Source organism: Nakamurella leprariae (genome assembly GCF_016918035.1).
Lineage (GTDB): Bacteria > Actinomycetota > Actinomycetes > Mycobacteriales > Nakamurellaceae > Nakamurella > Nakamurella leprariae.
Genome location: NZ_JAERWK010000008.1, coordinates 344,966 through 460,308, shown reverse-complemented (window position 1 = coordinate 460,308; position 115,343 = coordinate 344,966). Strand labels below are relative to the sequence as shown.

At 73.3% G+C, this 115,343-nt stretch carries 103 protein-coding genes, 4 tRNA genes and 1 pseudogene (2 of these 108 running past the window's edge); 65 read left to right on the top strand and 43 right to left on the bottom strand.

What is annotated here, in order from left to right; translation table 11 throughout:
* Positions 1–723, top strand: partial view of a M56 family metallopeptidase gene (locus JL106_RS07420; protein WP_205260024.1) — the 3' portion only. It extends 360 nt beyond the left edge of the window; only the last 723 of its 1,083 coding nucleotides appear in the window; the start codon falls outside the window, past its left edge; it ends in the stop codon at positions 721–723.
* A gap of 10 nt (positions 724–733) precedes the next feature.
* Here the strand turns inward: JL106_RS07420 and JL106_RS07415 are convergent, their stop codons facing one another.
* Both JL106_RS07415 and JL106_RS07410 read right to left on the bottom strand, forming a co-directional pair.
* Positions 734–1,306 carry a hypothetical protein gene (locus tag JL106_RS07415; RefSeq protein WP_205260023.1) on the bottom strand — a complete coding sequence of 191 codons (573 nt, stop codon included), beginning with the start codon at positions 1,304–1,306 and terminating at the stop codon, positions 734–736.
* A gap of 117 nt (positions 1,307–1,423) precedes the next feature.
* On the bottom strand, positions 1,424–2,851 hold the full coding sequence (locus JL106_RS07410) for an RNA polymerase sigma factor (protein WP_205260093.1): 1,428 nt from the start codon (positions 2,849–2,851) through the stop codon (positions 1,424–1,426).
* A gap of 649 nt (positions 2,852–3,500) precedes the next feature.
* Here JL106_RS07410 and JL106_RS07405 point away from each other — a divergent pair.
* Positions 3,501–4,715: an LLM class flavin-dependent oxidoreductase gene (locus JL106_RS07405; RefSeq protein ID WP_205260022.1), complete on the top strand. Its 1,215-nt coding sequence runs from the start codon at positions 3,501–3,503 to the stop codon at positions 4,713–4,715.
* Between the two features lie 76 nt (positions 4,716–4,791).
* On the opposite strand, the gene ppgK is transcribed toward JL106_RS07405, so the two are convergent.
* Positions 4,792–5,559, bottom strand: a complete 768-nt coding sequence (ppgK, locus tag JL106_RS07400) for a polyphosphate--glucose phosphotransferase (RefSeq protein ID WP_205260092.1) — start codon at positions 5,557–5,559, stop codon at positions 4,792–4,794.
* 225 nt (positions 5,560–5,784) lie between these two features.
* The gene (cei, locus tag JL106_RS07395) at positions 5,785–6,525 is read right to left on the bottom strand and encodes an envelope integrity protein Cei (protein WP_205260021.1); all 741 of its coding nucleotides are present in this window, start codon (positions 6,523–6,525) and stop codon (positions 5,785–5,787) included.
* 518 nt (positions 6,526–7,043) lie between these two features.
* Between cei and JL106_RS07390 the strand changes: the two genes are divergently transcribed.
* From JL106_RS07390 to JL106_RS07375, 4 genes are all read left to right on the top strand, one after another.
* Positions 7,044–7,343: a DUF4193 domain-containing protein gene (locus JL106_RS07390; protein ID WP_205260020.1), complete on the top strand. Its 300-nt coding sequence runs from the start codon at positions 7,044–7,046 to the stop codon at positions 7,341–7,343.
* A gap of 25 nt (positions 7,344–7,368) precedes the next feature.
* Positions 7,369–7,809, top strand: a complete 441-nt coding sequence (locus JL106_RS07385; protein ID WP_205260019.1) for a pyrophosphohydrolase domain-containing protein — start codon at positions 7,369–7,371, stop codon at positions 7,807–7,809.
* Positions 7,810–8,016: 207 nt separating this feature from the next.
* On the top strand, positions 8,017–8,382 hold the full coding sequence (locus JL106_RS07380; protein ID WP_205260018.1) for an OB-fold nucleic acid binding domain-containing protein: 366 nt from the start codon (positions 8,017–8,019) through the stop codon (positions 8,380–8,382).
* Positions 8,379–9,170, top strand: coding sequence for a DUF3159 domain-containing protein (locus tag JL106_RS07375; protein ID WP_328841673.1), 792 nt, complete (start codon positions 8,379–8,381; stop codon positions 9,168–9,170). Before JL106_RS07380 ends, JL106_RS07375 begins: the two co-directional genes overlap by 4 nt.
* A 33-nt stretch (positions 9,171–9,203) precedes the next feature.
* Here JL106_RS07375 and JL106_RS07370 read toward each other — a convergent pair whose 3' ends face one another.
* Positions 9,204–9,857 carry a potassium channel family protein gene (locus JL106_RS07370; protein WP_205260017.1) on the bottom strand — a complete coding sequence of 218 codons (654 nt, stop codon included), beginning with the start codon at positions 9,855–9,857 and terminating at the stop codon, positions 9,204–9,206.
* Complete coding sequence (locus JL106_RS07365; protein ID WP_205260090.1) at positions 9,857–10,522, bottom strand: potassium channel family protein; 666 nt, start codon at positions 10,520–10,522, stop codon at positions 9,857–9,859. Before JL106_RS07365 ends, JL106_RS07370 begins: the two co-directional genes overlap by 1 nt.
* A 151-nt stretch (positions 10,523–10,673) precedes the next feature.
* Here JL106_RS07365 and JL106_RS07360 point away from each other — a divergent pair, with 151 nt between their 5' ends.
* The 7 genes from JL106_RS07360 (at position 10,674) to JL106_RS07330 (ending at position 18,521) form a co-directional block, all read left to right on the top strand.
* Positions 10,674–12,839 (top strand): APC family permease, encoded by a 2,166-nt coding sequence (locus JL106_RS07360; RefSeq protein WP_205260016.1) that lies wholly within the window; start codon positions 10,674–10,676, stop codon positions 12,837–12,839.
* Positions 12,836–14,326 (top strand): class I SAM-dependent RNA methyltransferase, encoded by a 1,491-nt coding sequence (locus JL106_RS07355; protein WP_205260015.1) that lies wholly within the window; start codon positions 12,836–12,838, stop codon positions 14,324–14,326. The genes JL106_RS07360 and JL106_RS07355 overlap by 4 nt, the downstream gene beginning before the upstream one ends.
* A gap of 106 nt (positions 14,327–14,432) precedes the next feature.
* Entirely contained in the window at positions 14,433–15,200 is a 768-nt protein-coding gene (locus tag JL106_RS07350; RefSeq protein WP_328841668.1) for a GAF and ANTAR domain-containing protein, read from the top strand.
* A gap of 188 nt (positions 15,201–15,388) precedes the next feature.
* Positions 15,389–16,024, top strand: coding sequence for an ANTAR domain-containing protein (locus JL106_RS07345; protein WP_205260013.1), 636 nt, complete (start codon positions 15,389–15,391; stop codon positions 16,022–16,024).
* A 219-nt stretch (positions 16,025–16,243) separates the two neighbouring features.
* The gene (locus JL106_RS07340) at positions 16,244–16,849 is read left to right on the top strand and encodes a hypothetical protein (protein ID WP_205260012.1); all 606 of its coding nucleotides are present in this window, start codon (positions 16,244–16,246) and stop codon (positions 16,847–16,849) included.
* 283 nt (positions 16,850–17,132) lie between these two features.
* A complete protein-coding gene (locus JL106_RS07335) occupies positions 17,133–18,209 on the top strand; it encodes a fatty acid desaturase family protein (protein WP_205260011.1) in 1,077 nt (358 codons plus the stop codon).
* Positions 18,210–18,356: 147 nt separating this feature from the next.
* On the top strand, positions 18,357–18,521 hold the full coding sequence (locus JL106_RS07330; RefSeq protein ID WP_205260010.1) for a hypothetical protein: 165 nt from the start codon (positions 18,357–18,359) through the stop codon (positions 18,519–18,521).
* Between the two features lie 140 nt (positions 18,522–18,661).
* Here the strand turns inward: JL106_RS07330 and JL106_RS07325 are convergent, their stop codons facing one another.
* Together JL106_RS07325 and JL106_RS07320 are read right to left on the bottom strand one after the other, a co-directional pair.
* The gene (locus tag JL106_RS07325) at positions 18,662–19,309 is read right to left on the bottom strand and encodes a hypothetical protein (protein ID WP_205260009.1); all 648 of its coding nucleotides are present in this window, start codon (positions 19,307–19,309) and stop codon (positions 18,662–18,664) included.
* A gap of 72 nt (positions 19,310–19,381) precedes the next feature.
* Positions 19,382–20,170, bottom strand: a complete 789-nt coding sequence (locus tag JL106_RS07320; protein WP_205260008.1) for a PRC and DUF2382 domain-containing protein — start codon at positions 20,168–20,170, stop codon at positions 19,382–19,384.
* Between the two features lie 417 nt (positions 20,171–20,587).
* Here JL106_RS07320 and JL106_RS07315 point away from each other — a divergent pair, with 417 nt between their 5' ends.
* A complete protein-coding gene (locus JL106_RS07315) occupies positions 20,588–21,628 on the top strand; it encodes an NAD(P)-dependent alcohol dehydrogenase (protein ID WP_205260007.1) in 1,041 nt (346 codons plus the stop codon).
* 54 nt (positions 21,629–21,682) lie between these two features.
* On the opposite strand, the gene JL106_RS07310 is transcribed toward JL106_RS07315, so the two are convergent.
* Positions 21,683–22,450: a glycerophosphodiester phosphodiesterase gene (locus JL106_RS07310; RefSeq protein ID WP_205260006.1), complete on the bottom strand. Its 768-nt coding sequence runs from the start codon at positions 22,448–22,450 to the stop codon at positions 21,683–21,685.
* 272 nt (positions 22,451–22,722) lie between these two features.
* Here JL106_RS07310 and dxs point away from each other — a divergent pair, with 272 nt between their 5' ends.
* The 3 genes from dxs to JL106_RS07295 all read left to right on the top strand — a co-directional run bounded on the left by dxs (position 22,723) and on the right by JL106_RS07295 (position 27,039).
* Positions 22,723–24,768, top strand: coding sequence for a 1-deoxy-D-xylulose-5-phosphate synthase (gene dxs, locus JL106_RS07305; RefSeq protein WP_407940116.1), 2,046 nt, complete (start codon positions 22,723–22,725; stop codon positions 24,766–24,768).
* A gap of 194 nt (positions 24,769–24,962) precedes the next feature.
* Complete coding sequence (locus JL106_RS07300; protein WP_205260004.1) at positions 24,963–25,700, top strand: response regulator transcription factor; 738 nt, start codon at positions 24,963–24,965, stop codon at positions 25,698–25,700.
* The gene (locus tag JL106_RS07295; protein WP_328841661.1) at positions 25,684–27,039 is read left to right on the top strand and encodes a sensor histidine kinase; all 1,356 of its coding nucleotides are present in this window, start codon (positions 25,684–25,686) and stop codon (positions 27,037–27,039) included. The genes JL106_RS07300 and JL106_RS07295 overlap by 17 nt, the downstream gene beginning before the upstream one ends.
* A 25-nt stretch (positions 27,040–27,064) precedes the next feature.
* Here the strand turns inward: JL106_RS07295 and JL106_RS07290 are convergent, their stop codons facing one another.
* Both JL106_RS07290 and JL106_RS07285 read right to left on the bottom strand, forming a co-directional pair.
* A complete protein-coding gene (locus JL106_RS07290) occupies positions 27,065–27,706 on the bottom strand; it encodes a TetR/AcrR family transcriptional regulator (protein WP_205260003.1) in 642 nt (213 codons plus the stop codon).
* An 83-nt stretch (positions 27,707–27,789) separates the two neighbouring features.
* Complete coding sequence (locus JL106_RS07285; protein WP_205260002.1) at positions 27,790–29,031, bottom strand: serine hydrolase domain-containing protein; 1,242 nt, start codon at positions 29,029–29,031, stop codon at positions 27,790–27,792.
* A gap of 194 nt (positions 29,032–29,225) precedes the next feature.
* Between JL106_RS07285 and JL106_RS07280 the strand changes: the two genes are divergently transcribed.
* Both JL106_RS07280 and JL106_RS07275 read left to right on the top strand, forming a co-directional pair.
* Positions 29,226–30,389, top strand: coding sequence for an LLM class flavin-dependent oxidoreductase (locus JL106_RS07280; RefSeq protein WP_205260001.1), 1,164 nt, complete (start codon positions 29,226–29,228; stop codon positions 30,387–30,389).
* A 146-nt stretch (positions 30,390–30,535) separates the two neighbouring features.
* Entirely contained in the window at positions 30,536–32,245 is a 1,710-nt protein-coding gene (locus JL106_RS07275; RefSeq protein ID WP_205260000.1) for an AMP-binding protein, read from the top strand.
* A 47-nt stretch (positions 32,246–32,292) separates the two neighbouring features.
* Here JL106_RS07275 and JL106_RS07270 read toward each other — a convergent pair whose 3' ends face one another.
* From JL106_RS07270 to JL106_RS07225, 10 genes are all read right to left on the bottom strand, one after another.
* On the bottom strand, positions 32,293–34,446 hold the full coding sequence (locus tag JL106_RS07270; RefSeq protein WP_205259999.1) for a 3-hydroxyacyl-CoA dehydrogenase NAD-binding domain-containing protein: 2,154 nt from the start codon (positions 34,444–34,446) through the stop codon (positions 32,293–32,295).
* A 101-nt stretch (positions 34,447–34,547) separates the two neighbouring features.
* Entirely contained in the window at positions 34,548–35,387 is an 840-nt protein-coding gene (locus JL106_RS07265; RefSeq protein ID WP_205259998.1) for an SDR family oxidoreductase, read from the bottom strand.
* 16 nt (positions 35,388–35,403) lie between these two features.
* Positions 35,404–35,601: a hypothetical protein gene (locus JL106_RS07260; protein WP_205259997.1), complete on the bottom strand. Its 198-nt coding sequence runs from the start codon at positions 35,599–35,601 to the stop codon at positions 35,404–35,406.
* Between the two features lie 79 nt (positions 35,602–35,680).
* Entirely contained in the window at positions 35,681–36,937 is a 1,257-nt protein-coding gene (locus JL106_RS07255; RefSeq protein ID WP_205259996.1) for a thiolase family protein, read from the bottom strand.
* Between the two features lie 180 nt (positions 36,938–37,117).
* Complete coding sequence (locus JL106_RS07250) at positions 37,118–38,353, bottom strand: HRDC domain-containing protein (protein ID WP_205260088.1); 1,236 nt, start codon at positions 38,351–38,353, stop codon at positions 37,118–37,120.
* 29 nt (positions 38,354–38,382) lie between these two features.
* Complete coding sequence (locus tag JL106_RS07245) at positions 38,383–39,096, bottom strand: response regulator transcription factor (RefSeq protein ID WP_205259995.1); 714 nt, start codon at positions 39,094–39,096, stop codon at positions 38,383–38,385.
* A 211-nt stretch (positions 39,097–39,307) separates the two neighbouring features.
* Complete coding sequence (locus JL106_RS07240) at positions 39,308–39,898, bottom strand: DUF3000 domain-containing protein (protein WP_205259994.1); 591 nt, start codon at positions 39,896–39,898, stop codon at positions 39,308–39,310.
* A gap of 120 nt (positions 39,899–40,018) precedes the next feature.
* A complete protein-coding gene (gene msrB, locus JL106_RS07235) occupies positions 40,019–40,432 on the bottom strand; it encodes a peptide-methionine (R)-S-oxide reductase MsrB (RefSeq protein WP_205259993.1) in 414 nt (137 codons plus the stop codon).
* A gap of 47 nt (positions 40,433–40,479) precedes the next feature.
* Positions 40,480–42,102 (bottom strand): alpha/beta fold hydrolase, encoded by a 1,623-nt coding sequence (locus JL106_RS07230; RefSeq protein WP_205259992.1) that lies wholly within the window; start codon positions 42,100–42,102, stop codon positions 40,480–40,482.
* On the bottom strand, positions 42,099–42,959 hold the full coding sequence (locus JL106_RS07225) for a pyrimidine reductase family protein (protein ID WP_205259991.1): 861 nt from the start codon (positions 42,957–42,959) through the stop codon (positions 42,099–42,101). The genes JL106_RS07230 and JL106_RS07225 overlap by 4 nt, the downstream gene beginning before the upstream one ends.
* 152 nt (positions 42,960–43,111) lie before the next feature.
* Between JL106_RS07225 and zapE the strand changes: the two genes are divergently transcribed.
* The 3 genes from zapE to JL106_RS07210 all read left to right on the top strand — a co-directional run bounded on the left by zapE (position 43,112) and on the right by JL106_RS07210 (position 46,586).
* Complete coding sequence (gene zapE / locus JL106_RS07220; protein ID WP_236007065.1) at positions 43,112–44,134, top strand: cell division protein ZapE; 1,023 nt, start codon at positions 43,112–43,114, stop codon at positions 44,132–44,134.
* A 107-nt stretch (positions 44,135–44,241) separates the two neighbouring features.
* The gene (locus JL106_RS07215; protein WP_205259990.1) at positions 44,242–45,213 is read left to right on the top strand and encodes a hypothetical protein; all 972 of its coding nucleotides are present in this window, start codon (positions 44,242–44,244) and stop codon (positions 45,211–45,213) included.
* The gene (locus JL106_RS07210; protein WP_205259989.1) at positions 45,210–46,586 is read left to right on the top strand and encodes an adenylosuccinate synthetase; all 1,377 of its coding nucleotides are present in this window, start codon (positions 45,210–45,212) and stop codon (positions 46,584–46,586) included. Before JL106_RS07215 ends, JL106_RS07210 begins: the two co-directional genes overlap by 4 nt.
* Here the strand turns inward: JL106_RS07210 and JL106_RS07205 are convergent.
* Positions 46,583–47,242 (bottom strand): NUDIX hydrolase, encoded by a 660-nt coding sequence (locus JL106_RS07205; protein ID WP_205259988.1) that lies wholly within the window; start codon positions 47,240–47,242, stop codon positions 46,583–46,585. The two genes, JL106_RS07210 and JL106_RS07205, sit on opposite strands and share 4 nt — an antisense overlap.
* 105 nt (positions 47,243–47,347) lie before the next feature.
* Between JL106_RS07205 and cofC the strand changes: the two genes are divergently transcribed.
* The 4 genes from cofC to JL106_RS07185 all read left to right on the top strand — a co-directional run bounded on the left by cofC (position 47,348) and on the right by JL106_RS07185 (position 50,889).
* Positions 47,348–48,043: a 2-phospho-L-lactate guanylyltransferase gene (gene cofC, locus JL106_RS07200; protein ID WP_205259987.1), complete on the top strand. Its 696-nt coding sequence runs from the start codon at positions 47,348–47,350 to the stop codon at positions 48,041–48,043.
* Between the two features lie 75 nt (positions 48,044–48,118).
* Positions 48,119–48,730 carry a hypothetical protein gene (locus JL106_RS07195; protein WP_205259986.1) on the top strand — a complete coding sequence of 204 codons (612 nt, stop codon included), beginning with the start codon at positions 48,119–48,121 and terminating at the stop codon, positions 48,728–48,730.
* Positions 48,684–49,103, top strand: a complete 420-nt coding sequence (locus JL106_RS20805; RefSeq protein WP_205259985.1) for a DUF3817 domain-containing protein — start codon at positions 48,684–48,686, stop codon at positions 49,101–49,103. The genes JL106_RS07195 and JL106_RS20805 overlap by 47 nt, the downstream gene beginning before the upstream one ends.
* A gap of 40 nt (positions 49,104–49,143) precedes the next feature.
* Positions 49,144–50,889 carry a hypothetical protein gene (locus JL106_RS07185; RefSeq protein WP_205259984.1) on the top strand — a complete coding sequence of 582 codons (1,746 nt, stop codon included), beginning with the start codon at positions 49,144–49,146 and terminating at the stop codon, positions 50,887–50,889.
* Between the two features lie 73 nt (positions 50,890–50,962).
* Here the strand turns inward: JL106_RS07185 and JL106_RS07180 are convergent.
* From JL106_RS07180 to JL106_RS07165, 4 genes are all read right to left on the bottom strand, one after another.
* Positions 50,963–51,034, bottom strand: a tRNA-Val gene (locus tag JL106_RS07180).
* A 14-nt stretch (positions 51,035–51,048) separates the two neighbouring features.
* Positions 51,049–51,122, bottom strand: a tRNA-Cys gene (locus tag JL106_RS07175).
* Positions 51,123–51,168: 46 nt separating this feature from the next.
* Positions 51,169–51,240 (bottom strand) — tRNA-Gly (locus JL106_RS07170).
* Between the two features lie 148 nt (positions 51,241–51,388).
* Complete coding sequence (locus JL106_RS07165) at positions 51,389–51,841, bottom strand: SsgA family sporulation/cell division regulator (RefSeq protein ID WP_205259983.1); 453 nt, start codon at positions 51,839–51,841, stop codon at positions 51,389–51,391.
* Between the two features lie 513 nt (positions 51,842–52,354).
* Between JL106_RS07165 and JL106_RS07160 the strand changes: the two genes are divergently transcribed.
* A tRNA-Val gene (locus JL106_RS07160) sits at positions 52,355–52,426 on the top strand.
* Between the two features lie 73 nt (positions 52,427–52,499).
* On the opposite strand, the gene JL106_RS07155 is transcribed toward JL106_RS07160, so the two are convergent.
* On the bottom strand, positions 52,500–53,396 hold the full coding sequence (locus tag JL106_RS07155; RefSeq protein WP_205259982.1) for a LysR family transcriptional regulator: 897 nt from the start codon (positions 53,394–53,396) through the stop codon (positions 52,500–52,502).
* 196 nt (positions 53,397–53,592) lie between these two features.
* Between JL106_RS07155 and JL106_RS07150 the strand changes: the two genes are divergently transcribed.
* The 12 genes from JL106_RS07150 to pdxS all read left to right on the top strand — a co-directional run bounded on the left by JL106_RS07150 (position 53,593) and on the right by pdxS (position 67,685).
* On the top strand, positions 53,593–55,242 hold the full coding sequence (locus tag JL106_RS07150; protein ID WP_205259981.1) for a class I adenylate-forming enzyme family protein: 1,650 nt from the start codon (positions 53,593–53,595) through the stop codon (positions 55,240–55,242).
* A 55-nt stretch (positions 55,243–55,297) separates the two neighbouring features.
* A complete protein-coding gene (locus JL106_RS07145) occupies positions 55,298–56,044 on the top strand; it encodes an SDR family NAD(P)-dependent oxidoreductase (RefSeq protein ID WP_205259980.1) in 747 nt (248 codons plus the stop codon).
* 91 nt (positions 56,045–56,135) lie between these two features.
* Entirely contained in the window at positions 56,136–57,326 is a 1,191-nt protein-coding gene (locus tag JL106_RS07140; RefSeq protein ID WP_205259979.1) for an acetyl-CoA C-acetyltransferase, read from the top strand.
* Between the two features lie 151 nt (positions 57,327–57,477).
* The gene (gene thrS / locus JL106_RS07135; protein ID WP_328841643.1) at positions 57,478–59,565 is read left to right on the top strand and encodes a threonine--tRNA ligase; all 2,088 of its coding nucleotides are present in this window, start codon (positions 57,478–57,480) and stop codon (positions 59,563–59,565) included.
* Positions 59,566–59,647: 82 nt separating this feature from the next.
* Complete coding sequence (locus tag JL106_RS07130; RefSeq protein ID WP_205259978.1) at positions 59,648–60,199, top strand: HIT family protein; 552 nt, start codon at positions 59,648–59,650, stop codon at positions 60,197–60,199.
* A 170-nt stretch (positions 60,200–60,369) separates the two neighbouring features.
* Entirely contained in the window at positions 60,370–61,119 is a 750-nt protein-coding gene (gene pgsA / locus JL106_RS07125) for a phosphatidylinositol phosphate synthase (RefSeq protein ID WP_205259977.1), read from the top strand.
* Positions 61,116–62,108 carry a phosphatidylinositol mannoside acyltransferase gene (locus JL106_RS07120; RefSeq protein WP_205259976.1) on the top strand — a complete coding sequence of 331 codons (993 nt, stop codon included), beginning with the start codon at positions 61,116–61,118 and terminating at the stop codon, positions 62,106–62,108. The genes pgsA and JL106_RS07120 overlap by 4 nt, the downstream gene beginning before the upstream one ends.
* A gap of 10 nt (positions 62,109–62,118) precedes the next feature.
* Positions 62,119–63,264: a glycosyltransferase family 4 protein gene (locus tag JL106_RS07115; RefSeq protein WP_205259975.1), complete on the top strand. Its 1,146-nt coding sequence runs from the start codon at positions 62,119–62,121 to the stop codon at positions 63,262–63,264.
* A 121-nt stretch (positions 63,265–63,385) separates the two neighbouring features.
* The gene (locus JL106_RS07110; RefSeq protein WP_205259974.1) at positions 63,386–64,420 is read left to right on the top strand and encodes an NUDIX hydrolase; all 1,035 of its coding nucleotides are present in this window, start codon (positions 63,386–63,388) and stop codon (positions 64,418–64,420) included.
* Positions 64,421–64,587: 167 nt separating this feature from the next.
* Positions 64,588–65,253 carry a glycoside hydrolase family 16 protein gene (locus JL106_RS07105; RefSeq protein ID WP_205259973.1) on the top strand — a complete coding sequence of 222 codons (666 nt, stop codon included), beginning with the start codon at positions 64,588–64,590 and terminating at the stop codon, positions 65,251–65,253.
* Positions 65,254–65,421: 168 nt separating this feature from the next.
* Positions 65,422–66,576, top strand: a complete 1,155-nt coding sequence (locus tag JL106_RS07100) for a DUF3048 domain-containing protein (protein WP_205259972.1) — start codon at positions 65,422–65,424, stop codon at positions 66,574–66,576.
* A 158-nt stretch (positions 66,577–66,734) separates the two neighbouring features.
* On the top strand, positions 66,735–67,685 hold the full coding sequence (pdxS, locus tag JL106_RS07095) for a pyridoxal 5'-phosphate synthase lyase subunit PdxS (protein ID WP_205259971.1): 951 nt from the start codon (positions 66,735–66,737) through the stop codon (positions 67,683–67,685).
* A gap of 34 nt (positions 67,686–67,719) precedes the next feature.
* Here the strand turns inward: pdxS and JL106_RS07090 are convergent, their stop codons facing one another.
* From JL106_RS07090 to JL106_RS07060, 7 genes are all read right to left on the bottom strand, one after another.
* Complete coding sequence (locus JL106_RS07090; protein WP_236006925.1) at positions 67,720–70,338, bottom strand: polynucleotide kinase-phosphatase; 2,619 nt, start codon at positions 70,336–70,338, stop codon at positions 67,720–67,722.
* Positions 70,335–71,741: a 3' terminal RNA ribose 2'-O-methyltransferase Hen1 gene (locus JL106_RS07085; RefSeq protein WP_205259970.1), complete on the bottom strand. Its 1,407-nt coding sequence runs from the start codon at positions 71,739–71,741 to the stop codon at positions 70,335–70,337. The genes JL106_RS07090 and JL106_RS07085 overlap by 4 nt, the downstream gene beginning before the upstream one ends.
* Positions 71,742–71,799: 58 nt before the next feature.
* Positions 71,800–72,567, bottom strand: coding sequence for a hypothetical protein (locus JL106_RS07080; protein WP_205259969.1), 768 nt, complete (start codon positions 72,565–72,567; stop codon positions 71,800–71,802).
* Positions 72,567–73,826: a glycosyl hydrolase family 18 protein gene (locus tag JL106_RS20800; protein WP_205259968.1), complete on the bottom strand. Its 1,260-nt coding sequence runs from the start codon at positions 73,824–73,826 to the stop codon at positions 72,567–72,569. The genes JL106_RS07080 and JL106_RS20800 overlap by 1 nt, the downstream gene beginning before the upstream one ends.
* The gene (locus tag JL106_RS07070) at positions 73,823–74,842 is read right to left on the bottom strand and encodes an NAD-dependent epimerase/dehydratase family protein (RefSeq protein WP_205259967.1); all 1,020 of its coding nucleotides are present in this window, start codon (positions 74,840–74,842) and stop codon (positions 73,823–73,825) included. The genes JL106_RS20800 and JL106_RS07070 overlap by 4 nt, the downstream gene beginning before the upstream one ends.
* 107 nt (positions 74,843–74,949) lie before the next feature.
* Positions 74,950–76,641 (bottom strand): polysaccharide deacetylase family protein, encoded by a 1,692-nt coding sequence (locus JL106_RS07065; RefSeq protein WP_205259966.1) that lies wholly within the window; start codon positions 76,639–76,641, stop codon positions 74,950–74,952.
* On the bottom strand, positions 76,638–78,065 hold the full coding sequence (locus JL106_RS07060) for a nucleotide sugar dehydrogenase (protein ID WP_236006924.1): 1,428 nt from the start codon (positions 78,063–78,065) through the stop codon (positions 76,638–76,640). Before JL106_RS07060 ends, JL106_RS07065 begins: the two co-directional genes overlap by 4 nt.
* A gap of 602 nt (positions 78,066–78,667) precedes the next feature.
* Between JL106_RS07060 and JL106_RS07055 the strand changes: the two genes are divergently transcribed.
* On the top strand, positions 78,668–80,515 hold the full coding sequence (locus JL106_RS07055; protein WP_205259965.1) for a glycosyltransferase family 2 protein: 1,848 nt from the start codon (positions 78,668–78,670) through the stop codon (positions 80,513–80,515).
* Between the two features lie 12 nt (positions 80,516–80,527).
* On the opposite strand, the gene JL106_RS07050 is transcribed toward JL106_RS07055, so the two are convergent.
* Positions 80,528–81,307: a DUF2127 domain-containing protein gene (locus JL106_RS07050; RefSeq protein ID WP_205259964.1), complete on the bottom strand. Its 780-nt coding sequence runs from the start codon at positions 81,305–81,307 to the stop codon at positions 80,528–80,530.
* 103 nt (positions 81,308–81,410) lie between these two features.
* On the opposite strand from JL106_RS07050, the gene JL106_RS07045 reads away from it, so the two are divergent.
* The 3 genes from JL106_RS07045 to JL106_RS07035 are packed head-to-tail and all read left to right on the top strand — an operon-like array spanning position 81,411 to position 83,012.
* The gene (locus JL106_RS07045) at positions 81,411–81,938 is read left to right on the top strand and encodes a DUF2269 family protein (protein ID WP_205259963.1); all 528 of its coding nucleotides are present in this window, start codon (positions 81,411–81,413) and stop codon (positions 81,936–81,938) included.
* Positions 81,935–82,546, top strand: a complete 612-nt coding sequence (gene pdxT / locus JL106_RS07040) for a pyridoxal 5'-phosphate synthase glutaminase subunit PdxT (protein ID WP_205259962.1) — start codon at positions 81,935–81,937, stop codon at positions 82,544–82,546. The genes JL106_RS07045 and pdxT overlap by 4 nt, the downstream gene beginning before the upstream one ends.
* Positions 82,547–82,577: 31 nt before the next feature.
* Positions 82,578–83,012, top strand: coding sequence for an SRPBCC family protein (locus JL106_RS07035; protein WP_205259961.1), 435 nt, complete (start codon positions 82,578–82,580; stop codon positions 83,010–83,012).
* A 21-nt stretch (positions 83,013–83,033) separates the two neighbouring features.
* On the opposite strand, the gene JL106_RS07030 is transcribed toward JL106_RS07035, so the two are convergent.
* Positions 83,034–83,501, bottom strand: a complete 468-nt coding sequence (locus JL106_RS07030) for an arginase family protein (protein WP_205259960.1) — start codon at positions 83,499–83,501, stop codon at positions 83,034–83,036.
* Between the two features lie 148 nt (positions 83,502–83,649).
* Between JL106_RS07030 and JL106_RS07025 the strand changes: the two genes are divergently transcribed.
* The 10 genes from JL106_RS07025 (at position 83,650) to JL106_RS06980 (ending at position 95,170) form a co-directional block, all read left to right on the top strand.
* Entirely contained in the window at positions 83,650–84,417 is a 768-nt protein-coding gene (locus JL106_RS07025) for a YebC/PmpR family DNA-binding transcriptional regulator (protein ID WP_205259959.1), read from the top strand.
* 259 nt (positions 84,418–84,676) lie between these two features.
* Positions 84,677–85,282, top strand: coding sequence for a crossover junction endodeoxyribonuclease RuvC (gene ruvC / locus JL106_RS07020; protein WP_205260083.1), 606 nt, complete (start codon positions 84,677–84,679; stop codon positions 85,280–85,282).
* Positions 85,279–85,902: a Holliday junction branch migration protein RuvA gene (ruvA, locus tag JL106_RS07015; RefSeq protein WP_205259958.1), complete on the top strand. Its 624-nt coding sequence runs from the start codon at positions 85,279–85,281 to the stop codon at positions 85,900–85,902. The genes ruvC and ruvA overlap by 4 nt, the downstream gene beginning before the upstream one ends.
* 53 nt (positions 85,903–85,955) lie before the next feature.
* A complete protein-coding gene (gene ruvB / locus JL106_RS07010) occupies positions 85,956–86,981 on the top strand; it encodes a Holliday junction branch migration DNA helicase RuvB (RefSeq protein ID WP_236007049.1) in 1,026 nt (341 codons plus the stop codon).
* 168 nt (positions 86,982–87,149) lie between these two features.
* On the top strand, positions 87,150–87,548 hold the full coding sequence (gene yajC / locus JL106_RS07005) for a preprotein translocase subunit YajC (protein ID WP_205259957.1): 399 nt from the start codon (positions 87,150–87,152) through the stop codon (positions 87,546–87,548).
* Positions 87,549–87,740: 192 nt separating this feature from the next.
* Complete coding sequence (gene secD, locus JL106_RS07000) at positions 87,741–89,645, top strand: protein translocase subunit SecD (protein ID WP_205259956.1); 1,905 nt, start codon at positions 87,741–87,743, stop codon at positions 89,643–89,645.
* Between the two features lies 1 nt (position 89,646).
* Entirely contained in the window at positions 89,647–91,059 is a 1,413-nt protein-coding gene (gene secF, locus JL106_RS06995; RefSeq protein WP_236006920.1) for a protein translocase subunit SecF, read from the top strand.
* Between the two features lie 7 nt (positions 91,060–91,066).
* Entirely contained in the window at positions 91,067–91,636 is a 570-nt protein-coding gene (locus JL106_RS06990; protein WP_205259955.1) for an adenine phosphoribosyltransferase, read from the top strand.
* Between the two features lie 71 nt (positions 91,637–91,707).
* Positions 91,708–92,583 (top strand): tyrosine-protein phosphatase, encoded by an 876-nt coding sequence (locus tag JL106_RS06985; protein ID WP_205259954.1) that lies wholly within the window; start codon positions 91,708–91,710, stop codon positions 92,581–92,583.
* A gap of 142 nt (positions 92,584–92,725) precedes the next feature.
* Complete coding sequence (locus tag JL106_RS06980; protein WP_328841624.1) at positions 92,726–95,170, top strand: RelA/SpoT family protein; 2,445 nt, start codon at positions 92,726–92,728, stop codon at positions 95,168–95,170.
* Here the strand turns inward: JL106_RS06980 and JL106_RS20795 are convergent.
* A complete protein-coding gene (locus JL106_RS20795) occupies positions 95,149–95,310 on the bottom strand; it encodes a hypothetical protein (RefSeq protein ID WP_236006919.1) in 162 nt (53 codons plus the stop codon). The two genes, JL106_RS06980 and JL106_RS20795, sit on opposite strands and share 22 nt — an antisense overlap.
* A 341-nt stretch (positions 95,311–95,651) precedes the next feature.
* Positions 95,652–95,843, bottom strand: a pseudogene (locus tag JL106_RS22450) (MerR family transcriptional regulator); the annotation flags it as partial.
* Between the two features lie 18 nt (positions 95,844–95,861).
* On the opposite strand from JL106_RS22450, the gene JL106_RS06970 reads away from it, so the two are divergent.
* Positions 95,862–96,029, top strand: a complete 168-nt coding sequence (locus tag JL106_RS06970) for a hypothetical protein (protein WP_205259952.1) — start codon at positions 95,862–95,864, stop codon at positions 96,027–96,029.
* A 12-nt stretch (positions 96,030–96,041) separates the two neighbouring features.
* Here the strand turns inward: JL106_RS06970 and JL106_RS06965 are convergent, their stop codons facing one another.
* Positions 96,042–97,010 carry a peptidylprolyl isomerase gene (locus tag JL106_RS06965; protein ID WP_328841621.1) on the bottom strand — a complete coding sequence of 323 codons (969 nt, stop codon included), beginning with the start codon at positions 97,008–97,010 and terminating at the stop codon, positions 96,042–96,044.
* A gap of 217 nt (positions 97,011–97,227) precedes the next feature.
* On the opposite strand from JL106_RS06965, the gene JL106_RS06960 reads away from it, so the two are divergent.
* Positions 97,228–97,968 (top strand): MBL fold metallo-hydrolase, encoded by a 741-nt coding sequence (locus JL106_RS06960; protein ID WP_205259951.1) that lies wholly within the window; start codon positions 97,228–97,230, stop codon positions 97,966–97,968.
* Entirely contained in the window at positions 97,965–99,236 is a 1,272-nt protein-coding gene (gene hisS / locus JL106_RS06955) for a histidine--tRNA ligase (protein ID WP_205259950.1), read from the top strand. The genes JL106_RS06960 and hisS overlap by 4 nt, the downstream gene beginning before the upstream one ends.
* On the opposite strand, the gene JL106_RS06950 is transcribed toward hisS, so the two are convergent.
* Positions 99,233–99,976, bottom strand: a complete 744-nt coding sequence (locus tag JL106_RS06950) for an MIP/aquaporin family protein (RefSeq protein WP_236006918.1) — start codon at positions 99,974–99,976, stop codon at positions 99,233–99,235. The two genes, hisS and JL106_RS06950, sit on opposite strands and share 4 nt — an antisense overlap.
* 133 nt (positions 99,977–100,109) lie before the next feature.
* Between JL106_RS06950 and JL106_RS06945 the strand changes: the two genes are divergently transcribed.
* Positions 100,110–101,186: an Rv2578c family radical SAM protein gene (locus JL106_RS06945; protein ID WP_205259949.1), complete on the top strand. Its 1,077-nt coding sequence runs from the start codon at positions 100,110–100,112 to the stop codon at positions 101,184–101,186.
* Between the two features lie 73 nt (positions 101,187–101,259).
* On the opposite strand, the gene JL106_RS06940 is transcribed toward JL106_RS06945, so the two are convergent.
* A complete protein-coding gene (locus tag JL106_RS06940) occupies positions 101,260–103,182 on the bottom strand; it encodes a DEAD/DEAH box helicase (RefSeq protein ID WP_205259948.1) in 1,923 nt (640 codons plus the stop codon).
* Positions 103,183–103,358: 176 nt separating this feature from the next.
* Positions 103,359–103,775, bottom strand: coding sequence for a pilus assembly protein TadG-related protein (locus JL106_RS06935; RefSeq protein ID WP_205259947.1), 417 nt, complete (start codon positions 103,773–103,775; stop codon positions 103,359–103,361).
* A 204-nt stretch (positions 103,776–103,979) separates the two neighbouring features.
* Here JL106_RS06935 and JL106_RS06930 point away from each other — a divergent pair, with 204 nt between their 5' ends.
* The 7 genes from JL106_RS06930 (at position 103,980) to JL106_RS06900 (ending at position 112,685) form a co-directional block, all read left to right on the top strand.
* Positions 103,980–104,744: a PIG-L deacetylase family protein gene (locus JL106_RS06930; RefSeq protein WP_205259946.1), complete on the top strand. Its 765-nt coding sequence runs from the start codon at positions 103,980–103,982 to the stop codon at positions 104,742–104,744.
* 112 nt (positions 104,745–104,856) lie between these two features.
* Positions 104,857–105,084, top strand: a complete 228-nt coding sequence (locus tag JL106_RS06925) for a YdeI/OmpD-associated family protein (RefSeq protein WP_205259945.1) — start codon at positions 104,857–104,859, stop codon at positions 105,082–105,084.
* Positions 105,085–105,221: 137 nt separating this feature from the next.
* Positions 105,222–107,030: an aspartate--tRNA ligase gene (aspS, locus tag JL106_RS06920; protein ID WP_205259944.1), complete on the top strand. Its 1,809-nt coding sequence runs from the start codon at positions 105,222–105,224 to the stop codon at positions 107,028–107,030.
* A 207-nt stretch (positions 107,031–107,237) separates the two neighbouring features.
* A complete protein-coding gene (locus JL106_RS06915) occupies positions 107,238–107,531 on the top strand; it encodes a DUF389 domain-containing protein (RefSeq protein WP_205259943.1) in 294 nt (97 codons plus the stop codon).
* Between the two features lie 130 nt (positions 107,532–107,661).
* Positions 107,662–110,541: a circularly permuted type 2 ATP-grasp protein gene (locus JL106_RS06910; RefSeq protein ID WP_205259942.1), complete on the top strand. Its 2,880-nt coding sequence runs from the start codon at positions 107,662–107,664 to the stop codon at positions 110,539–110,541.
* Positions 110,538–111,500 carry a transglutaminase family protein gene (locus JL106_RS06905; protein ID WP_328841617.1) on the top strand — a complete coding sequence of 321 codons (963 nt, stop codon included), beginning with the start codon at positions 110,538–110,540 and terminating at the stop codon, positions 111,498–111,500. The genes JL106_RS06910 and JL106_RS06905 overlap by 4 nt, the downstream gene beginning before the upstream one ends.
* 114 nt (positions 111,501–111,614) lie before the next feature.
* Entirely contained in the window at positions 111,615–112,685 is a 1,071-nt protein-coding gene (locus JL106_RS06900) for a zinc-binding metallopeptidase family protein (RefSeq protein WP_205259940.1), read from the top strand.
* 47 nt (positions 112,686–112,732) lie between these two features.
* On the opposite strand, the gene JL106_RS06895 is transcribed toward JL106_RS06900, so the two are convergent.
* Positions 112,733–113,644, bottom strand: coding sequence for a LysR family transcriptional regulator (locus JL106_RS06895; RefSeq protein ID WP_205259939.1), 912 nt, complete (start codon positions 113,642–113,644; stop codon positions 112,733–112,735).
* Between the two features lie 396 nt (positions 113,645–114,040).
* Here JL106_RS06895 and JL106_RS06890 point away from each other — a divergent pair, with 396 nt between their 5' ends.
* Positions 114,041–115,343, top strand: the 5' portion of a protein-coding gene (locus tag JL106_RS06890; RefSeq protein WP_407940115.1) for an MFS transporter. It continues 20 nt past the right edge of the window; 1,303 of the gene's 1,323 nt are visible here — the first part of the coding sequence; its start codon is at positions 114,041–114,043; its stop codon lies beyond the right edge, outside the window.

Here is a 115,343-nt window from a genome sequence, read left to right as displayed (position 1 = left end):
CTGGTGCGCAGCGCGGTGCTGACGGTGCGCCGGCGGCGCGCGCACCGGCAGGTCCTGGACCTGCTCACCCGGCCGTCGGTGCGAGCCGCGCCGGCCGGCACCGGTCCGGCGGCCACCACGCACGAGCGCGACGCGGTGCTGGCTGGGGCCGTCGACGTCAGCATCCTCGACGACGACCGTGCACTGGCCTACACGGTGCCGGGGTGGCACTCCCGGATCGTCCTCACCGCCGGACTGGTGACGTTGCTGCGTGCCGACGAGCTGACCGGGGTGATCGAGCACGAGCGGGCGCACCTGCGGTCGCGGCACGACCTGGTCGCCCTGCCGTTCCAGGCCTGGGCGGTGACGCTGGGCCGGATCCCCGGCGTGCGGGCCGCCCGCGCGGCCGCCGCGGGGCTGATCGAGATGCTGGCCGACGACGCCGCGGTCACCCGGATGGCCTCGGCTCCGGGCGGCCCCGATCGGCGTCGGATACTGGCCGGGGCGCTGGCCCGGGTGGCCCTTGCCGGCGGCGCCGAGGTCGAGCCGGACGCCGAGCCTGCCGGGTCGCCGGTCGCCGCGGACCACGGCCCCGGGCCGGCCGGCCCGAGCGGGGTGGCCGGTCGGGTGCAGCGGCTGCTGCAGGAGCGGCCGCCGGCCCGGTCGACCGCCGTCCTGACCTACGCCGTGGCGCTGGTGCTGGTGGCCACGCCGACGGTGCTGCTGGTCATCGGCTGGCGGTGACCGGTCCCGGTCAGTCGCGCGGCTGCTCCGCGGCGGTCTCCGCCGACGGCGCGGCCGGCAGGTCCGGGCCCGGCTGGTCCTCGGGTCCGTCCGGCAGCAGGTCCCCGCGCAGCTGCGCGGCGACCCCCTTGGCGTCCTCGAGCTCGTCCTGGCTGCGGGCCAGCCGGTCGTCGGCCTCCCGGATGCCCGGCGTGGTCAGGTCCGCCTCGACCCGGTAGTCCGGGCCGCGATCGGTGGTGGTGTCGCCCGACGCGCCCTCCGCCGGGGTGTCCTCGGCGATGCCGGTGCGGATCGAGCCCGACGTCGCGTGCGGCCGGTCGACGTCCTCCCGGTCCGGGTCGACATCGCCCGGCGTACCCGCCGCGGGCACGTCCTGCTGGTCGTCGGTGTCGGCGGCCGTGTGCGGCTGGTCCGTGTCCGCCCCGGTCGACGGCTCGGTCAGCGCGGGGGTGCTCACCTCCGACGAGCCAGCTCCGGACGACGGGTCGGTGGCCGCGCCGGTGCTCACGTCCGCGGCGCTGGTGGTGTCGCCGGCGACCGCGGCGTCGGGGGACTGGGAGAGGTTCGAGGTCGGATCACTCATGGTCCGATGGTGCCCCGCCCGACGGCCGTCCACTCAGCGAGATCGCAGCCACCAACGCCACAGGGGGCCGCCCCGGCCGGGGCGCCCCCCTGTGGGCACCGCGTGGACGCGTGGTTCCTACTCGAGGTAGTCGCGCAGCACCTGCGACCGCGACGGGTGGCGCAGCTTGGACATCGTCTTCGACTCGATCTGTCGGATCCGCTCCCGGGTCACCCCGTAGACCTGGCCGATCTCGTCCAGCGTGCGGGGCTGACCGTCGGTCAGACCGAACCGCAGCCGGACCACGCCGGCCTCGCGCTCGGACAGCGTCTGCAGGACGGCCTGCAGTTGGTCCTGCAACAACGTGAAGGACACGGCGTCGACGGCCACCACGGCCTCGGAGTCCTCGATGAAGTCACCGAGCTGCGAGTCACCCTCGTCACCGATGGTCTGGTCCAGCGAGATCGGCTCCCGGGCGTACTGCTGGATCTCCAGCACCTTGTCCGGGGTGATGTCCATCTCCTTGGCCAGCTCCTCCGGCGTGGGCTCACGGCCCAGATCCTGGAGCAGCTCGCGCTGGATGCGGCCGAGCTTGTTGATCACCTCGACCATGTGGACCGGGATGCGGATGGTCCGCGCCTGGTCGGCCATGGCCCGGGTGATCGCCTGGCGGATCCACCAGGTGGCGTAGGTGGAGAACTTGTATCCCTTGGTGTAGTCGAACTTCTCGACCGCACGGATGAGGCCCAGGTTGCCCTCCTGGATCAGGTCCAGGAACGCCATGCCGCGGCCGGTGTAGCGCTTGGCCAGCGACACCACCAGACGGAGGTTGGCCTCGAGCAGGTGGTTCTTGGCCCGCTCGCCGTCCCGGCGCACCCAGTTGAGGTCCCGCCGCAGCTGGGTGGTGATCTTCTCGCCGGCCTCGGCGTACTGCCGCAGCCGCTCGGCGGCGTAGAGCCCGGCCTCGATGCGCTTGGCCAGGTCCACCTCCTCCTCGGCGTTGAGCAGCGCGACCTTGCCGATCTGCTTGAGGTAGGCGCGGACGGAGTCGGCCGAGGCGGTGAGCTCGGCGTCCTTGCGAGCCTGCTTGAGGGCCTCGGACTCCTCCTCGTCGTCCCAGGAGAACTCCTCGCTCTCGGCCTTGGCCGTCGCCGGGGTGGCGGTGCCGGAGGGGGTGGTCTCCTCCTCCGACTCGGTGTCGGCCGCGCCGGCGTTGGCCACCTTCGCCGTGGCGGCGGTGGCCTCCCCGGTGCTGTCGTCGTCGGTGGCCGTCAGGTCGCCGTCCTCGGCCAGTTCGCTCTCGTCGAGCTCGGCGACGTCGAGTTCCTCGCCCTCGACGTCGGTGGCGTCGTCCGCGGCCTTGGTGCCCCGGGGTGCCCGGGCGGCAGCCTTGGTGGCGATCGCGGTCTGGGCGCCGGACCGGCCGGTGGTGGCCCGGCCCTGCGTGGTGGCCCCGGCCGCGTCGCCGTCAGCGCCGACGTGCGTCGCCGTTGTTCGGCGACCGGTCCGGGACGAGGTTGCTGCGCCAGCCACAGAAGCCCTTTCGCGTCGATGATCGCTTGCCAGATGCAGGATCACGGTCCGCGCGGCGGCGGGCCGTGGTCGGGGGAGACGGGTGTCGATGACATCGGTGCCGGTGGTGCCACCGAAGTGGTACGCCGGCCCCGGGATCAGCCGGGTGTCGTCGTGCCGTCCGTCGTTGCCGTCCAGCGGTGATATCGACGTCCGCTTCCCACGTGTTTCCGAAGTTCTTCCTGCCGTTTCGCGACCGTTCCAGTGTACCGGCGAGCCGGTCGGGCCACGACTGCACTGCGTGGCCGCGCTCCAGTGTGCCTTCGCTGGGGAGGAAGCGTCGGGTCCGACCGGGTGGTCCCGATGGCCGCACCGGGTGACGTCGCCGCGGAGCGCGGGGTGACGGACACCGCACGCGCGCCCGGGCATCACGGTGACCGGCGCGGGTCGGCGGTCGTGGTGGCGTCCACATGGCGACCGGAAGGCGGTTCGCATCCGCCGATCGGCGCGACCGCCCAACTGGTCGGCCGCCGTGCCTCACATCCGCGGAAGGTCTCAGCGGGCGAGTGGCCGGTCGTCCCCGGGCGGACCATGGACCAGCGACAACGGAGACCGGGCGAGGAGACGGCAGCTCCCGACCGATCGGTCGGTCAGAGGTTGTTCCGATCGCCCGCCCGTCCGCCTCCCGTGTCACACTGCCGTCATGGCCAATGACGACTCTGCGGCGCCCTTCCGTCCCGAGACCATCAAGTTCGGGATCTTCCAGGCGCCGTACCACCCCATGACGGGGAACCCCACCCTCCAGATCCGTCGCGACATCGACCTCGCGAAGCACGCTGACCACCTCGGCTTCGACGAGTACTGGATGGGGGAGCACCACTCCGGGGGGATCGAGAACGTCCCCGCCCCCGACCTGTTCATCGCCGCGGCGGTCGAGCACACCCACCGGATCAAGTTCGGCACCGGTGTCTTCTCGCTGCCCTACCACCACCCGCTGCTGGTGGCCGACCGGATCGCCCAGCTGGACCACCAGTCCAACGGCCGGGTCATCCTCGGCGTCGGCCCGGGCAAGCTGCCGCTCGACGCGATCATGATGGGCATCGACCCGCCGGACCAACGCCGCATGCAGGGCGAGTCGCTCGAGGCGATCGTCGAGCTGCTCAAGGGCAACGTGGTCAACGCCAAGACCGACTGGTTCGAGCTGCACGACGCCCGGGCCCAGCTGCTCCCGGTGTCGCCGGACGGCATCGAGATCGCCGTCGCCTCCACCGTCACCCCGTCCGGGTCGGTGCTGGCCGGCAAGCACGGCGGCACGCTGCTGTCGCTGGCCGCCGGCGACAAGGCCGGCTTCGACGCGCTCGACCGCAACTGGGACGTCTACGTCACCGAGTCCGAGAAGCACGGGCACACCCCGAACCGGGCCGGCTGGCGCGTGGTGACCCCGATGTTCCTGGCCGAGTCGCGCGAGGAGGCCGACAAGGCCGTCCGCCGGCGCATCCTGCACCACGTGGACTACCTGGAGAAGGCCGGCGGCGGCATCCAGTTCCCGTGGGGCCGGGATCCGCAGTCGGCCATCGACCAGCTGCGCGGCGAGGGCTGGCCGTCGTTCGGCTCCGCCGTCATCGGCACCCCGGACGAGGCCATCGCCGCCATCGAGGCGATGATCTCCAAGACCGGTGGCTTCGGCACCTTCCTGATCATCCACTACGACATGGCGGACTGGGAGGCGACCAAGCGCTCCTACGAGCTGTTCGCCGACGAGGTCATCCCGTACTTCCGCCGGTCGAACCGCAACCGGGTGGCCAGCCTCGACTACCACTCGGCCCACGCCCAGCAGCTCGGGGCCGGGGTCGTCCAGGCCATCACCCAGGCCACCCAGCAGTACTACGGCAAGGACGCCCAGATCCACATCCGCTGAGCGGAGCGGTCCCCGTCGCACGACCGACGGCCGGCCCGGGAGCGATCCGGGGCCGGCCGTCCGGTGTCTGCGCCGTTCAGCGCGGCGAGCCGGCTCCCGGGACCACCGCGCCCACCTGGGCCGCCTCGAAGGCGGCCAGGGCCGAGCCGACGATGCCGGCGTTGTTGATGAGCTCGGCCACCTTGAGCGGGGTCCGGCACTTCAGGTGCGGCACCCACTTCTCGGGACGCTTGGAGATCCCGCCTCCGAGGATGAACAGCTCCGGCCAGATCAGCTGCTCGAGCGTCCTGAGGTACTTGGACGCCCGCTTGGCCCACTTCTCCCAGGAGAGTTCCTCCCGCTCCCGGGCCGAGGCGGCCGCCTTGGTCTCGGCGTCGTGGCCGTCGATCTCGATGTGGCCGAGCTCGGCGTTGGGCACCAGCTTGCCGTCGTGGATCAGGGCGATGCCGACGCCGGTGCCGAAGGTGACCATGACGACCAGCCCGCGGTGGCCGGCGCCGACGCCGTACCGCACCTCGGCCAGCCCGGCCGCGTCCGCGTCGTTCAGGAAGAACGACGGCCCGGGCAGCTTCGGCCCGACGGTCTCGAGCAGGGACGTGCCGATCCACGCCTTGTCCACGTTGGCCGCCGTCTGCACGACCCCGTCCATCACGACACCGGGGAAGTCCACGCCGACCGGCCCGGTGTAGTCGAAGTTGGCGGCCACCTTGGCCACCGTCTCGGCCACCGCATCCGGCGTGGCCGGTTGCGGCGTGTCCAACCGGAACCGGTCGGTGACCAGCTCCCCGGTGCCGAGGTCGACGATGCCGCCCTTGATCCCCGTGCCCCCGATGTCGATGCCCATCGCCCGCTGGCCGGGCAGTGTGGTGCTGCCGGGCACGCCGATGTTCCCTGTGGTCACCGTGACGTCCTCTCCCCTGGAACGCTGGACCCGGGATCCGGGCCGGCTCTCGGCGGAAGCGTAGCCAGCGGTGTGGATCGTGTCCTGCAGGAACCCGGGAGATCGACTGCGCGCCCGGCGGCGGTGTCGACTGCGCCCGGGGGCGGTGTCGACTCTGCCCGGGGGCGGTCAGGTCGCGCAGGACGCCTGGGGGAGCCCCGGGATGGGCGGCAGCGGCGTCGCAGACGCGGTCTGGCCCTCGATGACGGCCGGCGGGGTCGCGGCACTGGCGAACTCCCTCAGGCGCGCCTGCACCTCGTCCGAGATCGGGGCGTAGACGAAGCGGGCGCCGATGGCGAAGTCCACCGAGTCGTCGACCCGGCCGTCCTGGACCAACTGCGCGCAGGGGGCCAGCTCGAGCACCGTCCGGGCGGCGGCGACGCCGGCGGCACCGAAGCGGATCTCGCCCAGACAGCGCAGATCCCCGGCGGGGTACAGCGGGTCGTTCACGCCCGCGCCGATGGACTCGAAGCCGGCCGCGCGGAACTCGTCGGTGACGGCCTTGGCCTGACCGCGGACCTGGCTGGCATTGAAGACCCGCAGCGCGACGGTGGCCGGGGGGGCCGGGCGGACCCCGGCCAGCGTGTCGGTCCCGACGAAGCTGCCCAGCGAGGTCACGACCGGTGTCGTGCTGGTGGGCGACGTGGTGGGTGACGCGGTCGCCCCGTCGGCCAGCGCCGTGCTCCGTGCGGTGTCGGACGTCGGGGTGGGGGCGGGCCCGGGTGCGTTGCACTCGCGGCTCTGCGACGGGTCGGGCTTGAGCGCCTGGAACCAGATGACCCCGGCGGCGACCAGCAGCACCACCACCACCGACAGGGCCGGCAAGATCCGCCGACGCCGGTACTTCTCCGGCGCGGTTGCGAGGCTCACCGGCGCAGTCCTCCTGGTGGCTCGGGGCGGGTCGAGGTCCCGGCCAGGGTAGACGGTGCGCGCCGGTGCACCGGTCTGCCGCGGCCGGGCGACGGCGACGAGTCGGTGTCGCGCCGTATCCGGAGCGGAGCCGCTCGCGCGGTCGGTGCGGCGACGGCCTCCCCGTCGGCTAGCCTGCTGCGGCGCACCGGTGGTCCGGGCGATCCGCCGGCGGGCGGGAGGGGGCCCGGCTGCCCCGGCGACCAGGTCGCCCGGTCCGGGGTCCGGGTCGCCGGCGGGTCGGGTTTGGGCCGGTCAGCCGACGGGCACAAAACGGCCCGTGCGTGCGTTGTCCGGTGCGCTGCGCAGCAGGATCGGGTCGTCGGGAGTGATCCCGCGGACCGTGATCAGCACAGCGCCCGGGGTGGGGACGCGGCCGGTGGCCCCGACCGGTACCGGAGGGATCTCCGGCCGGGCAGGTGGTGCGGTGCCGTCCCATCCGACGGACGCCGCACAGAGCGAGAGCGAGGAACAAGAGGATGGCCACCGATTACGACGCGCCACGTCGGAACGAGACCGACGAGCCCTCGGAGGACTCGCTGGAGGAGTTGAAGGCCAGGCGCAACGAGGCCCAGTCGTCCGTCGTCGACATCGACGAGGGCGACACCGCCGAGAGCTTCGAGTTGCCGGGAGCCGACCTGTCGGGTGAGGAACTCACCGTCAAGGTCGTCCCCAAGCAGGCCGACGAGTTCACCTGCTCGTCCTGCTTCCTGGTGCAGCACCGCAGCCGTCTGGCCACCGAGTCCGGGGGCCGGCTGATCTGCGTCGACTGCGCCTGATCGCGGCGGCCGGACCGTGACTGCGGTGCCCGAGCGGGCGGACGACGAGCGGCCCGGCCCGTCCGACGCCGGGCCGGTCAGCCGGATCGCCGATCAGGTGGCCGCGTTCCACCGGGCGTACGGCCTGCCGGTGCGCGACCGCCCGGTCGACGCGCTGGAGGTGGGGGAGATGGCGCTGCGCCAGGCGCTGATGGACGAGGAGGTCGGCGAACTCCGCGAGGCGGCGCTGGCCGGGGACCTCATCGAGGTCGCGGACGCCCTGGCCGACATCGTCTACATCGCGTACGGGACCGCGCACGTCTACGGCATCGACCTGGACGCGGTGCTGGACGAGGTGCACGACTCGAACATGACCAAGCTGGGTCCGGACGGTCGGGTGCTGCGCCGGGCCGACGGCAAGGTGCTCAAGGGGCCGGACTACCGGCCGCCGGACGTGGCCCGGGCGCTCGGCCTGGACGAGGTCTGAGGCAGCCGGACCGGTCGCCGGGACCCGCTCGGCGGTGGTCGGGACCGCAGTGGCACAGACCACCGGGCGACCCCCCCCCGTCCGGCGATGCCGGGACCGTGGTCACGGCGCTATCGTGGGCCGCGGTCGGCCCGGTGGGCAGGCCGAACGGCCCGGCCGACGGCCTGGTCGTCCCCGACACCGCGGTCGACGATGGAGTGACGTTCGATGGGCAACATCGGTCGCTGGTTCAAGAAGCTGACCAGCGATGACGCCGAGCTGGAGGCCGACGCACTGACCGAGGAGGCCGACGCCTGCGGCGCGGAACACGCCGACGGCTGCCGCAAGGGCCAGCGCGTGACCCTGCAGGGACGGCTGCGGTACGTCGACCTGCACCCGAACGAGGCGCAGGCGGCGCTGACCGCCGAGCTGTACGACGGCACCGACAGCGTCAAGCTGATCTGGCTGGGCCGTCGGTCGATCAGCGGGATCGAACCCGGGCGGACCATGCGGGTCCGCGGACGGGTGGCGGTCCAGGACGGACAGAAGATCATCTACAACCCCGACTACGACTTGATGTCGGTCCACGCGTGACCTCGGCCCCCGGGCCGCAGGACGCCGCCGGGTCCGGCCCGGGCGACCCGGCCGGGCCGGACGCGCGGCCCGCCGCCGAGTCGCCCGCTGCGTCGACCACTGAGAAGCCCACTGTGCCGCCGACCATGTTGCAGCAGATGGGCGGCGTGGCCGGGGTGCTGGACTCGGCGTTGCCGGTGGTCGTGTTCGTGGCGGTGAACTCCTTCGCCGGGCTGACCTGGGCACTGTGGACCGCGATCGGTGCCGGGGTGCTGATCGCCGTGGTCCGGCTGCTGCGCCGCAAGCCGGTCACCCAGGCCCTCGGCGGGCTGGTGGCCGTCGGGGTGGCGGCGTTCATCGCCGGCCGGACCGGATCGGCCAAGGACTTCTTCCTGCTCGGCATCTGGACCCAGCTGCTGTACGGCGGCGCCTTCCTGCTGTCCATCCTGGTGCGCTGGCCGCTCATCGGGGTGGTCTGGGAGGCGCTGAACGGCCGGGGCAGCGGCTGGCGGTCCGACCGGCTGATGCGCCGTCGGTACACCTGGGCCACCGCGGTCTGGGTGGTGCTGTTCCTGGCCCGCTTCCTGGTGCAGCGCTACCTGTACGACGAGAACTCGGTGGGCTGGCTGGCCGCCGTCCGGATCGCCATGGGCTACCCGGTGTTCATCCTCGGGCTGCTGGTGTCGGCCCTCATCGTGCTCGGGCCCGAGGTGTGGCACCGGCCCGGCGGCACCTGGAAGGAACGGGTGGCCGGGGTGCGGCAGGGGCTCAAGGGCACCCCGCGACCCGATCGGTCGCCGGACGCCTGACCGGCGCCCCGGACCGGGATCAGCGCTGTCGGGTCAGCGCAGCGCCTCGCGGACCGCGTCCTCCACCTCGGGTGAGGCCACGAACAGCAGTTCGTCACCGGGCTCGATCGGTTCGTCGGGCTGCGGCAGGATCACCCGCCCGCCGCGCAGGATGACCACCAGGGCGGCATCCCGGGGCAGCTGCAGGTCCCGCACCGGCCGTCCGGCCATCGAGGTGGTCGACGGCAGGGTGACCTCGACCAGGTTGGCCTGACCCTGGCGCAGCGTGAACAGCCGGACCAGATCGCCGACCGAGACGGCCTCCTCGACCAGGGCGGCCAGGATCCGTGGTGTGGACACGGCCACGTCGACGCCCCAGGCGTCGGTGAACAGCCACTCGTTGCGCGGGTCGTTGACCCGGCCCACCACCCGGGACACCGCGAACTCGGTCTTGGCCAGCAGCGACACCACCAGGTTGACCTTGTCGTCGCCGGTGCAGGCGATCACCACGTCGCAGGACTGCAATCCGGCCTCCTCCAGCGAGCTGAACTCGCAGGCGTCGGCCAACACCCATTCGGCCGCCTCGATCCGCTCCGGGCGGATGGCGGAGGCGTCCCGGTCGATCAGCATGACCTGGTGGCCGTTCTCGACGAGCTCCCCGGCGATGGACCGGCCGACCGAGCCGGCCCCGGCGATGGCGATGCGCATCAGTCGACGTCCACCGGTGAGACGGCCGCGCGTTCGGCGACCGCGGCGACGGTCGGCGCCAGCACGGACGCGTAGACCAGGTCGCCGTCCTGGATGACGGTCTCCGGGGTGGGCAGCAGCCCGTTGCCGAACCGGACGACGAAGGCGACGTGCACGCCCACCACCCCTTCCAGTTCCGGCAGTGGCCGGCCGATCCAGTCCCGGTGGTACGGCAGGTTGACGATGGCCACCGTGCCCGACGGGTCGCGCCACTCGCTGATCAGGCCCTGCGGCAGCACCGCCCGCAGCAGCCGGTCGGTGGTCCACGGCACGGTCGCCACCGTCGGGATGCCCAGGCGCTCGTACACCTGCGCCCGCTTCGGGTCGTAGATGCGGGCCACCACGGTGTCCACCCCGAACTGCTCGCGCGCCACCCGCGCGGCGATGATGTTGGAGTTGTCCCCGGAGGACACCGCGGCGAAGCCGTGCGCCTCCTGGATGCGGGCGGCGATCAACGTGTCCCGGTCGAAGCCCATGCCGGTCACCTGCTGACCGCGGAAGTCGGCGCCCAGCCGGCGGAACGACGCCGGGTCGCGGTCGATGACCGCCACCGAGTGGCCCATGGCGTTGAGCTGGCGGGCCACGGCGGATCCGACCCGGCCGCAGCCCATGATCACGATGTGCACGGCTCCGGTGTCCTCCGGTTCGTCGTGGGCGGCGGGCGCGATCGGATCGCCGGTCCGGCCGGACCCTGGGCGAAATCTACAACGCCGGGCCGGACCGTCCGCCGGGTCGGGCCGGCGACGCGCCACCGGTGGTCACCGTAGGCTTCGGGCCGTGTCCAGAGTGACCGCCGCGGCCAAACGCCTGCTCGTCGGCCGACCGCAACGCAGCGATCGGTTGGCCCACACCCTGTTGCCCAAGCGCATCGCGCTGCCGGTGTTCGCCTCCGACGCCATGTCCAGCGTGGCGTACGCCCCGGCGGAGATCTTCACGGTGCTGTCGGTCGCCGGCCTGGCGGCGTACGTCTACGCCCCGTGGATCGCCGTGCTGGTCTGCGTGGTGATGGTCGTGGTGGTGCTGTCCTACCGGCAGAACGTGCACGCCTATCCCAGCGGCGGCGGCGACTACGAGGTCGCCACCAAGAACCTGGGACCGAACTTCGGCCTGCTGGTGGCCAGCGCCCTGCTGGTCGACTACATCCTGACCGTGGCGGTGTCGACGGCGGCCGGCGTGGCCAACATCGGGTCGGCCATCGGCTTCGTCGGCGACCACCCGGTGTGGTGGTCGATCGCGATCATCGTGCTGGTCACCGCGGCCAACCTGCGCGGGATCCGGGAGTCCGGGGCCGCGTTCGCCGTCCCGGTCTACCTGTTCATCGCCTCGATGCTGACCATGCTCGTCACCGGCGGCATCCGCTGGGCCACCGGCTCCGAGATGGCCGCGGAGAGCGCCGGTTTCGAGCTGGTGCCGGAGCACTCGCTGTCCGGCCTGGCCTTGCTCTTCCTGCTGGCCCGCGCCTTCTCGTCCGGATCGGCCGCGCTCACCGGGGTGGAGGCGATCTCCAACGGGGTGCCGGCGTTCCGCAAGCCGAAGTCGAAGAACGCGGCGACGACGCTGGCCATGATGGGCGCGCTCTCGGTGACGATGATGCTCGGCCTGGTCGGCCTGGCCCTGGCCACCGGCGCGCAGATCGCCGACGACCCGGCCCGGCAGCTGGTCGGCGCGCCCGAGGGCTACTACCAGAAGACGCTCATCGCGCAGATCGCCGAGGCGGTGTTCTCGGGCTTCCCGCCGGCGTTCTACCTGGTCTCGTTCGCCACCGGCCTGATCCTGATCCTGGCCTGCAACACCGCCTTCAACGGCTTCCCGGTGCTCGGCTCGATCCTGGCCCAGGACCGCTTCCTGCCCCGGCAGCTGCACACCCGCGGCGACCGGCTGGCCTTCTCCAACGGCATCCTGTTCCTGGCCGCGGTGGCGCTCATCCTGATCGTGGCCTTCCAGGCCGACGTGACCGCGCTGATCCAGCTGTACATCGTCGGGGTGTTCGTCTCGTTCACCTGCTCGCAGGCCGGCATGACCCTGCACTGGCGTCGGCTGCTGCGGACCGAGCGCGACCCGGCGGTCCGGCGCCGGATGCGGCGCAGCCAGACGATCAACGCGATCGGCTTCTGCCTGACCGCGGTGGTGCTGGTGATCGTGCTGATCACCAAGTTCCTGGCCGGGGCGTGGATCGCCATCGCCGCGATGGCGATCATCTTCGTGACCATGCGGGCCATCCGGAAGCACTACGACCGGGTCGCCCGCGAGCTGGCCGCCGACGAGGACGACCTGGTGCTGCCCAGCCGGGTACACGCCATCGTGCTGGTCTCCAAGCTGCACCTGCCGACCATGCGAGCGCTGGCCTACGCGCGGGCCACCCGCCCGGACACGCTGGAGGCGGTCACCGTCAGCGTCGACCCCAAGGACACGGCCGAGCTGGCCCGCGAGTGGGAGGACCGGGACCTGCCGGTCGCCCTCAAGGTCATCGACTCGCCGTTCCGCGAGGTGACGCGGCCGATCCTGGACTACGTCCGGCGGATCCGGAAGGCCGCCCCCCGTGACCTGGTCGCCGTGTACATCCCCGAGTACGTCGTCGGCAAGTGGTGGGAGCAGATCCTGCACAACCAGTCCGCGCTCCGGCTCAAGGGCCGGTTGCTGTTCACACCGGGCGTCATGGTCACCTCGGTGCCCTGGCAGCTGTCGTCCACCCAGGGCGTGGACGACCGGATGCGGCTGCGGTCGGACCGCGAGGTGCAGATGCGTGGCCGCATCCCCAGCTCGACCATCCAGCCCGGCGCGGCCTCGGAGCAGGCCGGCCGGATCCGGGCCGGCCGGTACACGGCGGACCGGGCGGCGACGGGCAGCAGCGCCGGGCACGGCGGTGCCGGCAGTGGTTCGGGGAACGGGTCCGGCACCGGCCGGGCGCGGGCGGCGGGGCGGCCCGGGGCGGAGCGGCAGTGACGGAACGGATCGAGCACGCGAGCGATCCCGGTGACCTGACCGCTGACCAGTTGGCGGTGGGTTCCGTCGTCGAGGTGGAGGTGGGGCCCGTCGCGCACGGCGGCCACTGCGTGGCCCGGTACCAGGGTCGTGTGGTGTTCGTCCGGCTGGCCCTGCCCGGCGAACGGGTCCGGGTCCGGATCACCGACGCCCGGCGCGGGTCGTTCTGTCGGGGCGAGGCGATCGAGGTGCTGCGGGCGGACCCCGACCGGGTGGCCGCCCCGTGCCGGCACTACCGGCCCGGTGGCTGCGGCGGGTGCGACTTCCAGCACGCCACCCCGGCCCGACAGCGCTCGCTCAAGGCGGCGGTGGTGGCCGAGCAGCTGCACCGGCTGGCCGGGGTCGACCGCGAGGTGATCGTGCAGGAGCTCCGGGCCGCGGTGGCGCCGGAACCGGCAGCGCGACCGGACCCGGACTGGCACTGGCGGACCCGGGTGCGCTGGGCCGCCGACCGCGACGACCACATCGGACCGCGGGCGTTCCGGTCGGCCGTGGTGCAGGACGTGGGACCGGACGCACCGTGCCTGATCGCGGCGCCGGGGCTCAGCGAGGCGGCCGCCGAGCTCAGCGCGCCGCGGGACCTGCGCCGGCCGGCGGTGGCCGCCGGGGTCGGGGTCGGAGGGGTTCAACGGCCCGGGCGGCCGAACCGGAGCCAGCGAGGCGGACCCCGCGGCCGGCGGGCTGCCGATCCGGTGCGGCCGCCAGACCCCGAGGTGGTCCTGGTCCGCCGGCCGGGGGAGGGGCCGCTGGCGGTGTGGACCGGGCCGGACCATCCGTCGGACTCGCTGCCGTCGACCCGCGCGCACGCCGGGATGCCCGCCGGGGGACCGACCACGGTGGCCGCGGACCGGACGGTGGCGCACCCGGACGCCGTGCAGGAGACCGCGCTGGGTCGGACGTGGCAGGTGGCCGCGGACGGGTTCTGGCAGGCCCACCCGGCCGCGGTCGACACCCTCGGTGCGGCGGTGGACCGGATGCTCGAGGGGCGGCTGCCGGCCGGCGGCACGGCGTGGGACCTGTACGGCGGGGTCGGGGTCTTCGCCGAGGTGCTGGCCCGGCGGGTCGGTGCGGACGGCGTTGTGGTGACCGTCGAGGGGGACACCGAGGCGTCCCGGCTGGCCGCGGCCAACCTGGCCGACCGACCGCAGGTCACCGCACTGTGCGGGGCGGTGGAACAACGGCTGGGCGAGCTGCCCGGCCGGGTGGACGCGATCGTGCTCGACCCGCCGCGGTCCGGGGCCGGGGCCGGGGTGTGCCGGCAGCTGGCCGACCGGCGGCCCGCGGTGCTGGTCTACGTGGCCTGCGACCCGGCCGCACTGGCCCGGGACACCGCCGCGCTGCAGGACGCCGGGTACCGGCTGGCCGAGCTGGAGGCGTTCGACTGCTTCCCGCAGACCCACCACGTGGAGTGCGTGGCGGCCTTCGTCCCGGAGCCGAACCGGGACTGAGCAGCCCGTCGCGTCCGAGGCGCCGCGGACCGCCACCGATACAGTGCTGCCGGCACCACTGTGGTCGGACGGTCGCCGTCGCCCACGGCGAGGGAAGCAGGTGGTGGTGGACGACCCGCAGCGCGTGAATCCGGGGAGCTCGGCCGACGCGCCCGGCGACGATGCCGCACTGGAGGAGGGTCTATCCGGTCTGTCCGGTCTGTCCTCGCTGTCGCAGCTGGATGACCTGCTGGTGCGGGTGGCGGAGCTCGCGGTCACGGCGATCCCACATGCCGAAGGAGCCGGGCTGACGCTGCTGGAGCCGGATCGACCGGACGTAGTCGTCAAGACCGCGGAGTTCGTCCGGCGGATCGACGACATGCAGTACTCCATCGGCGAGGGCCCGTGCATCACTGCGGCCGCCGACGGGGTCACGGTGCGCTCCGGGTCGCTCGGCGGTGACCGGCGCTGGCCGAGGTTCGGTCCGCGGGCCGGCCGGATGGGCGTGCACAGCGTCCTGTCCCTGCCGCTGGTCACCCCGAGCGGGGTCGTCGGGGCCATGAACGTCTACGCCCGGGCCAAGGACGTCTTCGATCAGCGCGCTGAGGAGCTCGGTGAGCTGTTCGCCGCACCGGCCGCCATCACGGTGCAGAACGCCCAGATCCTGGCTCAGGTCCAGCGGCTCGCCGATCGGCTGCAGGCGGCCCTGGCCAGTCGCGCCGTCATCGACCAGGCCATCGGCATTCTGCGCAGCCGCACCGGGTGCGGCCCGCAGGAGGCGTTCGAACGGCTCCGCCGGATCAGTCAGGCGGAGCACGTCAAGCTGGTCGACGTGGCCGGCCGGATCGTCGACGAGGCGGTGCGCCGGGCATCCCGCGCCCACGGCGACCGATGAGGTCGCCCGGCGGTGCCGCCCGTCCGAGCCGGAGGACTTGATCGCGCCGGCGGGCTGCCATACGGTCGGCACGCTGGAACCCAGCCCGCCCGGGGCCGGCGTCGCCGTCATCGCCGCGACGTCGTCGACTGATCCCGTCACCCGCCGCCCGGGCATTTCCTGAGGTGCTCGACATCTGGGCCGAGCCGATGACCACCGAATTTCTGCACCCTCCGGCCGGGCCGATCGTCCCGGTGGCGCTCGACGAGTCACTGGCCACGGTCCCGGCCGACCCGGGGAAGACCGATCCGGTCGATGTGTTCGCCCGTGTCCGGACCATCCTGGTCGCGTTGGTGTGCGAGTCGGTCGAGGTCGGGCTGCGGTCCGGCCCGGGGGCGCATCCCGCCGAACGGCTCACCTCGGTCGAGGTCTCCGTGACGGGCGAGCCCGGTCGGTACTCGTGCAGCGCGGAACTGGCGTTGGCTCCGTGCGGCGAACTCGTCGCGACGCTGGTCGCGTCGGTGCGGTGCGCCTGGTCCGACCCGATGCCCCCGACCGCCGATCAGCTCGCCGTCATCCGGATCGTGCTGCAACACGCGGGGCAGGTCGTCCGTGACGCGTTGTCCGTCCAGGTCATCGCGCGGCAGCGGGCCACGATCGACGACCTGGGTCTGGCGCTGCAGAGCAATCGCCGGATCGGCGCGGCGATCGGCATCCTGATGGCCCGGCGGGATCTCACGTCCGATCAGGCCTTCGGGCTGCTGCGCACGGCCAGTCAGCACGGCAATCGCAAGCTCCGTGACGTCGCCGACCAGGTGGTGGCCACCGGTCGACTGCCGGGCTGACGGCGACATCAAGCCGGCGCCAGCGGGACCGCGGCACCTCCGCGGTGTCGGACGGGTAGCGTCGGGAACGCCCGTCAGCGCCATCCCGCAGGTGGTCGCACGCTGCGCCGGGCATCGGGTGCCGCGACCGCCGGCGCCGGACGTCGGATCGATCGATCAGGGCACTCGGGAAGCTCCGCGAGGCACTTCATCGACCGTCCGAGTCGTACTTCCGCCCACTTGGCCGCGCTGACCGCCGCGCTCGACCGGCCGGGCACTGATCTATCGGCCATCCTCGCCGTCCTGCTCGACGACCTCCGGGTCGGCATCCCATCGTTCGTTGCCGTCCGGGTCACCGTCCTGACTGCCACGCAGCCGATCGTCCTGACCGCCGCGGTTTCGGACACCCCGGTCGTCGTCACGGTGCAGATCCAGCTCCAGCTGCCGCCGGGACCGCCAGGCTGCACCGGAGCTGTCCTGGAGCTGTCGGCCGGCGCGATCGGTGCGCTCGACGCGTGGGCGGCCGACGTCCGCCGGATCACCGGCGACGAGGACGGGGCCGTCGTCCGCCAGCTGCCTCCGGTGCGGGCGTGCATCGGCACCGACCTCGCCGGCCTGGACGCGGTGGGTGAGATCGACCAGGCGCTGGGAGTGCTGATCGATCGCGGACTCGACCCGGACGCGGCGCGCGCCGACCTGGACCGGCGGTCGGCCGAGGCCGGCGGGGACCGGCACCGAGCGGCTCGTAGGGTCCTCGACGGCGTTCGGATCCTCCCGAGCAGCGTCCGTGATCGCTCCGACCCCTCCGGATGCCGCCGCGGGCCTGCCGGTCCGCGGAGCACGTAGACTCGGAAGCGCTGGTGCCACAGCCGACCCGGGGCCGGCGCCGCTGCCTCGCGGCTGCGGTGCCGTGATCCAACCGCGAACCCGGGATCCCTCCTCGCGTCCTGTCGAACGCTGCCACTCACCGGTGCGATTCAGCGGCTCCGTCCGTCCTGCCCGCAGCTCCCGGCCCCCGGTCTGCTGCGGGGATCGTCACCGTCAACGACGGCAGGTCCCGCTCGACGCGGGGCCCGCTCCGTGGCCGGCTGCCGACTCTCGCGCACCTCCATCCTCGAAGGGCTTCCCTGTGTCGACGAGTGTCATCGCCGATCCGAGTCCCACCCGACCCCGGGACCGGACGACCAGCGACTATGCCCAGCTGCTCAGGACCGTGCAGGAGCACGGCCTCCTGGGACGTCGGCTGCGGTACTACTGGATCAAGGGATCGGTCCTGCTGCTGGGGCTCGCCGCCACCTGGGTCGGCTTCTTCCTGCTGGGCCATCACTGGGCGCAGCTGGGCGTGGCTGCCGGACTGGCCGTCGTGCTCACCCAGATCGTCTTCCTGTCCCACGACGCCGCGCACCAGCAGATCTTCCGGTCCAGGAATGCCAACGACCTCGCCGCCCTGGTGATGGGCACCGGCATCGGTGGCGTCAGCCTCTCGTGGTGGAACAACAAGCACTCCAAGCATCACGCTGCACCGAACCACATCGGGAAGGACAGCGACATCTCGCCCAGCGTGGTGCACTTCTACCCTGCCGAGACCCCGCCCCGGTCGCGTCTCGCAGTGTTCCTGCATGAGCACCAGGGCTGGTGGTTCTTCCCGCTGTTGGTCGTCGAGATGCTGAACCTGCACGCGCAGAGCGTCATCGCCCTGCTCACCCGTCGAGATCTGAGGCGCCGCAAGGCCGAGACCGCGCTGTTGTCCGCCCGGCTCGTCGGCTACCCGGCCGCCGTCTTCGTCGTCCTGCCCGTGGGCATGGCCGCGGCCTTCCTGGGCGTGCAGCTGGCGATCTCGGGCCTGTACCTGGGATCGGCGTTCGCGGCCAGCCACATCGGCATGCCGGTGGTGCCCGCGGATTCCCGCATCGACTTCCTCCGCCGCCAAGTTCTGTTGTCGCGCAACATCTCTGGCGGTGGCGTGGCCAGCCTGGCGATGGGCGGCCTCAACTACCAGATCGAGCATCACCTGTTCCCCAACATGCCCCGGCCCAACCTGCACCGCGTGCGGCCGATCGTGCAGCGCTTCTGCGCGGCCCGCGAGATCCCGTACCAGAAAATGACGATCACCCGGGCGTGGGCGACCGTGGCCGGGTACCTCAATCGCGTCGGTCTGGCCGGGCGGGATCCGTTCCAGTGCCCTGTCGTCGCGTCGCTGCGCTGACCCGGCATGATCCGAGTCCTTGACGTTTTCGAACCCGGCCCGACGCGCACCGGGCCGCTTCGGCGACGATCCGTCGTGGCGCCGCGTGGCGTCGGGGACGGCCGGCTCGTCCGGCCCGCTCACCGATCAGAGAAGGGTTCGGCACTGTTGGTGCTGTCCATCGTGCTGCTGGTCCTGTGGCTGATCGTGGCCATCGTGGGGTTCGCCATCATGAGCGTGCTCTGGATCGGCGTCATCGGTGTCGTGCTGTTCGTCGCGACCGCCGCCATCGTGCCGTGCGACGGCGGTCGTTGCGGCGGTGACACCCTTTGACCGCCTGACCGACAGGCTCCCGGCCGGGAACACGGGCAGGGACCGGTGGGTCGACGAACAGCGGCGCCGTCGAGGAGGTCCTCGACGGCGCCGCTGTCGTTGGTGCGTGTGCGCGTCGGGCGGTCAGGCCCGACGCCGGCTCAGGCGGAGAGCCCGGCCTTGTCGACCCGACGGTGGTAGGCCATGCCCACCTTGCCGCCGAGCAGTGCGGCGCCCAGGCTGACCAGGATGACCGCGGCGATGGCGATGAGGCCGGCCGTGGTCAGTCTGCCCTCGTCGATCGGGATCCGCGGCAGGTTCAGGTTGGACAGCACGTTGAACTTACTGCCGAACAGCAGCACCAGCACGGCGACGACGACGGCGAAGACGACGCTCCACAGCCAGACGGCCAGACCCTGCTTGGTGCCGTTGAACCGGGCCATCCGGCCGGTGACGTAGCCGACGCAGAACCAGGCCAGGGCGACGACGACCAGTAGCGCGATGGCGCCGATGAGCCCGATCGTCTTGGCCGTCCCCGTCGCCGCGGCGGCCTGGTCGTTGATGTCGGCCATCGTGGTGTCGTTGGCCAGTCCGAGGGGCACGCCGGTCTCGGTCAGCAACGAGGTCAGCAATGCGGCGATGCCGACGGCGGACATGAAGCCGAAGAAGGCCGACCCGATCTTCACGCCGCCGTACTTCTCGGTCTCGCGGGCCTGCACCGAGGCTCGGTCCACGCCGAGATCGGCGGCGGTGTGCGAGTACGGGCGCGACCCGTCGGTGGTGGTGCTGGTGTCATCGACACTGGACATCGAACACTCGTGGAGCGAGATGGGTTGCGCGCCGGGGTGATCGATGTCGGCGCGAGGGGACCGGGATCGCGGTCAGCGCTGCGTGCGTCCCTCGGAGGCGACCGGCGCGGCCGTGACGACCTCGCCGGTGTCGATCTGCTCCTTGCGGACCTGCTCGGTGACCCGCTGCTGCTCGGTGACGGTCTCGGTGTCCAGAAGGACCTTCTCGACCGCGACGACGTCCTTGTCGACCACGACGCGGCCCTCGTGCAGGGTGACCTCGACGCTGGCCTCACCGATGGTGGAACCGTCGACGGCATCGCCCGGCGCCAGCGTCTCGCGGATGACGCGGACCTCTTCGTGGCTCACCGGCACGGTGACGGTCTCCTGCTCGGTGACCACGAACTTGCGCAGCCGGGCACGGCCGGCCTCCTGGGTGGGGGTACCGACACACAGCCGCTCCTCGGACCGGGTCAGCACGTCGCCGGCATCGGCGGCCGTGGTCCCGGCGACCGCAGTGGTCGCGGCGTGGTCGGAGACGGCGTGCTCGGTATCGGACGCGAGATGGCCGGTGCCGACGCGGTAGTGGGTGTACAGGTCGTTCTCCTGCCCGGGGCTCAGCGTCTCGCCGGCGTCCGAGGAGTGGGGGGCGTCCTTGATGGTGGCCTTGTCGTAGGGCACGGTGACGCTGTCGCCGGAGACCGTGGCCTCGTCGGTCGGCACGAAGGACTCCTTGCTGCCGAACCAGCCGGTCTTCACCGTCACCCAGCTGACATCGCCGGTGCGGTCGTCCAAGTAGACCTGACCGATCGCGCCGACGGTCTCGCCGTCACTGCCGATCACGGTGCCGGCGTAGAGGAGCTGCTGAGGCTGGGCCTGCATGATCATGTGGATCCTTCTTCAGGACTGGTCCTGCGTCGGTCGACGGCAGGGATGCGGCCGCGGGCCACTCGTCTCGAGTGCCGGCGGGCGGAAGTCTGTGAGCGAGTTGAAGGTGGTGTCTGGCGCGGAGGATCGCGGATGAGGCGCGTTCCGGCGGGGCCGGAACGGGCGGCGGGGCCGGACGTCGGTCCCCGAGTGCGCGATTGCTGTGTCAGGAGCACACGTCGAGGGACGTTCTGCCTAGTTGTCGGCGAATGATCGATCACACCGGTGATCGATGAAGAATCTGTTCGGGAGCGGATCCAGCCGTGTCGGGCGGAATGCCCGACGCGGCCGTGCGTGGTGATCGCCCCTACGCTCGGGTCACCGGTCACCGCATGCCACAGTGACCGTCCGACCAGGATGTGGAGGACGCCCGTGAGAGCGCTGCAGTACACCACCATCGGCGAAGCCCCGCGGGTCATGGAGGTGCCCGATCCCGATCCCGGTCCCGGGCAGGTGTTGCTCCAGGTCACCGCGGCCGGGGTGTGCCACTCGGACGAGTACGTGATGGGCCTGTCGGCCGAGCACTACACCATGGGGCTGCCGCTCACCCTGGGCCACGAGGGCGTCGGCGTGGTGGCCGCGCTCGGTGACGGCGCCACCGGGTTCGAGATCGGCGATGCGGTGGCGGTGTACGGGCCGTGGGGCTGTGGCACCTGCCGGCTGTGCGCGCAGGGCAAGGAGAACTACTGCCAGAACGCCGCCGTCCAGGGAATCCGGCCGCCCGGCCTGGGCTCGCCCGGATCGATGGCCGAGTACATGATCGTCGACAGCCCCAGGCACCTGGTGCCGCTGGGCGACCTGGACCCGGTCAAGAACGTCTCGCTCACCGATGCCGGCCTGACGCCGTACCACGCGATCAAGATCTCGCTGCCGAAGCTGGGCGCGGGCAGCACCGCGGTGTGCATCGGCACCGGTGGCCTGGGCCACGTCGGCATCCAGATCCTCAAGGCGATCAGCGGGGCGCAGGTCATCGCGCTCGACGTCGCCGACGACAAGCTGGAGCTCGCCCGCCACGTCGGCGCCGACCACGCCCTGCTGTCGAACGGCGACGCGCCCGCCGCGGTGCACGAGATCACCGGCGGCCGGGGCGCCGACGCGGTCTTCGACTTCGTCGGCATCCAGCCGACCGTCGAGCTGGCCGGCCGGATGGTGGGCACCGAGGGCGACGTCTCCATCGTCGGCATCGGCGGTGGCAAGCTGCCGGTCGGCTTCGCCGCCATCGCCTACGACGCCGCCGTGCGGGTGCCCTACTGGGGCTCGCGGCTGGAGCTGATGGAGGTGCTCGAGCTGGCTCGGCGCGGTCAGATCGGCGTGGAGACCGAGACCTTCTCGCTGGAAGAGGGACCGGAGGCGTACGAGCGGCTGCACGCCGGCAAGATCCGCGGCCGGGCCGTCATCCTGCCCAACGGCTGATCCGGCCGACGCTGGCCGGCCGGGTCCGCGCGCCTCACCCGCCGGCCCGGTCGGTCAACCCCGGTCGGCCAGCCAGCCGAGCAGCTCCGCCGGCCGGTTGGTGATGATCGCGTCGACACCGGCGTCGGTGAGCGCGGCCCAGTCCGCCGGGTCGTCGGCCGTCCACACCGCCACCGCCACGTCGGCCCGGTGCAGCTCGTCGAGAAGGTCCGGTCGGCGGGTCAGCCCGTCCAGCAGCGCCCGGTGGTCGGGGTTGTACGCGCACGCCCCGACCCGGGCGCAGGCGGCGACGGGGTCGTCGTCCAGCTCCTCGACCAGTAGCCCGAGCGGGCGGTGGGGATCCAGGTCGCGGACGTGGCCGAGCGCGGCCACCTCGAAGGACTGCACCAGCACGCGGTGGTCCTGCCCGGAGTCCCGGCACGCGCGCAGGACGGTCCGCACCTGCTGGCGGGTGTGCTCGCCCTTGATCTCCAGCAGCAGTCGCCGGGTCGGGGACAGCTCGGCCAGCAGGGCGGACAGCGGCGGGACCCCGGTGCCGGTGAACGCACCGTCCGGGAACCAGCGTCCGGCGTCCAGGGCGGCCACCTCGCGGGCCGACCGCCCGCGGACCGGTCCGCGGCCGTCGGTGGTCCGGTCCAGGTCCGGGTCGTGCAGCAGCACCGGGACGCCGTCCAGCGTCGGCTGCACGTCGGTCTCCACCCAGCCCGCACCGGCCGCCCACGCGGCCGCGAACGCCGGCATGGTGTTCTCCGGGGCGGCCGCGGACGCGCCACGGTGGGCGATGACCAGCGGGGCGGGGCCGGACCGGCGCAGGGGATTCATCGGGCTGCACTCTAGGACCTGCGTCCGGCAACGGGCCGTGGCGGGTCGACGTCCTGTCCGCGACCGGCGGTGACGGTCGCGCCCCACCGGGTGCGTCGGCGCCGCTGCGCGGGTTCGGCCCGGCTCCACCGGGTACCGTCGGATCCGGGCTGCCGGCCCCGCGCGAAGTGCGCCCGTCCCTGCGGACGGGTGCGTCGCGGAGCGCCGCGGCCCGCACCGGACCCCGGGCGGCGCGGGGACCCCGGACGCCGAACACGCCGCCACAGGAGGCTCTGGTGCAGCGGTCCGAAGTCGTCCCGGCCGGGACGGTCCTGAGCCGCATCGCGACGCCGGCCGATCTGCGGGCCCTGGGCCCGGACGAGTTGGACGCGCTGGCCGGAGAGATCCGTGACTTCCTGGTGCAGCAGGTCTCTCGTCGGGGTGGTCACCTCGGGCCGAACCTGGGCGTCGTCGAGCTCACCCTGGCCCTGCACCGGGTGTTCGACTCACCGTCGGACCCGGTGCTGTTCGACACCGGTCACCAGGCCTACGTGCACAAGATCGTCACCGGGCGGGCCGGTGACTTCGACCGGCTGCGCACCCGCGGTGGCCTGTCCGGGTACCCGAACCGGGCGGAGTCCCCGCACGACTGGATCGAGAACTCGCACGCCTCCACCTCGCTGTCCTACGCCGACGGCATGGCCAAGGCCTTCGCGCTGCGCGGCGAGCACGACCGCACCGTGGTGGCGGTGATCGGCGACGGCGCGCTCACCGGCGGGATGGCCTGGGAGGCGCTGAACAACATCGCCGCGGCCAAGGACCGGCCGGTGGTGGTGGTGCTCAACGACAACGGCCGTTCCTACGCACCGACCATCGGCGGGATGGCGCAGAAGATGGCCGCGCTGCGGCTGCGGCCCGGGTACGAGCAGATGCTCGCCCAGGTCAAGGCCACGGTGGAGCGCACCCCGGTGGTGGGCCCGCCGCTGTACTCCGGGCTGCACGCGGCCAAGACGGCGGTCAAGGACTGGCTGCTGCCGCCGGCGATGTTCTCCGACCTGGGCCTGAAGTACGTCGGGCCGATCGACGGGCACGACATCGCCGGCCTGGAACTGGCGCTGAGCCAGGCCAGGGGTTTCCGGGGGCCGGTGCTGGTGCACGTGCTCACCGACAAGGGCCGCGGGTACGCCCCGGCCGAGCAGGACGACGCCGAGCTGATGCACTCGCCGCCGGCTTTCGACCCGGCGACCGGGCAGCCGGTGGCCGCGGCCAGCACCACCTGGACGCAGGTCTTCGGCCGGGAGCTGGTCCGGATCGGCACGGTGCGCCCGGACGTGGTGGCCATCACCGCGGCCATGGCCGGCCCGACCGGGCTGCAACCGTTCGGCCGCGCCTTCGGTGATCGGCTGTTCGACGTCGGCATCGCCGAGCAGCACGCCGTGGCCTCGGCCGCCGGCCTGGCGCTGGGCGGCATGCATCCGGTCGTGGCGGTGTACGCCACCTTCCTGAACCGGGCCTTCGACCAGTTGTTGCTGGACGCGGCCATGCACCGGCTGCCGGTGACCGTGGTGCTGGACCGGGCCGGGGTGACCGGCGAGGACGGCCCCAGCCACCACGGCATGTGGGACCTGTCGCTGGCCGCGATGGTGCCCGGCCTGCGCGTCGCCGCTCCCCGCGACGCGGTCAGCCTGGCCGCCGAGCTGGACGAGGCGGTCGCCGTGCAGGACGGTCCGACCCTGCTGCGGTTCCCCAAGGGGGCCGTGCCCGCTCCGGTGCTGGCGGTCCGCCGCATCCCGCCGACCGGGATCGACGCTGGGTTCGACGCCGAGACCGGCGCCGAGACCGCCCCCGCCGGCGCCGCCGCGGATGGGGAGCTCGGCCCGTTCGGCGCGATCGACGTGCTGGCCGAGCCCGGCCCCGACCGGGCGGCCGAGGTGCTGCTGGTCGCGGTGGGCGCGTTCGGCGCCACCGCGGTCGAGGTCGCGGAACGGCTGGCAGCCCAGGGCATCAGCGTCCGGGCGGTCGATCCGCGCTGGGTGCTGCCGGTGCCGGCCGCGCTGGTCGAGCTGGCCCGCGGGCACCGGCTGGTGGTCACCCTGGAGGACGGCGGTCGGTCCGGCGGCGTGGGCGCCGCGGTGGCCGACGCGCTGGCCGGGACCGGTGTCCCGGTGCGGATCCTCGGGTTGCCGCAACAGTTCCTGGAGCCGGCGCCGCGGGCAGAGCTGCTGCGGGACCTGGGGCTGTCGGCCCAGGCGATCGCGCGTGGCATCACCGAGCAGATCGCCGGGCTCACCGAGTCCACCGGCGGGACCGCCAAGCGGGTGGCGGCCGACGCCGGGTGATGTGCCGGCGGTGATCACGTGCTGATCGCCGGTTGATCACCGTGCCGTCGCCGCCCACCGTTCCGGTGGCCGACCCGCTCGTCCGGGTCGACGGCGCGCCGTGGACCCGAGATATCGTGACCACACGAACACGGGGCGTAGGGGAACGGTCGGGCGAACGCCCGGTCGGTGCGGTCCGGGCGGGAGGTCGAGCGGTGCGGGTACTGGTGGTGGAGGACGCGCAGCGGCTGGCGGACGCCATCGCCCGCGGGTTGCGGGCCGAGGGCATGGCCGTCGACGTCGCCTACGACGGCACGACCGGGCACGAGAAGACGACGCACACCCGGTACGACGTCGTGGTGCTGGACCGGGACCTGCCGGGCATGCACGGCGACGAGGTGCTGGCCGAGCTGGTCGCCGCGGGCGGGGTCACCCGGGTGCTCATGCTCACCGCCTCGGCCGGGGTCGAGGAACGGGTCGACGGCCTGGCCCTGGGTGCCGACGACTACCTGACCAAGCCGTTCGCGTTCCCCGAGCTGGTGGCCCGGGTCCGCGCGCTCGGGCGTCGGGCGACTCCGGCCGTGCCGCCCGTCCTGCGGGCCGGGGACCTGGAGGTCGACTCGGCCAAGCGGTCGGTGGCCCGGGCCGGACGGTCGGTCGAGCTGACCCGCAAGGAGTTCGGGGTGCTCGAGGTGCTGCTGGCCGCCGGCGGCTCGGTCGTCTCGAGCGAGGAACTGCTGGAACGGGTCTGGGACGAGAACGCCGATCCGTTCACCACCACCGTGCGGGTCACCGTGATGACGCTGCGGCGCAAGCTCGGCGACCCGGGCGTCATCGACACCGTCGTGGGCGCCGGGTACCGGATCAGACTCACCGCCCCCGATCCCGCCGGTGATGCGGCCGCTGGAGACGACGAGCCTGCCGCGGCGGGAACCGGTGACGACCGCGGCTGAGCGGGAGCCGGTGGCCGTCATCGGGTTCCGTCCGGCCCGGTGGTGGGACCGCCCGCTGCGGGCGGTGGTGCACGCGGTGGGGCCGTCCGGGCCCTCGCTGCGAGCCCGGCTCACCGGGCTGAGCACGGCGCTGCTGGCCCTGATCGGGGCGCTGCTGCTGGCGCTGGCCTACCTGCTGGTCGGCCAGGTGGTGGCGGCGCTGCCGCAGTTCCCGCCGGGCACCCTGGTCCAGGTCGAGGGCCAGGTCGTCGAGTCGACCCAGGCCGCCGCCATGCTGGTCGACGAGGGTCGCCGCAGCCTGCTGCTGGTCGGCTCGATCGCGTTCCCGGCCTTGGTCGTGGTGGGCGCGGTGATGGCCTGGGTGCTCATCGGCCGGGCGCTGCGGCCGCTGTCGGAGCTGACCCGCACGTCCCAGGAGCTGTCCGAGTCCTCGCTCGACCGGCGCATCCGCCTGGCCGGGCCGCGGGACGAGGTGGCCGTACTGGCCGACACCTTCGACGAGATGCTGGACCGGCTGCAGGCGGCGTTCGAGGCCGAGCGCCGCTTCGTGGCCAACGCCTCGCACGAGCTGCGCACCCCGCTGGCCGTGATCCGCACCGAGATCGACGTGACGCTGGCCGATCCCGGCGCCGATGCCACCGTGCTGCGCGAGATGGCCGAGGTGGTGCGGGAAGCCACCGACAGCGCCGACCGACTGCTGTCGTCGCTGCTGCTGCTCGCCCGGACCCAGGCCCGGGGGCTGCGCCGCGTCGCGGACGCCGACCTGGCCCTGCTGGTCCCGGCCGCGGTGCGTGCGGTGGACGGCGAGATCCGCGATCGGGACGTGCAGGTCGAACTGCAGCTGGACCCGGCGGCGGTGTCCGGTGATCCCGAGCTGCTGCAGCGACTGGTCGGCAACCTGGTCGAGAACGCCGTCCGGCACAACGTTCCCGGCGGCTGGCTGCGGGTCGTGACCGGTCGAGGTGCCGGGCCGGCCAGTGGGACGGCCAGTGCGACGGCCAGTGGGACGGCCAGTGGGACGAACGGGTCATCGGTCGGTGCGGAACTGGTGGTCGCGTCCTCCGGACCCGAGGTTCCGCCGGAGACGGTGACGCAGCTGTTCGAGCCGTTCCGGCAGGGTGGCCGGGCCCGGACCGGGCACGGTGGCAGCGGTCTGGGTCTGTCCATCGTGCAGGCGGTGGTGGGTGCGCACGGCGGCACGGTCGTGGCGGCGGCGACGCCCGGCGGGGGGCTGACGGTGACGGTGACCCTGCCGCCAGAGCCGCCGCGGCGGGCCGAGGGGGCGGCACCGGACCCGGGAGCGGCCGCCGGATCAACGGCCGGTGCGCTGCTGGGCTGAGTCGGTCGGGGTCGGTCGGGGTCGGTCAGGGCCGGTCGGGGTCACGGCCGAGCCGCAGCCCGGCCGTCCACAGGTCGAGCAGGATGCCGGTGATGGTGACCCGGTCGACCGGCCAGACGCCGTTCAGCCAGCCCATGGCGATGTCGGTCAGTTCGACGATGAGCACCGACAGCCGCAGTCGGGCCTCGTGCTGCCCGGCCTCGTCCCAGCCACCCAGGTACGCGACCATCACCTCGGCGAACTGCTCGTTCTGCACCGCCTGGAACCGGGCCAGGCTGGGTTCGCTGGCCAGCGCCTGCCGCCACACCTCCAGCACCTCGCGGTGACGCTCGTAGAAGGTCAGGGCGTCGTCCAGCCAGTCCCGCAGCCGCGGTTGGGTCGGCGGCCACATCGCATCGAGACGCCGGTAGAACTCGGTCGTCTCGGCCACGATCTGATCGCTGATGAGCGCGACGGCGGTGTCCGCCTTCTTCTCGAAGTGCAGGTAGAAGGTGGCCCGGCTGGCGCCGGCGTTGGTGGCGATCTGCTCGATCGTGGTGTGGCCGTACCCGTGCTCCAGGAACAGCTCCGCGGCGCTGTCCAGCAGCAACCGGGCGGTCGCCTCCTTCTGCGCCTCCCGGATCGAGGGGCGCACCGCGCTCCGGGCCGACCGGGTGGGCTGCGTCACCCCAGCAGCATAGGCACGGCCGGGTGGTCGGCCCGGCGCCCGCAGCGGCGCCGGGCCGACGGACTGACTCCCGTCCAGGACGCTCAGCCCAGGCTGTCCCGCACCGCGGCGACCAGGGCCGCGCTGCGCAGTTCGACCGGGTTGGCGCCGAGCAGGTTCTGCGCGTACCCGAAGCCCACCCTGGCGTCGACGTCGGCGAAGGCCAGCGCCCCACCGGCCCCGGTGTGCCCGAACGAGGCGTCGCTGAGCATCGCCATCCCGTCGTGGTGCAGCATGAAGCCGGTCCCGAACCGGGTGGGGCTCATCAGCACCTGATCCGCCCCGAACACCAGCTCGGTGCGCGCCCGGTCCACCACGTCCGGGTCGAGCAGCCGGATCCCGTCCACCTCGGCGACGCAGGCGCCGTACAACCGGGCCAGCGACCGGCCGTTGGTGATGCCGCTCGCAGCCGGCAGCGCCGTGGCCCGCACCCGAGGGTCGTTCCAGGCGGCGGCGTCCGGTGTGGGCAGCGCCCCGTTCGTCGACAGCACCCGGGCGAACAGCGACTCCGGGTCGGCGATGATCTCCCGGAACTTCAGCATCGCCTCCTGGGCCGCGGGATCCATGGCCGCGAACAGGGCTGGGTCCGGGACCCCGTCGACCAGGGTGGCGACGTCGGCGCCGGCGTCCGACGGCAGTCCCACCCACAGCGTCAGGCCCAGCGGCTCGGCCAGCAGCTCCTGGACCAGCTCGCCGAACTCCCGCCCGGTGGCCCGGCGCACCAGCTCGGCGACCAGCCAGCCGAACGTCAGCGCGTGGTAGCCGTGCGCCGTGCCGGGCTCCCAGAGCGGCGGCTGGGCGGCGAGCGCCTCGGCCACCGAGTGCCCGTCGAGCAACTGCTCGAGGCTGAGCCGGGTGTCCACCGCGGGCAGCCCGACCTGGTGGGAGACGAGCTGACGCACCGTCACCCGGCCCTTGCCCTGCTGCGCGAACTCCGGCCAGTACTCGGCGACGGGGGCGTCCAGGTCCAGGGTGCCGCGCTGGGCCAGCACGTGCAGCAGGACCGAGCTGATGCCCTTGGTCACCGAGTACACCAGCGTGGTCGTGTCCCGCTGCCAGGCCCGGCCGGTGGCCGGGTCGGCCACGCCGCCCCACAGGTCGACCACGGTGCGGCCGTCCACCACCACCCCGACGGAGGCGCCGACCTCCCCGCGCGAGGCGAAGTTCTCCTCGAAGGCGGCGCGCACCGCCTCGAACCCGGGCGCGGTGAAGCCCTCGATCGTGGGCTCGGCTCCCGTCGTCCCGGTCGGTGCGGCGGTCGCCTGACCGGTCGTGCCAGCGGACATGTTCGTCTCCAGTCGTCGTTGAAGGGAGAGCGGGCAGAACTGCGGCTGCAATTCCTGCGGAATCGGTCCAGTGGCGACGATCCGGCGCGGAAATGCGCCAGTCCATTGACTTGACCCGAGTCTCGCCGAGATCCTACTGTGACCATCACCACTCGGCAACGGGGCCGGGTCGGTCGGCCTGCCGGGAGGCTCGCATGCGCTGTGGCATCACGCTGTTCATCCAGGGCTATCAGGACTGGGACCGCTACGAAGCCGCCGAGAAGGGCGAGGACGCCCCGCCGATCGATCCGGAGCTGGACCGCAAGCGGTTCACCGAGGAGCTCGACTCCGCCCTCAAGCTCGAGGATCTCGGCTACGACTCGATCTGGACCGTCGAGCACCACGTCAGTCCGTACACGATGGTCACCAACCCGATCCAGCTGCTCACCTACCTGGCCGGAGCGACCAGCCGGGTCGACCTCGGGACGATGGTCACGGTCGTGCCCTGGCACCACCCGGTGCGGATCGCCGAGGACATCTCGATGCTGCAGTACGTGCTCCGCGGCCGGCAGCCGTTCATCGGATTCGGCCGGGGCGCGGCTCGCCGGGAATTCGGCCAGCTCGGGTTCGACATGAACGAGTCGAAGCAGCGTTTCGCCGAGGGCGTGGAGATCATCAAACTGGCGCTCACCCAGGAGCGGTTCTCCTACGACGGCGAGATCCACCATTTCCAGGACGTCACGCTGCGGCCGCGGCCGCTCGATCCGCAGACGCTGATCGACAACCTGTGCTTCTCCTGGGGCTCGCCGACCTCGGCGCCGGTCGGCGCCCGGCTCGGGCTGCGGCCGCTGGTCATCCCGCAGAAGCCGTGGGACCAGTACCACGACGACCTGGCCGAGTTCGCCCGGGCCCGGGCCGAGGTGGGCCTACCGGCGGTGAACCCGAAGATCCACATGTGCGTGTACGTGGGGGAGACCGAGGAACAGGCGCGGGAGAACGCATCTCGCTTCATCCCGGAGTACGCCGACAGCGCCACCCGCAACTACGAGACGTACAGCGACCACTTCGCCACCACCAAGGGCTACGAGCACTACGCGTCGGTGGCCCGGACGGTCGCCTCCAAGGAGGTCATGTCCAAGGCGATGGGGGAGAGCTACCTGGCCAACCACGTGTGGGGCACGCCCGACCAGTGCGTGGCCAAGCTGCGCACCATCGCGGAGCAGTTCCATCCGGACGAGTTCATGATGGTCATGCGGTACGGCAACATGCCGCAGGACGTGGCCGAGGCCAGCACCGAGCTGTTCGCCCGCGAGGTGCTCCCGGCCGTGCACGAGATGCCGGTCGGCGAGCCGATCGAGTACCTGGCCGCGACCGGCTGAGCGGCGCTCCCGGTGGTGGGTCCGGGGGGGGGGGGGGGGGGGGGGGCGGGGGGGGGGGGGGGGCGCCGCGGGGGGGCCCGGGCCCCCCCCCGCCCGTGGTCCCCGTCGTGCGGTGTGCCCGTCCCGAGCCGTCCAGGAGGAGACCAGTGTCCGACGAGAGCGCGACCGACCAGTACCGGCGGGCCCGAGATCTGTTGCTGCAGTTGCGGTCCGATCATGCTTCCGCCGTGGAGCAGTTCCGTTGGCCGCGGTTCACCGGCCGCTTCAACTGGGCGGTCGACTGGTTCGACGCGAATGCGCGCGGCAACGACGCCGCGGCGCTGTGGATCGTCGAGGAGGACGGACGGGCGGCGTCGTACTCGTTCGACGAGATGGCCCGCCGTTCCGACCAGGTCGCCGATCTGCTCGAGGCGCGCGGGATCGGCACGGGCGACCGGGTGCTGCTGATGCTCGGCAACCAGGTCGAGCTGTGGGAGAGCATGCTGGCCATCGCCAAGCTCGGTGCGGTCATCATGCCCACCGCGACCACCCTCGGCCCGGCCGATCTGGCCGACCGGTTGGAACGGGCGCGGTTCGCCGGGGTGGTGGTGAACGAGGCCGACGCCTGGCGGTTCGACGACATCCCCGGCGACTACCTGCGGGTCACCGTGGGTGGGGCGCCGCGCCCCGGGTGGGTGTCCTACGCCGAGGTGGACACCCAGCCGGGCACGATCCGGTCCGCCGTCACCGACGTCGATGATCCGCTGCTGGTCTACTTCACCTCGGGCACCACCAACAAGCCGAAGCTGGTGGAGCACAACCAGACCAGCTACCCGGTCGGTCACCTGTCGACCATGTACTGGCTGGGACTGCAGCCGGGTGACGTGCACCTGAACATCTCCTCACCGGGCTGGGCCAAGCACGCCTGGAGCTGCTTCTTCGCCCCGTGGATCGCGCAGGCGACGATCTACGTGTACAACTACGCCCGGTTCGACGCGCCGGCCCTGCTGGACCGGATCCGGGCCGACGGCGTCACGACGTTCTGTGCGCCGCCGACGGTCTGGCGGATGCTGATCCAGGCGGACCTGTCCGGCGGAGCCGGCTCGATCCGCGAGGTGTGCGCGGCGGGCGAGCCGCTCAACCCCGAGGTCATCGCCCAGGTGCAGCAGCACTGGGGGCTCACCATCCGGGACGGGTTCGGGCAGACCGAGACGTCGGTGCAGATTGCGAACACCCCTGGCCAGCCGGTGAAGTCGGGCTCGATGGGGCGGCCGCTGCCCGGGGTGCCGGCGGTGCTGGTCGATCCGGTCACCGGCGAGCTCGGCGACGAGGGTGAGATCTGCCTCGACCTCTCGGCCCGGCCGGTCGGCCTGATGGTCGGGTACACCGGCGATCCGGAGCTGAACGAGGCCGCGATGGCCGGGGGCTATTACCACACCGGCGATGTCGCGTCCCGGGACGCCGACGGGGTGATCACCTACATCGGCCGCACCGACGACGTGTTCAAGGCGTCGGACTACAAGATCAGCCCGTTCGAGCTGGAGAGCGTGCTGCTGGAGCATCCGGCCGTGGCCGAGGCCGCCGTGGTGCCGGCCCCGGACCCGGTGCGGATGGCCGTGCCCAAGGCGTTCGTGGTGTTGACCGCCGGCTGGGAGCCCACCGAGGAGACGGCGGAGCAGATCCTGGCCTATGCCCGGGAGCACCTGGCCCCGTTCCTGCGGGTGCGCCGGCTGGAGTTCGCGGCGCTGCCCAAGACCATCTCGGGCAAGATCCGGCGGGTCGAGCTGCGGGAGCTGGAGGAACAGCGGTTCCGCGACCAGGCCGCCGACGTGCCCGAGTTCCGGGACGACCGGCTGCGCGCCCAGGCCGGGAGCTGAGACCGGGACCTGGGTTCCGGTGCCCTGCTCGGGGCACCAGGCCCCACTCAGGCCTGCGGCACGCTGGCCACGCCCGGCGGGTTGAACCGCCGGCCGGTGACCCGCTCGGAGACGCCCTGGGCGTCCAGGTACGGCGTGATGCCGCCCAGCCAGACCGGGAACCCGGCGCCGGTGATCAGGCCGAGATCGATGTCGGCGGCGTCGGCCACGACCTGCTCGTCGAGCATGAGCCGCGCCTCGCGGGCCAGCGCCTCGAGCGTCCGGGTGCGCACCTGCTCCTCGGTGGACGGCGCGTCGCCCGACTCGACGAGCGCGGCGATCTCCGGCAGCAGCACCGGCCGGCCATCAGGGCCCGGGGCGACCAGGGTGCGGTGACCACCGGCCACGATCCGCCGCAGGAACCCGGACACTCCGAACCGGTCCGGCCACGCCCCGTGCAGCACCTCCTGCACGTGCAGGGCCACCGCCGGCCCGACCAGCTGGATCAGCTCGATCGGCGACATGGGCAGGCCGAGCGGGTGCAGCGCCCGGTCGGCCACCGCGGGGTCGGTGCCCTCGTCGATGGTGGCCAGCACCTCGCCCATCATCAGCAGCAGCAGCCGATTCACCACGAAGCCGAAGGCATCGGCGCTGATGACCGGCCCCTTGCGCAGTTCTTTGGCCAGGCTCAATGCGGTGGCGACCGTGCTGTCCGAAGTGGTGCCGGTCCGGACCACTTCGACCAGCGGCATGGCCGCGATCGGGTTGAAGAAGTGGAAGCCGACCAGTCGCTCCGGGTGCTGCAGCACCTCACCCATCGCAGTGATCGACAGCGACGAGGTGTTGGTGGCGAGCACCGCGTCCGGGCTGACCACCGGCTCGAGCGTGGCGAGCACCTGCTGCTTGGCCTGCAGCTGCTCGAACACCGCCTCGATGACGAAGTCGGCGTCGGCGAAGGCCTGGTGGTCCAGCGACCCGGTGATCAGGGCGGTGACCCGCTGTGCCTGGGTCTGTGACATCCGGCCCTTGGCGGCGTTCTGGGCGATCTGTTCGTGCACGGCGCCCACGCCCCGGTCCAGCCGTTCCTGGTCGACGTCGGTCATCACCACCGGAACGTGCAGGCGCTGCGCGAACAGGACGGCCATCTGCCCGGCCATCAGGCCGGCGCCGACGACGCCGACCTTGGTGATCGGGCGGGCGCCCCTCGGGTCGGGTGCGCCGGCGGGCTTGCGGGCCCGGCGCTGGGTCAGGTCGAACGAGTACAACCCGGCCCGGAAGGTCGGGGACATGACCAGGTCGGCCAGCGCCTCTGCCTCGGCGTGCAGCCCGGCGTCCAGGTCCAGGGTGCGGGACGCCTCGATGAGCTCCAGCGCCCGGTACGGCGCCGGGGTGGCGCCCTTGGTGCGGGCGTCGGCCACGGCCCGACCGCGGCCCAGCGCCGCCGCCCAGGCCGCGTCGTCGGCGCCGGCGTACTCGGTCCGGGGCACCGGGACGCTGCCGTCCAGCACTCCGGCCGCCCAGGCCAGCGACTGCTCCAGGAAGTCGGCCGCGTCCAGCACGGCGTCGGCGATGCCCAGCGCGCCGGCGTCCTTGGCCTTGAGCGTGCGGTTGTTGGCCAGGGAGTGCTCGATGATGACCGTGATCGCGGCGTCCGGCCCGATCAGCCGGGGCAGCAGCTGGGTGCCGCCCCAGCCCGGCAGGATGCCCAGGAACACCTCCGGCAAGCCCAGGGCGGGGGCGTTGGCGGCCACCGTGCGGTAGTGGCAGTGCAGCGCGATCTCCAGCCCGCCGCCCAGGGCCAGCCCGTTCACGAACGCGAACGTCGGCACCGGGGAGTCGTGCAACCGGCGGAAGACGGTCTGCCCGGCGCGGCCGACGGCCAGCGCGGTGTCACGGTCGGCGATCGAGCCGATCAGGCTGAGATCGGCCCCGGCCAGGAACTGGAACGGCTTGCCGGTGATGGCGACGGCGGCGGGTCCGGCGGCGAACGCCTCGTCCAGCGCGGCGTCCAGGGCGGCCAGACCCCCCGGTCCCATGCTGTTCGGTCGACGCTCGTCCTGACCGTTGTCCAGCGTGATGAGCGCGACCCGGCCGGTCACTCCGGGAACGTCGACGAGCTGCAGGTGTGCGCTCGTCACGACCTCACGGGAGCCGGCCAACGCCGCCAGACGCGGGTCGGCTGGGCTGACCGCTGGGCTGACCGAACTGTCAGAGGTGCTCATGGGTGATGACTCCCGGGAGGTCGGACCGAACGGCTGGGACTCGAGTTCCGGTCATTCAATCAGCGAGCGGTCGTTCACCCCATCGCCCCGGGAGCGATCGGTCACCGGCCGGGGCGCAGGACGGCGCGACCGTCCGCGCTCACCAGCCATTCGTCGAACGTCTGGGTGCCGCGCGGTCCCGGCCCGGTGGGCAGCTGGCCGTCGCCGGCCATGGCCCGGCCCACGGCGCCGGGCAACCGGACGGCGAGCACGAGACGCCGGCGCCGGATGGGTCGGAGCCCGCGCTCCCCCGTGCCTCGCTCGCGCGACTCCTCCTCGCCCTGTGCCGCCACCACTCGGCGCATCAGGTCGGGCATCTCGAGCACCTCGGGGCCGGCCAGGTCGGGTGCCCGGCCGACCGGCGCGCCGAGCGCCAGATGGACCAGTGCGACCGCCACCTCGCGGGCGGCGATGGGCTGGCTGCGCATCCGCGGGGCGATGGCGACCGGACCGCTCACCCGCTCCAGCATCTGCACCGGGAACTCGTGGAACTGGGTGGCCCGCAGCACCGAGGTCGGCACCGGCCCGGCCAGCGCCACCTGCTCCTGGTGCTCCTTGCCCTGGTAGTAGCCGTGGCCCACCCGGTCCACCCCGACGATCGAGAGCAGCACGTGGTGCCGGACGCCGACCCGGTGGCCCTCCTGCTGCAGCCGGCGGGTGACGCCCTCGAAGAACGCGACGGCCTTGTCGCGGTTCATGGTGGTGATGTTGGTGACGTCGATGACCGCGTCGACGCCGTCCAGCGCACCGGACAGGCCACTGCCGGTGCTCAGGTCGACGCCCCTGGAGCGGGCCAGCACGACCGGCTGCGCGCCCGCCGCTCGCACCGCGTCCACCACCATCGCGCCGATCAGCCCGGTGCCGCCGGCCACCGCGATCCTGGTCCCTGCTGCTGCGTCCATGCTGGTCACTCCCTGGTCAGTCGTGCGGGTCGCGTCGTCCGCGCCGATCCGATGACGGCGCGTCGGGGGAGGATGTGACGGCTCTGCGGTGTGGGTCCGGCCACAGCAGGCCGGTGGCCAGCAGGACCGTGCCGCCGAGGGAGACCACCATGCCGATCTGGTCCACCGCCGGGAACGGCGCCACGTGCTGCAGATGGAACAGCAGTCGTGCCATGCCCTCCTGACGCCGCACCGGGTGTCGAGGTGACACCCGGCCCGAGGCCCCTCCGGATGTCCGTCCCGGTCGGGTTGCTTCAGGCGCCGGTCCAGTGCGGGTTCTCCCAGATGACGGTGCCACCCATGCCCAGGCCCACGCACATGGTGGTCAGCCCGTACCGGATGTCCGGACGCTCCTCGAACTGCCGGGCCAACTGGGTCATCAGCCGCACGCCGGACGAGGCCAGCGGGTGGCCGACCGCGATCGCCCCGCCGTAGGGGTTGACCCGCGGATCGTCGTCGGCCAGCCCGAAGTGCTGCGTGAAGGCCAGCACCTGCACCGCGAAGGCCTCGTTGATCTCGATGGCGCCGATGTCGTCCATGGTGAGACCTGTGCGGGCGAAAGCCTTCTCGGTGGCCGGGATGGGGCCGGTGCCCATCACCTCGGGGGCCACCCCGGCGAACGCGAAGCCGACCATCCGCATCCGCATCGGCAGACCGAGCTCGGCCGCGACGTCGGCCGCGACCAGGAGGCAGCCGGTGGCGCCGTCGGTCAGCCCGGAGGCGTTGCCGGCGGTGACCCGTCCGTGCGGACGGAACGGGGTGCGCAGCCCGGCCAGCGCCTCCACCGTCGTGCCCGGCCGGGCCGGCTCGTCGGTGGTGGCCAGTCCCCAGCCGTGGTCGGTCCGGGTGGCCACCGGCACCAGGTCGGCCGTGATCCTGCCCGCGGCCAGCGCGTCGGCGTACTTGGCCTGGCTGGCCGCGGCGAACGCGTCGGCCCGCTCCCGGGTCAGGCTCGGGTCGGCGTCGTGCAGGTTCTCTGCCGTCGCGCCCATGACCAGGGCAGCCGGGTCGACCAGCCGGTCGGCCACGAACCGCGGGTTCGGATCGGCGCCCTGCCCCATCGGGTGGTGACCCATGTGCTCGACGCCGCCGGCGATGGCCACGTCGTAGGCGCCGACCGCGATGCCTGAGGCGACCGTGGTGACCGCGGTCATCGCCCCGGCGCACATCCGGTCGATGGCGAACCCGGGCACCGACCGGGGCAACCCGGCCAGCAGCGCCGCGGTCCGGCCGATGGTCAGACCCTGGTCACCGGTCTGGGTGGCAGCGGCGATGGCCACCTCGTCGACCCGGGCCGGCGGCAGCTCGGGGTGTCGGCGCAGCAGCTCGCGGATCACCTTGACGACCAGGTCGTCGGCCCGGGTGCCGGCGTAGTGGCCCCGCTCGGTGGCCCGTCCGAACGGCGTACGGACGCCCTCGACGAAGACGACGTCGTGCAGGGTCCGGGCCGGAACGGGAGGCGGTGCGACGGTGTCATCCGTGGCGGCGGCAGGAGCGGACGGAGGTGTCATGGCTGCCTTCCCCCGGGCAGCCCTGCCCGGAGTGACGAGTCGGCGGACCTCCGGTGGCTGAGCCGGACGTCCCTGGTGGAGCGACGCACGGGATCAGGACGGCGCGGTCAGGCTACCAGTGGGCTACTGGCCAGTAACCAGTCCGGCCAGGGCCACCGGTGGACGGCGAGTGGGATCGACTCAGGACCGGGCGGCCAGGGCGGCGTGCACCACCGGCGCGGTGAGCTCCACCTGCCACGGTCGGGCGCCGCGCTCGGCCAGTGCCGCCGCGACCGCGGCCACGCCGCTGTCCGCCGGCGGCTGCCACAGCACCCGACGCAGCAGGTCGGGCGCCAGCAGGTTCTCGACCGGGACCTGCACCCGCTCGGACAGTTCGGTCATCGCCGCCCGGGCGGCGGTCAGCCGGGCCGCAGCCGCCGGGTCCTTGGCCGACCACTTGGCCGGGGCCGGCGGTCCGTCACCGGCCGCGCGCACATCGGGCAGCTCGGACGCCGGCGCGGTGCGGCCGGCGGTGATGGCGCCCAGCCAGTAGGGAGCCGACCGTCGCTGCATGCGGCCGGCGAACACCGGCAGGCCGACCAGTTCCGCCTCGGTGGCGGGGGCGGCGGACGCGGCGGCGACGATGGCGCTGTCCGGCAGGACCCGGTGCGGCGCCAGGTCGCGGCGCCGGGCCAGGTCGTCCCGGGCCCGCCAGAGCTCGCGGATGATGGCCAGCGTGCGCCGGTCCCGGACCTTGTGGATGCCCGAGGTGCGGCGCCACGGGTCGACCCGGGGCGCCGGCGGCTCGGCGGCGACGATGGCCGCGAACTCCTGCCGGGCCCACTCCAACTTGCCCTGCGCCTGCAGCAGCTCGGCCATCGCGTCGCGCAGCTCGACGAGCACCTCGACGTCCAGGGCCGCGTAGGTCAGCCACTCCTGCGGCAGCGGTCGCGTCGACCAGTCGGCGGCGCCGTGCCCCTTGCTCAGCTGCAGTCCGAGCATCCGCTCGACCAACGGTCCGAGTCCGACCCGGGGCAACCCGGCCAGCCGGCCGGCGAGCTCGGTGTCGAACAGGGTCCGCGGCCGCAGCCCCAGCTCGGCCAGGCAGGCCAGGTCCTGGTTGGCCGCGTGCAGCACCCACTCGCTCCCGGCCAGCACGTCGTCCAGGATGGACAGGTCGCCCAGCGGGATCGGATCGAACAGCGCGGTGCCGACGTCGGGGCGCCGCAGTTGGACCAGGTACGCCCGGGCGGTGTACCGGTAGCCCGAGGCCCGTTCCGCATCCAGCGCGACCGGGTCGGTGCCGCCGGCCAGGCGGTCCCGCCAGGCGTGCAGCTCGACCGGGTCGACCACGGGGGTGACGTCCCCGTCGCGTGGGGCGAGCAACGGGACGGCGACGGGTGCTTCGGGTCGGGCCTGGTCGTCGGCGTCCGGGATCGGGACGCCGGACGCCTCGGCCGACTGGGTCAGGAGATCACTCCGGCGCGCATGGCCAGGGCGACCATGTGGGCGCGGTCGCCGGTGCCGAGCTTGCGGCCGATGCGGGCGAGGTGGCTCTTGACGGTCAGCGCCGACAACGACAGTTTGTCGCCGATCCACTTGTTCGAGCGCCCGTCGGCCACCAGCCGGATGACCTCGATCTCCCGGCTGGACAGGTCGTGGATCGAACTGGGGATCGACGCGGCCGCCGGATTGGCCCGACGGCCGATGAGCACGCCGGTCACCCCGGCGCCCACCGCGTCGATCACCGGGCCGATGTCGGCCGTGGGGGCCAGCGCCAGCACGCGGGTCCACCCGGCCGCGCGCAGCAGCGCGACCATCCGGGCGGTGTCGGTGGAGAACAGCAGGCTGACCAGGGCCAGGTCGCCGCCGCCGGGCACGTGCTCGCCGACGTGCTCGACCTCCTCGACGGTGGTCAGCTCGGTGACCCGACCCACGCCGATCTCGGACAGCGAGGTCCGCAGCGACTCACGGGTGGCCCGGTCGGGGTCGACGAGCAGCACGCGGGCACCGGCCAGCGGTGAGGCGCCGGTCGGGCCGTCGAGCGGCTGGCGAGGCGCCGGCAGCAGTCCGCTGGGCAGCGCGCCGCCCAGTGCCGTGACCACCGACGAACGGTCGGCGGTGTCGTACCGCCCGGCAGACTCGACGAAGGGGTCGAGACCGGACGACGGAGTCGTCATCGAGCGTCCTCCTCCTGGGATCCGGCGCACCGGACCGTGTGGATGCGGTCGTGATCGTGGCGCGGTGGACGGTCGTCCGGCCCGTCGCGTCACGGTGTGTCTGGTTCGCGAGGGGACGCCGATCGGGGTGCGGTGCGGCGGCGGCTCGTCGGTGACCGTGAGTTCGTTCCCGTCACGGAAACCGGATCACGGCCTGACCAAGAGTAACGGATCAGCGTGCGTTCGAGGGAGCCGCTTGACCGATGGTGGTGACGCCTTCGGGTGGTAGACCCGCTGCCGTGGCCAACATTGCCGCGAATGCGCGCAGATGCGCCCCGGTGGGGCCGTCCGGAGTCCACGAAGCGCGAACTTCCAGATCGTTGACTCGTTGCGGTCCGGCAATGTCACCGAATCGTGTGGAGGCCGTTGCGGTCACGGTGCCCCCCAAGGCGTGGTGGTCGGCGTCCGCGTCGGCCAGCGCATCGGTCAGCCAGCTCCACGCGACCTCCGGCAGCAGCGGGTCCGCCGCGATCTCCGCGTCCAGCTCGCAGGTCGCGAACACCACGATGCGCAACGTGCCGGCCCAGGCGTCGTGACCGTTGGGGTCGTGCAGCAGGATCAGCCGACCGGACGCGATCTCGGCGTCACTGCCGGGCGCGCTGCCGGGCGGCCGGACGGTCGCGGACACGGCGTGCGACCACGGGGCCAGCCGGGCCGGTGCGGGCAGCGGCCCGAGGTGCACCTCGTGCCGCACGGCCGCGCGCCGCAGCCCGGAGACGGCGTGTTGGAAGGTCGCCGGCCCCACTGATGAAGCGGTCGCCATGGCGCGACAGTACGACCGGCCTGCGACATCGGCTCCGAACCACGCCGGGGAAGTCCATCGGACGGGTGGCGCGGCCACGGCCGGGTGACAGCGCCGTCCGGCGCGGCGTGCGCCGGTGGGTCAGTCGGCGGTGGTCTGCAGCCGCAGGGCGACCGAGTTGATGCAGTACCGCAGATCGGTCGGAGTGGGGTAGCCCTCGCCGGCGAACACATGGCCCAGGTGCGAGTCGCAGGACGCGCACCGGACCTCGGTGCGGACCATGCCCAGCGACCGGTCCTCGATGAGGATGACGTGGTCCTCGGCCGTCGGCTGGTAGAAGCTCGGCCAGCCGCAGTGCGAGGCGAACTTCGTGTCCGAGCGGAAGAGCTCGGCGCCGCAGGCCCGGCAAGAGTAGACGCCGGTGGTCTTCGTGTCGGTGTACTCGCCCGTGTAGGGCCGCTCGGTGGCGCCCTCGCGGAGCACCGCGTACTCGAGCGGACCGAGTTCCTGACGCCACTGCTCGTCGGTCTTGACGATCTTGCTCGAGCTGGTCATACGGCCCACCGTACGCGCGGCGCCGGGGTTCGGCCCGGGTGCACGGATCACGGCGGGCAGACGGTGCGGTCGGGCGGCAGGTGTCCGTCGGTCAGGTAGGCGTCGACCGCGGCGCTCACGCAGCCCGATACGGGGTAACTGCCGTGCTGCGCCGACCGCCAGGTGACCAGGACCGACGAGGGCAACTGCCGGGCGACGGCCTGGACGCCCACCGCCGGCGCGACCGGATCGTCGGCCGCGGCCAGCACCAGGATCGGTGCCGCGCCGGCGACGCTGAATCCGGTGAGGGCCCGCTCGGCCGCCGGCCAGGTCGAGCACAGCGCGACGAGTCCCACGCTGAACGCCCCGAACAGCGGGGCCTCGGCGCGCATCTGCTGGGCGGCCGGCGCGAGCTGGGCGGCCGGCAGCCGGTCCGCGGTGTCGTTGCAGGCGTAGAGCAGCCGGCCGGTCATCAGGGTGGCCGCCGCGTCACCGCCCAGCCGGTCCTGCAGCAGCGACCGCACCACGCCCGCCGGAGCCCGGGTGGGGGTCCCCGCCGACACGGCGTCGGCCAGCGCGCCCACGGCCGCGGCCAGCTCTGGCCACCCGGCCGGCTCGCCCAGTGAGAGCAACAGCGTGAGCAGCACGGTGCCGCCGGTGACCGACCCGACACTGCCGCGGACGCCACCGGTCTCCTCGAGCCCAGCGACCAGTTCGGTGATGCGGCCGCGCGGATCCGGGCCGAGCGGGCAGTCCGGGCCGGTCGTGCAGGCGGCGGCGAAGTCGTCGAACGCGGCTTCCGCCGCCCGGGCCCGGTCCGCGGCCCGGCCGGTCGGTCCGACCGACGGATCGAACGGTGCGTCCAGCACCGCCGCGGTCACCCGGTCCGGGGTCCGGTCGATGACCAGCCCGGCCAGCGTTGCGCCGAACCCGCGGCCGAGCAGGGTCAGCTCGGGCAGGCCCAGGGCCACCCGGACGGTCTCCAGATCACCCGCCGCGGCCGCAGAGTCGACCAGGGACAGGGTGCCACCGACGATCTCACTGCAGTCGAAGGTGAGGTCCCGGGCCAGCCGGTCGAGGCGGGTGGCGCCCGCACCGGACGTCGGGTCGGCGGCCAGCGTGCTGAGGGTGTCGACCGACTCGTCGGCCACGCAGTCCACGCCGTCGGACCGGCCGGTGCCGACCAGGTCGGGCACCACCACGGCGTACCGCCCGCGGACGTCCTCGGTCAGTCCCGCGGCGACGGTCGCCACCTGGTCGCCGGCCGGCCGGCCGGGCTCGTCGGGCAGCACGATGAGCGGGACCGCGTCCTCGGGCAGCTCGGCCGTGCGGGCCCGGGTCAGCTGCATCCGCGCGACGATCGAACTGCCGCCCAGGCTCGACCGTTCCACCGGCACCTGGGCGCAGTCGACCCGGAAGGTCAGCCCGGTGCCGGGGTCGATCTCGGGGACCCGCTCCGGGCACTCCTGCCAGCGGACGGTCGGCGCCGGTACCACCCCCGTGCCCGGGGCGGCGGTGCCGGAACCGCCCGTGCCGCCGGTCGGCGCGCCCCAGGTGGCCAGAGCCGGTCGGTCGGACGGCCCGGCGGTACAGCCGGCCAGCACGGAGAGCACGGAGAGCACGGCCAGCGTGGAGAGCACGGTCAGCGCCGCCCGGGCTCCGGGTGTCCGGCGGGGCCGGGCGGAGGTCACTCGGCCGCTCCCGGTCCGTGCTCGCGCCGGTAGCGCAGGAACAGCAGGTCGTCCTCGTCGTGCCGGTCCCGCAGCTGCCACCGCCGGCTGCCCGGAGCCGGGACGGCGTCCGCGGGCAGCAGGCGCTCACCGCCCGGGCCGGCCAGCAGCGGCGCCACCGTCAGGCAGAGCTCGTCGAGCAGATCGGCGGCGAGCAGGCCGGCCAGCAGTGCGGGCCCACCCTCGCAGGAGATGCGGTGCAGCCCGAGCCCGGCCAGCGCCACGATGACGGCGGTCAGGTCGACCCGGTCGGTGCCGGCGACCAGGACCCGGGCACCGCTGTCCGCAGGCACGGACGCGGCGGCCGCGTCGGTGGTCACGATGATCGGCGGGGTGACCGTGTCGGTGAACACCGGCGAGTCCGCGGGCAGGCCGCGCCCGGTGACCACGGCCAGCGGCGGCGGGATGACGCCGAGCCCCCACCGGGCCCGGCGGCGGGCCCGGGTGTCGTTCAGTCGGATGCCGCCGTAGTGCTCAGCCCGTGCCGTGCCCGATCCGACCAGCACCACGTCGGCCAGGTCGCGCAGCAGCGTGAACCGGCGCTCGTCGGCCGGTCCGCCCAGCCCCCCGGAGCGGCCGTCCAGCGTGGCCATGCCGTCGAGCGAGACGATCATGGTGGCCCGGACCACCGGCTGCTGGGTCACCCGGGCCGGCCAGCGGTACCAGTGGGCCAGGCCGTCGTCGTCGAAGCGGGGTCGGTCCCGCGCCGGGTCGGGTGCATGGCGCCGGTGGTGCGGGTGGTGGCCGGTTCCGGTGCCGACCGATCCGTCGGTGGGCGTCGTGGTCGGCGGCGGTGGTACCCGCTCGTGTGGCAGCACCCGGTCATCATCCCGGACCGTGCCGGATGCCGGTCGGGGTCGGCCCGGGCCGCGTGATGCTGCTCACCAGCGCGCCGTGCGCTGCGGTGGTGGCCGCGTCGGCGGGTCCGTCCGGGCGCGTCGGCTCTCTAGGCTCGGCCCTCGTGACCGACCTGACCGCCCCGGTGCTGCGCCTCGTCGACCGCGACCCGGTGGTGAGCCCGGACGAGCTCGTCGCCGCGCTGGTGCCCCCGCCGCGGTTCGCCGACGTGCGCTTCAGCACCTACCGTCCGGCGCCCGACGAACCGTCCCAGGCCCGGGCGCTGCACGAGCTGGCCGCGTTCGCCCAGCACATCAGCGACCGTGCCCAGAAGCCGGCCCGCAAGGGGCTGTTCCGTCGGGCCGCGGCACCGGCCGAGGGTCGCGGCGTCTACCTCGACGGCGGTTTCGGTGTGGGCAAGACCCACCTGCTCGCCTCGCTCTGGCACCAGGTGCCGGGGCCCAAGGCCTACGGCACCTTCGTCGAGTACACCCAGCTGGTCGGCGCGCTCGGGTTCGCCGAGACGGTCCGTCGGCTCTCCGGGCACACCCTGCTCGCCGTCGACGAGTTCGAACTGGACGACCCGGGCGACACCATGGTGATGACCCGGTTGCTCGGCGCGTTGGCCGACGCCGGGGTACACCTGGCCGCCACCTCGAACACGCTGCCGGACAAGCTGGGGGAGGGCCGGTTCGCGGCCGAGGACTTCCGCCGCGAGATCCACGCGCTGTCCGCGCGGTTCGACACCATCCGGGTGGACGGGCCGGACTACCGGCACGCCGGGCTGGCCGCCGCCCCGGCCCCGTCGACCGACGACGAGGTGCGGCGCCGCGCCGCGGCCGACCCGGCCGGCACGCTCGACGACTTCGCCGATCTGTCGGTCCGGCTCGCCGCGCTGCACCCGTCCCGGTACGGGCGCCTGGTCGACGGTGTCACGGGCGCCCACCTGCTCGGGGTGCGGTCGATCACCGACCAGTCGGTGGGCCTGCGCTGGGTGGTGCTCATCGACCGCCTCTACGACCGGTCCATCCCGGTGATCGCGTCCGGTGACCCGCTGGACGCGCTGTTCACCGAGGAGCTGCTGCGCAGCGGCTACCGGAAGAAGTACCTGCGCGCGACGTCCCGAGTCCTGGCCCTGGCCCGCGACGCGGGCTGACCGCCCCGACCGGCCGCGGGGCTCCGCCTCATCACCCCTGCGTGCTGCTTGCCGTCACGGTTCTAGTCATATAGACTAATAACATCGGACGACGAGGGGAGCTCGAGATGGGTTACGGGCGATGGAACGACGACACCTTCCGCGCGGCGGCCACCTTCCGTCGGGCGGCCGGCCGGGACGACTTCGGCTGGGACGCGGACGTGCGCCGCCGGCCGCGGTCGACCTGGGCGGCGGCGCCGGAGCTGGACCCGTTCCGGGTGGATGCTCGGGAGAGCCGGGACAGCGCCGAGCACCCGGCCAGCACCCCGGTGGCGGTGCTCTTCGACGTGACCGGATCGATGGGCCGGGTGCCGCGGCTGGTCCAGCAGCGGCTGGCGGACCTGCACGGACTGCTGCGCGACCAGCCGCACGTCCCGGACCCGCAGATCCTGTTCGGGGCGATCGGCGACGCCGAGACCGACCGGGTGCCACTGCAGGTCGGTCAGTTCGAGTCGGACAACCGGATGGACGAGCAGCTGCGGAGCGTCTTCCTGGAGGGCGGCGGGGGCGGGCAGAAGACCGAGTCGTATGAGCTGGCCGCGTACTTCATCGCCCGGCACACCGTCACCGACGCGTGGGAACGGCACGGCCGCAAGGGCTACCTGTTCCTGGTCGGCGACGAGATGAACAAGCCGTGGCTGCGCGCCGAGCACGTGCGTCGGGTGATCGGCGACCGGCTGCCCGGTGACCTGGACACCCGCGAGATCTACCGCGAGGTCCAGCAGCGCTGGCACACGTTCTTCGTGCTGCCGCGGATGACCGCCTACTGGGACGACCCGCAGGTGGACCGGCACTGGCGGGCGCTGCTCGGGGAACGGCTGCTGCGGCTCGAGGATCCGGCCGCCATCAGCGATCTCATCGCGGCCACCATCGCCACCACCGAGGCCGGCGCACCGGTCGACGGTCTCGACGACGGACTGGCCGGCGCCGGAGTGGCGCCGCCGGCCGGCGCGGCGGTGGTGCTCCGGCGCCCGCGGGCGCTGCGGTCGGCCTGGGGCGGGTTCGGGTTCCAGGCGATGCACGGACGGGGCGGGCGATGACGGGCGGTCCGGCCGCCCGCTTCCCGGAGCAGGCGAACGTCGTCGTCACCGGGCTGGGGTTCGGGGACGAGGGCAAGGGGGCCACGGTCGACTGGCTGTGCAGCACCCGACCGGTCGCGGCCGTGGTGCGCTGCAACGGCGGCGCCCAGGCCGCGCACACGGTGCGCGAGCCCGGCGTCGACGGGCGGCCGGGGCGGCGACACACGTTCCACCAGTTCGGGTCCGGCACGTTCGCCGGGGTGCCCACCTACCTGGCCGAGGGTGTCACGGTGGAACCGATCGCACTCGCCGCCGAGGCCGAGGCGCTGGCCGGACTGGGGGTGTCCGACCCGTTGCGGATGCTCACCGTGCATCCCGACGCGCTGGTCACCACGCCGGTGCACGTGGCGGCGAACCGCACCCGCGAGGACCGGCGCGGCCGGCGGGCGCACGGCTCGTGCGGACTCGGGGTCGGCGAGACCGTCTGGTACGACCTGGCGGCCCGGGCCGGTGCGCAGGCCGGACAGCGGGTCGGGGACCTCGACGCGCCGGGCGACGTGACCGGCCCGGCGCTGCGGGTGGGTGACTGCCGGGACCGCAGCACGCTGCGGCGCCGGCTGGAGGACCTCATCGCCGTGTACCGACCGCTGCTGGCCGGCAGCGAGCACGGACACCCGGGCGTCGACGAGATGGTCGAGCTGGCCTCGGCGTTCGCCGAGGCGGTGCGGGTGGCCGAGCCGGGGCACCTGGCCCGGGTCGGCCGGCGCGGCCCGGTCGTGGTCGAGCAGGCGCAGGGTGTGCTGCTCGACCAGTGGCGGGGGTTCCATCCGCACACCACCTGGAGCACCACCACACCGGACAGCGGCCAGGCGGTGCTGGCCGCGGCGGGCCTGGCGCCGGGCGCCGTGGTGGGGGTGGTGCGCGGCTACGCCACCCGGCACGGCGCGGGCCCGCTGCCGACCGAGGACGGCGACCTGCTGGACCACCTGCCCGAGCCCGACAACGACACCGGGCGGTACCAGGGTGCCTGGCGGGTCGGTCATCTCGACCTGGTCGGGCTGCGGTACGCGCTGCGGGTGGCCGGCCGGGTCGACGGGCTGGCCGTCACCCACCTCGACTCGGTGGTCGGGACCGCAGGACGGGTCCGGGTCGCGGTCGCCCACCGGGTGGGCGGGACCCGGGTCACCGACTGGGCGGTGGGTCGGTCCGGCGATCTGGACCACCAGGCCGGCCTCACCGCGCAGCTGACCGCGGCGGAGCCGGAGCTGGTGACGATGGACGGGGCCGACGACGTGCTGCGTCACCTCGCCGCGCTCGGGGTGCCGGTGGTGGCCACGGCGACCGGGCCGACCCGGGCCGATCGGGCGGCGTGCGCGGTCCTCGCCGGTCGTTAGGCGGTCCCGTCCGGGGCGTCGTCCTGCCAGCGCCACAGCGCGCTCGGCCGGCCCCGGCCGCGGGCCACCTGCACGCCGTCCTTGGTCAGGCCGGGCAACCCGGCCAGCACCCGGTTGAGGTTGCCACGGTCGGCCGGACGCCCGGTCAGCGAGGCGTGCACGTCCAGGGCGTCGGCGGCGGCGAACACCGGACCGGTCAGCGCGCGGGTGAAATGCAGGTCGCGCCACAGCATGCCGGCCAGCAGGTCCCGGCAGTCGGCCACGATCCGGGCGTGGTCGAACGCCAGGGCCGGGGGAGTGTCCAGCGGCACCCAGTCCGCCGTCCCCGTCGAGTCCGCGACCGCCCACAGCGCCACCGACAGGGTCGGCCCGCGTGGGTCACGGTTGGGCTCGTCGAAGGTGATCAACTGGCCCATCGCCGGGGTCGGGTCGGTGACGCCGATCTTGCCCAGGGCCCGCCGGCCCGCCTCGCCCAGCCGCTCACCCCGGCGCAGCAGCACGCCGGGCAGCGCCGGGCGGCCCGCGAAGGGCGCCGTCGCGCGGATCCCGATGCCCAGCTGCACCGCCCGGCGGTCGTGGTCGAACCGCAGGGCCAGCACGTCGACCGAGACGTACGACGTCTCGGCCTGATCGGCGGTCGGGTCCGGCGCGGTCACGGCGGGAAGGCTAGCGTCGCGCCGCGCGACCCCCGCACACGACAGCCCGGGCCCGGCGGTCCGGCCCGATGCGGGCAGCCGCCGGCCGGTGCGCACAATGTCCAGGTGCACATCGCGATCAGGCCCGACCGGGCCGCCGGCGCCGGCTGGTGGATGGTCGTCCCGATCAAGGACACGCTCCGGGGCAAGAGCCGGTTGCGGATCGACCCGTGGGCGCGGTCCCGGCTGGCCCGGGCGATGGCCGTCGACACGGCCGCGGCGGTGCTCGGGGCCGAACGCGTGGACGGCCTGGTCGTGGTGGCCGAGTCCGAACGAGACGTCGCCGACCTGGGCCGGGAGATCGCCGAGCTGTCCTGGGAGCCGCTGGGCGACCACCGCCCGGTGGTGCTGCTGGTGCTGGACGACTCCCGCGAGCTCAACACGGCGATCACCGCCGGTGTCCGGACGGCCCTGTCGCACGGCGCCCGATGGGTCGCGGTGGTCCCCGCCGATCTGCCGTCGGCGGCTTCGGACGAGGTGGATCGCGTGTTGTCGCAGGCCGAGGCGAGCGAGCTGACCGTGCTGGCCGACCGGCACGGCACCGGCACCGCCGTGCTGGCCAGCACCACTCCTGAGCGGCTGCACCCCCGGTTCGGTGTCGACTCCTTCCGCCGGCACCGCGAGGCCGGTGCGGTGCCGGCGGTGCTCCCGCCCGACGCCGGGCTGCACCGGGACGTCGATGAGCTCGACGACCTCTCCGACGTCACCGGCCTGCGGACCCGTGCGGTCCTCGAGCACCTGCGCCGGTTGCGTACCGGCTGACCCCAGGCGGGACCTCGGGGCTGCTCTGACCTGCGACGGCGCCGTCGGCCGAGGCGTCGGTGTTACCGTCGACGCGTGCTGCGACGGTTCCTGACCCCCGGCTGGGTGGTCGGCCACCTGCTGGTGCTGGCGGCCGTGGTGACGTCGCTGCGCCTGGGCTGGTGGCAGTGGGAACGGTCGCAGGCCCTGACCGGCACGATGCAGAACCTGGGCTATTCCTTCCTCTGGCCGGCCTTCGGGGCCGCGTTCGTCTGGATGTGGGTCCGGTTCCTGCGGCTGGAACAGATCAAGCAGCGCGAGGCCGAGGAGGCCGACGCGGAGGCGCTGGCCGGGATGCTCGGCGAGCCCGCCGGCGACCAGGACGGTGCCGATGGGTCGGCCGATGGGTCGGCCGATGGGTCGGCCGGGGCGGTGGCTGCCCCGCCGGCCGAGTCGTCGGCCCCGGACCGGGCGGAGGCCGAGCCCACCGAGGGACCGACCCCGGACGAGCAGCCGGTCGCGTCCGATCGCCCGCAGTCCCGCGACCGTTCCCGCGGCGTCGTCGTGGCGGCCACCGCCGTCGACGACGCGCCGGACGACGACCCCGAGATGACCGCCTACAACCGGGCGCTCGCCGCGCTCGCCGAGGAGGACCAGCGACGTGCCCGTGTCGAAGGACAGCGCCCAGTCGGCCGACGGGACCGCTGACGGTCCGGCCGTGCGCCCGCAGCCGCGGGCCGCGACCCCGACGGGGGCCGGGACCGCCGTCCCACCGAAGGTGCTCGCCGCGCTGCGCCGGTACCGGGTCGCGGCGTTCATCGTCGGCTGGGGCCTGATCATCCTGTGCGTGACCATGGTGGCCAAGTACGCCTTCGGCCAGGACTGGACGGTCGCGGTGTGGGGGCCGATCCACGGCGTCCTCTACGTCGGCTACGTGCTGCTGGCCTTCGACCTGGCATACAAGGACCGCTGGTCCCTCGGCGGCACCCTCTGGGTGCTGCTGGCCGGCGTCATCCCGGGCGTCTCGTTCGTGGCCGAGCGTCAGGTGCACCGCAAGGTGCTCGCCCGCCAGAAGATCTGAGCGCGCGTCCTCCGACCCGCGCCGACCAGGAGGGGCCGACGTGTCGAACCGCCGTCACGGCCGGGGCCGCCGTCAGCCGGTCCGCCGGCCGCATCCACCCGTTGCCCGCCGTCCGGACGACGACCCGCAGCAGTTGGAGCTGTTCCAGAGTCTGCGACGCGCCTTGCGGGCCGAGTCTCCGCTCCCGCTGCTGGCCACGGTGAGTGGGTTGCTCGACGTCACCGACACTCGACACCTCGACCAGAGCGGGGATCTCCGGACGCGACCGGCCCTGGACGAACTGGTCGGATCCTTCATCGGCACGAGCTACGCGGAGACGACCGCGGCGTTGACGGTCCTGCAGGTGTTGATCGGCGACGGGCGGCTGGCGGGCGACATCCACCAGGAGCTGAACGTGCGGCGGCACCCACTGCCGACCTGGTTGGCCGGACTCTCCCAGGCGCGGCTGGAGCCCGACGTGTGGTCACTGACACACGTGCTGGGCGACGGTGACGACTACCTGTTCGGAGCCACCCTGCCGACCGGTCACCCGCTCTCGGTCCTGGTCTACGTCGACCACAACCTGGGATCGGTGGTCAAGGACGCCTTCGTCGTGGACGAACCGCTGGAGGATCTGGTCATCCGGCTCGGCTCACTGCTGGACGGCCCGGACCAGGTGCTCGTCCGGACCGACCCGGCCACCGTCCGGGCCACGGTCGAGTCGGCGATCGACATGGGAGTGCGCACCGACCCGCTGCTGGACTCCGAGACGTGGCCGGCGGCGCGGCCGCTCGTCGAGTGGATGGTCCGGATGCTGCCCGCCGGCGGCAGTGCGCCGACCCGCCGGACGTGGTCCTGGCAGGATCGGGCTGAGATCGCGACGGACTTCTTCGCGTCCGAGCACGGTCGCGAACTCGACGGGCCCGACCAGCGCATCATGTTCGACCAGGTCCTCCGGTTCACCACGGAGGTGGGCACCGGCGATCCGTGGCGCTGGAGTGCGGTGACGGTCGAGATGGTGATGGCCGATTGGTTGCCGCGAACCGTGTTCGAGGACGAGCCGCGGATGCGGGTGCTGCCCGATCTGCTGCGGGCGTGGATCACCGCCTGTCATCTCCGCAACGGCGTGGGGACCGAGCTGACCGCCGAGACGCTGAGCGCGGTCGACGAGTGCGAGCCGGTGTACCTGGAGCTGATCAGCGGGTCCCACCGGCAGTTGCTGTTCGGTGCTGCGCGTGCCATCGCCGAAGCCGAACGGGTGCAGTCCCTGACCCCGGACCAGTTCCTGCTGGAGTACCTCGCCGAGGAGGTCGGCGGTCCCGACGCCCTGCGGGATCTCGACGACGAGCCGCTCCCGGACGAGGCGTTCGACTGGGACGGTGTCGACGCGGCCATCGAACCGAAGGTGCGGGCGATCATCGACGCGTGCGACACGTGTGCCGCCGAGCTGCTCGACGTCGAGCACCGCACCGCGATGCGCCGGCTGGTCGCCCGGGCGGTGGCGGGGGATCCCGCGCTGTTCCGCCGCCGCAGCGATCCGCTGCGGGGCGCGGCCGCTGTCGCCTGGGCGGTCACGTCGGGCAACCGGACCGCCGGGGCATGGTCGGCCGGAGTGTCGACGCGGGAGTTGCTGGCCCACTTCGGTGTCTCAGGATCGGTGTCCGACCGGGCGCGCACTCTGCTGCGCGCGGCAGGTGTCGCTGATCGGCTCCCAGGACCGCTGCTGTTGCGCGACGCGACGCTGCTGGTGTCCAGCCGTCGAGCCGAGATCCTCCGTGACCGCGACCAGCTCGCGTCGGGCACCTGACCGACCGGAGCTCCGGAGACAGTTCGACCCCGATCCGGAACGCCGGATCGGGGTCGGGTGCTGCGACATCCTGTGGGCGATACTGGGATTGAACCAGTGACCTCTTCCGTGTCAGGGAAGCGCTCTCCCGCTGAGCTAATCGCCCCAACTGATGGGCCCTGGAGGTGGGAACGGGATTCGAACCCGTGTACACGGCTTTGCAGGCCGTTGCCTCGCCTCTCGGCCATCCCACCGAGATGAATCCCGAGCCGCAGGAAACCCCCGACACGGTCTTCGTCGAGCGGACGACGGGATTCGAACCCGCGACCCTCACCTTGGCAAGGTGATGCGCTACCACTGCGCTACGTCCGCATGTTCACTGCTCGGTTCTCACTGCTCGCGCCGCCCGGATCCGGTTCCCCGGTCCCCGTGCGGCGCTCGACAACTGTAGCCGACGGGGCGCTGCGGATCCAAACCGGCCGGCGAGCGGCTGGATCGGCGGTCCGCAGTGCGCCGGCGATCAGCGCGGGCTGCCGTCCGCCTCGCGGGTGTCCGGCAGCGGAAGCGTGGTCAGCAGGGCGATCTCGTCGTCCAGTCGGTGGAAGTCGGACTCGGCGCCGACCGGCACCATCCGCAACGACTCGACGACGAAGTGGTCCACATCGTCGGCGTCCAGCACGAGGACGGCAGCCGACCGCTGTCCGTACAGCTCCAGGTGCACGCCCTCCAGACCGGGGAACAGGCGGACGTCACCGAGGCCGACGGGGCTCTCGATGCCGGTCAGCACCAGGTCGCGGGCGAACTCCCAGGACACGGACGGGCTCTGGTCCAGGGCGAGTTCGAGCTGGACGGTGAAGGGGTCCCAGGACCGGTAGCGGAACTCGGCGCGCACGGCGGGCTGGGCGGGGTCCGAGGCGAGCGTGGCTCGGACCGGGACAGCGAGGGTGCAGTGCCGCGGCTGCGGGTGGGTCATGACCGTTCCGTTCTGCTGGGGTCAATCCTGTGCTGATGGGTGGCGGGTCGCCGGTGGTTCGGCGCCGGTCCGGCCGCAGCTGGCTGCGGGTCCCGATGCCTGGCCTGTCGTCGGAGCGGCAGGTGATGTTGCAACCCATGGACATTGAACGGTCTGGACCAGCGGTTCGCCGAAGGAGTTCACCCACTCGGGTCCACGATTCGCCCGTCATAGCGTCTATCGCCCGCCGCCAGGTTAGGCCAGTCAGGTGACAAATCGGGGCGGATCGACCGAGCCGGGACTGGTCGGCGTTGCGCCGACTGCGGAGCGTGACGGAACCGACCGGACCGGGCTGCGCCGACCGGGGCGTCCGTCGCCGACCGGTACGAATCACAATCGGACGAAACGGCGGGAACCGCGGACCCAGCGTGAGCCCGTTGTCATCGACCGTCTGACGGGACCGGCCGGACGTGGTCCGAACGCGTGGCTCGGAGCACCTCCGGCATCGGGTATCGTGTTCCTGCCACCGCGAGCGGGCGATTAGCTCAGGGGGAGAGCGCTTCGTTCACACCGAAGAGGTCACTGGTTCGATCCCAGTATCGCCCACAGTCGTTGCAGGTCACGGTCCCGATCCGAGCAGGATCGGGACCGTTGCCGTTCGTGCTCCTGGACGGGCTGGTCACCCGCGCAGCAGACTGTCCGGCCCGGACGTGGCCCGGCGCAGTGCGGCGACCACCTCGGTGACGGCCGGCCGGCGCAGCGCCTCGGCCCGGGTCACCAGCCAGTAGTCCAGCGGGACCGCGATGATCCCGGGCAGCACCCGCACCAGGTCGTCGTGCCGATCCGCCATGAACGTGGGCAGCAGCCCCAGTCCCGCGCCGGCCCGGGTCGCCTCGACGTGCGCGAAGACGTTGGTCGAGGTGACCGCCTCGGGCATGTCCGGGACGAACCGGCGTCCGACGTCCAGGTCGTCGATCTGCAGCATCGAGGGGATGAAGTACACCAGGCCGTGCTCGCTCACCGCGGCCAACGACGCCGGGCTGCCGTGCTCGCCGAGGTAGCGCCGGGAGCCGTAGAGGCCCAGCGTGTAGGAGCTGAGCCGGGACGCCTCGGCCCGCAGCACCCGCGGCTCGCCGACCACCACCTCGATGTCCAGACCGGACCGCTGCATCGCGGCACGTCGGGTGGCCGAGACGATCTCGACCGCGACGCCCGGGATCCGCCGGTGCAGCCGGGCCATGGCCGGGGCCGCGATCAACGCGCAGAACGCGTCCGGAGCTGAGACGCGCACCACGTCACGCAGTTCCGGGTCGGCCTGCTCGCCGGCCTCCAGGTCGACCAGGGCCGCGTCGAGCCGCTCGGCGGCGGCCAGTGCGCGACGGCCGAGCGGGGTGAGCTCCCACCCGCCGGAAGTCCGCACCAGCACCTTGCTGCCCAGGGCACGTTCCAGCGCCTCGATCCGGCGGGCGACCGTGGTGTGCGCCAGGCCGAGCACCTCGCCCGCCCGGGAGAAGTGTCCGGAGCGGGCGACCGCCAGCAGCACCAGCAGGTCGTCCGGGCTGACGCGGCGGGGCATGGGTCCATTGTCGCCGGACGCGCCCGGCCTGGGGCGGAGCACGCTCCGCTCGTCATTTCTGCAGACCCGCCGTGCGGCACTCGGCATTGCCGAGTGCCGCGCGGCGCCCGCACGATGTCGTCCGGCCCGCCGGGACCATCAGTCCGGTCCCGGGGTGCCAGCGGCGCGCCGCGCCGCCACGACGAAGGAGTTGTGCATGACGCAGGCGTCCCCGGATGGCACCGACACCTTCGGAACCGACACCTTCGGAACCGGCACCTTCGGAACCGACACGTTCACGGGCATCTGGGCCGCCGCGGTGCGCGACCACGGCGACCGCCCGTTCCTGGTCTTCCGGGACCTGGACGACCCGGCCGGCGGTGCTGCTGGCGGTGCTGCTGCCGGCCGGGCCGATGCGACCTGGACCTACGCCGAGTTCGACGCCGTCGTCGCCCGGGTGGCCGGCACGCTGCGCGAGCGCGGGGTGCGGGCCGGCGATCCGGTGCACCTGGTGCTGCGCAACTGCCCGGCGTTCGTCGCGCTGTGGGTGGCCGTGTCCCGGCTCGGCGCCTGGATGGTGCCGGTGGATCCGGCGTCCGTGGCGCGCGACATCGCCTCGCAGGTGCGCCGGGTGGCGCCGGCGGTGGCAGTGCTGGCCGCGGCGCGGGCCGGTGTCTACGCCGAGGGGGCGGCCGGTCGGGTCGCCGAGCGCATCGAACTGGCCGAGGACGTCAGCGATCTCGCGCCCGGAGCGCCGTTGCTGGCCGGCGCGCCGGTGGCCCCGCAGCCCGTGCGCTCGGGCGACCGGCTGGCCGTCATGTTCACCTCGGGCACCACCTCCGAGCCCAAGGGCGTGGTGCTCACCCAGGCCTGCTACGCCAGCGTGGCCACCACCATGGCCGGGACGGTGTCGCTGCGCCCGCACCACCGCTGGTGGGTGACGTTGCCGATGTTCCACGCCAACGGTCAGTACTACTGCTTCGCGCCGGCCATCGCCGCCGGTGCGAGTGTGGCGCTGGCGTCGACGTTCTCGGCATCCCGGTGGGTCTCCGGGGCCCGTGCGGTGGGCGCCACCCACGCCAGCCTGTTCGCCGCGCCGATCCGGATGATCCTGGCTCGGTGCCCGCAGGACGAGACGCCGCTGTCGCTCGAGCACGTCTGGTTCGCGCAGAGTCTCGGCGCCGAGCACCACGCCCGATTCGCCGAGCTGGTGGGCACCCCGCCGCGGCAGCTGTACGGGATGACCGAGACGGTCGCCGTCGTCACCGCGGACGCCAACCGGCCGCCGGTGCACGACGTCATGGGCGTGCCGGTCGGGGACCGGCAGGTCCGACTGCTCGACCCGGCCACGGAGACCGACGCCGCGCCGGGCGTTCCCGGTCAGCTGCTGGTGCGAGGCCGTCCCGGCGCCGACCTGTTCGCCGAGTACCTGGACGACCCGGCCACGACCGGGCGGGCGTTCACCGAGATTCCGGGCACCGGCGAGGTGTGGTTCGCCACCGGTGATCTCGCGGTCGCAGCCCCCGACGCCGGCTCGCCCGGCTCGCTGCGGTTCGTCGGCCGGGTCGACGACGTCATCAAGGTCTCGGGGGAGAACGTCAGCCTCACCGAGGTGGAGGCGGCCGCGGCCCAGGCGCCCGGTGTACTCGAGGTCGCGGTGCTCGGCCGCCCGGACCCGCTGCGCGACCAGGTGCCGGTCGCGTACGTGGTGGCCAAGGACCCGCAGCAGCCGCCGACCGCCGACGAACTCGGTGCCTGGGCGGCGACGCACCTGCCGCCCGCGGCCCGCCCGCGTGAGTGGCACCTGATCGACGCGCTGCCCCGGACCGGCGTCGGCAAGGTGCGCCGGTTCCGCATCAGCAACTGACCGGGCTCCAGCTGAAGGGCCCGTCCCGACCGTCCCGTCCCACGAGGAGATCCCGTTGCCCGACGCACCCGTCGCCCTGATCACCGGCTCGGCCCGCGGCATCGGCGCCGCCATCGCCGGCCGGCTGATCGCCGACGGCACCCGGGTGGTGCTGCTCGACCTGCTGTCGACGGTCGAGCACACGGCGGCCGATCTCGGTGCCGCCGGAGCTCGCCAGGTCGACGTCACCGATGTGCCGGCCCTGCAGGCGGCCGTGCGCGGCGTCGGGGACGAGTTCGGCCGGCTGGACGTGCTGGTCAACTGCGCCGGCACCTGCGGCCGGGAGTCCTTCGAGGACCTGTCGGTGGCCACCTGGCACCGCGACCTGGACACCAACCTGACCGCGGCGGCCTTCGCCTGTCAGGCCGCCGTCTTCCCGCACATGAGGGCCCAGGGTTCCGGCCGGCTGATCAACATCGCGTCGGTGTCCGGCAAGGTCGGCGGCGTCGGTCCGGTCGACGCCGACGGCACTGGCGGCCGCTCCGGCGCGGCCTATGCCTCGGCCAAGGCCGGCACCATCAACCTGACCCGCTGGATCGCCCGGCAGGTCGGTGCCTGGGGCATCACGGCCAACGTGGTCGCCCCCGGCCCGGTGGCCTCGCCCATGGCCGCCGGCGCCGAGTACGGCGTCGCCGACATCCCGGTCCCGCGGATGGGCCGTCCGGAGGAGGTCGCCGCGGCCGTGGCCTATCTCGTCGGGCCCGGCTCGGACTACGTCACCGGCACCTGCCTGCATGTCGACGGGGGCATGGTGCGCGCCTGAGCCGTCGCGCGCCACACTCGTCGTCGAACCTGTTGCTGCTGCTGTCGCCGCCCGCCCGCCCCCGCTCGTCCGCTCTGCCTGGAGGTCTGACATGTCCGGTTCCGTGATCGTCGCGGGCGCCCGCACCCCGATGGGCCGGATGTCCGGCGCGTTCGCCGATCTGCCCGCGGTGGATCTGGGTGGGGTGGCCATCGCGGCCGCGCTGGAGCGGGCCGGGGTGGCGCCCGAGCACGTGCAGTACGTGATCATGGGCCAGGTGCTCACCGCCGGCGCCGGGCAGATCCCGGCCCGGCAGGCCGCGGTGCGGGCCGGCATCCCGATGGAGGTCCCGGCGCTCACCGTCAACAAGGTCTGCCTGTCCGGGCTGGACGCGATCGCGCTGGCTGACCAGCTCATCCGGGTCGGTGAGTTCGACATCGTGGTGGCCGGTGGGCAGGAGTCGATGACCCGGGCGCCGCACCTGCTGCCCGGCTCGCGGGCCGGGTTCCGCTTCGGCGAGGTCACCATGGAGGACCACATGGCCCACGACGGGCTGTTCTGTGCGTTCGACCAGCTGCCGATGGGCGCCTCGACCGAGCAGTACAACGCCCGGTACGGCATCACCCGGGCCGACCAGGACGCCTTCGCCGCGCGGTCGCACCAGCTGGCGGCCAAGGCCGCGGCGAACGGCCTGTTCGACGCCGAGATCGCCCCGGTGGCCGTGCCGCAGCGGCGCGGCGAGCCCCGGCTGGTCACCGCGGACGAGGGCATCCGGGCCGAGACCACCGGGGAGAGCCTGGCGAGACTGCGCCCGGCGTTCTCCTCGGACGGCACCATCACCGCCGGGTCCAGCTCGCAGATCTCCGACGGCGCCGCGGCGGTCGTGGTGATGAGCAGGGCCAAGGCCCAGGAGCTGGGGCTGACCTGGCTGGCCGAGATCGGCGCGCACGGCGTCGTCGGCGGGCCGGACGCGAGCCTGCACGAGCAGCCGGCCAACGCGCTGGCCGCCGCCTGCGCCAAGGAGGGCGTGGACCCGACCGCGCTCGATCTGGTCGAGATCAACGAGGCGTTCGCCGCGGTCGCGCTGGTCTCCATGCGCAAGCTCGGCCTGGACCCCGAGCGGGTCAACGTCAACGGCGGGGCCATCGCCCTGGGCCACCCGATCGGCATGTCCGGTGCCCGCCTCGCCCTGCACCTGGCCCTGGAACTGCAGCGGCGCGGCGGCGGGGTCGGTGCCGCGGCGCTCTGCGGCGGCGGCGGTCAGGGCGACGCGCTGATCCTGCGGGTGCCGGCCGCGGGGTGAGCACTGCCCGGTGAGCACTGCCCCGTGAGCACTGCGTCGGCCGGCTGCGTCCGGCCGGCGGACTAGGATCGCACCGTTCCGGCGCCGCCGGCCTCCCGTCCTGCCCGGGACCGGCCCGGTCGTGCCGCCCGCCGACGTCAGGGAGTCCTCCGTGCCCAGCCCAGGTCCGCTCGCGCCCGCTCCGGTCGTGAAGGTGCCGGCCGGCACGACCGCCGGGCAGGCGGTCCGGGACGCCGGCCTGCCGAACAGCGGCGCGCAGGCGGTCGTGGTGGTGCGGGAGGCCGACGGGCAGTTGCGCGACCTGGCCTGGGTCCCGGACGCCGACGTCGAGGTGGACGCGGTGGCCGCGGACACCCCGGACGGCCGCTCGGTGATCCGCCACTCGGCCGCCCACGTGCTGGCCCAGGCCGTCCAGCAGCAGTTCCCGGAGGCCAAGCTCGGCATCGGTCCGCCGATCACCGACGGCTTCTACTACGACTTCGACGTCGCGGCCCCGTTCACCCCGGAGGATCTGAAGTCGCTCGAGTCGCGGATGCGCAAGATCATCAAGTCGGGGCAGCGGTTCGCCCGGCGGGTGCCGGAGTCGATCGAGGCGGCCCGGGCCGAGCTGGCCGGGGAGCCGTACAAGCTGGAGCTGATCGACCTCAAGTCGGGCCAGGACAGCTCGGCCGGGGACGTCGAGGGCGACGCGGGGGAGGGCGTCGAGGTCGGTGCCGGCGAGCTGAGCATCTACGACAACCTGCACGCGCACACCGGCGAGCGGGTGTGGGGCGACCTGTGCCGCGGGCCGCACGTGCCCACCACCAAGTACATCCCGGCGTTCCAGCTGACCCGCACGGCCGCGGCCTACTGGCGCGGCAGCGAGAAGAACCCGCAGCTGCAACGCATCTACGGCACCGCCTGGGAGTCGGCCGAGGCGCTGCAGGCGCACCTGGACTGGCTGGCCGAGGCCGAGCGCCGCGACCACCGCAAGCTCGGGGTCGAACTGGACCTGTTCTCCTTCCCGGACGAGCTGGGCTCCGGCCTGCCGGTGTTCCACCCGCGCGGCGGCATCATCCGCAAGGAGCTCGAGGACTACTCGCGGGCCAAGCACGTGCAGGCCGGGTACTCGTTCGTGAACACCCCACACATCACCAAGGGCCGGCTGTACGAGATCTCCGGTCACCTGGACTGGTACCGGGACGGCATGTTCCCGGCCATGCACCTGGACGCCGAGCTCGACGCCTCCGGTGCCGTGCGCAAGCCCGGCCAGGACTACTACCTCAAGCCGATGAACTGCCCGATGCACGACCTGATCTTCCGCTCCCGCGGGCGCTCGTACCGCGAGCTGCCGCTGCGGATGTTCGAGTTCGGCACCGTGTACCGGTACGAGAAGTCCGGTGTGATCCACGGTCTCACCCGGGTCCGGGGCATGACCCAGGACGACGCGCACATCTTCTGCACCCGCGAGCAGATGCGCGACGAGCTGACCGGCCTGCTGCGGTTCGTGCTGGAACTGCTGGCCGACTACGGGCTGGACGACTTCTACCTCGAGCTGTCCACCCGCAACGACGAGAAGTACGTCGGCACCGACGAGAACTGGCAGGTCGCCACCGACACGCTGGCCGAGGTGGCCCGGGAGTCCGGACTGGACCTGGTGCCGGACCCGGGCGGCGCGGCGTTCTACGGGCCGAAGATCTCGGTGCAGGCCCGGGACGCGCTGGGTCGCACCTGGCAGATGTCGACCATCCAGCTGGACTTCAACCTGCCGGAGCGGTTCGAGCTGGAGTACACGTCCTCGGACGGCACCAAGCAGCGGCCGGTGATGATCCACCGGGCGCTGTTCGGCTCCATCGAACGCTTCTTCGGGGTGCTCACCGAGCACTATGCCGGAGCGTTCCCGGCCTGGCTGTCGCCGGTGCAGGTGGTCGGCATCCCGGTGGCCGACGCGTTCGGCGAGCATCTGGAGGCCGTGGTCGCGCAGCTGCGGCAGCGCGGACTGCGGGCGGAGGTCGACCACTCGGACGACCGCATGCAGAAGAAGATCCGCACCCACACCACCGGCAAGGTGCCGTTCATGCTGCTGGCCGGCGGCCAGGACGTGGAGGCCGGGGCGGTCAGCTTCCGGTTCCGCGACGGCAGCCAGATCAACGGGGTGCCGGTCGCCGTGGCGGTGGACGCCATCGCGGACTGGATGGCCCGGCGGGTCAACGCCTCGCCGACCGCGGAGCTGTTCGACCTGCCCGGTGCCGGTGGCTGACGACGGAGAAGTCGGCCGAGCGAGGGACGAGCGAGGCCGGGCTTCGACCAACACACCCGGCCGGGCTGCCGGTTGGGCGGCCATGCCCGGCGACCCGACGTTGGAGCCGCGCGACGGGGTCGGCGTGCCGGACACGCTGCTGCGGCTGTGGACCCCGCACCGGATGGCCTACATCACCGGCGGCGCCAACGCCGGCGGTGAGCGGCCCGCGCCGACCTGCCCGTTCTGCCGGATCCCGAGCCTGTCCGACGAGGACGGCCTGGTCATCGCCCGGGGCGAGCACGTCTACGCCGTGCTCAACCTGTTCCCGTACAACCCGGGCCATCTCATGGTGGTGCCGTACCGGCACGTGCCGGACTACACCGACCTGGACGCGGACTCGGCCGAGTTCGCCGAGTTCAACCGGTTCACCCGGCACGCCCTGGAGGTGCTGCGCGCGGTCTCGGCGCCGCACGGCTTCAACCTGGGCATCAACGCCGGGGTGGCCGGCGGCGCCGGGATCGCCGCGCACCTGCACCAGCACGTGGTGCCACGGTGGGGTGGCGACGCCAACTTCATGCCGGTGGTCGGCCACACCAAGGTGCTGCCCGAACTGCTGGGCACCACCCGGGAGCTGCTCGCCGCGGCCTGGTGATACGCCGGTGACGGGCTCGGGCCGGACCCGGGCGCCGTGCGTGTGACGATCCACCCGGGCGTCCTGGCCACTACAGTGACGGCTCTGTTCCCGGCCGGGGACGCGTCCGTCGCGCACCCGGCCGGGGAGCACGTCCGGACCCACCCGCTCGCCGACCGAATCGGACCCGCATGCTGAACTCCGTCGCCCGCTCCTCGGTGTCCAAGGTCACCGACCCGATCGGCCGGGGACTGCTGCGTGCCGGGTTCAGCCCCGACCTGGTCACCGTGATCGGCACGGTGGGCGTCGTCGGTGGGTCGATCGGGCTGCTGGCCACCGGCCACCTGTTCATCGGCACGCTCGTGGTCACCGTGTTCGTGCTGTTCGACCTGCTCGACGGGGCGATGGCCCGGGCCCGCGGGTACGGCACCGATTTCGGCCTGGTGCTGGACGCCTCGTGCGACCGGATCGCCGACGGCGCCCTGTTCGGCGCGTTGGCCTTCTACGCCTTCACCCACGCCGACGCTCCGGGCGGCTCGGCGGCCCTCGGCGCGGCGGCGCTGGTCTGCCTGGTCACCGGTCAGGTCATCTCCTACGTCAAGGCGCGGGCCGATTCGGTGGGGCTGCCCATCGGTGGCGCGCTGGCCGAACGGGCCGAGCGCAACCTGCTCGGCCTGGTCGGCGCGGGCCTGACCGGACTGGGTCTGGACTTCGCGCTCCCCGTCTGTCTGTGGCTGCTCGCGGCGGCCGGTCTGGTCACCGTGGTGCAGCGACTGCTGCAGGTGCGCACGGCCGCGCTGGCCGCCGGCAAGATCGATGCGCCGCGCCGGTCGGCCCGGGCGCCGCGGGCGGACCGGCCGTACGCGCCCGCCGGGCGGACCCGCAAGACCGGCCGGACCGCCGGCCGCACCCCGCGGGTGGCGCGCCGCAGCGGGCGATGAGCCAGGACACTCTGCACGCCGAGTCGTCCCGAACCGGGCGTGGCGCCGTCGACCGGTGGACCGATCGGCTGGCCGGGGCCGGGTACGCGGCCGGGTGGCGCACGGTGTCCGGGCTACCGCGACCGGTGGCCGAGCGCGCGTTCCGGCTCGCGGCCGACCGGGCCGCCCGTCGGCACGGACCGCGGACCGTGCAGCTGGCCCGCAACTACCGACGGGTGCTGGGGGACACCGCCACCCCGTCGACCCTGGCCGCGGTGGTGGGGGCGGGCATGCGCTCGTACGCCCGCTACTGGCGGGAGACGTTCCAGCTGCCGGGACTGGACCACGCCGCGGTGACGGCCACGGCCACGGCCGGCACCATCGGGCTCGAGCACCTGGACGCGGCCGTGGACGCCGGTCGCGGCGCGATCCTGGCCCTGCCGCACTCGGGCAACTGGGACGTGGCCGGGTTGTTCGTGACCCGGCGGTACGGCGCGCTGGTGACGGTGGCCGAACGGCTGCGGCCCGAGTCGCTGTACGAGCAGTTCGTGGCCTACCGCGAGTCGCTCGGGATGGAGATCCTGCCGCTCACCGGGGGCGGTGCCGGCCCGTCGCAGGTGCTCAAGGACCGGCTGCGCGCGGGCAAGGTGGTGGCCCTGCTGGCCGACCGGGATCTGACCGCGTCGGGTGTCCCGGTCGACTTCTTCGGTGAGCCGACCCGGATGCCGGCCGGGCCGGCGTTGCTGGCCGCGACCACCGGGGCGGCGCTGCTGCCGGTCCACCTGAGCTTCACCGACGACGGCTGGCGGCAGGTGGTGGCGCCGCCGCTGCAGCTGCCGGGCCGGCGCCTCGCCGAGCAGGTCCGCGGTGGGACCCAGCTGCTGGCCGACTTCTTCGCCCAGGAGATCGGTGAGCACCCGGCCGACTGGCACATGCTGCAGCCGCTGTGGCTGGCCGACCTGGACCCGGAGCGACTCGCGCGGCAGCCCGCGGACCGGTCGGCGTCATGAGGATCGGCTCGTGAGGATCGGGGTGGTGTGCCCGTACTCGTTCGACGTGCCGGGCGGGGTGCAGGCGCACGTGCAGGACCTGGCCCGGGCGCTGCTGGCCATGGGGCACCAGGTGTCGGTGCTGGCCCCGGGTGACGACGACCGTCCGGCCGGCGAGGAGCCGCCGCCGGACTGGTTCGTGCCGACCGGGCGCAGCCTGGGCATCCCGTACAACGGCTCGGTGGCCCGCCTGTCGTTCGGCCCGAAGTCCTACCGGCGGGTGCGCCGGTGGATCCGCAGCAACGCCTTCGACGTGCTGCACGTGCACGAACCGGTGGCGCCGAGCCTGTCGATGCTGGCGTTGATGGTGGCCGAGGGGCCGATCGTGGCGACCTTCCACACCGCCAACCCGCGGTCGCGCATGCTCGCCGCGTTCCAGCCCGTGCTGCAGCCGTTCCTGGAGAAGATCACCGGGCGGATCGCGGTGAGCGATCTGGCCCGGCAGGTCCAGGTGGAACACCTGGGCGGGGACGCCGTGATCATCCCGAACGGGGTGGACGTCGCCTTCTTCGCCGAGGCGCGCCCGCTGGACGGGTACCCACGGGAGGGTGGCACCGTCGGGTTCCTGGGCCGGTTCGACGAGCCGCGCAAGGGCATGGAGACGCTGCTCGGCGCGATGCGGCAGCTGCGACCCGGACGGCCCGGCCTGCAGATGCTGGTCGCCGGCACCGGCAACGCCGAGGCACTGCTGCAGCAGGCCGGACCCGACCTGGCCTCGCACGTGCGGGTGCTGGGCCGGGTCAGCGACGTGGAGAAGGCCCGGCTGTTGCGATCGGTGGACGTGTACTGCGCCCCGAACACCGGCGGCGAGAGCTTCGGCATCATCCTCACCGAGGCGATGAGCGCCGGCGCCCCCGTGGTGGCCAGCGACCTGGACGCCTTCCGCCGGGTGCTGGACGACGGCCGGGCCGGCCTGCTCGCTCCGGTCGGCGATGCGGCCGCGTTGGCCGGAGCGCTGGCCGAGGTGCTGGACGATCCCGTCCGGGCGGCGGCGACGGCCGACGCGGGTCGCCGGGTGGTGGCCTCCTACGACTGGCCGGTGGTGGCCCGCCGCGTGGTCAAGGTGTACGAGACCGTGGTGGCGGCCGATCCGCGGACGGTGATCGAGGCCGACTGACGCGACCCGGCCGGAAGCGGCTCGCCCGCACCGGGGGATCCGTCGGCGCCCGGGTCCGTGGGACGCTGTCCGCCGAGTGCCGGCCCGGACGGGCCGGCGCGCACGCAGATGGGGAGGCCGCGTGACCGCGACGATCGTCGTCGTCCTCGTGGTGGTCGTGCTGTTGGCCGCGGTCTGGCTGTGGTTCACGGCGAACCGCCTGGACCGGCTGCACGTGCGGACCGAGGCGGCGTGGGCGGGGCTGGAGGGGGCGCTGGCCCGTCGGGTGGTCGCGACTCGTGCGGTGGCTGCCGCGGGCGGGTTGACGCCGGAGCGGGCCGCCGAGCTGCGCGCGCTCGCCACCGCGGCCGACACCGCCCCGCGGTCCGGTCGGGCCGACGCCGAGAACGACCTCTCCCGGGTGCTGCGCACACTGCCCGCCGACCTGGACCCGGCGTTGGCCGCCGAGCTGGCCGACGCCCAGGAACGGGTGGTGCTGGCCCGCCGGTTCCACAACGACGCCGTCCGGGACACCCGGGCGCTGCGCGCGGCCTGGTTCACCCGGGTCTTCGGCCTGGCCGGTCGGGCGGCACTGCCCGACTACTTCGAGATCGTCGAGGACGCCCGCCCGGACCCGGTGCGCCGCACCGCGGCTCGCGTGGTGCTGCTCGATGCGCACGAGCGGGTGCTGCTGCTGTCCGGCGTCGACCCGGACGTCGGGGTGCCCTGGTGGATCACCCCGGGGGGCGGCACCGAGCCGGGCGAGGAGCTGGCCGACACCGCGGTCCGCGAGCTGGCCGAGGAGGTCGGTGTGCGGCTGCACAGCACCGACCTGGTCGGGCCGATGTGGCGGCGGGTGGCCCGGTTCGAGTTCGTCGGCGTCGACTACGAGCAGACCGAGTACTACTTCGCGGCGCAGGTCGCGGGATCCCGCGCAGCGGACCAGATCCTCGACGACAGCGGTGACGCACCCGCCGCCGGGCCGGCCGGGCTGGACATCACCGGCCGCACCGAGCAGGAGCAGCGCACCCTGACCGGTCACCGCTGGTGGACCCGGGCCGAGCTGGCCGAGTGGTCCGAGGCGGTCTACCCGTTGGAGCTGGTGGAGCGGCTGCCCGAGGTCTCCGCGCTGCTGCGGGACAGGACCGCGCCACCCCGTCCGGTCGAGGTGCAGTGACCACGGCGCTGTCGCCCCGGTGCGGGTGGTGGTGGCCCAGACCGGTGGCCCGGTGCTCGTGGCGGAGGAGTCGTCCGAGCGAGGGACGAGCGCGGGCGGGCGCCGACCATCGGATCGACCGGATGCTCACCGGTGCCGGCCGGCGCCCTCCCTGCCTCGATGCCCCGATGACCGACGCGGCGTTCGAGGACCACTTCGACGGGCCGGATCTCGACCCGGACGTGTGGCTGCCGTGCTACCTGCCAGCGTGGAGCTCGCGCGCGGCCACCGCGGCCGACGTCGAGTTCCGCGACTCCTGCCTGCACCTGCGGCTGCGCCCGGGACGCGGCCACTGGCGGCCGGGTGCGGTGGTCCGCGAGGAGCAGCCGGCCTTCGCGGGTCTCACCCCGACCTTCGGCCGGCTGGAGCTGCAGGCCCGGATGGTGCTCGGTCCCCGGTCGATGGCCGCGTGGTGGCTGGTCGGCCTGCAGGACGTGATGGCGCGCAGCGCCGAGATCTGCGTGGCCGCGTTCCACACCTACGCGGTCGACTGGACGGCCGACGCGGTGACGTTCTCGATCGACGGCGCGCCGGGACGCCCGGCGCCGGCGAGCGGACCGTGCCCGAGCTGGTCGTCGACGTGCTGCGGGTCCGGCCGGCCGGTTCCGACCACCGGGAGGACGCCGTCCGGCGCGCCGTTCCGTGATCACCGACCGTGCATGACGTGGATCGCCGCTCGCGTCCGCCGACGTTGCCGCGGCACCGTTTCCGTCGCGGATCGTCGTCGATCCGTTGCGGTGCGCTTCGAAGGCGTTGCCGCGGGAACGTTCTCGGTGCGTGCCGTGGTCGGTTGATCACACTCCGCCGGAACGGCCGACCGGGGAAGTCGCGAGCCGTTGATCACCCAACGTGTCGGATTCCGCTCGGCGGGTCTGCCGGAGTGCGGCCGTTCGGCGACCTAGCGTGAGGTCGAGCCGTGGGTCCACGGACGTGTGGACGGACGAGGTCGTGAGGTGGGCAGCATGCGGGGACACCGGGTCGGTCGGTCGGGCCGCGTGCTCGGGGCGGCCGGCGTGGTCGGGGTCCTGCTGGTCACCGCGGCGTGCGGCCAGCCCGTCTCCCCGCGCGACGAGCCGCCGCCGCCGACCGCCGGCTCCGCCGCCGCGAGTCAGCCGGCGTCCGCCGAACCGCCCGTCCCGTCGGTGGTGACGGTGCCGCCGTTGCCGACGAGCACGCCCGAGCCGGAACCCACACCGGAGCCCGAAACGGAACCACAGCCCGAGCCGCCCCCCGCGCCCGAACCGGCGCCCGCCCCCGAGCCGGTCGACGCGCTGACCGGCAACGCGCCGGTGGTCGGCCCGGTGGTGGCCGTCAAGATCGACAACACGGCGGCCGGTCTGCCCCAGTACGGCCTGGCCCAGGCCGACATCGTGGTGCTCGAGGAGGTCGAGGGCGGGATGACCCGGCTCATGGCCGTCTTCCACACGGTGCTGCCGAACGAGGTCGGCCCGGTACGCAGCGTGCGGACCACGGACGCCGAACTGCTGCCGATCTTCGGCGTGCCGATCCTGGCCTTCTCCGGCGGCGCCGGTGGCCCGCTGTCGGCCTTGCGGTTCGTCGGTGCGCTCGACGGTTCCGGCGCGGGCCGGTGGTGGCGGTCGCCGGCCGCCCGGGCGCCGTACGACCTGCACGTCGACGTGGCGTCGGTCGGTGCGTCGACGTCCGGCTGGACCGACCCCCTCTCGGTGGGCTGGACCTTCTCGGCGGCGGCACCGGCGGCGACGGACCCGCGCGACGGCAGCCGGCTGACCGCCCGGTTCCCGGCCGCCACCCAGACCTTCCAGTGGGACGGCGGCCGGTACCAGGTCGGCCGGGCCGGGACCTCACTGGCCGACGCCTCGGGCACCCCGGTCACGGCGGACAACGTCCTGGTGCTCCGCGTGGCGGCCGAACCGGACGGCACGGTCGACTCGGTGGGCAGCCCGTCGATGGTCTCGCACACCGTCGGCACCGGGTCGTTCACGTTGCTGCGCGACGGCGTGGCGGTGGCCGGCACCTGGACCCGACCCGCGCTGGAGGCCGGCCTCCAGCTCACCGACGCGGCCGGGGCGCCGGTGCCGCTGAAGCCGGGCCGGACGTGGCTGGTGCTGGCCACGCCCGGGACGGCGATCAGCTGATCACCGCCGCGCCGGACTGCTGACCACCGACGGGGCGCCGGCCGGACCCCGGCTGGGCGCTGGCTGCGCCGGGCGTCACCGGGCGGCCCCGGCAGGGGCTAGCATCGGTGCGCTTCGCCGCGGCCCGCATCCCGGGCTCGTTCCGCCCAGGAGGCCAGATGTCCGAGTCGTCGACCCCGTCCGTCCAGCCCGAGTCCGCCGAGTTCGCAGAACCTGCGGGGACCGCCACCCAGACCGGGTCGGCCCGGGTCAAGCGGGGCATGGCCGACATGCTCAAGGGCGGCGTGATCATGGACGTGGTCACCCCCGAGCAGGCCAGGATCGCCGAGGACGCCGGCGCCGTGGCCGTGATGGCGCTGGAGCGGGTGCCCGCCGACATCCGCGCCCAGGGCGGAGTGTCCCGGATGAGCGACCCGGACATGATCGACGGGATCATCAGCGCGGTCTCCATCCCGGTGATGGCCAAGGCCCGCATCGGGCACTTCGTCGAGGCGCAGATCCTGGAGTCCCTCGGCGTGGACTACATCGACGAGTCCGAGGTGCTCACCCCGGCCGACTACGCCCACCACATCGACAAGTGGCCGTTCACCGTGCCGTTCGTCTGCGGCGCGACCAACCTGGGCGAGGCGCTGCGCCGGATCGCCGAGGGCGCCGCGATGATCCGCTCCAAGGGCGAGGCCGGCACCGGTGACGTGTCGAACGCGGTCACCCACATGCGCACCATCGGGGCCGAGATCCGTCGGCTGGCGTCGCTGCCCGTCGAGGAGCTCTACGCCGCGGCCAAGGAGCTGCAGGCGCCGTACGAGCTGGTGGCCGAGGTGGCCGAGCTCGGCGCGTTGCCGGTGGTGCTGTTCACCGCCGGTGGCATCGCCACCCCGGCCGACGCCGCGATGATGATGCAGCTCGGCGCGCAGGGCGTCTTCGTCGGTTCCGGCATCTTCAAGTCGGGAGACCCGGCCGCTCGCGCTGCCGCCATCGTCAAGGCGACGACCTTCTTCGACGATCCGGACGAGCTGGCCAAGGTCTCCCGGGGACTGGGCGAGGCGATGGTCGGCCTCACCGTCGACGAGGTGCCGGTGCCGCACCGGCTGGCCGAGCGCGGCTGGTGACACCCGCGCCGGCCGGAGCCGACCCCCGCCCGCGTCACAGGCGGGGGTCGACCGGATCGGACTCCAGGGCCAGCACGGCGAACACGGCCTCGTGGATGCGCCACAGCGGCTCCCGGCGCACCACCCGGTCGAGCGACTCGACGCCGAGGGCGTACTCACGCAGCGCGAGCGACCGCTTGCGGCCCAGTTCGCGGCGACGCAGCCGGTCCAGGTGCTCGGGACGGGTGTAGTCGGGCCCGTAGATCAGCCGCAGGTACTCCCGGCCGCGGACCTTGATCCCCGGCTGCACCAGGCCCCGCTCGCCGCGCACCAGGTTGGCCAGCGGCTTGACCACCATGCCCTCGCCGCCGACGTCGGTGAGCGCCCGCCACCAACGGGTGCCGGCCGCGACCGAGTCGGGATCGCCGGTGTCCACGGCGATCCGGCGGGTGCTGCGGAACAGCTCCGGCGCGGCGCGGACCAGGCGGTCGGCCAGTCCGAGGTGCCAGTCGTGGTCGTGGTCGGTCCAGCGGCGGCCCTCGGTGGCCAGCAGCTGGAACGGGGCCAGCTGCACACCCTGCAGTCCGGACGTCGGCCAGACGTACCGGCGGTAGGCGGCGGTGAACGCCTCGGCGTCGGCGGCCCGCTCCCGGGTCCGCGCCAGCAGGTCGCCGACGTCCAGCCCGCGGTCCGCGGCCGCCTGCACGGCGGCCACGGCCGGCGGCAGCACCGCGCGGGCGGCCGCCCCGACCGCGGCGTACTGCTGGCGCAGCAGGTCCTCGGCCTTGGCCGACCACGGCAGCAGCTCGGCGTCCAGCAGGACCCAGTCGGTGTCGAACTCCGCCCACAGCCCGGCGTCGGTGACCGCGGCGCGCACCGCGGTCAGCAGGTGTTCGGTGGTGACCGCGTCGAAGAACGTCCGGCCGGTGCGGGTGTGCACCGCCCCGGACGCGCCGTCGGTCACCCCGAACCGGGCCGCGGCCCGCTCCGCGTCGCGGCAGACCAGCACCACCGCCCGCGATCCCATGTGCTTCTCCTGACCGACCACCTGCCGCACCCCGCTGCGCCGGTAGAACTCGAACGCGCTGGCCGGGTGCTCGAGCTCGGGGCTGTCCGGGTCGCCGGTGGCCGTCGGCGCCATGGTCGGTGGCAGGTGCAGCAGCCAGCGAGGGTCGATGGCCCAGCGGCTCATCACCTCCAGCGCCCCCGCGGCCTGCTCCTCGCGCACGGTGACCCGACCGGCCAGCGTGGTCTCGACCGTGCGCCGGCCCAACACGTCGATGATGGCCAGGTCATCCGGATCGCGTTGCCGGGCAGCGGATCCCGCCTCGAGTTCCGCGGTCACCGGGAACGGGCGCGCCGGCTCGTAGTGGACCCGCGTGGCGGGCACCGAGACCAGCTCCCGCTCCGGGTAGCGCAGCGCCGTCAGCCGCCCACCGAACACACACCCGGTGTCCAGGCACAGGGTGTTGTTCACCCATTCCGGCTCCGGGGTCGGGGTGTGGCCGTAGAGCACCATCGCCGGGCCGCGGTAGTCGCGGGCCCAGGGGTACCGCACCGGTAGGCCGAACTCGTCGGTCTCACCGGTGGTGTCGCCGTACAGCGCGAAGCTGCGGACCCGGGCCGAGGCCCGGCCCTGGTACTCCTGTTTCAGCCCGGCGTGGGCCACGACCAGGTTGCCGTCGTCGAGCACCAGGTGGGACACCAGGTCCCGGCAGAACCGCAGCACCGCGTCCCGGAACTCCGGCGGCTCCGCGGCCAACTGGGCCAGCGTCGTCTCCAGGCCGTGACTGACCTGGACCTGCTTGCCCTCCAGGGCGCGGACCAGCTTCTGCTCGTGGTTGCCCGGGACGCACCGGGCGTGCCCGGCCGCGACCATGCCCATGACCAGCCGCAGCACGCCGGGGGAGTCGGGTCCGCGGTCGACGAGATCGCCCAGGAACACCGCGGACCGGCCGGCCGGCGGCACCGCGTCCACGGTCCGTCCGGCGGCGTCCCGCACCAGCTGGTAGCCGAGGCGGTCCAGCAGCGCCTCGAGCTCGGGCCGGCAGCCGTGCACGTCGCCGATGACGTCGAACGGCCCGTGCTGATCCCGGAAGTCGGTGAGCAACCGCTGCCGCACGACCACGGCCCGGGCCACGTCCTGCTCGGTGCGCAGCACGTGCACGGTGCGGAAGCCCTCGCGGCCCAGCTGCCGGATCGAGCGGCGGAGCTGGTCCCGCTGCCGGCGCACCACGGCGTCGCCGACGTTCCGGTCGGCCCGGGTCGCAGTGCGGTCCAGGCAGACCCGCTCGGGCAGGTCGAGCACGACCGCCACCGGCAGCACGTCGTGGTCGCGGGCCAGCCGCACGAGCTGACGGCGGGCGTCGGGCTGCACGTTCGTCGCGTCGATGACGGTCAGCCGGCCCGCGTCCAGCCGCTTCCCGGCGATGAACGAGAGCACCTCGAAGGCCGCCGGTGTCGCGGCCTGGTCGTGCTCGTCGTCGGAGACCAGGCCGCGGCACACGTCGCTGGACAGCACCTCGTACCGGCCGAAGTGGGTGCGGGCGAACGTCGACTTGCCCGACCCGGATGCGCCGATCAGGCACACCAGGGACAGCTCGGGCACGGCCAGTTCCAGCGGTCCGAGCGAGTCGGGGGTGGTGGTGTCCGTGGTCATGTGCTCCTCGGTCATGCGCTCCTCCGGAACACGGCCATCTGGGTGGGCGGTCCCACCTGCGGATCGTCGTCGCCGATCGGGCTGAACTGGACGTCGTAGCCGTGCGCGGCTGCGACATCGTCGGCCCAGGACCGGAACTCGGCCCGGGTCCACTCGAAGCGGTGGTCACGGTGCCGCATCGTCCCGGCCGCCAGGTGCGGGTACCGGACGTTGTGCTCGGCGTTCGGGGTGGTGACGAGCACGGTCCGCGGGCGGGCGGCGCCGAACACCGACCGCGACAGCGCCGGAAGGCGGTCGGCGTCCAAGTGCTCGATCACCTCCATCAGCACCACGGCGTCCTGCCCGGTCAGCCGGTCGTCGCGGTAGGTGGCCGACGACTGCAGCAGCTGCAGACGGTCCCGCTGCCGGTCGGGCATCCGATCCAACTGCAGCCGCCGTCCGGCCGCGGCCAGGGCCCGGTGCGAGACGTCCACGCCGATCACCGAGCTGAACGTGCTGTCGGCGAGCAGGTCCCGCAGCAGCGCCCCCTCCCCGCACCCGAGATCGACGACGCTGCTGGCCTGCTCGGCGCGCAGCGCGGCCAGCACGGCCTCCCGGCGCAGCCGCTGGAGCGGGCGGGCGGGCGTCGCGTCCGGGGTGGCGTCGGCCTGGTCGTCCGGTCGGTCGTCCAGCGCGGCGAAGCGGGTGCTGGCGTCCTGCACCAGGGTGCGGTGGTGGCCGAGGTACCGGCGGGTGATGAGGTCGCGCTCCGGGTGGCCCGGCAGCCAGTCGCCGCCGGAGCGCAGCAGCTTGTCGACGTCGTCGTCGCCGATCCAGTGGTGCTTGCCGTCGTCGAGGACGGGGATGAGGACCGAGAGCTGGGTGAGGGCCGTCGCCACCGTGAGCCGCCCGGCGAGCCGCACGTCCTGGTACGGCGAGTCGCCCCAGTCGGGCAGCTCCGGATCCAGCGGCAGGGGAGCGGCCGTCACCGACCAGCCCAGCGGTGCGAACAGCCGCTGCGTCAGATCGGCGCCGCCGCGGGCGGGCAGGGCCGGCAGCGAGATCTCCAGGTCCAGGGCGCGGCCGACCAGCTCCGGACGGGCGTCGCACCGGCCGGTCATCGCGGTGCCGAACACCCGGCCCAGCGCCACCGTCAGCATGGACGACGCCGCGTACGGGCGGTCGTTCACGTACTGGGACAACGCGGAGCTCTCGGCCGAGCCGCGGCCGCCGCGCCCGCGGACCAGCCCGATCGGATCCACCTCGACGAGCAGCGCGACCGTGCTGCGCGCCGCGGTCGCCTCCGGCCAGAAGACGTGGGCCACCCCGACCGAGCTGGGGAAGCGTTGCGCCCGTCCTGGGTGCTTGAACAGCAGGAAGCCGAGGTCGGTGGCGTCCGGCAGCGCGGGCGAGGCGGTCGCGGTCAGGGTCAGCAGCACCCGGGCAGTGTGCCCGAGATCGACATCGATGTCCGGTGCTTTCCGGCGCGCCCGTCGATCACTCCCGGGTGACCCCACTGGTCGTGACGAGGATCCGCCACGGCCCGTCGGGGACGTCCTGCTCCTGCACGAACCGCCAGTCGAGCCGATCGGTGTCACCGTCGAGATCCGCGAACTCCAGGCAGCCGTTCAGCGCCGGGCTCACGTCCATCCCAGCGCCGCCGTACCGGGCGTTGGCCGGCCGCGCATCCTCGTCACCGAAGACGTAGGCGGTGTCGGCGTACTCGCCCGGACCGGCGTCCTGGACCTGCCCGTAGCACTCCCGGTCCCCGCGGCGCAGCTGCACCCACCGGTTCTTCATGAGCGAGGCCCCGGGGTCGTCGACGAGCTCGGCCCAGCCGGGATCGCCCGCCCACGGCACCACCTCGCCGCGGGAGGCGGATCCCCGCTCGTCGTTCAGGTCGTCGAACGGCACGTCCAGGTAGAACGGGTTCTCCCGTGGCGTCATCGCGGTGGGGAAGAAGTCCCGGTCCGCCGTCCGCGGTTCGGTCCGGCAGTCGCCGTCGACGACCACCCCGTCACACCCGCCGTAGTGCTCCATCCAGCGGTCGTCGTAGGTCGACAGCACCTGGCTGCCGTCCTCGGCGTCCGGGTCGAAGATCTCGCCGACCCAGAACGTGGTGGCCACGATGTCGGTGTGCCACGGGTACTCCCGCTCGACGACGCCCGGACCCGGGTCGGCGTCCGACTGGGACGAGCCGCCGCAGCCGGCCAGCAGGAGCCCGAACGCCGCCATCCCCACCGCGAGCCCCGCCCCGGCGCTCATCACCGGTCAGCGGCGGGCAGCGACCAGATCGACGGGTCCTCGCCGCCCAGCCGCCACCATGCGATCCCGCCCAGGTCGTAGCGTCGCGCGACGTCGTACTTGTACTGCACGCTCCGCGCGTTCTCGTACCAGACGGTCCGCATCGAGCCGTCGCCGGCCCGGTACGTCAACCACGGCGACTGGGTCCCCACGTCCCATGACTCACCGGCACCCACCTGCCCGGCCAGCTCGGCGATCTGCACCCAGGTCAGGTTGCGGGCCGGACCGGATTCGGGCCAGTCGTACCCGAACAGGCCGATGCCCAGCAGCAGCTTGTGCGGCGGGATCCGGTCCACCGCGTACTGCACCACCCGGTCCACCCAGTCGTACGGGGCGATGGCGCCGGGTTCGCTGCTCTCCCAGTGCCAGTCGTAGGCCATCAGCGTCACCCGGTCCGCCACCGCGCCGATCACCGCGTAGTCCTGGGCCGCGTTGCGCTCGTCGTACCCGGCGTCGGTCTCCTTGACGTGCACGGTCACGAACAGCTGCTTGTCGGCCTCGTGCAGCGCGGCGCCCAGGTCGGTGACGAACGCCGAGAAGCCGGTCTGGTCCTTGCGCCGCAGGTTCTCGTAGTCGATCTGCAGGCCGTGCAGGTCCTCGGTCACGGCCAGGTCGACGAGCGACTGCACGTGGGCCCGCCGCAGCTCATCGTCGGCCAGGATCGCCCCGATCGTCTGCTCGTTCCACAGCCCGTCGGTGGTGTTGGCCACCGACGGCACGATCTGCATGCCGGCCCGGCGGGCCCGGTCGACGGCCGCCCGTTCGGCGACCGGGTCGAGCTGGTGCTGCAGGGTGATGGCGCCGTCCGGCAGCACCTCGTACGACCACGGCGACACGGCGTCGAGCCGGCCCCGGTTGGCCTCCATCGACCGCAGCGCCGACTCCTGGTCCCAGTAGGGGATGGCGCCGACCACATAGGGGCGCCACGAGGTCGCGACCGCCGGTCCGGCGGCCAACAGGCCGTGCGCCCACCAGCCGGCGATGAGCGCGAGCGCCAGCGCCAGCAGCCAGGCGATCCAGCGGCTCGGCCGCCGCGAGGACCGGCCACCGTCGCGGTCGGCCCCGCGGGGACCCGCTCCGTCGGTGAGCGCCCCGGTGCCGCCGGGAGACCAGTCCTGGGGCACCGGCGCGACGGGTGCCCGCGGCAGGTTCGACTCGGGCGGGACCGGCGCGGTGCCCGGCCGGGGCGGGACGGTCCTGGCGTTCGTCCCGGAGGTCACCCCCGGACCGCCGCTCCGGCCGTGCTCGCGCCGGCCCCGGCCCCGGCGCCGGCCCGGTCGTGCCGGGCCTGACCGGCCACCGCCAGGATGATCTGGTCGAGGGTGGTGGCCGGGTCGAACCCGACGAGGGACTTGGCCGCCCGGTTGTCCGGCACCCGCCGGCGCATGTCCTCGTACCCCGGTCCGTAGGCCTGCTCGTACGGCACCAGCACGATCTCGCTCTCGCTGTCGAGCAGCTCCACGACGCGGGCGGCCAGGGCCCCGATCGACACCTCGAACGAACCGCCCAGGTTGTAGGCCCCGCCCCGGGCCTGCGGGTGCTCGGCGATGGCGACCAGCGCCGGCACCACGTCGCGGACGAAGGAGAAGCAGCGGGTCTGCAGACCGTCACCGTGCACGGTGAGCGGTTCGCCGCGCAGGGCCTGCCCGACCAGCCGGGGCACCACCATGCCGTACCGCCCGGTCTGCCGGGGCCCGACCGTGTTGAACAGTCGGACGATGGCCACCTGCAACCCGAACTGCTGCCAGTAGGCGTGCGCGAACGCCTCGTCGATGCCCTTGGCCGCGGCGTAGGTCCAGCGGGACTTCAGTGGCGAACCCAGGATGCGGTCGGCGTCCTCGCCGAGCCGATCGGCGGTGTTCTTGCCGTACACCTCGCTGGTCGAGGCCAGCAGCAGCGAGGCGCCGGCGGCCAGAGTGGCGTCCAGCACCACCTCGGTGCCGTGGATGTTGGTGCGCAGGCTCTCCAGCGGGTGGTCGACGATGACGTGGACCCCGACGGCGGCGGCCAGGTGGAACACCCGGTCGGCGCCGTCCACGACGCCGTCGACCGTGGCGCGGTCCCGGATGTCGCCCTCGACGAAGGTCAGGCGCGGGTCGTCCCGCATCCCGTCGAGGTTGTCGATCCGGCCGGTGGACAGGTTGTCCAGGACGACGACGCTGTCGCCCCGGTCGAGCAGGTACTCGACGAGATGGGATCCGATGAATCCGGCCCCGCCGGTCACCACTGAACGCATCGTGGAACTCCAAGTCTGAGGAACGCTCTGGACGGTTCGGGAAGCAGGTCCGCCCGCGCCCGGTGGTCACTGCCGCCGGGCGCGGGCGGGACTGGATGGATCGCCGGTCAGCCGCGGCTCGGTTCCTGGGCGACCACGAACTGGTCACCGGGGGCGACGATCTGCGGGCCGGGCACCAGGTTGGACTCGGTGACCGCAGCGCCCTTGCGGTACTGCTCGACCACTGGGGCCTGCTCGCCCTCACCGGCGTCCTCGACCAGCTTCCGCGGACCCGAGGGTGCCGGAGCCTTGGCCGAGGGAGCCGGGGCCACGGTCGCCGCCTTGGCGCTGCTGGCGTTCAGCTGGGCGGCCGCCGCGGAGGCCGCCGGGGCCATCGCGAAGTCGTCCACGGTCAGCGTGCCGTTGCTGAAGATGTTGAGTCCGAAGCTGATCCCGGTCGCGCCGGTCGGGACCGGCGGGGTGGTCCAGGTCGCCTGGGTCCACGCCGTCGCGGCCGCGAACCACGGGCTCGAGGTCCAGTAGACCCAGGTGCCGGACGCGTTGCGGTAGTACAGGGCGAACTGGGTGACCGCACTCGACTTGTACCACTGGCCCAACGTGTAGGACGTGCCCGCCGTGGCGGCCGGGGCGCACGTGCCCAGGTCCAGGTTGGGCAGCAGCTTGGCGTCACCGTCGACGTAGTTGGCCACGGTCACCTTCACCGCGGTGCTGCCGCCGTGGGCATCGGTGGTGGTCGCGAAGGTCGAGGTGTTGCTGCCGTACCCGCCGGCCATGAAGCAGTCGGGCAGGCCGGTGCTGGCGTTGAACGTCTCCAGGCCCGGGTTCTGCACCGTGGCACTGCCGCCGGGGTTGGTCGGCGAGCCGGGGACGGCCGGCTTGGTGGCGCCGCCGATGACCTGGCCGACCGTCTTGACCACGGTGCCCTTGGTGGCCGCGCGCTTCTGCAGCCAGGCCAGGAAGGTCGCCAGCTTCGTCGGGCCGAACGCCGGGTCGGGGCACTTGGCGAGCCCGCCGGTGCAGATCTGGTGGAAGGTGAGTTGCACCCACCCGCCCTTGCTCTCGGCCTGCGTCACCTGTTGCTGCAGCTGGGCCACCGTCCAGTTCCGCTCCACCTGGTCCGGGGCCCGGGTGAACCACAGGTACGGCGGCGGGATGGTCTCGGCCACCGGGCAGTTCGCGCAACTCGCCGGCGACCTGATGTCGCCCAGCCCGCGCGCGCTGTTGTACCCGCAGTCCCGGGCGATGTTCTCGACCGCGGTGTTGGACGAGGCGAACGGATAGGCGAAGCTGGCGACCGGCAGGCCCCACTGCTCGAAGTTGACCCGGTCGTTGCAGACCTGCCGCTTGGCCTCGTCGGTGGAGAGCTGGGTCAGGTCGTAGTGGCTGACGGTGTGCCCGCCGATCTCGTGCCCGGCCGCCTTGAGGGCCTGCAGGTTGGCCAGGCTCAGATAGCCGCTGGATCCGACGTATCCGGAATTGACGTAGAACGTGCCGCGCATGCCGTAGGTCTGCAGCATGGATGCGGCGTCCATCTGGTTGGCGTTGCCGTCGTCGAAGGTCAACGACACGATCGTCTTCTCGACCGCGGCGGCCTTGGCCTTGGCCTTGGCCGTGGCCGTGGCCGTGGCCGCCCGCGGTGCCGGGGCGCCCTGGGCCGGTGCGGCGACCAGCACGGTCGTGCCGACGGCCACGGTGAGGGCCAGCAGCGCGCCCAGCAGCCGCGACCACCGGCGGCGCGTGCGGATCCGTCCGGCGGAGTCGTTCCGAGCGGCGAGTGGCCGCGAGAGTCCATGCGTCACAGGGTCACCCGGTCCGGAAGGTCGGTGAGGCGGAAGGTGGCGTCGAGCACGAGCGGATGGCCGGCCAGCCAGTCCAGGTCCTGGCGGCGGTGGCGGGTGTGCACCAGGATCAGATCGGGCGCGGACGCGGCCGGGTCGTCGAGCCCGGTCAGCACCGAACCGTCCTCCAGGGTGACCGTGGCGAAGTACGGGTCCGCGTAGGACGCGATCGCACCGGCCCGGCGCAGTTCGGCCAGGATCTCCAGGGCGGGGGATTCCCGCAGGTCCTCGACGTTCGGCTTGTAGGCCACCCCGACGACCAGCACCCGAGCGCCGGCCAGGCCACGCCCGCGCTCGGACAGGGCGTCCCGAACCCGTTGCACCACACGGCGCGGCCGCAGCGCGATGCCCGTCATCGCCTGTTCGATCACCGGCGAGGCGATGCGTTCCCGCCGCAACTGCCACAGCAGGTACTGCGGGTCGCAGGGGATGCAGTGCCCGCCGACCCCGGGGCCAGGGTAGAACGGCATGAACCCGTAGGGCTTGGTCGCCGCGGCCTGGATCACGCCCATCACGTCGATGCCGAGCTGGCGGGCGATGTCGGCGAACTCGTTGGCCAACGCGATGTTGACGGCGCGGAACGTGTTCTCCAGGAGCTTGGTCATCTCCGCGGCGCCCGGGTCGTCGACCAGGTGCACCTGCTTGGCGTAGGTGTGCAGCACCGTCGCGGCCCGCCGCCCGCACTCCGGGGTGACCCCTCCGACAACCCGGGGGACGTCCTCGTGCGGACCGCGGTCGTTGCCCGGGTCGATCCGCTCGGGGGAGAACGCCACGGACACGTCGCGGCCGGCGGTGAGCCCGCGTCGGGCCAGCGGCTCCACCAGCATCTCGCGGGTGCAGCCGACGTAGGTGGTGGAGGTCAGGACGATGACCTGGCCGGGAGTGGCTGCGGCGACGACGGTGTCGCAGGCGGACTGCAGGATGCCCAGCGCGGGCACGAGGTGGTCGTCGAGCGGTGTGGGGACGCAGATGATCACCGCGGCCGCCCGGGACAGGACCGCGACGTCCGCTGTCACCGTGAAGTCCGGGTCGACCAGCGCGTCCTGCAGTCGCTCGGTGTCGTCCGGCATCAGGTCGGGGTGGCCCTCTCTGATGACCTGCAACCGCGACAGCGAGACATCAAGGCCGGCCACACGCGCGCCCGCGGAGTGGAAGGCCAGGGCGGTCGGCAGACCCACGTAGCCGAGCCCGACGATGGCGACGTCGACGTCGAAGGCGGGGGTCGGCAGGTCGACGACCACGTCGGCCGGATCGTCGTGAATTGTTTCGACCGGCACGAGCAAAGGTGCTCGGGTGAAGCGCTCTGCGTCGGTGCGGAATCGCTCCGGCTCATTGCCGAAAGGGTCGGGATCGTTCATGGGCACGGTGCTCAGAGGTGCCGCCATCGACATACTCCGTTGTTCGGACCGACCGGGCGGCCGGGATCATCAATTGACACGCTGAGGGTTGGGGCGCACGCCGAGCGTCACCTTGAAGGGCATCAGGCTCCGTCCGGTGCGCGGAGCGGCGAGACCGACACCAACACGGGGTGCGGTCACCCGAACGAGGAACGACGTACGGGTCGATGTTCTACACAGCGTTGCGGACATCGTCAATGGGTCGAATCGGACGCGCCGAAGCGGGTGATCTTGGGAGGAATCGGTCACCGTCCGCCGTGTTCGCAGCGTGACCGATCCGCGGCCCAGACGCAACGGATCGTGACCGGCGGGGTGATCCACGGGCGGTTCGGCGGATTTCCGCAAGATTTCCTTGCCGTGTGCGCCGCGGTCGCTAGTATCCGGATCGTCGCCCGTTGTCCGTTCAAGCGACCGGTCCGTCCCGCCTCGCGGGTGGTCCGTCCTTTCGCCAGTCGATCATTCCTTCGAATGCCCGGGCCGACCCTTCATCGGGGTGCGGCCGGAATATCTGTCCCCTGCACCGGGGCGACCGGCCCGACGGCCGTGGCGTGCCGGCGCGGTGGTGACGCGCGCACACGTGGAGTCTGCCGGTGTCTTGGTTCATGCTGATCGTCGTCGTCGGCGTGAGCACCGTGGTGTGGTCGTTGGTGGGTCTGGGTCGGCTGGTGGCCGAGCGGATCGGCCGGACCGGGCCGGCCGGTGCGGGGCGTCGTGGCCGGGTCGGTCCCGACGGATCCGCGCTGCAGCCCGCCGACGTCGCCGTCCTGGTCGCCGCCCACGACGAGGAACTGGTCATCGCGGGGACGATCGCCGCGGCCGCGACCCTCGTCCCGGTCCACCACATCCACGTCATCAGCGACGGCTCCAGCGACCGGACCGCGGAGATCGCGCGGGCGGCGGGTGCCCAGGTGCTGTCCTTGTCGCCCAACCGCGGCAAGGCCGGAGCGCTGGCCGCCGGCATCGAGCACTTCGCGCTCGACCGCACGTTCGAGGTGGTGATGCTGCTGGACGCCGACACCCACCTCGCCCCGGACTACCTGGCGACCGGACTGCCGCTCTTCGACGACCCCGGTGTCGTGGCCGTGGCCGGCCGGGCCAAGAGCATCACCGACCCGGCGCCCGCGACCCGGTCAGGGCGCCTGCTGGTGGCCTACCGCGAGCGCCTCTACCTGATCGTGCAGTTGCTGTTCAAGTACGGCCAGGCGGCGCGCTGGGCCAACGCGGTGGCCATCGTCCCCGGCTTCGCCTCCATGTACCGGGCTCGGGTGCTGCCGTCCATCGACATCGCCGCCCCGGGGTTGGTCATCGAGGACTTCAACATGACCTTCGAGGTGCACGCCCGTCGCCTCGGCCGCATCGAGTTCCATCCGAGCGCCGCCATCGCCCACACCCAGGACCCCGACAGCTTTCGCGACTACACCAAGCAGACCCGCCGGTGGATCCTCGGCCACTGGCAGACGCTGAGACGACATCGACCGCGCCCCACCGTGTTCTGGGCGTCGACGATCGTGTACACGCTCGAGCTCATCGGAGCGAGCCTGCTCTGGGTCCTGTTGGTCCCGCTGCTGGTGATCACCACCATCGGCTCGCTGGAGCCCACCGCGTCCACGGTGTGGACCGCGCGGATGGCCGACTGGCTGGCGCCGCACGACCTGTTGCTCGGTGTCGTGTTCCCGGACGTGCTGCTGACCGCCTTCGCCGCCGTGGTGCTGCGCAAGCCCAGGATGCTGCTGCTTGGCCTCGTGTTCCCGGCGGTGCGGGTGCTCGACGCCACCCTCTGCCTGCGTGCCCTCGGCGATGCGCTGGTGGCGCGGTCGTCCGGCATCTGGTCCAGTCCCGCCCGGCGCAGCAACCAGACCGAGCCGGCCCCGGCGACGGGTGTGCCGGTGGTCAGCGTGGCCGGTCCCGCGGGTCCGGTCCCGCTCAGCCCGGTCCCGCTCAGCCCGGTCCCCGTCACCCCGGTCCCGGTCGTTGCGCTGGCCGCATCGGCGGTCCCGGCGGCGCGCCACGCGGGTGCGATGCCGGTGCCCGTCGCCGCGGGCGCCGCACCCGCTCCGTTCGCGGCGCCGGCCTGGACCATGACGGAACCGGTGACGGAGCCGATGCGGTCGGCGCCGCCGATACCCACGGTGGCGGCGCCCGTCGAGACGGTGGGCCCGCCGTCCGCGGTGGTCACCGGCGACCCGGTCACCGGATGTCAAGTGCCCGAGTCGATGTCGGTGGACCGGGTGGTCCCGCTGACGACCGGTGAGCCCTCTGGGCCGATCGCGCTGAGCGACCCGGTCGACCGCCGGTTCGCCCCACCCGCCGAACCCGGCCACCTGCCCGCGCACGCCGCCGGACCCCGCCACCTGCGGACCCGCGGCGCCACTGCTGGAACCCCGGCGGCCGAGCCGCCGCCGTCATCGGGGGGCGGTCGGCACCGTCGGGGTCGCTGAGCCTCGGGCTCCTCAGCCCCGGACCGCGTCGTCCCGTTCGGCCAGCACCGCCGCGCGTTCCACGGTGAGCAGACTCGCCGCCGAGTGCTCCGCCGCGGCGGCCCGGCCGCCGCCACGGACGCCGAACAGTCGCTTGGACCAGATCAGCCACACGATGGCGAGCACGTTGACGACCAGCAGCAGCACCCGCAGCACGGTCACCTTCTCGGCGATCTCATGGATCTCCAGCGGCAGGAAGACGCTGGTCGCCACCACCGAGAAGTACTCGCCCCACCGGCGCATCGACCACAGGCCGTACGCCTCGACCAGGTTGAGCGCCGCGTACCCGACCAGGCCCACCAGCAGCCAGCTCAGTGCGTTGGGCGACCACGCGAAGAAGCGGTCGATGCCGTGCACCACCGAGGATCGATCCACGTCCCAGCCGAGTTGCTGGGCGAGGGGGCGGAACAGGGCCAGATCGGTGTCGAAGGCCTGCTGCAGAGCCGACCGGTCGTCCCGGAACCGGCCCAGCACCACCACCACCACCACGAACAGCGCCGCCCGCAGCACCCGTTCGGCGGCAAGCAGCCGCTGGATCGTGCGGTCCCGGAGCAGCCGGCCCCGCGGCACCTCGGGCGCCGCGTCAGCCGGACCCGACCGCCGGGCCGGTCCGGCCACGAAGTCCCCACACCGCAGGCACCGCCACGCCTCGCCCGCGGTCGTGGTCACCCGCAGCCGGTCGCGCAGCTCCGGCTCGTCCGGTGCGTACGTCTCGTGCCCGCGGACGGCGCAGCTGCGCAGGCTCCAGTCCACGGGCGCAGGGTAACCGGGGACCGAGGTCCCGGTGCCCGTGGTGCGGATCGGGCGGGTCCGGACCCCGCGCTGCCACCGGGAGACACGCCTTAGGCTTCCCGGCGTGTACACGCTGATCGTGGTCCTGCACGTGGTGCTGGCGGTGTTCATCGTCGGACCGATGGCCATCCTGCCGATGACGGGTCTGCGCGCGCTGCGCTCCGGCCAGGGCGAGCAGGTGGCGACGCTGGCCACCTCCACCTACGTCCTCACCGCGGCGTCGCTGGTCGTCGCACTGCTCGGCTTCGCGGCCGTCGGTCTGGCGCCGGACAGTTGGGACCTGTCGGTGACCACGCCGTGGGTGCTCGCATCGATCATCGTCTACGTGGTCGCGGCGCTGCTGAACCTGCTCGTGGTCGTGCCGGCCATGCGGGTGGCGGCCGCCGACCTGGCTGCCCTCACCACCAGTGGGAGCGGGGCCGGCCCGCTCCTGGTCACCGAGGGCACTGCGGTTCCGGCCCAGGGCCTGGACGACGCGGCGGACGCGACCGCCAGACCGGTCGGCTACGCCCGCATCTCGGCCACCTCGGGCATCGTGTCGGTGCTGCTGGTGGTCGTGACGGTGCTGATGGTCTGGCGGCCGGGCTCGTGACCGGCGGCCCGGATCCGGTGGTCGGGGTCCTGGCCCTGCAGGGCGATGTGGCCGAGCACCTGTCGGCGCTGGCCGAACTCGGGGTGCTGGCCCGCCCGGTGCGGCGGCCGGCCGACCTGCAGGACCTGGACGGCATCGTGCTGCCGGGCGGTGAGTCGACCACCATCTGCCGGTTGCTCGACGTCTTCGGGCTCCGCGCTCCGCTGCGCGACCGGTTGACGGCCGGACTGCCCGCGTTCGGGTCGTGCGCCGGGATGATCGTGCTGGCCCGCGAGATCCTCGACGGCCGGCCCGACCAGCGGCCGCTCGGCGTACTGGACGCCGTGGTGCGCCGCAACGCGTTCGGCCGGCAGGTGGACTCCTTCGAGACCGACCTCGCCGTGGCCGGTCTCGAAGGTCCGGTGCGGGCCGTGTTCATCCGGGCGCCGTGGATCGAGCAGGCCGGACCCGATGTGCAGGTGCTGGCCTCGGTGGCCGGGCACCCGGTCGCGGTCCGGCAGGGATCGGTGCTGGCCACCTCCTTCCACCCGGAGATCGCCGGCGATCTGCGCCTGCACCGGATGTTCCTGGACGTCATCGCGGACAGCACCCGTCCGCTGGGGCGTTGATCCGCCGGGTCCGGACTCGCACCATCACCGCATGACCGACTCCCGCACCGAGCCGAGCGCCTCCACGACCGGGCTGACCCGCGACGCCGGCTGGGAACTCGGGGTGCGCCGCACCGCCGCCGTCCCGCCGGAGACCGCCTGGGACCACCTGGTCGGGCGCGGCGGCCCCACCTGGCTGGGTGTCACCCCGGTTCCCACCGCGGTCGGGGCGGGGTACCGCGCCGCCGACGGCACCACCGGACGGATCCGGAGCTGCAGTCCGGGACGGCGGATCCGGCTGACCTGGCGCCCGGCCGGCTGGACCCACGACTCCGTCCTGCAGCTGACCGTGCTGCCGGCGGCCGGTGGCGCGACGATCGCGCTGCACCAGGAGCACCTGGCCGACGCGGGGGAGCGGAACGAGTTGCTCGCGCACTGGACCACGGTGGTCGAGGGTCTGGTCGCAGAGCTGCAGCAGTCGGTCTGATCGCGGTCTGATCGCTGCGGATCAACCGAGCAGCGCGGCGGACGCGGTGCGGACCAGGTCGATCACCGTGGCCGCGCCGCTGTCGTCCGGATCCTGCTCGGGGTCGTCGATGGCCAGGCTGAGGCCGGCGCAGCCGGGGACGCCGAGAGCGGCGGTGACCAGGTCCTGCAGCTGCTCCGGAGTCAGGCCGCCGGGCTCGTCCGGCACCCCGGGCACGCCCTGGGCGGGGAACAGTGCCGGGTCCAGCACGTCCAGGTCGACGTGCAGCCACCAGGCCGGCCGGTCGTCCGGCAGGGCCGCCGCGACGTGGGCCGCGGCCGCCCGTCCGGCGCCCGCCGGATCGGCTGCCACCGGTCGCAGGTCCCGCTCGAAGACTCCGAGCCCGGCCAAGGACGCCACGGTCAGGTCGCGGCGCCAGTCGTCGTCACGCTGACCGAGCAGGGGGTCGAACAGGGAGGTGCAGTCGCCGCCGGCGACGACCGGGAACACGCCCGCATGGGTCCTCCCGGTCCGCGGCGGCCCGACGTGCCGTGTCCACGCGGGCCCGGCCACTAGGATGGATCGGTGTGTGTGGCGCGGGCCAGGCCGGCGCGCACTCGTCCGTCGTCGTCGCAAGGTCTCGTTCAGGAGCGCTCCGATGTCAGGCCATTCCAAGTGGGCCACCACCAAGCACCAGAAGGCCGCCAAGGACGCCAAGCGCGGCAAGCTGTTCGCCAAGCTCATCAAGAACGTCGAGGTGGCCGCCCGCACCGGCGGCGGTGACCCGGACGGCAACCCGACGCTGTACGACGCCATCCAGAAGGCGAAGAAGTCGTCGGTCCCGAACGAGAACATCGACCGTGCGGTCAAGCGGGGCTCCGGGGCGGAAGCCGGCGGCGCCGACTACCAGTCGATGACCTACGAGGGCTACGGCCCGAACGGCGTCGCGCTGATGATCGAGTGCCTCACCGACAACCGGAACCGCGCCGCCACCGACGTGCGCGTCGCGGTCACCCGCAACGGCGGCACCATGGCCGACCCGGGCAGCGTGGCCTACCTGTTCTCCCGCAAGGGCGTCGTCGTGGTGCCCAAGGACCAGGACGGCACGGCGGTCGACGAGGACGAGCTCACCCTGGCGGTGCTGGACGCCGGTGCCGAGGACGTGAACGACCTGGGCGAGGCCTTCGAGGTGGTCAGCGAGCCGACCGACATGGTGGCGGTGCGCAGCGCGGTGGTCGACGGCGGCTGGGAGTACGACTCGGCCGACGCCAACTTCGTGCCGGCCACCTCGATCGAGCTCGACGTCGAGGGCGCCCGCAAGGTGTTCAAGCTGATCGACGCCATCGAGGACCTGGACGACGTGCAGAACGTGTACTCGAACGCCGACATCCCGGACGCGGTCGTCGCGCAGTTGGAGGAGGAGTAGGCCGCAGCGAGGTACGAGCGGAGGCCGGATCCGACCGTCGGGTGAGGAGGAGTAGGCCGCAGCGAGGGACGAGCGGAGGCCGGATCCGACCGTCGGGTGAGGAGGAGTAGGCCGCAGCGAGGGACGAGCGGAGGCCGGATCCGACCGTCGGGTGAGGAGGAGTAGGCCGCAGCGAGGGACGGCGTGGCGATCCGTCCCTGGTCTGACCTCCCCCGGTAACGTCCGATCGGACACACGTTCGGACGACTTGGGGGTGCTCGTGCGGGTGCTGGGCATCGATCCCGGCCTCACCCGGTGCGGTGTCGGGGTGGTCGACGGTGAGCCCGGGGCCCCGTTGCGGATGGTCGACGTGACCGTGGTGCGCACCTCACCCGACGAGGACATCGCCCACCGGCTGCTGCTGGTGGCCCAGGAGGTCGAGCAGCTGCTCGACCGGCACCGCCCGGACACGGTCGCGGTGGAGCGGATGTTCAGCCAGGCCAACGTGCGGACCGTGATGGGCACCGCCCAGGCGGCCGGGGTGGTCTCGCTGGCCGCCGCCCGGCGTGGCATCCCGGTGGCCTGGCACACCCCGAGCGAGGTCAAGGCGGCGGTGTCGGGGAACGGACGGGCGGAGAAGGCGCAGGTGGCGACGATGGTGACCCGGTTGCTCCGGCTGCCGGCCGCGCCGACCCCGGCCGATGCCTCGGACGCCCTGGCCCTGGCCATCTGTCAGTTGTGGAAGGGACCGGTGGCCGCGCGGCTGCTCGAGCAGGGCGGCGCCCGGCGCACCGTGCGGCCCAGCGGGGCGGCGATGCGCTCGGACCGGGCGGCCTGGACGGCCCGGCTGTCCGGCCATCCGGCGACCCGGGGGAGCCGACCGTGATCAGTTCGCTGTCCGGCACCGTGCTGTCCGTCGCGCTGGACCACGTCGTGCTCGAGGTCACCGGGGTCGGCTTCGCCGTGCGCACCACGCCGGCCACCCTGGCCGGGATGCGCCGCGGCGAGGCGGCCCGGTTGGCCACCACCCTGGTGGTGCGCGAGGACTCGTTGACCCTGTTCGGCTTCGCCGACGAGTCGGCCCGCGACCTGTTCGAGCTGGTGCAGTCGGTGTCCGGGGTGGGCCCGAAGATCGCGCTCGCGCTGCTGGCCGTGTTCGAGCCGGACGACCTGCGCCGGGCGCTGGCCGACGGCGACACCACCGCGCTCACCCGGGCTCCCGGCATCGGCCGCAAGGGCGCCGAGCGCCTGGTGCTGGAGCTCAAGGACAAGGTCGGCGTGCTGCCCGGCAGTGCTGCCGGCGCCCGGCCCGGCCAAGCCGCCGGCGGCGTCGGCGCCTGGAAGAGCCAGCTCACCGACGCGCTCACCGGCCTCGGCTTCACGCCCAAGCAGGCCCAGGACGCGACCGAGGCGGTCGCCGCCGACGCCGATGACCCGGTCGTCGCGAGCGGCCAGGTGTCGGTGCTGCTGCGCCGCGCGCTCGGGCTGCTGGGCCAGCACCGGTGAGCGCCGTGCCGGATCACGTGCCGGATCACGAGCCGGAGGACGAGCGGGACGACCTGACCGATCCGCAGGAGGCCGACGGCGACCTCGACGTCGAGGCTTCGCTGCGGCCGCGGCGGCGGGCCGAGTTCGTCGGCCAGCCGCGGGTCCGGGAGCAGCTCGACCTGGTGCTGCGGGGTGCCCGGCAGCGCGGCACGCCGCCCGACCACATCCTGCTGGCCGGTCCGCCCGGGCTGGGCAAGACCAGCCTCTCGATGATCGTCGCCGCCGAACTCGGGGCGGCCATCCGGCTGACCTCCGGACCGGCGCTGGAGCGCGCCGGTGATCTGGCCGCCATCCTGTCCAACCTGGTCGAGGGTGACGTGCTGTTCATCGACGAGATCCACCGGATCTCCCGGCCGGCCGAGGAGATGCTGTACCTGGCCATGGAGGACTTCCGGGTCGACATCATGGTCGGCAAGGGACCGGGGGCGACGTCGATCCCGCTGGAGATCGCCCCGTTCACACTGGTCGGGGCGACCACCCGGGCCGGCCGGCTGACCTCCCCGCTGCGCGACCGGTTCGGCTTCACCGCCCATCTGGAGTTCTACTCGGCGGCCGATCTGACCTCGGTGATCACCCGCAGCGCGACGATCCTGGGGCTCGATCTGCGACCGGACGGCGCCTCCGAGATCGCCCGCCGGTCCCGGGGCACCCCGCGCATCGCGAACCGGCTGCTGCGCCGGGTGCGGGACTTCGCCGACGTCCGGGCCGACGGGGCCATCACCCGGCAGGTGGCCCGGGACGCGCTGGCCGTCTACGACGTCGACGAGGTCGGCCTGGACCGGCTGGACCGGGACGTGCTGCGCGCGCTGTGCAGCTCGTTCGGCGGCGGTCCGGTCGGGTTGACGACGCTGGCCGTCGCGGTCGGCGAGGAGGCCACGACCGTCGAGGAGGTGTGCGAACCGTTCCTCGTCCGGGTGGGCATGCTGGCCCGGACCCGGCAGGGCCGGGTGGCCACGCCGGCGGCCTGGGAACACCTCGGCCTGCGCGCTCCCGACTGGTCGCGCAGCGGGCAGCCGGAGCTGTTCGACCAGGACTGATGGCTCGAGCGGGACATCGGACCGCGTACGGAGACGGCATCCTCGGGCGCGCTGGACGGGCGTCGGACGGGCCGGTTCCGATACCCTGACGGGGACTGTACGAACGCCGATGCTCCTGATCCGGGTCAGTGTCGGGGTCACCGGACGAGTACCGAGGAGAGTTCGCTCATGGAAGCGATGTTGTTGCCGATCCTGCTGTTCGCAGCACTGGGCTTCATGATGTACAGCGGCATGCGCAAGCAGAAGCGTCAGATCGCCGCCACCAAGACGATGCAGGACCAGCTGGTCCCCGGCACCCGCGTGATGACGACCTCGGGCGTGCACGGCACGGTCACCGCGGTCGCCGACGACACCATCGAGCTGGAGCTCGCGCCGGGCGTGCGCACCACCTGGGTCAAGGCCGCCGTCCGCGAGATCGTCGTGCCGGGCCCGACCACCGACCTCACCGACGTGACCGAGGCCGACCTCGGCCAGGGCGGCGTCGTCCCGCCGGTCGTCCCGCCGCAGCCGGCCGCGCCGCTCGACTTCACCAAGGATCCGGCCCGACGGGATTCCAACACCAACTGAGCTACGCTCGCGGACGCTCCGTCACCGGACCGGGTCCGGAGGGAGCGGGTGCGACCGCACGAGCGGCCGTGACCGACGGACCGGGTGACCGGTCCTCGGTCGGGTCCGGGCACGGGCAACGAGCACGTCGAGGCCCACGGTGACACCGTCGCCGTGGGCCGCCGTCGTGTTCTGAGACGAAATGGGCGTGAAGTGGCATCACCGGCACGACAGTTCAGGCCCTGGCGGTCCATCCTCGCCTTCCTGATCATCACCGCCGGCCTCTACGGGCTGGTGTTCCTGACCCCGGGCGCGAACACGCCGAAGCTGGGCATCGACCTGCAGGGCGGCACCCGCATCACGCTCACCGCTCGCACGCTGGACGGCTCCGACCCGTCGCGGCCTTCGATGCAACAGGCCCGCACCATCATGGAGACCCGGGTCAACGGCTCCGGTGTCGCGGGCGCGCAGGTCCAGATCGAGGGGTCCCGCCAGCTGGTCGTGACCGTCCCCGGCACCGAGGACCTGACCAACCTGACCCGCAGCGCCCAGCTGAACATCCGCCCGGTGGTCGTCAACCCGAGCACCTCGCAGCCGGCCTCCGCGATCGCCGCCGACGCCGGACTGGGGGACGAGCCCGAGCCGACGGAGTCCAGCGCCACCAGCAGCTCGACCTTCACGCCGACCAGCATCCCGGCCATCGGTGACACCAGCGCTCCGAGCACGCCGGCCTCGTCGACCCCGGCGCCGTCGCCGAGCGAGACCGTGCAGCCGGCCGAGACCCCTGCGGAGACCAGCGCCGAGGCGCCGGTCGGCTTCGCCCACCCGGCCGCAGCCGCCGCCTACGCCGCGCAGCCCACCGATCCGGCGACCACCGACGCGCCCGCGACCACCGAGGCGCCGGCCGCGACCGGTCCGGCCACCACTCCGTCGGCCGAGCCGTCGACCGAGCCGTCGGCCGGACCCACCTGGCCCGAGGGCAGCAACCCGGACAACCCGACCCAGCCGGCCGGCACCGACGAGGCCGCGTTCTCGGCCTGGGAGGCGTCCGCGCAGACCGTGCTGTCCACCATCGGCTGCGCCGACCTGGCGCCCTACGCCGGGCTGGACGACCCGGCCAAGCCGCTGCTGGCCTGCGACGAGACCGGCGACCTGATCTACGTGCTGCGGCCGACGCTGATCACCGGCACCCAGGTGGAGAACGCCACCGCCGGCCTGAGCTCGCAGAGCGGCCAGTGGGTGGTCAACATGACCTTCCGGCCGGACGGCTACTCGACCTGGGCCAGCTTCACCGCCAGCAACATCGGCACCCTCACCGCCATCACCCTCGACGGCCAGGTGCTCAGCGCACCGCGGATCAACCAGGCCATCACCACGCAGGGCACCGAGATCTCCGGCACCTTCAACCAGGAGACGGCCACCGCGCTGGCCAACTCGCTGAAGTTCGGCGCCCTCCCGCTGGCCTTCGACCGAGCCGAGTCCGTCACGGTCAGCGCCCAGCTCGGATCCGAGTACCTGCGCGCCGGTCTGATCGCCGGCGGGATCGGGCTCCTGCTGGTGATCGTCTACTGCCTGATCTACTACCGCCTGCTCGGCGTCATCACCATCTTGTCGCTGATCCTGTCGTTCGGGCTGGTCTACGCGATCATGGTGCTGCTCGGCCGGTGGATCGGGCTGAGCCTCGACATGGCCGGCGTCGCCGGTCTGATCATCGCGATCGGCATCACCGCCGACTCGTTCGTCATCTACTTCGAACGGCTCAAGGACGAGGTCCGGGACGGCCGGACCTTCCGGTCCGCCGTGCCACGCGGCTGGTCCCGGGCCAAGCGCACCATCCTGTCGGCCGACGCCGTCTCCTTCCTGTCCGCCGCGGTGCTGTACGTGCTGGCCGTCGGCGAGGTGAAGGGCTTCGCGTTCACCCTGGGCCTGACCACCGTGCTCGACCTGGTCGTGGTGTTCCTGGTGACACATCCGCTGGTCGCGCTGGCCGCGGACGCCAAGGTGTTCGCCTCGCCGACCTTGTCCGGGCTGGGCGGCGTCGCCGCGGCCGGCCGCCGGCAGCGCGCCGCGGTCGCTCGCGTGGCCGCGACCGCCGGTGTCCCGAAGGGAGTGTCCTGACATGGCGCAGTTCCGACCCGGTCCCACCGAGCCGCCGGGCATGCCGCTGCCGGATCCGTTGCCGCCCCGCGGCCGGCCCGGCCCCGACCCGTCGCAGGCTGCGATCGACGCGGTGCTGGACGCCGACCTGACCGAGGGCGCCAGCACCGGCACCGGCAGCACCGACGCCGGCCTGGCCGGGAGCAAGGAGTTCGGTCGCGGAGCCGGGTTCTTCACGAAGCTGTCCACCGGCACCGGCGCGTTCAACATCCTCGGCCCCCGCCGCTGGTACTATGCCTTCTCCGGCTTCATCGTCGTCGCGTCGATCCTGCTGATCATCTTCCGCGGCTTCACCTTCGGCATCGACTTCGCCGGTGGCACCCGGCTGGAGTTCCAGCCCGATCAGGGCACCACCGTGTCGACCACCGACGTGGCCGGGGTGGTGAACGACGCCATCGGCGTCGAGCCGGACGCCGTGCAGACCGTCGGCTCCCGCATCCAGATCAGCAGCGAGGCGCTGACCGCCGAGCAGGTCGTCGCGGCCAAGGACGCGCTGACCGCGGCCTACTCGCCCGAGGGAGGCGTCTCGGACTCCGCGGTGTCGGAGACCTGGGGCGGGGAGATCTCGCAGCGGGCGCTCATCGCCGTGCTGGTGTTCCTGGTCCTGGTCGCCGCGTTCCTCTGGATCCGCTACGAGAAACGCGTCGCGGCCGGGGCGGTCGTGTCCGTGCTGCACGACCTCGTCGTGACCGCCGGCATCTACTCGCTGGTCGGCTTCGAGGTGACGCCGGCCACGGTCATCGGCCTGCTCACCATCCTGGGCTTCTCGCTCTACGACACCGTCGTGGTCTACGACAAGGTGCAGGAGAACACCAAGGGCCTCACGTCGCTGACCCGGCGGACCTATCCCGAGGCGGCCAACCTGGCCATCAACCAGACGCTGATGCGGTCGATCAACACCTCGCTCATCGCGCTGCTGCCGGTGGCCGGTCTGCTGGTGGCGGGTGTGGCCATCCTCGGCTCCGGGACGCTCAAGGACCTGGCCCTGGTGCAGCTGATCGGCATGCTGGTCGGTGCGTACTCGTCGGTCTTCGTGGCCGTGCCGCTGGCCGTGGACCTCAAGCTGCGGGACCCGCAGATCAAGGCGCACACCGCCAAGGTGCTGGCCAAGCGCAAGGCCGATGGCATCACGGTGGACGCCGACGGCGACGTCGTCGCGCGCACCGGGCCCGCCGCGGGGCGTCCCGGTACTCCGGTGCCGGCCAGACGGGCCCCCGGCACGGCGAGCAACCCGGCGGCGGCCGCCGCCTCGGCCGGGCTCAAGGCCGGAGCGGCGCCCAAGCCAGGGGTGCGTCCGGCCCGTCCGCAGGGCAAGGGGGCCGGACGCACCGGCCGGCCCACCGGCAAGGCGGGTCAGCCGCGCCGGCCTCGATGACCGGCCGATGAGCAACCACCCGGCCGGTCCCGGCGCGGCGACCCCGGACGCGCTGGCCGCGGCCGGGGCGGCGCTGGACCGGCTGACCCGGGTGCAGGCGGACTTCCCGATCCCCGGGGTGCTGTTCCGCGACCTGACCCCGGTGCTGGCCGACCGGGACGCCCTGGCCGCGCTCGCGCACGCACTGGCCGGCGCCCAACCGGACATCGACCTGGTCGCCGGGCTGGAGTCGCGGGGATTCCTGCTCGCCGCGGCCGTGGCCATGGTGCTGGACACCGGCGTGCTGGCCGTGCGCAAACCGGGCAAGTTGCCCGGCGACATCCTCTCCGAGGAGTACGCGCTGGAGTACGGCAGCGCCCGGCTGGAGATCCATCCGCACGACGTGCCGGACAGGGCCCGGGTGCTGGTCGTGGACGACGTGCTGGCCACCGGCGGCACCGCCGGCGCCGCCTGCCGGCTGGTGCGGCGGGCCGGCGGCATCCCCGCGGGCGTGGCGGTGGCCGTGGAGCTCACCGCGTTCCCCGGGCGGCGCGCGCTGGGCGACGTCCCGGTGCTGGCGCTGCGCTCCTGGGCCTGACGTCCGCCCGGCGGTCCGTCGCAGCCGACCCAGTGGTCACTCGCCGTGTCGGGCCGGGCACGATGGACCCCATGGCCACCTCGCTGACCGCAGCCCCGTCCGGCACCTGGAACTTCCGCGACCTCGGCGGCACCCGGACCGCGGACGGTTCCGTCGTCCGGTCCGGCCGGCTGCTGCGGTCGGCCACCCTCGAGGCGTTGGACCCCGACGGCCAGCAGACGCTGCTCGATCTCGGGGTGCGCACCGTCTTCGACCTCCGCGGGGTCAAGGAGATCGCCCGGACCAAGGCCGACGTGGTGCCCGACGGGGTCACCGTGCGGATCGAGCCGTTCAACCCGGAGGAGGACGAGACCCCCGTCCACGAGGGCGAGGAGGCCGTCGAGGAGGTCGCCGAGGAGCTGGTCGAGCGGGCCGCCGAGGACGCCTCCCGGGATCCCGGTCAGGACGTCGACGACGCCGGCCCCACCCCGGCGGAGGTGGACGCCGTGGAGCGCCGCACCGCCGGTGACTGGATGCGGGCCTGGAACCGCCAGGTGTCCACGGCCGAGCCGGCCCAGCAGTCCGTGGCCAACCTGCTGCGGGAGCTGGGCAGCACCGACGGGGCGGTGCTGGTGCACTGCGCCGCCGGCAAGGACCGCACCGGCTGGGCCGTCGCCACCGTGCTCACCGCGGTCGGGGTGTCCTGGGACGACGTGCTGGCCGACTTCCTGCTGTCCGACGACGCCGCCGACGACCTGGGCGCGTACATGGACCGGGCCTACCCGGGGCGCCGGCCGGAGCGCGAGCTGCTGGGCGTGCAGGCCTCCTACCTGGAGGCCGCCCGGGACGGCATGCTCGACGCGTTCGGGTCCTTCGACGGATACCTGCAGGCCATCGGGATCACCGAGACCGATCTGGACCGGCTGCGCGCCGCGCTGCTGGAACAACCGGCCGCCGACCGCGGTTGATCCCTGTCGATCACGACGCCGGGAGTCCGCGACGGGCCGGGGGAGCAGGGCGGACCCGGCTAGACTCGACCGGACGCCGGGCCATCCGTCCCAGGACGGGTCCGGGGCGCGTGCGTGCCGTGAGCTGGACCGGGAGGTGCGGATGAGCCTGCAGGACGCCGCCGGGACGGGACCCGTCACGACGACGGCGGCTGACCCGGTCGCCGCCCGGAACGGCGGGTCGGGCACCGAGCACCGCACTGGTGCCGTGGTCGACCCGCCCGCCGGTGCGCCGGCGGCGACCCGGCCCGACGCACCGGCCGTACCCTCGGCCGCGGATCCGTCCGGCTCCCGCTCCCCGTCGGCCACCCGGCGGATCCGCTCTCGGCTGACCCGCCGGATGAGCGGTCAGCGGCCGGCCGCGACCAACCGGTCGGTGCTCGAGCCGCTCATCGCGGTGCACCGCGGTCTGCACCCCAAGGCTGACGTCCGGGTGCTGCAGCAGGCGTACGACGTGGCCGAGAAGGCGCACGCCGGCCAGTTCCGCCGGTCCGGCGACCCGTACATCACCCACCCGCTGGCCGTGGCCACCATCCTGGCCGACCTGGGCATGGACACCACCACGCTGGTGGCGGCCCTGTTGCACGACACGGTGGAGGACACCGACTACTCGCTGGCCGAGCTGTCCCGCGACTTCGGCGACGAGGTGCAGCACCTGGTCAACGGCGTGACCAAGCTCGACAAGGTCAAGTACGGCTCCGCCACCGAGGCCGAGACCATCCGGAAGATGATCATCGCCATGGCCCAGGATCCGCGGGTGCTGGTCATCAAGCTGGCGGACCGGCTGCACAACATGCGCACCATGCGGTTCCTGCCGCCGGACAAGCAGGCGCGCAAGGCCCGCGAGACGCTCGAGGTGCTGGCCCCGCTGGCCCACCGGCTGGGCATGGCCACCGTCAAGTGGGAGCTGGAAGACCTGGCCTTCGCCATCCTGCACTCCAAGCGCTACGACGAGATCGTCCGCCTGGTGGCTGACCGCGCGCCGTCCCGGGACACGTACCTGGCCCAGGTCACCGAGCAGCTGAACGCCGAGCTCGGTGCCGCCCGGATCCCGGCCGACGTGGTCGGCCGGGGCAAGCACTACTACTCGATCTACCAGAAGATGCAGGTCCGCGGGCGCGAGTTCGACGAGATCCACGACCTGGTCGCGGTCCGGATCCTGGTCGGCACGGTGCGCGAGTGCTACGCCGCGATGGGCGTGGTGCACGCGTTGTGGGCCCCGATGCCCGGCCGGTTCAAGGACTACATCGCGCAACCCCGGTACGGCGTGTACCAGTCGTTGCACACCACCGTGATCGGGCCGGGCGGCAAGCCGCTCGAGGTGCAGATCCGCACCCACGAGATGCACCACACCGCCGAGTACGGCATCGCCGCACACTGGCGGTACAAGGAGACCAAGGGCACGCACAGCGGTGCCGTCACCGCGGTCGACGAGGTGGCGTGGATGCGCCAGCTGCTCGACTGGCAGCGGGAGACCGGGGACGCCGGCGAGTTCCTGGACAACCTGCGGTTCGAGATGACGGCGAAGGAGATCTTCGTCTTCACCCCCAAGGGCGACATCCACACGCTGCCGGTCGGTTCCACGCCGGTCGACTTCGCGTACTCGGTGCACACCGAGGTGGGCAACCGCTGCGTCGGGGCCAAGGTCGACGGCCGGCTGGTCGCGTTGGAACGCACCCTGTCCAACGGGCAGATCGTCGAGATCTTCACGTCCAAGGCGGCCACCGCGGGGCCGAGCCGGGACTGGCTGAACTTCGTCAAGTCGTCCCGGGCGAAGAACAAGATCCGCGCCTACTTCGCCAAGGAGCGCCGCGAGGAAGCGGTGGAACTCGGCAAGGACGCCATCGCCAAGGCCGCCCGGCGGGCGGGACTGCCGGTGCAGCGGCTCATCTCGCACGATGCGCTGAGCGCGGCCGGACACGAGCTGGGCTACAAGGACATCGCCGCGCTGTACGCGGCGGTGGGCGAGAACCACATCTCCGCGCAGACCCTGGTGACCAAGGTCGTCTCGGCCATGGGCGGCGAGGAGGAGGCCGGCGAGGCGATCGCCGAGCGGTCGGCCGCCACCATCACCCGGCGGCCGCGGCCGACGTCCGGCGACGTCGGGGTGCTGGTCAAGGGTCTGTCCGACATCCAGGTCAAGCTGGCCCGCTGTTGCACCCCGGTTCCGGGCGACGAGATCCTCGGCTTCATCACCAAGGGCGGCGCCGTCTCGGTGCACCGCATCGACTGCACCAACGCCGCCTCGCTCCAGGCCGAGCAGGCCCGACTGGTCGAGGTCAGCTGGGATCCGCACTCCGCCTCGGTCTTCCTGGTCTCGATCCAGGTCGAGGCGCTGGACCGGGCCCGGCTGCTGTCGGACATCACCAAGACGCTGGCCGACGAGAAGGTCAACATCCTGGCCGCCAACCTGTCGCTCACCAAGGACCGGATGGCGGTGTCCCGCTTCAGTTTCGAGATGGCCGATCCCAAGCACCTGGGACACCTGCTGCGGGCGGTGCGCGGGGTCGAGGGCGTCTACGACGTCTACCGGCTGACCTCAGCCTGAGCGGAGCCGGCCTGAGCCGGCCCGGCCCGGTCGCGGCCGGCCCGGTCGGAACCGGGTGAGAACCATTGCGCGGACAAGTGTTCCTGGGCCAGCCGGCGCAGCGCCAGCAACAGCGGTTCGTACAGCACGGTGCCCAGCACGACGTACTCGACCGCCGCGGCCGGATCGGTCGGGATCCCGAGACCTCCTGTCGGGCCACGTCTTCCGCGGCTTCCCAGCAGCCGCGAAGCACGTCGTCGCCGACGGGCAGGTCGGCGGCGGTCAGGCCGTCCAGGGCCCGATCGAGGAGCGCCACGGTCGGTGACTCCGGGTGCACCCGGGTCCACCTGGCGGCGGACAGCACGTCGGCCGCCCGTGGTCGGGCGGGACCGCCGGGGCCGGTGTCCGACGTCGCGACCGGCTGGGCCAGCGCCGTGTGGGCCACACCCAGCAGGTGGTGCAGCGTCTCCGGCGGCTGGTCCAGCACGCCGAGTACGTCCCGGACACGCTGCAACGGCAGCCCGCCCACGTCGACCAGGGCCCGGATGAGCCGGAGCCGCGCCACGTGTCCCTCGTCGTGTGCGGCCCGGGTCGCCGATCGAGCCTCGCCCGCGGGCAGCAGCCCCTCCCGCAGGTCGTACTCGATCGTCGGGACCGGCGTCCCGGACACCCGTGACAACTCCGAGATCCACACCAGGACACCCCACTGGCATTGGACAGCCGTCCCGGCCGCCGCACCCACCGCCACGACGGCCCGCTGGTGCTGTTCCTGGTGGGCATGGGGATCAACCGCCCACCGGTGTCTGCGGCGTACGGGGTGCTCCCGGTGGCGGGCCACCGGAACACCGCCGCGCAGCGGCTGGCGACCGCCGCCCGCTGACCCGGGACGGGATCAGCTGGTCGGGGCCGGCTCGGTGCTCTCCGCCGGGGCGCTCTCACTGGGCGCGTTCTCGCTCGGCACGGCGTCGGTGGGCACGGCGTCGGTGGGGGCCGGGCTGGTGGGCTCCGGGTAGTCCCCGGTGCCGTCCAGCGACCCCTCGGGCACCTGCACCGAGGTGATCGTCACGGTCTCGGCCGGCGCACCGTCCTGGCTGCCGTCCGCGGTGCCGCGGTCGACGATCGAGCTGATCACCGCCAGGCCGTCGCCGGAGACGGTGCCGAACTTGGTGTAGCCGGTGCCCAGCCGGGCGTCGGTGCCGGTGATGAAGAACTGGGAGCCGCTGGTCGACGAGTAGGGACCGGCATTGGCCACCACGACCGAGCCGGCCGGGATGGTGACCTGCCCCTCGGAGTCCATCTTCAGCTCCTCGGTGCTGCCCGGCTCGTCGGCGAAGGTGTAGCCGGGTCCGCCGGTGCCGGTCCCGGTCGGGTCACCGCACTGCAGGATGTTGAGCTGGCCCGAGTCGGTGACCCGATGGCAGGTGGTGTCGTCGAAGAAGCCCTGCGAGGCCAGCGACAGGAACGAGTTCACCGAGCACGGGGCGGCGGTGCGGTCCAGCGTGATCGGTACGGCGCCGTCGTTCAGCTCCAGCGTGACGTCGACCGTGCCGGAGTTCAGCGGCGAGAGGTTGCCGGGTGCCGCGACCTCCTTGGCCGCCGTCCCGGACGCGGGGTACGAGCACGGGGTGGTCGGCTCGGTGCTGGTGGAGGTCAGCGAGGTGCCGTCCGCGCCGCTGGCGGTGGTGTCGGTGGTCGACGGCCGGGTCAGCAGCCAGACGCCGCCGGCCACGACCAGCACCCCGGCCACCACGCCCACGATGATCAGCCGCTGTCGCCGGGCCCGCGCCTGCTGCTGCCGTCGCGCCAGCTGCCGTTGCAGTTTGCGCTTCGCGGCCTCGCGACGCTGCACGTTGTTGGGCACGGAAGGACCTCCACCACTGCTCGTCTGACCGGACCGCGCTCGCGGCACGGCCGTCCCGGTCCGGCGATGTGTCCGCACATCTCGCAGCCGGGCGTCCGGCCGCGAAGTCTAGGTGACCGACCTGCGCCGACCGGTGCGGACGAGCATGAGGACAGGCTGTGAGCAGCGCCGGCCCGATGACGTCAGGTGCGCTGATCCGGGCCGTTAGGGTGGCCGGGTGTTCATCGCGGGGTTCCCGGCCGGAGCGTTGCAGGCCAACTGCTGGGTGGTGGCGCGCTCGCTCGACGATCCGGACGAGGGTGTCGCCGAGGATGCCGGTGACGGTGCTGATCCTGACCAGGAGTGGCGGGACGGGGTGGTGATCGACCCCGGCCAGGAGGCGGTCGAACGCCTGGAGGCGCTGCTGGCCGAGCACCGCATCCGGCCCGTCGCGGTGCTGCTCACCCACGGACACATCGACCACGTGCACTCGGCGGCCGAGGTGTGCCGGTCGCACGGCATCCCCGCGTTCCTGCACCCGGCCGATGGGTCCATGCTCGACGACCCGCTGTCCTCGCTCGGCCCGCAGGGCAAGGTGTGGCTGGCCGGGGTGTCGATGGACGGACTGCGCCCGCCGGACACCCGCTCGATCGCCGACGGCGACCAACTGGACCTGGCCGGGTTGACCGTCGTCGTCGACCACACTCCGGGTCACACCGGCGGCTCGGTGGTGTACCGGGTGCCCGCGGCACCGGACCGGCCCGAGGTGCTGTTCACCGGGGACACGCTGTTCAACCGCGGCGTCGGCCGCACCGACCTGCCCGGTGGTGACACGGTGGCCCTGGCCCGGTCGCTGACCACCAAGCTGCTGACCCGCCCGGACGATGCGGTGGTGCTGCCCGGGCACGGTCCGACCAGCACCATCGGCGACGAGCGGATCGACAACCCGTTCCTGACCCAGCTGACGGTGGACCGATGAATCAGCAGGTGCCGTTCGGGGCGCCCAAGGGCGTTCCCGACTACGTCCCGCCGGTCTCGCGGCAGTTCGCCGCCGTGCGCGGCACGCTGGTCGCGGCGGCCGACCGGGCCGGGTACGCGCCCATCGAGCTGCCGGTGTTCGAGGACACCGGCCTGTTCGCGCGCGGGGTGGGGGAGTCCACCGACGTCGTGTCCAAGGAGATGTACACCTTCGCCGACCGCGGCGGCCGGTCGGTCACGCTGCGCCCGGAGGGCACCGCCGGCGTGATGCGGGCGGTGATCGAACACCGGCTGGACCGCGGCCCGCTGCCGATCAAGGTGGTCTACGCCGGCCCGTTCTTCCGGTACGAGCGACCGCAGGCCGGTCGGTACCGGCAACTGCAGCAGGTCGGCATCGAGGCCATCGGCTCGGACGACCCGGCGTTGGACGCCGAGGTCATCGCGGTGGCCGACGAGGCGTTCCGCGCGGTCGGGCTGTCGGGGTACCGGCTCGAGCTCACCTCGCTCGGTGATGCGGCGTCCCGCCCCGCCTACCGCGAGCGGCTGCAGGCCTTCCTGGCCGACCTGCCGCTGGACGAGCCGACGCGGGAGCGGGCCCGGATCAACCCGCTGCGGGTGCTGGACGACAAGCGCCCGCACGTGCAGGAACTGCTGGCCGACGCGCCGCTGCTGCTCGACCACCTCTCCCCGGAGAGCGACGATCACTTCCGCGAGGTGCGGGCCATCCTGGACCGCCTCGGCGTGCAGTACGTGCTGAACCCGCGGATGGTCCGCGGGCTGGACTACTACACCCGCACCACGTTCGAGTTCGTGCATCCGCAGCTGGGCGCGCAGTCCGGGCTGGGCGGCGGTGGCCGCTACGACGGGCTGATGGCCGAGCTGGGCGGCGCCGCGCTGTCCGGCATCGGGTTCGGCATCGGCGTCGACCGCACCCTGCTGGCCGCCCAGGCCGAGGGTGTGACGGTCGGCGACCCGAGCCGGGCCCAGGTGTTCGGGGTGCCGATCGGAGCGGGCAGCACGCCGGTGGTGGCGGTGCTGGCCGGCCGGCTGCGGGAGGCCGGGATCCGGACCGATCTGGCCTACGGCGGCCGGTCGCTGAAGTCGGCGATGAAGCAGGCGGATGCCTCCGGCGCCGTCGTGGCGCTGGTCGTCGGCGACCGCGAGCTGGCCGAGAACAACGTCGTGGTGCGAGATCTCGGCAGTGGAGAGCAGTGGACCGTGCCGGCCGACGAGGTGGTTGCCGCGGTCACCGCGCTGCTGGTGGACTAGCGGCGCCGCTTGTCGGACACGTCCGCGCCGGTCGGGTCGGACAGCTCGCGCTCCGGCCGGTCCGGGACGACGAGCAGCGGGTGCACCAGCGCCGCGAGCAGCCCACCCACCAACGGCGCCAGCAGGAAGACCCACAGCTGGCTCAGCGCGGTGCCGCCCTCGAACAGGGCGGGTCCGAGCGAACGCGCCGGGTTCACCGAGGTGCCGTCCAGCGGGATGCCGACCAGGTGGATCACGGTGAGCGCCAGTCCGATGGCCAGGCCGGCGAATCCGGGCGCCGCGGCCCGGTGCGTCACCTGGAGCACGACCAGGACCAACAGGAAGGTCATGATGATCTCGAGCAGGAAGGTGCCACCGGCGTTCTTGATGCCGGCGTCGGCGCCCCAGCCGTTGGTGCCCAGCGCGCCGGTCTGGTCGGTGACGTCGCCGACGCCCAGGACCAACTTGATCAGCGCGGCGCCCAGGATCGCGCCGAGCAGCTGGGCGACCACGTAGGCGCCGGCCTCGGCCGCGCTGACGCCCTTGCGGAGCAGTACGCCGAGGGTGACGGCCGGATTGACGTGGCAGCCGGACACCGGACCGATGCTGTAGGCCAGGGCGAGCAGCACGAACCCGAAGGCCAGGGCCACCCCCCAGGCGCCGATCCGGTCCAGGCCGAACACCGCCGATCCCACGGCGAAGAACACCAGGATCGCGGTGCCCACGAACTCGGCGATCACCTGACGCACCAACGAAGTCATCCTCGATCCCCCGGTCTGACGGTTGTGATCAGTATTCGGGCGGATCCCCGGCGCCGCGACTCGGCCGGTCGCACAGCGTCACCGACATGGCGTCGGCTTGACGCTCCATTCGAACGCATGTACGAATGACGGCATGCGATGGGAACGGCAGGCGGTGCGGGAGGACGATGTCGGGGCGCTGCCCGGGATGCGGCGCCTGGAGTCGGTGATGCCCGGCTGGCTGCGCAGCGTCCGGACGCCGGAGTTCGCCGGCGTCACCTTCCACGAGGTGCACTGCCGGTCCGGGCTGAACAAGGTGCCCGGCTCGTCACCCATGCCGTTCCGCTGGACCGTCAACCCGTACCGCGGCTGCACCCACGCCTGCGTGTACTGCTTCGCCCGCCGGACCCACTCGTACCTGGAGCTGGACCCCGGCGCCGACTTCGACGCGCAGATCGTGGTGAAGACCAACATCGGGGCAGTGGTGCGCCGCGAGGTGTTCACGCCGCGATGGCAGCACGAACAGGTCGCGATGGGCACCAACACCGATCCGTACCAGCGGGCCGAGGGCCGCTACCGGCTGATGCCGCCGGTGATCGAGGCGCTGGCCGACAGCGGCACGCCGTTCTCCATCCTGACCAAGGGCACCACCCTGGCCCGGGACCTGCCGCTGCTGGGCCGGGCCGCGCGGGACGTGCCGGTCGGCATGGGCGTCTCGCTGGCGCTGCTCGATCCGGCCCTGCAACACCGGCTGGAACCCGGGACCCCGGCGCCCAAGGCGCGGCTGGAGCTGATCCGACGGATCCGCGACGCCGGCCTGCCGTGCGGTGTGCTGGTGGCGCCGGTGCTGCCCCACCTGACCGACACCTCCGAACAGCTGGACGCGCTGATCGGCGAGCTGGCCGCGGCCGGTGTCACCGGGGTGAGCGCAGTGGCGCTGCACCTGCGGCCCGGGGCCCGCGAGTGGTTCTTCGCCTGGCTGCAGCGGGAGCACCCGCAGCTGGTCCAGCGGTACACCCGGCTCTACGCGGGTGGGGCGAACCTGCCGCGGGCCTACCGGGCGCAGCTCACCGAACGGGTCCGGACGATCGCAGCCGCGCACGGCATCGGCGGTGGGGGACTGCGACTGCCCGATCGGCCGGGCGGCCTGCCCGGCGACGAGGAGTCCTCGTTCCCGGACGGCAGCCTGCCGGCCGTCGCCACCGATGCCCCGGCCCTGTCGTTGTTCTGACCCGGCCCCGGAGCCGGCTCCGGCCGGTGACCCATCGGGTCACCGGCCGGAACCAGCTGCTCAGTGCCGCAGCTCAGTGGCGCGCACCGTACGAGCGGGCGCCCCGCTCGTGCCGGTCGCCGCGGTCGAACCGGTCGCTGCCGCGCCCCGGACCGGACCGACGCGGACCGCGGGATCCGCTCGGGCTGTGTCCGTGCGCCCCGTCGTCCTTGGTGACGCGCAGCCGCTGGCCGCTGACCGTGGCCCGGCTGATCCGCTCGGCGGCGTCCGCGGACAGCCCGCCCAGGATCTCGACCGTGCTGAACGTGTCGAAGATGTCGATGCGGCCGACGTCCTTGCCGTTCAGCCCGCCCTCGCCGGTGATGGCGCCGACGATGCCGGCCGGGCGCACGCCGTGGGCGTGCCCGACGGACAGCCGGTAGCGGGGACCGGCCTCGCCGCGCCGCTCGCGACGGGCCGGACCGCGGTCGCCGCTGCGCTCGGGACGGTCGCCGCCGACGAACGACGCCGGCTTGGGCGTCTCGGCCGTGCGGGTGCCGTCGTCGCCGGCGGCCAGGGCCAGCAGCGCCACCGCCAGTTCCTGGGCGTCGGTCCCGGTGGCGGCGAGCTGCTCGGCCAGCACCCGGCGGTAGGTGGCCAGGCCGGGCCCGGCCAGCCGGGTCAGCGCCTGCTCGATGGTGCGACCGGCCACCACCCCGGCGACCTGGTCGGCCGTCGGCGGGACGACCTGCTCGAGCTTCTGCCGGGTGGCGCGCTCGATGGCGCGGAGCCGGCCGACCTCACGCGGGGTGAAGAAGGTCAGTGCCTCGCCGGTGCGACCGGCCCGGCCGGTGCGGCCGATGCGGTGCACGTACGCCTCGGGCTCACCCGGGGCGTCGAAGTTGACGACCAGATCGATGCGGTCGACGTCGAGCCCGCGGGCGGCGACGTCGGTGGCCACCAGCACGTCGAGCCGGCCGTCCTTGAGCCGCTCGATGATGCGCTCGCGCTCCTTCTGCGGCACGTCACCGTTGATGGCGGCGGCCGAGACGCCGCGGGCGATCAGCTCCGCGCCGACCTCGTCGCACGCGCCCTTGGTCCGGACGAACACGATGGTGGCGTCGGCGGTCGAGGCGGTCAGGTACCGGCACAGCACGTCGACCTTGTCGCGGAACGGCACCACCGCGTAGGTCTGGCGGACCGAGGACACGGTGGAGGACTGCCGGGCCACGGTCACGTCGACCGGGTTGTTCAGGTGCTTGGCGGCGACGGCGCGGATGGCCGGCGGCATGGTCGCGGAGAACAGCGCGGTCTGCCGGCTGGCCGGCGAGCCGGAGAGGATCCGGTCGACGTCCTCGGCGAAGCCCATGCGCAGCATCTCGTCGGCCTCGTCGAGCACCAGGTACCGCAGCTGGCCCAGCTGCAGGGTGCCGCGCTCGAGGTGGTCGATGACCCGGCCGGGGGTGCCGACGACGATCTGCGCCCCGTCGCGGAGCGCGGCGCGCTGCGGCAGGAAGCTGGAGCCGCCGTAGATCGGCACCACGGTCAGCGACGGCAGGTGCGCGGCCATGGCGCCGATGGCCTCGGCGACCTGGACGGCCAGCTCGCGGGTCGGCGCCAGCACCAGCGCCTGGACGGCGCGCACCGTCGGGTCGACGGTGGCCAGCAGGGGCAGACCGAACGCGGCGGTCTTGCCGGTGCCGGTCTGTGCGATACCGGTGATGTCCCGGCCCTCGAGCAGGGCCGGGATGGCGGCGGCCTGGATGGCACTCGGCGTGGTGTAGCCGAGGTCGGTGACGGCGCGCAGCAGGACGGCGGGCAGGCCCAGCGTGGAGAAACCGGGCTCCGGATCGGACTCGTGCGAGTCGGAGCCGGACACGTCGAGATCGTCGGCTTCGAGCTCGGGGCTCGCGGTGACCGCGGTGCCGGTGACCTCGGCGGTCAGCAGGTCGGTCTCGGTGATGACATCAGAGAGTTCGGGCAGGACGGGAACAGCAGACAACGAATGAACACCCATCGACGAGGCTGAAGTGGCGGACGGCGGTCGGGATGACGGACGTCGGTCGCAGCCCGGATGAGTGAACTTCCACATGGGCGCCTGCGACGCACTTCAAGAACGATTCAGTGTAGCCGGACACCCGCGCCGACGTCGATGCCCCGGCCGGGGGAGCGCTGTGCGTCCGGACACGCCTGTCACACGGCGGGGCGGGCCGACGCGGTGACCGTGCGGTCCAGCGTGGACGCCCCGAACAGTGCGCCGAACGCGATGGGCGCCTGGTTGCTGCAGGTGGCGGTGACCGCCCCGGCGACCGCGGTGATCGACACGGCGACGTCCGGACCCCGGACGGCCAGGTGGTCGCGGGCGGCGGTGACGGCGGCCGGGCCGATGGGCAGGTCCGCCCGCACCCCACCATCGGCGTAGACCAGCCGGTCGACCGCGCCTGCGGCGGCCGCGGCGGCACCGTCGCAGAGCCGTTGCAGTCGCTGGCCGGCCAGGAACGCCGATCCGGCCGCGGTCACCCCGACCGACAGCAGCAGCAGGCAGGCGGCCATGCCGATGATCAGCGGGGTGACCGAGCCGCGGTCGCGTGCGGCACGGGTTCGGGACACGTGGACGAACGCTAGGAGCGCCGGCCGGCCGGGTCGAGCCGGTTCCCGCCGATGGGGACGCCCTCGCCGCCGACGGGTGGCGGCCGCCGGTCGGTGCGTGGAGCGCTCACCCGGTCGGGGCCCCGGGTCCCGGGCCGGGACGACGCCTCTGCCACCGTGGGCGGGTGCGTCCCGGTCCGGTGCCGGGCGGCGAGGAGGACGACGGTGGCGCCTGACCTGACCGGGGACCTGGGCGACGTGCTCGGGGTGTTCGCCCATCCGGACGACGAGGCCTACCTGGCGGCCGGGCTGCTGGCCCGGGCGGTCGACGCCGGGCGCCGGGTCACCTGCATCACCGCCACCCGGGGCGAGGCCGGGTTCGGTGTCGACGACCCGCGGCCCCCGGCCGACCGGGCGGCGGTCCGGACGACCGAGCTGGCCGCCTGCCTGGCCATCCTCGGGGTCACCGACCACCGCTGGTTCGACTACCCGGACGGTGGGTGCGCCGGGGTCGACGACGCCGAGGCGGCCGACCGGATCGCCGCGGTGGTGCGCGAGGTCCGGCCGGACACCGTGCTGACCTTCGGGCCGGACGGCGGCACCGGCCACCCGGACCACGTCGCGGTCTGCCGCTGGACGACCCTGGCGCTCTCGACGCTGGCAGATCCGCCGCGGCTGCTGCACGGCACCAAGACGCGCCGGTGGACCCAGGAGGTGTTCGGCGGGACGGCGCCGGCCGGCGTGATGATGGTCGACGGGTTGGAACCGGAGCGGGTCGACGAGGCTGACCTGGCCGTGTGGTTCACCTGCGACGACGAGCTGCTCGACCGCAAGATCGCGGCGCTGCGCGCGCAGGCCAGCCAGGTCGAGCCGTTCATCGCCGCGGTCGGGTTGCCGACCTACCGCGCGTTCAACCGGGAGGAGTTCTTCCGCGCGCCGACCGCGGCCGACGCCGGTGAGATCGAGCGGGCCCGCGGCTGGGCCCGCTGAACGGTCGGCGGGGGTTCCCGCCGGGCGGACCGGCGGCCGGTGGCAGCCGGCGGTGGACGCGAGGACACTCGGCCGTGCCGACTGCCGCGCACCACTCCGGGAGGTCCACCGCATGATCACCGACAAGGGCGTCGCCGTTCCCGAGGACATGGCCGAGGCGCTGCGCCGGGACCCGGCCGCGCTGGCCGCGTTCGAGGCGTTGCGGCCGGACGACCAGCGCACCTTCGTGGACTGGGCCACCGGCCAGGCCGCGACCCGGACGGAGCGGCTCGCCGAGATCGGCGCCCACGTGCAGCGTCACCACCGGCGGCCGTCGGCGACGAGCCTGCCCGCCGAGTGACAGGATCCGACCCGGGGCGACCCGGGGCGCGGGGTCCGGTCGCGGGCGTGTTCGGCGGTTCCACCCGGCGACTAGGATCGCCGGGCGGCTCGTGCCGCTGCTGACCAGGCTCGTCTCGCCGATTGGACGTCGCTGCTGTGCTCCGTGATCGCCGTGCCGGTTCCCTGCGTGCCTCCGACGCCGACAGCACCGTGGTGCTGGCCGGCTGGGTGGCTCGCCGACGAGATCACGGTGGGGTGATCTTCATCGACCTGCGCGACGCCAGCGGCGTGGTCCAGGTCGTCTTCCGGGAGGGCGAGCTCGCCGAGCAGGCCCATCGGCTGCGCGCCGAGTACTGCCTCCAGGTGGTCGGGACGGTGGACGTCCGGCCGGAGGGCAACGCCAACCCCGAGCTGCCCACGGGCGAGATCGAGGTCACGGCCACCTCGTTCACCGTGCTCGGTGAGGCGGCGCCGCTGCCGTTCCAGATCGACGACGCCGACAAGGGTGGCAGCGTCGGCGAGGAGACCCGGCTCAAGTACCGCTACCTGGACCTGCGCCGGGCCGAGCCGGCCGGGGCTCTGCGCCTGCGCAGCTCGGTGAACCGGGCGGCCCGGGCGGTGCTGGACGACCGCGACTTCGTCGAGATCGAGACCCCGACGCTGACCCGGTCGACGCCGGAGGGTGCCCGGGACTTCCTGGTGCCGGCCCGGTTGCGCCCGGGCAGCTGGTACGCCCTGCCGCAGTCGCCGCAGCTGTTCAAGCAGCTGCTCATGGTGGCCGGCATGGAGCGCTACTACCAGATCGCCCGGTGCTACCGGGACGAGGACTTCCGCGCCGACCGGCAGCCCGAGTTCACCCAGCTCGACATCGAGATGTCGTTCGTGGACCAGGACGACGTCATCGAGCTGGCCGAGGCCATCGTCTCGTCGCTGTGGCGGCTGATCGGCCACGACATCACCCTGCCGCTGCCGCGGATCACCTACCGCGAGGCGATGGACCGCTACGGCTCGGACAAGCCGGACCTGCGGCTGGACCTGGAGCTGACCGAGCTCACCGAGTACTTCGCCGCCACCCCGTTCCGGGTCTTCGCCGGCAAGCCGTACGTCGGCGCCGTGGTGCAGCGTGGCGGCGCGGCCACCCCGCGACGCGGGTTCGACGCCTGGCAGGAGTGGGCCAAGCAGCGCGGTGCCCCGGGCCTGGCGTACGTCACCATCCAGCCGGACGGGACCCTGGCCGGGCCGGTGGCCAAGAACATCACCGAGGACGAGCGGACCGGGCTGGCCGCCGCGGTCGGCGCCCAGCCGGGTGACGCCATCTTCTTCGGGGCCGGTACGCGCCGGGCCACCCAGGAGCTGCTGGGCGCGGTCCGCAACGAGATCGGCCGTCGGGACGGGCTGATCGACGAGTCGGCCTGGGCGTTCTGCTGGGTGGTGGACGCGCCGCTGTTCGAGCCGGCCGGTGAGACCACTGATGTTGCAGTCGTGGCCTCCGCGCAGTGGACTGCCGTGCACCATGCGTTCACCTCGCCCAAGCCCGAGCACCTGGACACCTTCGACAGCGACCCGGGCAGCGCACTGGCCTACGCCTACGACATCGTCTGCAACGGCAACGAGATCGGTGGCGGCTCCATCCGCATCCACCGCCAGGACATCCAGGAACGGGTGTTCGCGGTGATGGGGCTGAGCGAGGCCGAGGCCCGCGAGAAGTTCGGCTTCCTGCTCGACGCGTTCTCCTTCGGTGCGCCGCCGCACGGGGGCATCGCCTTCGGCTGGGACCGCATCGTCATGCTGCTGGCCGGGGCGGACTCCATCCGCGAGGTCATCGCGTTCCCCAAGTCCGGCGGCGGGTACGACCCGCTGACCGCGGCGCCGGCACCGATCACCCCGGCGCAGCGCCGTGAGGCCGGCGTCGATGTCCAGCCCGCCGTACAGCCGCAGAAGCCCGCCGCACCGCCGACCACCTGACCCACCGGGATGCTCCACGTCCGGGTGCTCGTCCCGGCGGCACTGACCGCCTCGGTGCCGGACGTGCTGCGCGGTCGGCCTGGCCCGGCACCGGCCCGGGCTCATCCGTCGGGGGCTGGTCACCCTGGTCGTGGGCTTCGCGGTCGCCATGCTGGCCACTGCGGCCGCCGCCTGGGTGGGATCCCGCGCCGGCTGCTGCCGCCCGACGTGCTGTCGTTCGTGGTGGCGGTGCTGGCCGGGACGGCCGGGGTGCTGTCGTTGCTCGGTCGCCAGTCGACCGCGCTGGTCGGGGTGTCCATCTCGGTGACCACGGTGCCCGCGGCCGGATGGGTGGCGGTCGGCACGATGCTCGACGAGTGGGACCAGGTCCGCGGGTCGCTGCTGCAGCTGGTCATCAACCTGGGCGGGATCGTGACGGCGGCCACCGGCACGCTGCTGGTCCGGGACGCGGCCAACCGTCGCATCCTGCGACGACGCCGCCGGCAGACGGCGGCGGACTGATCGCCGGCGACGCTGCGCGTCCGACCGGCTGCGGAAGGTCACCATCCGTGCACGGGGGCGCGGCCGCGGTGCGCGACAATGCGGTCATGGCGGTGTCGGTGGAGTCCCGAGTGCGGTTCCGGGAGGGCGCTTGACGACCTGGACCACGACGGCCGGTGCGGCGACCCCGGGGCCGTCCGTCGTGCAGGCCTACCTGACCCGGACCGCGGCGCTGGACGCGCCGGCCGGGGGTGGGTTCGACGAACTGAGCGGACAGCCGGGCGCCCCGGCGGTCGGCTCCGGCGGTGACCCGACGCCGGCACCCGGCTGGAGCCGGGTGGCCGAGGCGGCCGACCGGCTCGGCCCCGCGGGCCTGCGGCAGGCGGCCGAGGTGGTCGAGCGGCTGCTGGAGGACGACGGCGTCACCTACACGCCGTTGCCGCCGCTGAGCCGGCGCGGCCTGGACGATCCTGGCAGCCCCGACGCCGCGGGCGACGTCGCGGCCGGACGGCAGCGGGCGTCCCAGCCGGCCCGGTGGCGGCTCGACCCGCTGCCCCTGGTGCTGGACGCGGCCGACTGGGCGGTGCTGCAGCCGGGCCTGGCCCAGCGGGCCCGGGTGCTGAACGCGCTGCTGGCCGACCTGTACGGGCGGCGGCGGGTGCTGGCCGATGGGCTGCTGCCGCCGGAGCTGGTGTTCGGGCACGACGGGTACGTACGCGCGGCTCACGGCATCACCGTCCCCGGCCCACACCAGCTGGTGTTCTGCGCGGCCGACGTGTGCCGCGCCCCCGACGGCTCGTTCCAGGTGCTGGGCGACCGCACCCAGGCACCGTCCGGGTCGGGCTACGCGATGGCCGGCCGGCGGGTGCTCGACCGGGCGTTGCCGGATCTGGTCCGCCAGGACGCCCCGCGGGGGCTGTCGTCCTGGTTCTCCACGGTGCGCCTGGCGCTGACCGCGGTGGCCCCCACCTCGGTGGAGGACCCGCGGATCGTGGTGCTCAGTCCGGGCACGCACTCCGAGACGGCGTTCGACCAGGCGTTCCTGGCTTCCGAGCTGGGCGTGCCGCTGGTGGAGAGCGCCGATCTGTTGGTCCGCGGCGGGCGGCTGTGGATGCGCTCGATGGGCCGGCTGGAACCGGTGGACGTGGTCGTCCGCCGGGTGGACGCGGGCTTCTCCGACCCGCTCGAGCTGCGTCCCGACTCGCAGCTCGGGGTGGTCGGGCTGACCGAGGCGTGCCGGCGTGGCGCGGTCACCGTGGTCAACACGCTGGGCAGCGGGGTGCTGGAGAACCCGGGTCTGCTGCCGTTCCTGCCCCGGCTGGCCGAGGCCCTGCTCGACGAACCGCTGAGCCTGCCGTCGGTGCCGACGTTCTGGTGCGGCGAGCCGACGGCGCTGGACCATGTCGTGGCGCACCTGGACACGATGCTGCTCCGTCCGGTGGGCCGGGGCCGCAGCATCGCCCCGGACGCGCTGTCCCGCACCGATCGGGAACGGTTGGTGCGGCGGCTGCGGGCCGAGCCGCGGCGGTGGGTGGGCCAGCTGCGGGTGCCGCCGTCCGAGGCACCGATCGTGGTGCCGGACAGCGGCGCGACGGCGACCCTGGCCGCCGCGGCGATCGGGCTCCGCTTCTTCTCGGTGGCCTCCGGCACGGCCGACGACAGCTACACGACCATGCCCGGCGGTCTGGGCAGTGCGCTGCTGCACGCACCGCCGGCCGTGCCGACCCGCGCGCGGGTGACCGGCGGTGCTCCGGCGGCCACTCCGGCGGGCACTCCGTCCGGTCCGGTCACCGGGCCCACCACCGTGCTCGGCGGGCTGGTCGAGGCGCTGGAGTCGGTGCGGTCCGCCACCGGGGTGGCCAAGGACGTCTGGGTGCGCAGCGCCCGCACCGACCACCGCCCCCACCTGACCGAGCGGTGGGCCGAGCGGCTGTCGCCGTCGGGGCGGGACGAGCCGCCGCTGGTCGAACCGCTGCGCCCGGAGGCGCTGGCACCGCCCCGGGTGCTTGAGGACCTGTTCTGGCTGGGCCGGTACGCCGAGCGCACCGAGGACCTCGTCCGGCTGCTCACCGCCACTGCCGACCGGGCCCAGGAGATCCGGGACGTGGCCGGCGAGACCGGCGCCGCCGACCCGGCCGACCCGACCGGCGGGGTGCTGTCGGTGCTGGCGTCCGCGCTGGCCGGCATCACCGGGCTGCCGGCCCCGGCGGCCGGGGCCGATCCGGACCCGTGGTTCCGCACGCTGCTGCTGGACGGGACGCGCGACGGGACGGTCGCGCACTCGCTGGCGGGCCTGCGCAGCGCCGCCCGGGCCGTGCGTGACCAACTCTCGGGCGACACCTGGGCCGTGCTGGGCGGCGCCGACCGGGCGCTGGCCGCGCTGGCCGGCCCCGCCGCCGCCGACCGGGACGCGGCGGGCGTGCTGCGCTCGACGGGGGAGCAGGTGCTCGTCGCGATGCTGGCCCTGACCGGCCTGGCCGCCGAGAACATGGTCCGCGATCCCGGGTGGTGGTTCCTGGACCTCGGGCGACGGCTGGAACGCAGCCTGCAGCTGACCGCGCTGCTGGGCGCGACGCTGGTGACCGGCCGGTCCCCGGCGGCGACCGCAGCGCTGGCCGAGTCGGTGCTCACCGCGGCCGAGTCCGTGGTCACCCACCGCCGCCGGTACCGCGGGCACGTCCGGGTCGGCACCGTGGTGCAGATGCTGCTGCTCGACCCGGGCAATCCGCGATCGCTGGTGTTCCAGATCGGTCAGGCGCTCATCGACCTGCGGGAGCTGCCCGGCTCGGCATCGACCTCGCGCCCCTCCCGGCTGCTGGAGGAGGTGCAGGCGACGCTGCGCCGCAGCCGCCCGGCCGACCTGGACGCCGTCGGCCCGGACGGCACCCGCGCCGCGCTGGGCGAGCTGCTCGACGCCACCCACCGGAGTCTGCGAACGGCCGCCGATGCTGTTGCCGCGCAATGGTTCTGGCGGCAGCGGCCGATGCGGTCGATCGACGTGCTGGGCCCGGCGGCGGGGACGGCCCGGTGATCACCCGCGCCTACGAGATCGTGCACCGCACCCGGTACGACTACTCCGACGACGTGTCGGTGTCCTTCGGCCGGGGCGTGCTGCGGCCCCGGGACCTGCCGGGGCAACGCTGCCTGCGGCACCAGGTCACCGTCGATCCGGTGCCGGCCGACCGCTCGGACCCGGTCGACGTCTACGGCAACACCGGGTTGTACTTCTCGGTCACCCAGGCGCACCGCCGCCTGGAGGTGACCGGGCGGTCGCTGGTCGTGGTCCAGCCGCCGCCGCTCCCGCCGGGTGCGGCGCGGGCCTGGGAGTCGGCGCGTCCGGCCGGGAGCTGGCCGGACGGCGGCGTGGTCGATCCACTGGCCGTCGAGTTCAGCCTGCCGTCGCCGATGGTGACGCTGGACGGTCCGGCCGACGATGCGGTCCGGGACTTCGCGGCGGCGTCGTTCCGGCCCGGCCGTCCGCTGGCCGAGGCCGTGCTGGACCTGACCACCCGCATCCACCGGGAGTTCGCGTACCGGTCGGGCGCCACCACGGTGCGCAGCACGGTGGCCGAGGTGCTGCAGGCCAGGGCCGGCGTGTGCCAGGACTTCGCCCACCTCGCGGTGGCCTGCCTGCGTTCGGTCGGCCTGGCCGGCCGGTACGTGTCGGGCTACCTGGCCACGGACCCGCCGCCGGGCCGGGAGCGCATGGTCGGCGTGGATGCCAGTCACGCCTGGGCCGCCGTCGCGGCGCCGGGAACGAGCCCGGACGCGGCGCCGGGCTCAGCCCCGGAGCAGGGCACCGCCTGGTTGGCCTTCGACCCCACCAACGGCGGGCTGGTCGACGAGCGCTACGCCACCGTCGCCTGGGGCCGGGACTACGCCGACGTGACGCCGTTGCGAGGGGTCATCTTCACCGAGGCGCGGTCCTCTGAGCTGACCGTGTCGGTCGACGTGGCGCCGGTCCCGGTGCCCGAGGAGCTCGAGGTCTGACCCCGGCCGGCGCGGTCGGGCCGGGGCACGATCGGGCTAGGCTGTGGCGCCCGTCCGGTGGGCCCGGCGAGCCGGGTCCGGAGCCCGCCCCGCGCCACCCGAGGACCGCCATCCATGCGTGATTTCGCCTGCCCGAACGACGGTCAGCAGTTGGCCTTCGAGAACTCCCACTGTCTCGGCTGCGACAACGAGATCGGGTTCGACCTGTTGTCGCGCGAGTTCAAGATCCTGGACGCGGACGGCACCACGGCCGGAGCCGGTGATCGGGCGCCCGGTAGCCCGGAACCGCTGCGGCTGGACGACTCCAGGAGCGCCGGCCCGGTGCTGCAGCGGTGCGCCAACCAACTCATCGCCCGGTGCAACTGGCTGGTCCCGGTCCTGGAGAACGAGGCCGGAGATCCCGCACTGTGCCGGTCCTGTTCGCTCACCCGGACCCGCCCGGCCGACGGGGATCCGCTGTTGCCGCAGTTCGCCGACGCCGAGGCGGCCAAGCGCCGGCTGGTGCTGGAGCTGGTCGAGCTGGGCCTGCCGATCACCGACCGGGTGGCCGACCCCGAGCGTGGCCTGGCCTTCGACCTGCTGTCCTCCTCGCAGGAGCACGTGATCACCGGGCACGCCGACGGGGTGATCACCCTGGACCTGGCCGAGGGCGACGACGTGCACCGTGAGCAGCTGCGGGTGTCGATGGACGAGCCGTACCGCACGCTGCTGGGGCACTTCCGGCACGAGACCGGGCACTACTACTTCTTCGTGCTGGCCGAGACCGGCCCGGCCCGGCAGGAGTTCGCGCGGCTGTTCGGCGACGCCGACGCCGACTACCAGGCCGCGCTGGACCGGCACTACAGCCAGGGTCCGCCGGCTGGCTGGGAGTCCGACCACGTGTCCTCGTACGCCACCATGCACCCGGCCGAGGACTGGGCCGAGACCTTCGCGCACTACCTGCACATCCGCGACACCCTCGACACCGCGGCCGCCTTCGGCTTCGCCCCGGCCGGTGCCACCGCCGATCGGCCGCTGGCCGGGGACGCCGGCTTCGACCGCATCATCGACCTGTGGCTGCCGCTGGCCTGGTCGCTGAACATGATCAACCGGTCGATGGGGCACGCGGACCTGTATCCGTTCGTGCTGCCGCCCAGGGTGCTGGAGAAGATGCGGCTGATCCACCGCCTGGTCGCGGCCGCCTGATCGCCCGCCTGATCGCCCGCCTGATCGTCCGGTGCCGGGTCACTCCGTCATGACGGAGACCCGGCCCGCTGGTCGAGCCGCATGGTGCGGGCCTGGGCGACCAGGGCGTCGACCAGCTCCCGCACCACCGGGCGGCGCAGCACCTCGGGCGCGGCGACCAGCCAGTAGTCGGCGGTGAAATCGAGCTCGTCGGGCAGCAGCCGGACCAGGTCGTCATGGCGATCGGCGACGTAGCAGGGGAGCACCCCGACGCCGGCGCCGGCCCGGGTCGCCTCCACGTGCACGAACACGTTGGTCGCGCCGATGGCGCTGCGCACGGCCGGCATGGCCTGCCGGGGCCGGTCCAGCAGATCCACCTCCAGCAGCGAGGTGACGTAGTAGACCAGGGGGGCGCCGTCGAGATCGGCCAGCGCGGATGGGATCCCGCCCGTCTCGGCCAGGTAGGCGCGGGACGCGTAGACGCCCAGGTGGTAGTCGGACAGGTGGATGGCCTCGGCCCGGTGGGCGGCCGGCCGGCCGACCACCACCTCCAGGTCGAGGCCCACCCGGTGCTGTTGGGCCCGGCGGGCGACGTTGATCATCTCCACCTGGATGCCGGGGTGGCGGCGGCGCAACCGGGCCATGGCCCCGCCGACGACCAGGCCGCCGAAGGCGTCCGGGCTGATCATCCGGACCACCCCGGTCAGCGCCGGGTACTCGCCGCGGATGCCGGTGGCCAGGTGCACGGCCGCCTCGATCGCCTCGGCGTGCGCGACGAGTCGCCGGCCGACCTCGCTGGGCTGCCACCCGGACGACGACCGCACCAGTAGCTTGCCCATCCGCATGTCGCGTTCCAGCGCGGTCAGCCGGCGGGCCACGGTGGTGTGGTTGATGCCCAGCTGGGTCGCCGCCGTGGTCAGCCGGCCGGACCGGGCCACCGCCAGGAACACGAGCAGGTCGTCCGGTGACGGGTGGGGCACCGGATGAGGGGGAACCGGGACGGGCGGCGAGGGCGTCGCGGCGCCGTCGGTCGGCGCAACGTCCGGACCGCCACCCACGGTTCCCGGATCCGGACGACGGACGGGATCGTTCGGGTGATCGACACTGGTCACATCTGCACGATTGCACACCGGGGCTGCGATTCCGCGACTTGAATGGCGCGTTCCTGCAGAGTTCACTGTCGCGGTGCGACCCACGCCACACCGGCGGGTCGGGCCCCCTCCAGCACTGACCCAGTGCTGACGACACCGCAACGACGCACCAGAAGGACACCGGTGACCCAGAACAGAGATGTTCCGCAGAGCGCGGGGAGCGCTCCGGTCGGCGGCAGTGCCGCACCCGCGGCCTCCGCCCCGCACCCCACCGACAACAAGGGACTGCGCCGCGTCGTTGCGGCCTCCATGGCCGGCACGGTCGTCGAGTGGTACGAGTTCTTCCTGTACGCCACCGCCGCGACGCTGGTGTTCGGGCAGATCTTCTTCGTCAACACGGGGAACCCGCTGGACGGCATCATCAAGGCGTTCGTCACCTACGCGGTGGGCTTCGTGGCGCGGCCCATCGGTGGCATCGTCTTCGGTCACTTCGGCGACAAGTACGGGCGCAAGCACCTGCTGCAGGTCGCGATCATCCTGGTCGGCGTCACCACCTTCCTGATGGGCTGCCTGCCCACCTTCAACCAGGTCGGGTACTGGGCGCCCGCACTGCTGGTCATCCTGCGCTTCCTGCAGGGCTTCGCGGTCGGTGGCGAGTGGGGCGGCGCCGTCCTGCTGGTGGCCGAGCACTCGCCGAGCAAGTCGCGCGGCTTCTGGGCCAGCTTCCCGCAGGCCGCGGTGCCGCTGGGCAACCTGCTGGCCACCGTCGTGCTGCTGATCCTGTCGTCCACGCTCTCCGACGCCGACTTCCTCGGCTGGGGCTGGCGCATCGGCTTCTGGCTGTCCGCGGTCATCGTGGGCGTCGGCTACTACATCCGCACCAAGATCAGCGACGCGCCCATCTTCCAGGAGATGCAGCAGGAGCTGGAGCAGGACAAGTCCGAGGCGTACGGCGTGAAGGAGGTGTTCAAGCGCTACCCGCGTGGCGTCTTCACCGCCATGGGCCTGCGGTTCGGCGAGAACGTCCTCTACTACATGGTCGTCACCTTCTCGATCACCTACCTGCGTGAGCACGTGGAGACGAGCACCTCGACGATCCTGTACCTGATGCTGATCGCGCACGTCGTGCACGCCATCGCCATCCCGCTCATCGGCCGGGCCAGCGACCGGGTCGGCCGCAAGCCGGTCTACGCGCTCGGTGCCGCCCTCGGCATCGGCTGGGGCTTCGTCGCCTTCCCGCTGTTCGACACCGGCAACGACTTCCTGGTCCTGATGGCGGTCATCCTCGGCCTGCTCATCCAGGGTCTGATGTACGCCAGCCAGCCGGCGATCATGTCCGAGATGTTCCCGACCCGGATGCGCTACTCCGGTGTCTCCCTGGGGTACCAGGTCACCTCGATCGTCGCCGGATCGCTGGCCCCGATCATCGCCACCTGGCTGCTGAACGAGACCGGCTCGTCCGTGCCGATCAGCGTCTACATCGCGATCACCTGCGTCATCACCCTGGTCGCCGTGGTCAGCCTGCGCGAGACCAAGGGCATCGACCTCGAGTCGATCGACGCCGAGGACCGCCGCCGGCTCGCCGAGG

Bases quoted from the DNA above. Each gene is read 5' to 3' on its own strand.
- JL106_RS07280 (WP_205260001.1), top strand. From the start codon at position 29,226: ATGCGCTGTGGCATCACGCTGTTCATCCAGGGCTATCAGGACTGGGAC.
- JL106_RS07265 (WP_205259998.1), bottom strand. From the start codon at position 35,387: ATGGACGCAGCAGCAGGGACCAGGATCGCGGTGGCCGGCGGCACCGGG.
- JL106_RS07370 (WP_205260017.1), bottom strand. From the start codon at position 9,857: ATGCGCATCGCCATCGCCGGGGCCGGCTCGGTCGGCCGGTCCATCGCC.
- JL106_RS07070 (WP_205259967.1), bottom strand. From the start codon at position 74,842: ATGCGTTCAGTGGTGACCGGCGGGGCCGGATTCATCGGATCCCATCTC.
- secF (WP_236006920.1), top strand. From the start codon at position 89,647: ATGGCGCAGTTCCGACCCGGTCCCACCGAGCCGCCGGGCATGCCGCTG.
- pgsA (WP_205259977.1), top strand. From the start codon at position 60,370: ATGCTGAACTCCGTCGCCCGCTCCTCGGTGTCCAAGGTCACCGACCCG.
- JL106_RS06900 (WP_205259940.1), top strand. From the start codon at position 111,615: ATGCGTGATTTCGCCTGCCCGAACGACGGTCAGCAGTTGGCCTTCGAG.
- JL106_RS07060 (WP_236006924.1), bottom strand. From the start codon at position 78,065: ATGGCGGCACCTCTGAGCACCGTGCCCATGAACGATCCCGACCCTTTC.
- JL106_RS07345 (WP_205260013.1), top strand. From the start codon at position 15,389: ATGACCACCGAATTTCTGCACCCTCCGGCCGGGCCGATCGTCCCGGTG.
- JL106_RS07285 (WP_205260002.1), bottom strand. From the start codon at position 29,031: ATGTCCGCTGGCACGACCGGTCAGGCGACCGCCGCACCGACCGGGACG.
- JL106_RS07415 (WP_205260023.1), bottom strand. From the start codon at position 1,306: ATGAGTGATCCGACCTCGAACCTCTCCCAGTCCCCCGACGCCGCGGTC.
- JL106_RS06945 (WP_205259949.1), top strand. From the start codon at position 100,110: ATGCGATGGGAACGGCAGGCGGTGCGGGAGGACGATGTCGGGGCGCTG.
- JL106_RS07210 (WP_205259989.1), top strand. From the start codon at position 45,210: ATGACGGGCGGTCCGGCCGCCCGCTTCCCGGAGCAGGCGAACGTCGTC.
- JL106_RS07320 (WP_205260008.1), bottom strand. From the start codon at position 20,170: ATGCAGGCCCAGCCTCAGCAGCTCCTCTACGCCGGCACCGTGATCGGC.
- JL106_RS07245 (WP_205259995.1), bottom strand. From the start codon at position 39,096: ATGACGACTCCGTCGTCCGGTCTCGACCCCTTCGTCGAGTCTGCCGGG.
- JL106_RS07100 (WP_205259972.1), top strand. From the start codon at position 65,422: ATGCGGGGACACCGGGTCGGTCGGTCGGGCCGCGTGCTCGGGGCGGCC.
- JL106_RS07380 (WP_205260018.1), top strand. From the start codon at position 8,017: ATGGGCAACATCGGTCGCTGGTTCAAGAAGCTGACCAGCGATGACGCC.
- ppgK (WP_205260092.1), bottom strand. From the start codon at position 5,559: ATGGGCATCGACATCGGGGGCACGGGGATCAAGGGCGGCATCGTCGAC.
- JL106_RS07390 (WP_205260020.1), top strand. From the start codon at position 7,044: ATGGCCACCGATTACGACGCGCCACGTCGGAACGAGACCGACGAGCCC.
- JL106_RS07130 (WP_205259978.1), top strand. From the start codon at position 59,648: ATGCCCGGCGACCCGACGTTGGAGCCGCGCGACGGGGTCGGCGTGCCG.
- JL106_RS07080 (WP_205259969.1), bottom strand. From the start codon at position 72,567: ATGAGCGCCGGGGCGGGGCTCGCGGTGGGGATGGCGGCGTTCGGGCTC.
- JL106_RS07405 (WP_205260022.1), top strand. From the start codon at position 3,501: ATGGCCAATGACGACTCTGCGGCGCCCTTCCGTCCCGAGACCATCAAG.
- JL106_RS06925 (WP_205259945.1), top strand. From the start codon at position 104,857: ATGATCACCGACAAGGGCGTCGCCGTTCCCGAGGACATGGCCGAGGCG.
- JL106_RS07140 (WP_205259979.1), top strand. From the start codon at position 56,136: ATGTCCGGTTCCGTGATCGTCGCGGGCGCCCGCACCCCGATGGGCCGG.
- JL106_RS07120 (WP_205259976.1), top strand. From the start codon at position 61,116: ATGAGCCAGGACACTCTGCACGCCGAGTCGTCCCGAACCGGGCGTGGC.
- JL106_RS07310 (WP_205260006.1), bottom strand. From the start codon at position 22,450: ATGAATCCCCTGCGCCGGTCCGGCCCCGCCCCGCTGGTCATCGCCCAC.
- yajC (WP_205259957.1), top strand. From the start codon at position 87,150: ATGGAAGCGATGTTGTTGCCGATCCTGCTGTTCGCAGCACTGGGCTTC.
- JL106_RS06980 (WP_328841624.1), top strand. From the start codon at position 92,726: ATGAGCCTGCAGGACGCCGCCGGGACGGGACCCGTCACGACGACGGCG.
- JL106_RS07090 (WP_236006925.1), bottom strand. From the start codon at position 70,338: ATGACCGAGGAGCACATGACCACGGACACCACCACCCCCGACTCGCTC.
- JL106_RS07150 (WP_205259981.1), top strand. From the start codon at position 53,593: ATGACGCAGGCGTCCCCGGATGGCACCGACACCTTCGGAACCGACACC.
- JL106_RS07165 (WP_205259983.1), bottom strand. From the start codon at position 51,841: ATGACCCACCCGCAGCCGCGGCACTGCACCCTCGCTGTCCCGGTCCGA.
- JL106_RS07255 (WP_205259996.1), bottom strand. From the start codon at position 36,937: ATGACACCTCCGTCCGCTCCTGCCGCCGCCACGGATGACACCGTCGCA.
- JL106_RS07025 (WP_205259959.1), top strand. From the start codon at position 83,650: ATGTCAGGCCATTCCAAGTGGGCCACCACCAAGCACCAGAAGGCCGCC.
- pdxS (WP_205259971.1), top strand. From the start codon at position 66,735: ATGTCCGAGTCGTCGACCCCGTCCGTCCAGCCCGAGTCCGCCGAGTTC.
- JL106_RS06985 (WP_205259954.1), top strand. From the start codon at position 91,708: ATGGCCACCTCGCTGACCGCAGCCCCGTCCGGCACCTGGAACTTCCGC.
- JL106_RS07155 (WP_205259982.1), bottom strand. From the start codon at position 53,396: ATGCCCCGCCGCGTCAGCCCGGACGACCTGCTGGTGCTGCTGGCGGTC.
- hisS (WP_205259950.1), top strand. From the start codon at position 97,965: ATGAATCAGCAGGTGCCGTTCGGGGCGCCCAAGGGCGTTCCCGACTAC.
- JL106_RS07105 (WP_205259973.1), top strand. From the start codon at position 64,588: ATGACCGACGCGGCGTTCGAGGACCACTTCGACGGGCCGGATCTCGAC.
- JL106_RS07035 (WP_205259961.1), top strand. From the start codon at position 82,578: ATGACCGACTCCCGCACCGAGCCGAGCGCCTCCACGACCGGGCTGACC.
- JL106_RS07215 (WP_205259990.1), top strand. From the start codon at position 44,242: ATGGGTTACGGGCGATGGAACGACGACACCTTCCGCGCGGCGGCCACC.
- msrB (WP_205259993.1), bottom strand. From the start codon at position 40,432: ATGACCAGCTCGAGCAAGATCGTCAAGACCGACGAGCAGTGGCGTCAG.
- JL106_RS06990 (WP_205259955.1), top strand. From the start codon at position 91,067: ATGAGCAACCACCCGGCCGGTCCCGGCGCGGCGACCCCGGACGCGCTG.
- JL106_RS07270 (WP_205259999.1), bottom strand. From the start codon at position 34,446: ATGAGCACCTCTGACAGTTCGGTCAGCCCAGCGGTCAGCCCAGCCGAC.
- JL106_RS06950 (WP_236006918.1), bottom strand. From the start codon at position 99,976: ATGACTTCGTTGGTGCGTCAGGTGATCGCCGAGTTCGTGGGCACCGCG.
- JL106_RS06940 (WP_205259948.1), bottom strand. From the start codon at position 103,182: ATGGGTGTTCATTCGTTGTCTGCTGTTCCCGTCCTGCCCGAACTCTCT.
- JL106_RS07240 (WP_205259994.1), bottom strand. From the start codon at position 39,898: ATGGCGACCGCTTCATCAGTGGGGCCGGCGACCTTCCAACACGCCGTC.
- JL106_RS07325 (WP_205260009.1), bottom strand. From the start codon at position 19,309: ATGTCCAGTGTCGATGACACCAGCACCACCACCGACGGGTCGCGCCCG.
- JL106_RS07260 (WP_205259997.1), bottom strand. From the start codon at position 35,601: ATGGCACGACTGCTGTTCCATCTGCAGCACGTGGCGCCGTTCCCGGCG.